General features: G+C 70.0%; 103 protein-coding genes, 1 pseudogene and 1 riboswitch (1 of these 105 only partly in view). Of the genes and pseudogenes, 62 read left to right on the top strand and 42 right to left on the bottom strand.

The window, feature by feature from the left end:
* From LG380_RS13120 to hemH, 4 genes are all read right to left on the bottom strand, one after another.
* A protein-coding gene (locus tag LG380_RS13120; protein WP_225765679.1) for a methyl-accepting chemotaxis protein crosses the window boundary here: on the bottom strand, nt 1-1,054 show its beginning. Its footprint begins 1,133 nt before the window's first position; the window shows 1,054 of its 2,187 coding nt (coding positions 1-1,054); the start codon lies at nt 1,052-1,054; its stop codon lies off the left edge, out of view.
* A gap of 12 nt (nt 1,055-1,066) precedes the next feature.
* On the bottom strand, nt 1,067-1,543 hold the full coding sequence (locus LG380_RS13125) for a hypothetical protein (protein WP_225765680.1): 477 nt from the start codon (nt 1,541-1,543) through the stop codon (nt 1,067-1,069).
* A 119-nt stretch (nt 1,544-1,662) separates the two neighbouring features.
* Entirely contained in the window at nt 1,663-2,532 is an 870-nt protein-coding gene (locus LG380_RS13130) for an alpha/beta hydrolase (protein ID WP_225765681.1), read from the bottom strand.
* A complete protein-coding gene (hemH, locus tag LG380_RS13135) occupies nt 2,529-3,485 on the bottom strand; it encodes a ferrochelatase (RefSeq protein WP_225765682.1) in 957 nt (318 codons plus the stop codon). Before hemH ends, LG380_RS13130 begins: the two co-directional genes overlap by 4 nt.
* Nucleotides 3,486-3,651: 166 nt before the next feature.
* Here hemH and LG380_RS13140 point away from each other — a divergent pair, with 166 nt between their 5' ends.
* The 4 genes from LG380_RS13140 (at nt 3,652) to tatC (ending at nt 6,115) form a co-directional block, all read left to right on the top strand.
* Nucleotides 3,652-4,551, top strand: coding sequence for a lipid-binding SYLF domain-containing protein (locus LG380_RS13140; RefSeq protein ID WP_225765683.1), 900 nt, complete (start codon nt 3,652-3,654; stop codon nt 4,549-4,551).
* Nucleotides 4,552-4,706: 155 nt separating this feature from the next.
* Nucleotides 4,707-4,928: a Sec-independent protein translocase subunit TatA gene (tatA, locus tag LG380_RS13145; protein ID WP_225765684.1), complete on the top strand. Its 222-nt coding sequence runs from the start codon at nt 4,707-4,709 to the stop codon at nt 4,926-4,928.
* Nucleotides 4,929-4,952: 24 nt separating this feature from the next.
* Complete coding sequence (gene tatB / locus LG380_RS13150) at nt 4,953-5,366, top strand: Sec-independent protein translocase protein TatB (protein WP_225765686.1); 414 nt, start codon at nt 4,953-4,955, stop codon at nt 5,364-5,366.
* Nucleotides 5,363-6,115 (top strand): twin-arginine translocase subunit TatC, encoded by a 753-nt coding sequence (gene tatC / locus LG380_RS13155; RefSeq protein ID WP_225765687.1) that lies wholly within the window; start codon nt 5,363-5,365, stop codon nt 6,113-6,115. The genes tatB and tatC overlap by 4 nt, the downstream gene beginning before the upstream one ends.
* A 56-nt stretch (nt 6,116-6,171) precedes the next feature.
* Here tatC and LG380_RS13160 read toward each other — a convergent pair whose 3' ends face one another.
* The 3 genes from LG380_RS13160 to LG380_RS13170 all read right to left on the bottom strand — a co-directional run bounded on the left by LG380_RS13160 (nt 6,172) and on the right by LG380_RS13170 (nt 9,717).
* A complete protein-coding gene (locus LG380_RS13160) occupies nt 6,172-7,065 on the bottom strand; it encodes a BPSS1780 family membrane protein (protein WP_225765689.1) in 894 nt (297 codons plus the stop codon).
* Between the two features lie 106 nt (nt 7,066-7,171).
* Nucleotides 7,172-7,900, bottom strand: coding sequence for a glutamine amidotransferase (locus LG380_RS13165; RefSeq protein WP_225765691.1), 729 nt, complete (start codon nt 7,898-7,900; stop codon nt 7,172-7,174).
* Complete coding sequence (locus LG380_RS13170) at nt 7,897-9,717, bottom strand: GspE/PulE family protein (protein WP_225765693.1); 1,821 nt, start codon at nt 9,715-9,717, stop codon at nt 7,897-7,899. Before LG380_RS13170 ends, LG380_RS13165 begins: the two co-directional genes overlap by 4 nt.
* Nucleotides 9,718-9,847: 130 nt before the next feature.
* Between LG380_RS13170 and glyQ the strand changes: the two genes are divergently transcribed.
* The 4 genes from glyQ to LG380_RS13190 all read left to right on the top strand — a co-directional run bounded on the left by glyQ (nt 9,848) and on the right by LG380_RS13190 (nt 18,711).
* Entirely contained in the window at nt 9,848-10,759 is a 912-nt protein-coding gene (gene glyQ / locus LG380_RS13175) for a glycine--tRNA ligase subunit alpha (RefSeq protein WP_225765695.1), read from the top strand.
* Nucleotides 10,756-12,849 (top strand): glycine--tRNA ligase subunit beta, encoded by a 2,094-nt coding sequence (glyS, locus tag LG380_RS13180; RefSeq protein WP_225765696.1) that lies wholly within the window; start codon nt 10,756-10,758, stop codon nt 12,847-12,849. Before glyQ ends, glyS begins: the two co-directional genes overlap by 4 nt.
* Before the next feature lie 232 nt (nt 12,850-13,081).
* Complete coding sequence (locus LG380_RS13185) at nt 13,082-14,863, top strand: autotransporter assembly complex family protein (RefSeq protein WP_225765697.1); 1,782 nt, start codon at nt 13,082-13,084, stop codon at nt 14,861-14,863.
* A gap of 77 nt (nt 14,864-14,940) precedes the next feature.
* Nucleotides 14,941-18,711 carry a translocation/assembly module TamB domain-containing protein gene (locus LG380_RS13190; protein WP_225766626.1) on the top strand — a complete coding sequence of 1,257 codons (3,771 nt, stop codon included), beginning with the start codon at nt 14,941-14,943 and terminating at the stop codon, nt 18,709-18,711.
* A 29-nt stretch (nt 18,712-18,740) separates the two neighbouring features.
* On the opposite strand, the gene LG380_RS13195 is transcribed toward LG380_RS13190, so the two are convergent.
* The gene (locus LG380_RS13195; RefSeq protein WP_225765698.1) at nt 18,741-19,991 is read right to left on the bottom strand and encodes a hypothetical protein; all 1,251 of its coding nucleotides are present in this window, start codon (nt 19,989-19,991) and stop codon (nt 18,741-18,743) included.
* A gap of 97 nt (nt 19,992-20,088) precedes the next feature.
* Here LG380_RS13195 and LG380_RS13200 point away from each other — a divergent pair, with 97 nt between their 5' ends.
* Nucleotides 20,089-22,233: a S46 family peptidase gene (locus tag LG380_RS13200; RefSeq protein WP_225765699.1), complete on the top strand. Its 2,145-nt coding sequence runs from the start codon at nt 20,089-20,091 to the stop codon at nt 22,231-22,233.
* A 130-nt stretch (nt 22,234-22,363) separates the two neighbouring features.
* A complete protein-coding gene (locus tag LG380_RS13205) occupies nt 22,364-25,816 on the top strand; it encodes a PAS domain-containing hybrid sensor histidine kinase/response regulator (RefSeq protein ID WP_225765700.1) in 3,453 nt (1,150 codons plus the stop codon).
* A gap of 19 nt (nt 25,817-25,835) precedes the next feature.
* On the opposite strand, the gene LG380_RS13210 is transcribed toward LG380_RS13205, so the two are convergent.
* The 3 genes from LG380_RS13210 to acs all read right to left on the bottom strand — a co-directional run bounded on the left by LG380_RS13210 (nt 25,836) and on the right by acs (nt 29,370).
* Nucleotides 25,836-26,411: a manganese efflux pump MntP family protein gene (locus LG380_RS13210; protein WP_225765701.1), complete on the bottom strand. Its 576-nt coding sequence runs from the start codon at nt 26,409-26,411 to the stop codon at nt 25,836-25,838.
* A 46-nt stretch (nt 26,412-26,457) separates the two neighbouring features.
* Nucleotides 26,458-26,582: riboswitch (yybP-ykoY riboswitch) on the bottom strand.
* Between the two features lie 85 nt (nt 26,583-26,667).
* Nucleotides 26,668-27,333 carry a response regulator transcription factor gene (locus LG380_RS13215; protein WP_225765702.1) on the bottom strand — a complete coding sequence of 222 codons (666 nt, stop codon included), beginning with the start codon at nt 27,331-27,333 and terminating at the stop codon, nt 26,668-26,670.
* A gap of 93 nt (nt 27,334-27,426) precedes the next feature.
* Entirely contained in the window at nt 27,427-29,370 is a 1,944-nt protein-coding gene (acs, locus tag LG380_RS13220; protein ID WP_225765703.1) for an acetate--CoA ligase, read from the bottom strand.
* Between the two features lie 229 nt (nt 29,371-29,599).
* Here acs and LG380_RS13225 point away from each other — a divergent pair, with 229 nt between their 5' ends.
* From LG380_RS13225 to xth, 6 genes are all read left to right on the top strand, one after another.
* Entirely contained in the window at nt 29,600-30,982 is a 1,383-nt protein-coding gene (locus LG380_RS13225; RefSeq protein ID WP_225765705.1) for a DcaP family trimeric outer membrane transporter, read from the top strand.
* Nucleotides 30,983-31,106: 124 nt separating this feature from the next.
* Nucleotides 31,107-32,765, top strand: a complete 1,659-nt coding sequence (locus tag LG380_RS13230; RefSeq protein WP_225765707.1) for an MFS transporter — start codon at nt 31,107-31,109, stop codon at nt 32,763-32,765.
* A gap of 133 nt (nt 32,766-32,898) precedes the next feature.
* On the top strand, nt 32,899-34,305 hold the full coding sequence (locus tag LG380_RS13235; protein WP_225765708.1) for an aldehyde dehydrogenase family protein: 1,407 nt from the start codon (nt 32,899-32,901) through the stop codon (nt 34,303-34,305).
* Between the two features lie 91 nt (nt 34,306-34,396).
* Complete coding sequence (locus LG380_RS13240) at nt 34,397-34,822, top strand: hypothetical protein (RefSeq protein ID WP_225765710.1); 426 nt, start codon at nt 34,397-34,399, stop codon at nt 34,820-34,822.
* On the top strand, nt 34,759-35,214 hold the full coding sequence (locus tag LG380_RS13245) for a DUF5694 domain-containing protein (protein ID WP_263973783.1): 456 nt from the start codon (nt 34,759-34,761) through the stop codon (nt 35,212-35,214). The genes LG380_RS13240 and LG380_RS13245 overlap by 64 nt, the downstream gene beginning before the upstream one ends.
* A 39-nt stretch (nt 35,215-35,253) precedes the next feature.
* Entirely contained in the window at nt 35,254-36,021 is a 768-nt protein-coding gene (gene xth / locus LG380_RS13250; protein WP_225765711.1) for an exodeoxyribonuclease III, read from the top strand.
* Nucleotides 36,022-36,076: 55 nt separating this feature from the next.
* On the opposite strand, the gene LG380_RS13255 is transcribed toward xth, so the two are convergent.
* Entirely contained in the window at nt 36,077-36,328 is a 252-nt protein-coding gene (locus tag LG380_RS13255) for a GlsB/YeaQ/YmgE family stress response membrane protein (RefSeq protein WP_225765713.1), read from the bottom strand.
* 96 nt (nt 36,329-36,424) lie between these two features.
* Here LG380_RS13255 and LG380_RS13260 point away from each other — a divergent pair, with 96 nt between their 5' ends.
* The 9 genes from LG380_RS13260 (at nt 36,425) to LG380_RS13300 (ending at nt 43,905) form a co-directional block, all read left to right on the top strand.
* Nucleotides 36,425-37,078, top strand: coding sequence for a 4'-phosphopantetheinyl transferase superfamily protein (locus tag LG380_RS13260; RefSeq protein WP_225765715.1), 654 nt, complete (start codon nt 36,425-36,427; stop codon nt 37,076-37,078).
* A 32-nt stretch (nt 37,079-37,110) separates the two neighbouring features.
* Nucleotides 37,111-37,749: a 16S rRNA (guanine(527)-N(7))-methyltransferase RsmG gene (gene rsmG / locus LG380_RS13265; protein WP_225765717.1), complete on the top strand. Its 639-nt coding sequence runs from the start codon at nt 37,111-37,113 to the stop codon at nt 37,747-37,749.
* Between the two features lie 98 nt (nt 37,750-37,847).
* Entirely contained in the window at nt 37,848-38,645 is a 798-nt protein-coding gene (locus LG380_RS13270; RefSeq protein WP_225765718.1) for a ParA family protein, read from the top strand.
* Nucleotides 38,645-39,571, top strand: coding sequence for a ParB/RepB/Spo0J family partition protein (locus LG380_RS13275; protein ID WP_225765720.1), 927 nt, complete (start codon nt 38,645-38,647; stop codon nt 39,569-39,571). Before LG380_RS13270 ends, LG380_RS13275 begins: the two co-directional genes overlap by 1 nt.
* 25 nt (nt 39,572-39,596) lie before the next feature.
* On the top strand, nt 39,597-39,899 hold the full coding sequence (locus tag LG380_RS13280; protein ID WP_225765722.1) for a helix-hairpin-helix domain-containing protein: 303 nt from the start codon (nt 39,597-39,599) through the stop codon (nt 39,897-39,899).
* 41 nt (nt 39,900-39,940) lie between these two features.
* The gene (locus tag LG380_RS13285) at nt 39,941-40,906 is read left to right on the top strand and encodes an NAD-dependent epimerase/dehydratase family protein (protein WP_225765724.1); all 966 of its coding nucleotides are present in this window, start codon (nt 39,941-39,943) and stop codon (nt 40,904-40,906) included.
* 60 nt (nt 40,907-40,966) lie between these two features.
* A complete protein-coding gene (locus LG380_RS13290; RefSeq protein WP_225765726.1) occupies nt 40,967-41,689 on the top strand; it encodes a glycosyltransferase family 2 protein in 723 nt (240 codons plus the stop codon).
* 1 nt (nt 41,690) lies between these two features.
* Entirely contained in the window at nt 41,691-42,026 is a 336-nt protein-coding gene (locus LG380_RS13295) for a lipid-A-disaccharide synthase N-terminal domain-containing protein (RefSeq protein ID WP_225765727.1), read from the top strand.
* A 91-nt stretch (nt 42,027-42,117) separates the two neighbouring features.
* Nucleotides 42,118-43,905 carry a DUF885 family protein gene (locus LG380_RS13300; protein ID WP_225765728.1) on the top strand — a complete coding sequence of 596 codons (1,788 nt, stop codon included), beginning with the start codon at nt 42,118-42,120 and terminating at the stop codon, nt 43,903-43,905.
* Between the two features lie 47 nt (nt 43,906-43,952).
* Here the strand turns inward: LG380_RS13300 and LG380_RS13305 are convergent, their stop codons facing one another.
* On the bottom strand, nt 43,953-44,354 hold the full coding sequence (locus LG380_RS13305) for a RidA family protein (protein ID WP_225765729.1): 402 nt from the start codon (nt 44,352-44,354) through the stop codon (nt 43,953-43,955).
* Nucleotides 44,355-44,481: 127 nt separating this feature from the next.
* Between LG380_RS13305 and LG380_RS13310 the strand changes: the two genes are divergently transcribed.
* On the top strand, nt 44,482-45,387 hold the full coding sequence (locus LG380_RS13310) for a LysR family transcriptional regulator (RefSeq protein ID WP_225765730.1): 906 nt from the start codon (nt 44,482-44,484) through the stop codon (nt 45,385-45,387).
* A gap of 162 nt (nt 45,388-45,549) precedes the next feature.
* Here LG380_RS13310 and LG380_RS13315 read toward each other — a convergent pair whose 3' ends face one another.
* Complete coding sequence (locus tag LG380_RS13315; RefSeq protein ID WP_225765731.1) at nt 45,550-46,614, bottom strand: glycosyltransferase; 1,065 nt, start codon at nt 46,612-46,614, stop codon at nt 45,550-45,552.
* A gap of 222 nt (nt 46,615-46,836) precedes the next feature.
* Between LG380_RS13315 and rpmB the strand changes: the two genes are divergently transcribed.
* The 4 genes from rpmB to LG380_RS13335 all read left to right on the top strand — a co-directional run bounded on the left by rpmB (nt 46,837) and on the right by LG380_RS13335 (nt 50,209).
* A complete protein-coding gene (gene rpmB, locus LG380_RS13320; RefSeq protein ID WP_005411638.1) occupies nt 46,837-47,073 on the top strand; it encodes a 50S ribosomal protein L28 in 237 nt (78 codons plus the stop codon).
* Nucleotides 47,074-47,083: 10 nt separating this feature from the next.
* Complete coding sequence (rpmG, locus tag LG380_RS13325) at nt 47,084-47,251, top strand: 50S ribosomal protein L33 (RefSeq protein ID WP_172675037.1); 168 nt, start codon at nt 47,084-47,086, stop codon at nt 47,249-47,251.
* Nucleotides 47,252-47,357: 106 nt separating this feature from the next.
* Complete coding sequence (gene cls / locus LG380_RS13330) at nt 47,358-48,779, top strand: cardiolipin synthase (protein WP_225765732.1); 1,422 nt, start codon at nt 47,358-47,360, stop codon at nt 48,777-48,779.
* Nucleotides 48,780-48,823: 44 nt separating this feature from the next.
* A complete protein-coding gene (locus tag LG380_RS13335; protein ID WP_225765733.1) occupies nt 48,824-50,209 on the top strand; it encodes an FAD/NAD(P)-binding protein in 1,386 nt (461 codons plus the stop codon).
* A 6-nt stretch (nt 50,210-50,215) separates the two neighbouring features.
* Here the strand turns inward: LG380_RS13335 and LG380_RS13340 are convergent, their stop codons facing one another.
* Entirely contained in the window at nt 50,216-50,740 is a 525-nt protein-coding gene (locus LG380_RS13340) for a hypothetical protein (protein ID WP_225765734.1), read from the bottom strand.
* 131 nt (nt 50,741-50,871) lie between these two features.
* Between LG380_RS13340 and uvrD the strand changes: the two genes are divergently transcribed.
* Nucleotides 50,872-53,064 (top strand): DNA helicase II, encoded by a 2,193-nt coding sequence (uvrD, locus tag LG380_RS13345; RefSeq protein ID WP_225765735.1) that lies wholly within the window; start codon nt 50,872-50,874, stop codon nt 53,062-53,064.
* 184 nt (nt 53,065-53,248) lie between these two features.
* On the opposite strand, the gene LG380_RS13350 is transcribed toward uvrD, so the two are convergent.
* Nucleotides 53,249-53,737 (bottom strand): ThuA domain-containing protein, encoded by a 489-nt coding sequence (locus LG380_RS13350; RefSeq protein ID WP_263973784.1) that lies wholly within the window; start codon nt 53,735-53,737, stop codon nt 53,249-53,251.
* A 394-nt stretch (nt 53,738-54,131) separates the two neighbouring features.
* On the opposite strand from LG380_RS13350, the gene LG380_RS13355 reads away from it, so the two are divergent.
* Entirely contained in the window at nt 54,132-54,578 is a 447-nt protein-coding gene (locus LG380_RS13355; RefSeq protein WP_225765737.1) for a universal stress protein, read from the top strand.
* A gap of 93 nt (nt 54,579-54,671) precedes the next feature.
* On the opposite strand, the gene LG380_RS13360 is transcribed toward LG380_RS13355, so the two are convergent.
* Nucleotides 54,672-54,959, bottom strand: a complete 288-nt coding sequence (locus tag LG380_RS13360) for a DUF2782 domain-containing protein (RefSeq protein ID WP_225765739.1) — start codon at nt 54,957-54,959, stop codon at nt 54,672-54,674.
* A 77-nt stretch (nt 54,960-55,036) separates the two neighbouring features.
* On the opposite strand from LG380_RS13360, the gene polA reads away from it, so the two are divergent.
* The gene (gene polA / locus LG380_RS13365; RefSeq protein ID WP_225765740.1) at nt 55,037-57,805 is read left to right on the top strand and encodes a DNA polymerase I; all 2,769 of its coding nucleotides are present in this window, start codon (nt 55,037-55,039) and stop codon (nt 57,803-57,805) included.
* 441 nt (nt 57,806-58,246) lie between these two features.
* Here polA and hemF read toward each other — a convergent pair whose 3' ends face one another.
* From hemF to LG380_RS13385, 4 genes are read right to left on the bottom strand one after another with little or no spacing between them, the layout of a single operon-like run.
* Nucleotides 58,247-59,146 (bottom strand): oxygen-dependent coproporphyrinogen oxidase, encoded by a 900-nt coding sequence (hemF, locus tag LG380_RS13370; RefSeq protein ID WP_225765742.1) that lies wholly within the window; start codon nt 59,144-59,146, stop codon nt 58,247-58,249.
* A gap of 36 nt (nt 59,147-59,182) precedes the next feature.
* Nucleotides 59,183-59,773, bottom strand: a complete 591-nt coding sequence (locus tag LG380_RS13375) for a hypothetical protein (RefSeq protein ID WP_225765743.1) — start codon at nt 59,771-59,773, stop codon at nt 59,183-59,185.
* Entirely contained in the window at nt 59,770-60,204 is a 435-nt protein-coding gene (locus LG380_RS13380) for an NUDIX domain-containing protein (RefSeq protein WP_225765744.1), read from the bottom strand. The genes LG380_RS13375 and LG380_RS13380 overlap by 4 nt, the downstream gene beginning before the upstream one ends.
* On the bottom strand, nt 60,201-62,567 hold the full coding sequence (locus tag LG380_RS13385; protein WP_225765745.1) for a S9 family peptidase: 2,367 nt from the start codon (nt 62,565-62,567) through the stop codon (nt 60,201-60,203). Before LG380_RS13385 ends, LG380_RS13380 begins: the two co-directional genes overlap by 4 nt.
* 157 nt (nt 62,568-62,724) lie before the next feature.
* Here LG380_RS13385 and LG380_RS13390 point away from each other — a divergent pair, with 157 nt between their 5' ends.
* Nucleotides 62,725-64,068, top strand: coding sequence for an AMP-binding protein (locus tag LG380_RS13390; RefSeq protein WP_225765746.1), 1,344 nt, complete (start codon nt 62,725-62,727; stop codon nt 64,066-64,068).
* A gap of 27 nt (nt 64,069-64,095) precedes the next feature.
* Here LG380_RS13390 and LG380_RS13395 read toward each other — a convergent pair whose 3' ends face one another.
* Complete coding sequence (locus tag LG380_RS13395; protein WP_225765747.1) at nt 64,096-65,112, bottom strand: pteridine-dependent deoxygenase; 1,017 nt, start codon at nt 65,110-65,112, stop codon at nt 64,096-64,098.
* Nucleotides 65,113-65,340: 228 nt separating this feature from the next.
* Between LG380_RS13395 and LG380_RS13400 the strand changes: the two genes are divergently transcribed.
* Genes LG380_RS13400 through fabG form a run of 8 tightly spaced genes read left to right on the top strand, consistent with a single transcriptional unit; the run spans nt 65,341 to nt 71,736 of the window.
* Nucleotides 65,341-65,610, top strand: a complete 270-nt coding sequence (locus LG380_RS13400) for a phosphopantetheine-binding protein (protein ID WP_225765748.1) — start codon at nt 65,341-65,343, stop codon at nt 65,608-65,610.
* Between the two features lies 1 nt (nt 65,611).
* Nucleotides 65,612-66,340, top strand: coding sequence for a ketosynthase (locus LG380_RS13405; protein ID WP_225765749.1), 729 nt, complete (start codon nt 65,612-65,614; stop codon nt 66,338-66,340).
* A gap of 40 nt (nt 66,341-66,380) precedes the next feature.
* On the top strand, nt 66,381-66,677 hold the full coding sequence (locus tag LG380_RS13410) for a 3-hydroxyacyl-ACP dehydratase FabZ family protein (protein WP_225765750.1): 297 nt from the start codon (nt 66,381-66,383) through the stop codon (nt 66,675-66,677).
* Nucleotides 66,674-67,657 (top strand): acyltransferase, encoded by a 984-nt coding sequence (locus LG380_RS13415; RefSeq protein WP_225765751.1) that lies wholly within the window; start codon nt 66,674-66,676, stop codon nt 67,655-67,657. The genes LG380_RS13410 and LG380_RS13415 overlap by 4 nt, the downstream gene beginning before the upstream one ends.
* Before the next feature lie 10 nt (nt 67,658-67,667).
* Nucleotides 67,668-68,219: a LolA-related protein gene (locus tag LG380_RS13420; RefSeq protein WP_263973785.1), complete on the top strand. Its 552-nt coding sequence runs from the start codon at nt 67,668-67,670 to the stop codon at nt 68,217-68,219.
* A gap of 2 nt (nt 68,220-68,221) precedes the next feature.
* The gene (locus tag LG380_RS13425) at nt 68,222-70,555 is read left to right on the top strand and encodes an MMPL family transporter (RefSeq protein ID WP_225765753.1); all 2,334 of its coding nucleotides are present in this window, start codon (nt 68,222-68,224) and stop codon (nt 70,553-70,555) included.
* Nucleotides 70,542-70,979 carry a phosphotransferase gene (locus tag LG380_RS13430; RefSeq protein ID WP_225765754.1) on the top strand — a complete coding sequence of 146 codons (438 nt, stop codon included), beginning with the start codon at nt 70,542-70,544 and terminating at the stop codon, nt 70,977-70,979. Before LG380_RS13425 ends, LG380_RS13430 begins: the two co-directional genes overlap by 14 nt.
* Nucleotides 70,980-71,004: 25 nt before the next feature.
* A complete protein-coding gene (gene fabG, locus LG380_RS13435; RefSeq protein WP_225765755.1) occupies nt 71,005-71,736 on the top strand; it encodes a 3-oxoacyl-ACP reductase FabG in 732 nt (243 codons plus the stop codon).
* Between the two features lie 15 nt (nt 71,737-71,751).
* Here fabG and LG380_RS13440 read toward each other — a convergent pair whose 3' ends face one another.
* From LG380_RS13440 to LG380_RS13460, 5 genes are read right to left on the bottom strand one after another with little or no spacing between them, the layout of a single operon-like run.
* The gene (locus tag LG380_RS13440; RefSeq protein WP_225765756.1) at nt 71,752-73,008 is read right to left on the bottom strand and encodes a cation:proton antiporter; all 1,257 of its coding nucleotides are present in this window, start codon (nt 73,006-73,008) and stop codon (nt 71,752-71,754) included.
* Nucleotides 73,009-73,028: 20 nt separating this feature from the next.
* Entirely contained in the window at nt 73,029-74,648 is a 1,620-nt protein-coding gene (locus LG380_RS13445) for an NAD(P)/FAD-dependent oxidoreductase (RefSeq protein WP_318780086.1), read from the bottom strand.
* Nucleotide 74,649: 1 nt separating this feature from the next.
* Nucleotides 74,650-75,462, bottom strand: coding sequence for a glycosyltransferase family 2 protein (locus LG380_RS13450; RefSeq protein ID WP_225765757.1), 813 nt, complete (start codon nt 75,460-75,462; stop codon nt 74,650-74,652).
* Complete coding sequence (locus LG380_RS13455) at nt 75,455-76,249, bottom strand: beta-ketoacyl synthase chain length factor (protein ID WP_225765758.1); 795 nt, start codon at nt 76,247-76,249, stop codon at nt 75,455-75,457. The genes LG380_RS13450 and LG380_RS13455 overlap by 8 nt, the downstream gene beginning before the upstream one ends.
* Complete coding sequence (locus LG380_RS13460) at nt 76,246-77,442, bottom strand: beta-ketoacyl-[acyl-carrier-protein] synthase family protein (RefSeq protein WP_225765760.1); 1,197 nt, start codon at nt 77,440-77,442, stop codon at nt 76,246-76,248. The genes LG380_RS13455 and LG380_RS13460 overlap by 4 nt, the downstream gene beginning before the upstream one ends.
* Nucleotides 77,443-77,754: 312 nt before the next feature.
* Between LG380_RS13460 and LG380_RS13465 the strand changes: the two genes are divergently transcribed.
* From LG380_RS13465 to LG380_RS13490, 6 genes and pseudogenes are all read left to right on the top strand, one after another.
* On the top strand, nt 77,755-78,024 hold the full coding sequence (locus LG380_RS13465; RefSeq protein ID WP_225765762.1) for a YcgL domain-containing protein: 270 nt from the start codon (nt 77,755-77,757) through the stop codon (nt 78,022-78,024).
* Entirely contained in the window at nt 78,017-81,343 is a 3,327-nt protein-coding gene (locus LG380_RS13470; protein WP_225765765.1) for an ankyrin repeat domain-containing protein, read from the top strand. Before LG380_RS13465 ends, LG380_RS13470 begins: the two co-directional genes overlap by 8 nt.
* Nucleotides 81,344-81,429: 86 nt before the next feature.
* The gene (locus LG380_RS13475; protein WP_225765767.1) at nt 81,430-84,144 is read left to right on the top strand and encodes a bifunctional acetate--CoA ligase family protein/GNAT family N-acetyltransferase; all 2,715 of its coding nucleotides are present in this window, start codon (nt 81,430-81,432) and stop codon (nt 84,142-84,144) included.
* A 75-nt stretch (nt 84,145-84,219) separates the two neighbouring features.
* Nucleotides 84,220-84,918: an alpha/beta fold hydrolase gene (locus tag LG380_RS13480; RefSeq protein WP_225765769.1), complete on the top strand. Its 699-nt coding sequence runs from the start codon at nt 84,220-84,222 to the stop codon at nt 84,916-84,918.
* Between the two features lie 339 nt (nt 84,919-85,257).
* Nucleotides 85,258-85,614, top strand: a complete 357-nt coding sequence (locus LG380_RS13485; RefSeq protein ID WP_225765771.1) for a LysR family transcriptional regulator — start codon at nt 85,258-85,260, stop codon at nt 85,612-85,614.
* 54 nt (nt 85,615-85,668) lie between these two features.
* Nucleotides 85,669-86,055, top strand: a pseudogene (locus LG380_RS13490) (LysR substrate-binding domain-containing protein); the annotation flags it as partial.
* A gap of 96 nt (nt 86,056-86,151) precedes the next feature.
* Here the strand turns inward: LG380_RS13490 and dkgB are convergent.
* Together dkgB and LG380_RS13500 are read right to left on the bottom strand one after the other, a co-directional pair.
* A complete protein-coding gene (dkgB, locus tag LG380_RS13495) occupies nt 86,152-86,955 on the bottom strand; it encodes a 2,5-didehydrogluconate reductase DkgB (protein ID WP_225765773.1) in 804 nt (267 codons plus the stop codon).
* A gap of 69 nt (nt 86,956-87,024) precedes the next feature.
* A complete protein-coding gene (locus LG380_RS13500) occupies nt 87,025-88,239 on the bottom strand; it encodes an MFS transporter (protein ID WP_225765775.1) in 1,215 nt (404 codons plus the stop codon).
* Nucleotides 88,240-88,364: 125 nt separating this feature from the next.
* Between LG380_RS13500 and LG380_RS13505 the strand changes: the two genes are divergently transcribed.
* Entirely contained in the window at nt 88,365-89,267 is a 903-nt protein-coding gene (locus LG380_RS13505; RefSeq protein ID WP_225765776.1) for a LysR family transcriptional regulator, read from the top strand.
* A gap of 6 nt (nt 89,268-89,273) precedes the next feature.
* On the opposite strand, the gene LG380_RS13510 is transcribed toward LG380_RS13505, so the two are convergent.
* A complete protein-coding gene (locus tag LG380_RS13510; RefSeq protein ID WP_225765778.1) occupies nt 89,274-89,573 on the bottom strand; it encodes a hypothetical protein in 300 nt (99 codons plus the stop codon).
* Nucleotides 89,574-89,655: 82 nt separating this feature from the next.
* Nucleotides 89,656-90,609, bottom strand: coding sequence for an aldo/keto reductase (locus LG380_RS13515; protein WP_225765780.1), 954 nt, complete (start codon nt 90,607-90,609; stop codon nt 89,656-89,658).
* 175 nt (nt 90,610-90,784) lie between these two features.
* On the opposite strand from LG380_RS13515, the gene LG380_RS13520 reads away from it, so the two are divergent.
* Entirely contained in the window at nt 90,785-91,696 is a 912-nt protein-coding gene (locus LG380_RS13520; protein WP_225765782.1) for a methyltransferase, read from the top strand.
* Between the two features lie 63 nt (nt 91,697-91,759).
* Entirely contained in the window at nt 91,760-92,299 is a 540-nt protein-coding gene (locus tag LG380_RS13525) for a pseudouridine synthase (protein ID WP_225765784.1), read from the top strand.
* 61 nt (nt 92,300-92,360) lie between these two features.
* On the opposite strand, the gene LG380_RS13530 is transcribed toward LG380_RS13525, so the two are convergent.
* Nucleotides 92,361-92,735 (bottom strand): hypothetical protein, encoded by a 375-nt coding sequence (locus tag LG380_RS13530; protein WP_225765786.1) that lies wholly within the window; start codon nt 92,733-92,735, stop codon nt 92,361-92,363.
* Between the two features lie 142 nt (nt 92,736-92,877).
* Nucleotides 92,878-93,705 carry a class III extradiol ring-cleavage dioxygenase gene (locus tag LG380_RS13535; RefSeq protein ID WP_225765788.1) on the bottom strand — a complete coding sequence of 276 codons (828 nt, stop codon included), beginning with the start codon at nt 93,703-93,705 and terminating at the stop codon, nt 92,878-92,880.
* A gap of 225 nt (nt 93,706-93,930) precedes the next feature.
* Here LG380_RS13535 and LG380_RS13540 point away from each other — a divergent pair, with 225 nt between their 5' ends.
* Nucleotides 93,931-95,178, top strand: a complete 1,248-nt coding sequence (locus LG380_RS13540) for a GGDEF domain-containing protein (protein WP_225766631.1) — start codon at nt 93,931-93,933, stop codon at nt 95,176-95,178.
* Between the two features lie 55 nt (nt 95,179-95,233).
* Here the strand turns inward: LG380_RS13540 and hrpB are convergent, their stop codons facing one another.
* Both hrpB and LG380_RS13550 read right to left on the bottom strand, forming a co-directional pair.
* Nucleotides 95,234-97,738, bottom strand: a complete 2,505-nt coding sequence (gene hrpB, locus LG380_RS13545; RefSeq protein WP_225765790.1) for an ATP-dependent helicase HrpB — start codon at nt 97,736-97,738, stop codon at nt 95,234-95,236.
* 44 nt (nt 97,739-97,782) lie between these two features.
* Complete coding sequence (locus LG380_RS13550; RefSeq protein ID WP_225765792.1) at nt 97,783-98,397, bottom strand: hypothetical protein; 615 nt, start codon at nt 98,395-98,397, stop codon at nt 97,783-97,785.
* 119 nt (nt 98,398-98,516) lie between these two features.
* Here LG380_RS13550 and LG380_RS13555 point away from each other — a divergent pair, with 119 nt between their 5' ends.
* Nucleotides 98,517-99,323, top strand: a complete 807-nt coding sequence (locus LG380_RS13555) for a TatD family hydrolase (RefSeq protein WP_225765794.1) — start codon at nt 98,517-98,519, stop codon at nt 99,321-99,323.
* 28 nt (nt 99,324-99,351) lie between these two features.
* Here LG380_RS13555 and LG380_RS13560 read toward each other — a convergent pair whose 3' ends face one another.
* The 4 genes from LG380_RS13560 to LG380_RS13575 form a co-directional block, all read right to left on the bottom strand.
* Nucleotides 99,352-100,884, bottom strand: coding sequence for an OmpA family protein (locus tag LG380_RS13560; protein WP_225765796.1), 1,533 nt, complete (start codon nt 100,882-100,884; stop codon nt 99,352-99,354).
* Nucleotides 100,885-100,978: 94 nt separating this feature from the next.
* Nucleotides 100,979-101,920: a 2-dehydropantoate 2-reductase gene (gene panE, locus LG380_RS13565; protein ID WP_225765798.1), complete on the bottom strand. Its 942-nt coding sequence runs from the start codon at nt 101,918-101,920 to the stop codon at nt 100,979-100,981.
* A gap of 24 nt (nt 101,921-101,944) precedes the next feature.
* Nucleotides 101,945-102,739 (bottom strand): ABC transporter permease, encoded by a 795-nt coding sequence (locus LG380_RS13570; RefSeq protein ID WP_225765800.1) that lies wholly within the window; start codon nt 102,737-102,739, stop codon nt 101,945-101,947.
* Nucleotides 102,736-103,689, bottom strand: coding sequence for an ABC transporter ATP-binding protein (locus tag LG380_RS13575; RefSeq protein ID WP_225765801.1), 954 nt, complete (start codon nt 103,687-103,689; stop codon nt 102,736-102,738). The genes LG380_RS13570 and LG380_RS13575 overlap by 4 nt, the downstream gene beginning before the upstream one ends.
* Before the next feature lie 100 nt (nt 103,690-103,789).
* Between LG380_RS13575 and LG380_RS13580 the strand changes: the two genes are divergently transcribed.
* The 6 genes from LG380_RS13580 (at nt 103,790) to LG380_RS13605 (ending at nt 107,958) form a co-directional block, all read left to right on the top strand.
* On the top strand, nt 103,790-104,551 hold the full coding sequence (locus LG380_RS13580) for a ferredoxin--NADP reductase (protein WP_225765802.1): 762 nt from the start codon (nt 103,790-103,792) through the stop codon (nt 104,549-104,551).
* Between the two features lie 150 nt (nt 104,552-104,701).
* Nucleotides 104,702-105,664 (top strand): acyl-CoA dehydrogenase, encoded by a 963-nt coding sequence (locus LG380_RS13585; protein WP_225765803.1) that lies wholly within the window; start codon nt 104,702-104,704, stop codon nt 105,662-105,664.
* On the top strand, nt 105,652-106,398 hold the full coding sequence (locus tag LG380_RS13590; protein WP_225765804.1) for a PIG-L family deacetylase: 747 nt from the start codon (nt 105,652-105,654) through the stop codon (nt 106,396-106,398). Before LG380_RS13585 ends, LG380_RS13590 begins: the two co-directional genes overlap by 13 nt.
* Nucleotides 106,395-106,982 carry a class I SAM-dependent methyltransferase gene (locus LG380_RS13595; protein ID WP_225765805.1) on the top strand — a complete coding sequence of 196 codons (588 nt, stop codon included), beginning with the start codon at nt 106,395-106,397 and terminating at the stop codon, nt 106,980-106,982. Before LG380_RS13590 ends, LG380_RS13595 begins: the two co-directional genes overlap by 4 nt.
* The gene (locus LG380_RS13600) at nt 106,979-107,671 is read left to right on the top strand and encodes a glycosyltransferase family 2 protein (protein WP_225765806.1); all 693 of its coding nucleotides are present in this window, start codon (nt 106,979-106,981) and stop codon (nt 107,669-107,671) included. The genes LG380_RS13595 and LG380_RS13600 overlap by 4 nt, the downstream gene beginning before the upstream one ends.
* Nucleotides 107,668-107,958, top strand: a complete 291-nt coding sequence (locus LG380_RS13605) for a hypothetical protein (protein ID WP_225765807.1) — start codon at nt 107,668-107,670, stop codon at nt 107,956-107,958. Before LG380_RS13600 ends, LG380_RS13605 begins: the two co-directional genes overlap by 4 nt.
* Before the next feature lie 13 nt (nt 107,959-107,971).
* On the opposite strand, the gene cydB is transcribed toward LG380_RS13605, so the two are convergent.
* The 3 genes from cydB to LG380_RS13620 form a co-directional block, all read right to left on the bottom strand.
* A complete protein-coding gene (cydB, locus tag LG380_RS13610; protein ID WP_225765808.1) occupies nt 107,972-108,985 on the bottom strand; it encodes a cytochrome d ubiquinol oxidase subunit II in 1,014 nt (337 codons plus the stop codon).
* On the bottom strand, nt 108,985-110,382 hold the full coding sequence (locus LG380_RS13615; protein WP_225765809.1) for a cytochrome ubiquinol oxidase subunit I: 1,398 nt from the start codon (nt 110,380-110,382) through the stop codon (nt 108,985-108,987). Before LG380_RS13615 ends, cydB begins: the two co-directional genes overlap by 1 nt.
* A gap of 75 nt (nt 110,383-110,457) precedes the next feature.
* Complete coding sequence (locus LG380_RS13620; RefSeq protein WP_225765811.1) at nt 110,458-110,904, bottom strand: PA2169 family four-helix-bundle protein; 447 nt, start codon at nt 110,902-110,904, stop codon at nt 110,458-110,460.
* A 183-nt stretch (nt 110,905-111,087) separates the two neighbouring features.
* Between LG380_RS13620 and LG380_RS13625 the strand changes: the two genes are divergently transcribed.
* Genes LG380_RS13625 through LG380_RS13635 form a run of 3 tightly spaced genes read left to right on the top strand, consistent with a single transcriptional unit; the run spans nt 111,088 to nt 112,019 of the window.
* Nucleotides 111,088-111,234, top strand: a complete 147-nt coding sequence (locus tag LG380_RS13625; protein ID WP_225765813.1) for a hypothetical protein — start codon at nt 111,088-111,090, stop codon at nt 111,232-111,234.
* Nucleotides 111,231-111,815: a hypothetical protein gene (locus LG380_RS13630; protein WP_225765815.1), complete on the top strand. Its 585-nt coding sequence runs from the start codon at nt 111,231-111,233 to the stop codon at nt 111,813-111,815. The genes LG380_RS13625 and LG380_RS13630 overlap by 4 nt, the downstream gene beginning before the upstream one ends.
* 6 nt (nt 111,816-111,821) lie before the next feature.
* A complete protein-coding gene (locus LG380_RS13635) occupies nt 111,822-112,019 on the top strand; it encodes a helix-turn-helix transcriptional regulator (RefSeq protein ID WP_225765817.1) in 198 nt (65 codons plus the stop codon).
* Nucleotides 112,020-112,073 lie beyond the last annotated feature (54 nt).

Consider the following 112,073-nt stretch of genomic DNA (forward strand, 5'->3'; position numbering starts at 1 on the left):
CGACGAAGCCATTGCGGTTGCCATCGGCATCGCGCACCGGCGTCACCACCTGGGCGAAGTGCACCTGGCCAATGGTCACCTTGCCGTTGTGCGGCTCGGTCATCGTGTCCAGCATGCGGCGGATGCGCTCGGGGTTGGCATGGAAGCGGTGGATGCTGCTGCCGACCAAGGTGTCGACGTCGAAGTCCGGGAACGACTCGCGCAGGGTCTTCTGCTGGTTGCGCAGCAGGGCCAGTACCGAGCGGTTGACATAGCGGATGATGTGGTCGTTGTCGGCGATCATCACCGCGGTGCGCGATACGTCCAGCGCCAGTCGCACCTGCGCATTGGCGACGTTGCCCTCGCTCTCGCGCTGCTGGCGTTCCTGCAGCTGGGTGTCCATCGCCACCAGCGCGGCGGCCAGCGAATCGGCACCGAAGCGGTGCTGGACCAGCCGCCCGGCGGCCGGATGGCCGGCAGCGACCTCGCGGGCCAGTTCACGCAGCTGCACCGGGTCGTGGCCCAGGGCATCGAGCTGGCGCCGCAGCCGGATCGCCATCGCGCAGACGAACGCGGTTTCCACCGCCAAGTAGCCGGCGTGCAGCAGCAGGATCTCCATGCCGCTGCCCGCGCTGAACGCATACACCGGCACGCCCCTGCCCTGCAGCCAGAAGAACACCACGTGGTGCACGGCAATGGCCACGGCGGCCACCGCCACCGGCAGCCAGTCGCGGTAGTACAGCAGCAGCGCGATCACCACGAACACGCCGAAATGCAGTTCGACCAGGCCACGGGCCTGGTGGATGCCGGCGGCCACCAGCACCATCAGCACCAGCGCCACGGTGATGCTGCCCAGGCGGGTGCCGCTGTTGAGGCGGATCTGCACCGCCAGCACCAGCAGGGCCGGCAGGCTGACCGCCAGGAACGGCATCCACTGGCCCGAGTACAGCGACATCGCGCAGGATGCGCCGGCACCGAGCAGGGCCAGCAGCAGGAACAGGCGGTCGGCACTGCGTGCCAGCACGCGGCTGTAGGAATCAACCCGGGTTTGCGGGAAGCGATGGGCGGACGACATGGGTGACTCCGGTCAGCAGCGACAGCGGAAAGGAAGGAACAACGGCGGCAGGCGACCGTCGAGCAGGGCCGGCAACGCGTCGGCTAGAGTGCCGCGGCCGCCACAGGAACGTGGCGGCGGGGCGAGCGGCCCGGCGTAGACCGGCCGGCCGCTGGAATCGAGAACGATGAGTTCGGTGCCGGCACTGCCGGGCAGCTCGAGCACGCGCTGGCCGGCGGTGGGGCCGGCGGCGGCAATCAGGGCGGGATCGTCGGCGTTGCCGGCGCAGCGGCACTGCGGGTCGCGCAGGTGCAGCAGCCACGGTTGCCCGGCGGCCAGCCCGGCCCGCTGCGGGCCAAGGCGCATGAGCAGTTCCTCGACCTGTCCTGCATCACCCGGCGGCGGCACGCCCACGGCCACCAGCGCAGGCACCGTCCACCCCAGCCAGCAGGCGAGCAGCAGCAGCCCGGCGGCACGCCGGTAGCGGTGGAAGGACAGGGCGGTGGACATGGGGGACAGCCGATGGACGGCAATGCACGGGCAACACGCATGGCAGGGAACGACGCCATGGGTATCGGCGGGCGTGCTGGAAAATCCAGCGCGGCTCCCGGCCCGTGGCCGGGATTCGTTCAGTTTGCCGCGGTGTCCAGGCCGTCGAGGAGGGCGCGGATGCAGGCGGCCACCGCGGCCGGCTGTTCCATGTGCAGGTGGTGGCTGCCGGGCAGGACCTCGACGCGACCATCCCGCAGCAGGGCGGCGCGCTGGCTGCGCAAGGGTTCGGGGAAATAGGGCTGGGCCGGGCTGGCGTAGATCACCTGGGTGGGGCATTCGATCGCCGCCACCAGGTCGTTGATCTGCGCCTCGGTCAGGCGCACCGCCGTGGGCAGGGTCAGGCGCGGATCGGTGCGCCAGTGGTAGCCGCCGGTTACCTCGCGCACGCCGCGCTCGACCAGCAGCCGCGCGGCGTCCTCGCCCAGCTGGTTGGCCATCATCCGTGCGCGTACCGGCGCGGCCAGGTCGGGGAACACGCGCAGGCGCTTGGAGGGCAGGGCGCGCACCGCGGCCAGGTGGTCACGCAGCCGCGAGGCGGTTTCGTCTTCCGGCGCGGACAGCCCGCCCAGGGCCTCGATCGCCACCAGCGCCTCGATCCGGGCCGGCGCCGCGGCGGCGACCATGCTGGCAATGCCGGCGCCCATCGAGTGGCCGAGCAGGGTGAAGCGCTCCCAGCCCAGCGCGTCGGCGATGTCCAGCACCCGCGGCAGGGCGTCGGCGAAGGTGTACTGCGCGCCATCGGGCAGGTGGTCGCTGTGGCCGTGGCCGGGCAGGTCGACCATCACCAGGTCCAGGCCGGGCAGGTGCGCGGCCAGCGGCAGGAAGCTGGCCGCATTGTCGAGCCAGCCATGCAGGGCCAGCACCCGGCGGCGGCCGCCTTCGCCGCTGCGCAGCGCCGCCACGCGCAGCGTGCCGACCGCCAGCTCCAGCCCCGCAGGCGCGCTCACGCGCTGCGGGCGATCGCCGCCAGCGCCCGGGCGTGGGCGGGGGCGTCGTTGAGGCAGGGGATGTAGCGCATGCTCGCGCCGCGCTCGGCCAGGGTTTCAGTAAAGCCCATGGCCACTTCCTCCAGCGTCTCCAGGCAGTCGGTGGCAAACCCGGGACAGACCACGTCGAACGAGCGCACGCCGGCTTCGGCCATCTCCCACAGCATCGGTTCGGCGTAGGGCTGCAGCCAGGTTTCGCGGCCGAAGCGCGACTGGTAACCCATCTTCCATTCGCCGTCGGCCAGGCCAAGCGCATTGGCGATGGCCTGGGCGCTGGCCTCGCAGCGCTGCGGGTAGGGATCGCCCTGGTCGGCCAGCCGCTGCGGGATGCCGTGGAACGAGAACACCAGCTGCTCGCCATGGCCGTTGTGCTGCCAGTACTCGCGGATCGACCCGGCCACCGCGTCCACCCAGTCCGCGTCGATGGCGTAGTCGCGTACGCGGCGCAGCGTCACCTGGCGGTTGCGGGCCTGCCACGCATCGAGCTTGTCCTCGATCGAGGCGGTGGTGGTGGTGGAGTACTGCGGATACAGCGGCAGCACCACGATCTCCCGGGCACCGTCGGCCACGAGGACATCGAGCGCCGGTTCCAGCGCCGGCTGGCCATAGCGCATGGCGTGGCGCACCTGCCAGTCCGGCAGCTCGGCCTGCAGGCCCTTCGCCAGGCGCTGGGTGTAGACCGCCAGCGGCGAGCCCTCCGGCAGCCACACCTGCGCGTACTTGGCCGCCGAGCGCGAACCTCGCAGCGGCAGGATCACCCCGTGCAGCAGCGGCCACCACAGCAGCTTCGGGATCGCCACGACCCGTGGGTCACCTAGGAACTCGGCCAGGTAGCGACGCACCGCCGGGGCGGTGGGCGTATCGGGCGTGCCGAGGTTGACGACAAGCAGGGCAGTGCGGGCGGGCTGGTTCATGCCCGCATTCTGGCATCGCGCGCACGGTGGGGGCCATCGCAAATGCCCGATCGCCGCGATCACCTGCTTCGATGGGTTCCCTGACCGCTTACTGCCGGTTCATCGCGCCGCTACTAATTTCAGGCGCTTGCTTTATCTTTCCGTGCATCGACTCCTGGAGCCTCCCATGCGCCGCCTGCCGTGCCTGCTGTTGCTGTTGTCCGCCAGCCTGTTGTCCGCCCCGGCCATGGCCGGCCCGCAGGAAGACCAGCGCGCCCGCAACGCGGTGCGTGTGCTCAGCGAGATCCAGGACATTCCCGAGCAGGCCATTCCCGACAAGCTGCTCGACGAGGGCCGCGCGATCATCGTCATCCCCGACACGATCAAGGCCGGCCTGGTCATCGGCGGGCGCCGCGGCCACGGCCTGCTCTCGGTGAAGACCGAGGAAGGCACCTGGTCCAACCCGGTGTTCATCAAGCTCACCGGCGGCAGCATCGGCTTCCAGGCCGGCGTGCAGTCCTCGGACGTGATCCTGGTGTTCCGCAACGACCGTTCGCTGGACAACATCGTCAATGGCAAGTTCACCCTCGGCGCCGATGCCGGCGTGGCCGCCGGTCCGGTCGGCCGCAACGCCGCCGCGGCCACCGATGGCCAGCTCAAGGCCGAGATCTGGTCGTGGTCGCGTGCGCGCGGCCTGTTCGCCGGCGTCGCCCTGGATGGCGCGGTGCTGCAGATCGATGACGATGCCAACCGCCAGGCCTACGGCACCAGCGTGACGCCGCGAATGATCATCGAAGGCCGCATGCCGGCGCAGCCGTCCAGCGACGTGGTCTCGTTCCGCGACCGCCTGGAGGAATCCACCTATTCAGCGCGCGAGAAGCGCGGTACCGGCAGCAATGGCAACGTCGCCGCCGCACCGCGTCCCAGCACCAGCACCCCGGTGCCAGTCGATGCACAGCAGGCGCCGCTGTCCAGTGGTGAAGCCACCACCGCGCCCCTGCAGGCGGTGCCTGCGCAGCAACAGCAGGGCTTCCAGCCGGTGTCCGATGGTGAGTTCCGCACCGAATCGCTGGACGACAACAACTGACCTTCGGCAGGGGCGCCGCGCCCGGCGCGGTGCGTTATCCTCGCCCGATGTGCTGGCGTTGCCGCAACGGCACGCCGGCCACGCGCCAGGCGCGTGACGCGGTCCGTTCCCACGCGGGGCGGCCTCCAAATCCATGATCAGGCGGGAAGGGCTTTATGGGCAGCATGAGTTGGGTGCATTGGCTGGTGGTTCTGGTGATCGTGCTGCTGGTGTTCGGCACCAAGCGCCTGACCAGCGGCGCCAAGGACCTCGGCAGCGCGGTCAAGGAGTTCAAGAAGGGCATGCGCGAGGACGACAAGCCGGCCGCGCAGCTCGGCGATGCCAGCCGCAGCCAGGAAAGCAACCGCGAGAACCAGGCCGAGCAGGACCGGCGCTGACCGCGTCCGCACAGGCGTCGTTGCGTGTTCGACATCGGTTTCAGTGAGCTGCTGCTGATCGCAGTGGTGGCCCTGGTTGTCCTTGGTCCCGAGCGCCTGCCCAAGGCGGCGCGCTTTGCCGGCCTGTGGGTGCGCCGCGCGCGCAACCAGTGGGATTCGGTCAAGCAGGAGCTCGAGCGCGAGCTGCACGCCGAGGAACTCAGGCGCAACCTGCAGCAGGTGCAGGCGGCGATGCGCCAGAGCGAGGCCCAGCTGCGTGCCAGCAGCGAACAGCTGCAGAACGAAACCGATGCGCTGCGTCGCCAGGTCGAAGGCGACGGGGTGGATCCGGTCGTTGAAGCGAGCCCGGCAGAACCCACAGCAGGCATCCCCGGCAACGCCATCGAGTCGACCGATGCGACCGATGCAGGCAAGCCGCCCACGGAGCCGCGTCCATGAGCCTGCCCCCGGAGAACGAAGCGCCGCTGGTTGCCCATCTGCTCGAGCTGCGCTCGCGGCTGATCCGCGGCCTGGCCGGCCTGGTCATGGTGCTGCTGGCGCTGCTGCCGTTCTCGCGCACGCTCTACACCCAGCTGGCGATGCCGCTGGTATCGCAGCTGCCCACCGGGCAGTCGATGATCGCGACCAACCCGGCCGGCGCGTTCTTCGCGCCGATCAAGCTGACCTTCTTCGTCGCCCTGTTCGTGGCGGTGCCGTGGCTGCTGTACCAGGCCTGGGCGTTCGTGGCCCCCGGCCTGTACGCACGCGAGAAGCGGCTGGCGGTACCGCTGCTGCTCTCGTCGATGCTGCTGTTCTACCTCGGCTGCGTGTTCGCCTACTTCCTGGTGCTGCCGTCGGTGTTCCACTTCCTGACCACGTTCCGGCCGGACGTCATCGCCATCACCCCCGATGCCACCGCGTACCTGGACTTCGTGATGGCGATTTTCTTCGCCTTCGGGCTGAGCTTCGAGCTGCCGGTGGCGATGGTGATCCTGGTCCTGCTGGGCTGGGTCAGCCCGGCGCAGCTGCGCGAGGGCCGTGGCTACGCCATCGTCGGCATCTTCGTGCTCGCGGCCATCGTGACCCCGCCGGACGTGGTGTCGCAGCTGATGCTGGCGATCCCGATGTGCGCGCTGTACGAGCTGGGCATCCACGCCGCGCGCTGGCTGACCGGGCGTCCGCGCGTGGGCCAGGGCGACTCGTCCTGATCCCATCGCAGGCCATGCCGTAACGAAGGACCCCGGCACGTGGCCGGGGTCCTGGATCATGCGGCGAAGATGTTGTCCGGCTGCAGCGCGGGCGGGCGCGGGGCCTGGGGCCCGAACATCTGCTTCCACGCGGCATAGACCGCGCCGGCCAGCACCGGCATCACCACCGCCATCAGCAGCAGCTGCGCCACCCACAGGGCCAGCAGCTGGCCGCCAAGCAGCTGTGCCACCAGCGCCACCACCATCACGATGAAGTAGATCGCGAACACGGCCACGAAGGACAGCACGAAGAACACCAGCATCGGCAACAGGTTGCAGAACGCGCTGCGCAGGCTCTCGCGCAGGGCCAGCAGGCCGTTGCGGTGCTGGAACATCACCTGCGGCGACAGGGTGAACAGCGCCAGCGCCATCGCCGCGAAGGTCACCACCACCAGCAGCAGCCACAGCAGGATGCGGCCGGCCGGCAGGCTGGCGACCAGCGCCTCGATCACCTCCGGGTCGGGCTGCTCGCCGGACTGGCTCAGTTCGTTGAGCTGGGACATCACATCGCCCAGCTGCTGCAGGCCACTGCTGCCCAGCAGCAGCAACAGCAGGCCGCCGAGCAGCAGGCCACCGGCCAGCTGCGGCAGCAGGGCCACCAGCAGGTGCGGCGCGCGGCCGTCCTGCAGGCCCTGCACCAGGTGCGCCGGCTGCGCCGGGCGGCCCTCGTCGACCTCGCGCACCGCCCACACCATGCCGCCGAAGAAAACCGGGCCGGCCAGCGCCAGCAGGAACTGGCCGATGGTGGCCAGGGCCGGGTGCAGCATCGACAGCGCCATGACCACCAGGGCGGCCAGGCCCCACAGCACGCCCAGCAGGCCCAGCGCCAGCGGCGCACGGCGCAGCAGCGAGAAGCCAGTCAACAGCCATTCCGCGCCGGCCGAGGCCGGCAGCTTGCGAATTTCGCTCATTCCATTTCCGAGAAGGGGGAACGCCCGCAGACCCCGGGCGCGCCGCGATTATCGCCGGAACCCGTGGGCCCAGCGAGTGAAGCGTGTTCAGCCCGCGATCGTGCGTTCAGTGCACGGGCGCGTGGCGGGCATGCCGTACGAAACGACGAAGCAACTGGCGTGCCAGGGGCGCGGCGGTGACCTGGCGGACCACGGTGCGGGCGCAGCCACCATGGCGGGCGATGCAGTCGGCGCGGGCGCGCACGTAGCCGCGCATGTGATGGGTGGCGAATTCGGGATGGAACTGCACGCCCCAGGTGTTCTGGCCCCAGCGGAAGGCGTGGCAGTTGTCCTGGGTGGAGCGGGCCAGCACGGTGGCGCCGGCCGGGGCCCGCAGCACCGTCTGCAGGTGGGTGGCGTGGGCCGGGAAGCGCGCCGGCAGGCCGGCGAACAGCGGATCCTCGGCGGCCGGCGGCTCCAGGTCCAGCACGATGGTGCCGGACTCGCGCCCGGCCGGGTTGTAGTCAACCTCGCCACCGAGGGCGTGGGCCAGCAGCTGGTGGCCGTAGCAAATGCCGAACAGCGGCATGCCCTCGTGGGCGGCCTCGCGCAGCCAGTCGGCGCAGCGTTCGCTCCACTCGGCGCGGTCGGTGACGAATGCCGCCGAGCCGGTGACGATGGCTGCGGCGAACCGGTCGCGCTCGGGCAGTGCCTCGCCCTGGGCGACATTGACCACCACGATGTCGGCCTGCTCGAGCCCGGCGGCGACGCGGATCCAGTGCGGAAACCGGCCATAGCGCCGCAGCGAAGGCACCGGCTGGCCGGTTTCGAGGATCAGGAACGGGGCACGTTTCATTCCGGGGGAGGCAGGACCGACAGGACTTCCTCGATTGTAGTCAGCCCCGCGGCGACCTTTTCAAGGCCGGCGCGGCGCAGGGTGCGCAGCCCGGCACCGCGTGCGGCGCGGCTGAACTGGGCCAGGTCCATGTCCGCGCGGATCAGCCCGCGCAGCGGCAAAGCCAATGGCAGCAACTCATACAGGCCGATCCGGCCCAGGTAGCCGGTGCGCCGGCACTCCAGGCAGCCGACCGGCGCACATGGCGCCAGGACATCAGGTAATGAAGCATCGCCATCTCGCAGCGCGGCCCAGTCGGTATCGGTGAGCGGCTGCGGCTGCTTGCAGTGCGGGCACAGGGTGCGGACCAGGCGCTGGGCCAGCACGCCGTTGAGGGTGGAGGCGATCAGGTAGTGCGGCACGCCCAGGTCGAGCAGGCGGGTGATGGCCGAGGCTGCGTCGTTGGTGTGCAGGGTGGACAGCACCAGGTGGCCGGTCAGCGCCGCCTGCACCGCCATCTGCGCGGTCTCCAGGTCACGGATCTCGCCGATCATGATGATGTCCGGGTCCTGGCGCAGCAGCGTGCGCACGCCGGCGGCGAAGTCCAGGTCGATGTTGGCCTGCACCTGCATCTGGTTGAACTCCGGCCAGATCATCTCGATCGGGTCCTCGACCGTGCACACGTTGACATCGGCGGTGGCCAGCCGCTTGAGCGTGGAATACAGGGTGGTGGTCTTGCCCGAGCCGGTCGGGCCGGTGACCAGCACGATGCCGTGCGGGCGGCCCACCAGGTCATGCCAGCCGGCCGCTTCCTCGGGACTGAAGCCGAGCTGGTCGATGGTCTTGAACGCCGAGTCCGGGTCGAAGATGCGCATCACGCACTTCTCGCCGAAAGCGGTGGGCATGGTCGACAGGCGCATCTCGACCTCGCGCCCGCCCGGCGAGCGGGTCTTGATGCGGCCATCCTGCGGACGGCGGCGCTCGGCCAGGTCCATGCGCCCGAGCACCTTGATGCGGCTGACCACGGCGGTCATCACCGACGGCGGGACCTCGAACACCTTGTGCAGCACGCCGTCGATGCGGAAGCGCACCCGGCCCATGTCGCGGCGCGGCTCCAGGTGGATGTCGCTGGCGCGCTGCTCGTAGGCGTACTGCAGCAGCCAGTCGACGATGCTGACGATGTGGTGGTCATCGGCATTGACGTCGCCGGCGCGGCCCAGCTCGACCAGCTGCTCGAAGCTGGGCACCGCGCTGCCACCGCCGGCGTCGCGCGCATCGGCGCGGGCGCCGCGCACCGAGCGGGTCACGCCGAAGAACTCCATCGTGTAGCGGTGCAGGTCCAGCGGATTGACCAGCACGGTCTCGACGCGGCGCCGGCTCAGGTGCTGCACATCGGCCAGCCAGTCCAGCGCGGTCGGCTCGCTGGTGGCCACCAGCACGCGGTCCACCTCCACCGCCAGCGGCAGGATCCGGTGCCGCCGCGCGTAGGCGTGGGAGACCACGGCGGTGGCAGAGGCCACGTCCACCCGGGTCGGGTCGATGCGCAGGTAGGGCATGCCGGTGCGGGCGGCCAGCCATTCGGTCAGCCGTTCCAGGCCCAGCTCGCCGGCCGGTGGCCTGCCGGCCTGCAGCTTGAGGTTGGCCAGCAGCACCAGCGGATGCACCTCGCTGGGATTGCGCGCGCCAACGGCGGAGAACTGGATGCGCTCGCGGTCGGCCTCGGCGACCATGCCATCGGCCACCAAGGCGGCGGCGACGCGTTCAAACACCAGCCGGCCGGGGGGCAGCGGCGCCGCGTCCGGACCGCTGGCGAAGGGGGCCGTCGGGCGTGGATCCATCTGCCGGGTGTCCTGTGCTGCCGTGTGAGGCGGGATTGGGAGGGCCATCGCCCCGTATCGCAAACGGCCGGACGGCTGCGGCGCGGGCGGTCGCTATACTAGCGCACCCCTCCGTACGGCTATCCGCAGCATGTCCGCCAACCGGCCTGTTCCGATCACTTTTCAGGGCCTGATCCAGACCCTCAACGACTTCTGGGCCCGGCAGGGCTGCGTGCTGATCCAGCCGCTGGACCTGGAAGTGGGCGCCGGCACCTTCCATCCGGCTACCTTCCTGCGCTCGATCGGCCCGGAAAGCTGGAATGCCGCCTACGTGCAGCCCTCGCGCCGCCCCACCGACGGCCGCTACGGCGAGAACCCCAACCGCCTGCAGCGCTACTACCAGTACCAGGTGGCGATGAAGCCCAGCCCGGACAACATCCAGCAGCTGTACCTGGATTCGCTCAAGGCGCTGGGCATCGACCCGCTGGTGCACGACCTGCGCTTCGTCGAGGACAACTGGGAATCGCCGACCTTGGGCGCCTGGGGCCTGGGCTGGGAAGTCTGGCTCAACGGCATGGAGGTGACCCAGTTCACCTACTTCCAGCAGGCCGGCGGCCTGGAGTGCAAGCCGGTGCTGGGCGAGATCACCTACGGTCTCGAGCGCCTGTGCATGTACCTGCAGAACTGCGACAACGTCTACGACCTCATCTGGACCTACGGTCCGGACGGCACCCCGGTCACCTACGGCGACGTCTACCACCAGAACGAGGTGGAGCAGAGCACCTACAACTTCGAGCATGCCGACGTGGAGGAGATGTTCCACCGCTTCGACGCCTGCGAGCGCGAAGCGCAGAAGCTGGTCGAGGCCGACCTGCCGCTGCCGGCCTACGAGCAGGTCTGCAAGGCCAGCCACTCGTTCAACCTGCTGGACGCGCGCCGCGCGATCTCGGTGACCGAGCGCCAGCGCTACATCCTGCGCGTGCGCACCCTGGCGATGGCGGTGGCCAAGCTGTATGAGGCCAAGCGCATCGAAGCCGTGGCCGCCAAGGAGGTGCAGGCATGAGCATGAAACCGCTGCTGGTCGAACTGGGCGTGGAAGAGCTGCCGGTCAAGGCGCTGCCGGGCCTGGCGCAGGCCTTCTTCGATGGCGTGGTCGATGGCCTGGCCAGACGTGGCATCGCCTTCGAGCGTGGCGATGCAAAGCCGCTGTCGACCCCGCGCCGGCTGGCCGTGCTGCTGCCGGGCGTGGCCAGCGAGCAGCCCGAGCAGCATTCCGAAGTGCTGGGGCCCTACCTCAACATCGCGCTGGATGCCGACGGCAAACCGACCAAGGCACTGGCCGGCTTTGCCGCCAAGGCCGGCATCGAGTGGACGCAGCTGGAGCGCACCACCGATGCCAAGGGCGAGCGCTTCGTGCACCGTTCGGTCAAGCCGGGCGCGGCCACCGCCGCGCTGCTGCCGGAAATCGTGGCCGAGGCCATCGCCGCGATGCCGATCCCCAAGCCGATGCGCTGGGGCGCGCACGAATACGCCTTCGCCCGGCCGGTGCACTGGCTGGTCCTGCTGCACGGCAAGGACGTGGTCGCGGCCGAACTGCTGGGACTGACGTCCGACCGCATGAGCCGCGGCCACCGCTTCCTGCACGACAAGCAGGTGTGGCTGAGCAGCCCGGAGGACTACGTCGCCTCGCTGCAGGCCGCCTTCGTCGTGGTTGATCCGGACGCGCGCCGCGAGCGCATCGTGCGCGAGGTCAATGCCGCGGCCGAACAGGCCGGCGGCGTGGCCCGCATCACCGAGGACAACCTCGAGCAGGTGGTGAACCTGGTCGAATGGCCGAGCGCGGTGCTGTGCAGTTTCGAGCGCGAATTCCTGGCGGTGCCGCAGGAAGCACTGATCGAGACGATGGAGATCAACCAGAAGTTCTTCCCGGTGCTGGATGCCGAAGGCAAGCTCACCGAGAAGTTCATCGGCATCGCCAACATTGAATCCAGGGACGTGGCCGAGGTGGCCAAGGGCTACGAGCGCGTGATCCGCCCGCGCTTTTCCGATGCCAAGTTCTTCTTCGACGAGGACCTCAAGCAGGGTCTGGAAGCGATGGGCCAGGGCCTGTCCACGGTGACCTACCAGGCCAAGCTGGGCACGGTGGCCGACAAGGTGCAGCGCGTCGCCGCGCTGGCGCAGGCGATCGCGCCGCAGGTCGGCGTCGATGCCGGAAAGGCCCGCCGGGCCGCCGAACTGGCCAAGAACGACCTGCAGAGCCGCATGGTGGGCGAGTTCCCGGAACTGCAGGGCATCGCCGGTCGCCACTACGCCATTGCTGCCGCCGAGGACGCCGAGGTGGCGCTGGCCATCGACGAGGCCTACCAGCCGCGTTTTGCCGCCGACGACATCGCGACCTCGGCGCTGGGCAAGGTGCTCGCCATTGCCGAACGCCTGGACACCCTGGCCGGTGGCTTTGCCGCAGGCCTGAAGCCGACCGGCAACAAGGACCCCTTCGCCCTGCGCCGCAATGCGCTGGGCCTGGCGCGCACGATCATCGAGTCGGGCTTTGACCTTTCGATCAATGACCTGTTGTCCAATGCGGTAGAAGCTATTGGCCCGCTTCCTGTTGGAAAAGGTGATGAAAAGGCTTACGCCGACCGCGGGGAGCTCTATGACTTCATCATTGACCGCCTGAAGGGCTACTACGCCGACAAGGGCGTGCCGGCCACCCACTTCAACGCGGTGGCCGAGCTGAAACCGGCGTCGCTGTACGACTTCGACCGCCGCATCGACGCGATCGGCACCTTTGCCCAGTTGCCGGAGGCCGAGGCGCTGGCCGCGGCCAACAAGCGCATCCGCAACATCCTGCGCAAGGCCGAGGGCGAGATCCCGGCGGCGGTGGATGCCTCGCTGCTGCGCGAAGCGGCCGAGAGCGAGCTGGCCGAAGCGGTGGCCGCGGCCATCGCAGACACCGACGCCTCGCTGGCCGGCAAGGACTACGTCAGCGCGCTGGGCCGGCTGGCCCGCCTGCGTCCGCAGGTCGATGCGTTCTTCGACAAGGTGATGGTCAACGTCGACGAGCCGGCCGTGCGCAACAACCGCCTGGCGCTGCTGCGCACCCTGGGCGAGCGCCTCGGCAGCGTTGCCGCGATCGAGCACCTGTCCAACTGACGGCTGCACCGCGCCGCGCCCGCAACGGGCGCGGCGCTGTACTACCTCGCTGCGATCCGGGCGTCGCCGTGTCGGCGGCGCGCGCTGCGTGCATTCCCCCCGCCGGCCGGAAGGGCTGCGCGATCGCCTTGGCAGTTTCCGGCGCAAGCCGCTGTATTCACAGTGGTTTCACTGCGGCCATGCCGTCGCGGCGCTGACACACGCAGATGCGAACGCCGGCTATGCTGTGCGCATGCCGCCCAGATTCCGTGCCGTTTTCCTGCTGCTGAGCTTCGCCCTCGCTTGCCCGGCGCATGCGCGCGGCACGATCGACAAGGTCCAGATCAGCGGCCTCAACCGCAACAGCGAAGCCGAGATGATCGAGAACATCGAGGTCTCGCTGTCGCTGTACGACGCCCTCGGCAAGCCGCAGGGTGAATCGCGGCTGGAATACCTGCTGTCCCAGGCCGAGCGGCAGACGCGCGAGGCCCTGGAGCCGTTCGGCTACTACAACCCGACCATCACCGTGGACGCGCCGCGCGACGGCGAGAACCTGCAGGTCAACATCCACGTCGACAAGGGCGAGCCGGTGCGCGTGCGCCGCTCCAACATCGTCATCACCGGCCCGGCCGAGGACGACCGTTACCTCAGCCAGGACCTGGCCGACTTCCAACCGCGCCGCGGCGACGTGTTCGACCACACCAGCTACGAGGCCAGCAAGGTGGTGATCACCCGCCGCCTGACCGAGCGTGGCTACTTCGATGCCGACTTCACCCAGCGCCAGGTGTCGGTGACCCGCGCCGAGAACGCGGCCGACATCGACCTGAGCTGGGACAGCGGCGCGCGCTACGACATGGGCCCAACGCGCTTCCACCAGGACTACTTCCGCCAGGACCTGTTCGATCCGCTGGTGTACTGGGAAGAAGGCAGCTACTACCACGAGGGCAAGCTCGACCGCCTGCGCGAGTCGCTGACCAAGCTCGACTACTTCAGCACCATCGACATCCAGCCGCGGCCGGAAGAGGCCGACGATGACTGGCGCGTGCCGGTGGACGTCAACCTGACCCTGGCCAAGCGCAACATCTACACCGCCGGTGTCAGCTACGGCAGCGAGAGCGGTGCCGGTATCCGCGCCGGCATCGACCGCCGCTACGTCAACAGCCGCGGCCACAAGCTCAGTACCCAGCTGGACTATGCGCAGAAGCGCAAGAGCCTGACCAGCAGCTACCGCATCCCCGCGTTCCGCTGGCTCGACGGCTGGTACACGATCACCGCCGCCGCCTACGACGAGCAGACCGACTACATTGACCTGCGCAACATGCGCCTGCTGGCCAGCCGCAGCGGCGAGCTCAACGACCAGTGGACGCTGATTGCCTCGATCACCGCGCTGCGCGAGCGCTGGCGCTACAGCTCGGCCGACAGCTTCGAGGGCTCGCGCTACGAGTATTCGACCCTGCTGTATCCGCAGATCGTGGCCGACTACGTGGAAGTGGACGACGAGCTGTTCCCGCGCCGCGGCTTCAGCGGCCATGCCACGGTGCGCGCCGGCGTGGAGGGCGTGGGTTCGGACACCAGCTTCGTGCAGGCCCATGCCGCGCTGCGCTGGTACCTGCCCCTGGCCGAAAGCAATCGCCTGGTGCTGCGCGGCGAGGCCGGTACCACCTGGACCAGTGACCTGGTGTCGATGCCGCCGAGCCTGCGCTACTTCGCCGGCGGCGACCGCAGCATCCGCGGCTATGCCTACCGCGAGGTTGGCCCGCGCACGCCGGCGCCGGACAAGTTCGCCCTCGGTGCCAAGAACGTGGTCGCCGCCAGCGCCGAATACGAGCACTACTTCGGTGGCGGTCCGTGGGGCGCGGCGGTGTTCGTCGATACCGGCAGCGCGTTCGACAACGACATCGACCTGCACACCGGCGTGGGCTTCGGTGTGCGCTGGAAATCGCCGGTCGGCCCGGTACGGGTGGACATCGCCCACGGCCTCAACAACCCGGACTCGCAGTTCCAGCTGTACCTCAACATCGGAGCGGACCTGTGAGCCAGCGCCCGGACCAGCCCACCCCGGAAGAGCGCGAGGCGCGCATCGCCGAACTGCGCGCGCGTCGCAAGGCGCGGCTGCGGGTGCTGGCGATCCGCAGCACCATCGGCGCGACCGCGCTGGTGGTGCTGGGCCTGCTGCTGCTGTACTGGCTGCTGCAGACCGTGGCCGGCCGCGAGGTGCTGATGGCGCAGGTGGTGGCGCGGCTGCCGGCCGATGCCAGCCTGACCTGGGAGCGCGCCGAGGGTCCGCTGGCCGGGCCGCTGATCCTGCACGACGTGGATTTCCGCTGGGGCACCGACATCCATTTCGCGGCCAAGCGGGCCTACCTGGATCCGGACATCCGCCCGCTGCTGGGCCGCAAGCTGCGCCTGGACGCGCTGCAGCTCACCGACGCGCAGCTCAACCTTGGCAGGAGCGAGGAGCCGTTCGAGCTGCCGTCCTGGCCCGAATCGCTGCCGCAGGTGGAGATGCCCCTGGCGATCCAGGCCGACACCATCATCGTCGACGGCCTGCGCGTGACCCAGCTTGGCGAGCCGGTGATCGACATCAGCCAGATCCGCGGCGGGCTGGAGCTGGCCAATGGCGAGCTGCGCGCGCAGCAGCTGCAGGTGCAGAGCGACCGCGGCGACTTCCGCGTGCACGGCCATTACCTGCCGGTGCGCGACTACGACACCGACCTGGTGGTCTCGGCGCGGCTGCCCGCGCCCGCTGGCCGCACCCCGGCCACGCTGGGCCTGGCCGCGCGCGGTGACCTGGCGCGGATGGAAGTCGCACTGGCCGGCAAGGCGCCACAGCCGCTGCATGCGCAGTTGGTGTTCACCGGTCGCGAGGATCCGGTGTGGGAGCTCAAGGCGCGCAGCGAGGAACTCGACCTGGCCCTGCTGCTGCCTCCGGGCGACGCCGCCGCCGGCGAACCGCTGGCGTTTGATTTCAGCGCCGGCGGCAAGGGCGGCGATGCGCGCCTGCAGGGTTCGCTGCGCCGCGGTGAGCTGGACGTGTCGCTGGAGCCGTCGCGGGTGAAGCTGCAGGACCAGGTGCTTACCGTCGCACCGCTGGTGGTCAACGCCTTCGATGGCCGCGCCGTGCTCAACGGCACCGCCGACCTGCGGGATCGCGACAACGCCAATTTCCGCTTCTCGGTGATCGCCGCCGGCCTGCGCTTCGAACCGGCTGCCGAGACCGGTAGCGCGCAGCCGGTGCCGGTGGAGCTGCTCGAGGCGCGCCTGGGCGTGGCCGGCAACCTGCAGCACTGGGCGGTGGTCGGCACCGCCGAGGTCGAGCGCGACGGCCAGCAGGCCCGCCTGCAGGTCGATGGCCGTGGCGCCGGCGAGGCCGTGGAGCTGCGCCAGTTCCGCGCCACCACGCCCGGCGGCGAGCTGGACGTGACCGGCAACATCGGCTGGTCGCCGGTGCTGGAATGGGACCTGGCCGCGCGCCTGGGCAATTTCGATCCCGGCTATTTCGTGCCCGGCTGGGATGGCCGCCTGTCCGGCCAGCTGGCCAGCGATGGCCGCCAGTTGCCGCCACCGGCACCCGGCCTCGCCAGCCCCGGCTTCGAGGCGCGGGTGAACGTGCCCGGGATCAAGGGGTCGCTGCGTGGCCGTCCGCTCGACGGCAAGGGACGCTTCAACCTGCGCGGCAGCCACGGCCAGGGCGAAGTCGCGCTGGCCGTGGGCAACAGCCGCATCGACGCACGCGGCAGCGTGGGCGACCGCCTCGACATCAATGCCCGCTTCGAGCCGCTGCAGCTGGACGACCTGCTGCCCGGCGCCAGCGGCAGCGTGCGGGGCACTGCCCTGATCAAGGGCCCGCGCAGCGCGCCGGACATCGACGTCGACCTGGCCGGCAACGGCCTGCGCTGGAACGACTGGAGCGCAGGTTCGATCACCCTGCAGGGACGCCTGCCCGCCCAGGGCGAGGGCGGGGCGCTGGCACTGCGCGCACGCGCGCTGGACGTCGGCATGCTGCTGGACCAGGTCGAGGCCGATACCCGCGGCAGCCTGCAGAACCTGCGCATCAACGCGCAGGTCGACAACGAGATGGCCAGGCTCGCGCTGCGCGGCAACCTCTCCCGCCGCGGCGAGCAGTGGCAGGGCATGCTCGACGGGCTGCGCATCGCCCCGGCCAAGGGCGCGCCGTGGCAGCTGCGCCAGCCGTCCACCTTCGCCGTGGCCGGACAGCGCATCACCCTGTCCGACACCTGCCTGGGCGCCGACACCGGCGGCGCGCTGTGCCTGTCGGCCGACTGGCCGCGGCAGGGCCTGAGCGTGCGCGGCGACGCGCTGCCGCTGGCGCTGGTGCAGCCGTGGTTGCCGCCCAATGCCGGGCGCCGCATCCACCTGCGCGGCGAGCTCACCCTGGACGGCAACCTGCGCCCGGCCGGCAACACCTGGCAGGGCGGCCTGAAGGTGGCCTCGCTGGAAGGCGGTATCCGCCTGGGCGACAACGCGCGGCGCGAACTGGTGCGCTACGACCATTTCTCCTGGGACGTGGAGCTGAACCCTCAGAAGATCCGCTCGCGCTTCGGCATTGGTTTCCAGGGCGATGGCTACGTCGATGCCACCGTCGATACCGGCTGGGACCCGGCCGCGCCGCTGACCGGCGAGCTGTACCTGTACATGTCGCGGCTGTACTGGCTGGAGCTGTTCTCGCCGGACCTGGTGCGGCCGCAGGGCGTGCTGGAGGGCCATGTCAGCCTGCGCGGCACGCGCGGCACGCCCTCGCTGGGCGGCGACGCACGGCTGAGCGAGTTCACCGGCGAGTTCCCGGCGCTGGGCCTGAACCTGAGCGAGGGCAAGGGCAGCTTCACCGCGCAGCCCGATGGCTCGGCGCGGATCAATGCCTCGGTCAGGTCGGGCGAGGGCACGCTGGTGGTCGACGGCGGCCTGTCCTGGTTTGGCGATGCCACGCCGCTGCAGCTGCACATCACCGGCAAGGACGTGCTGATCGCCAACACCAGCGAGCTGCGTGCGATCGCCCATCCGGACCTGGACTTCACCATCATCGACCGCACCCTGACCCTGCGCGGCAGCGTGCTGGTGCCCGAGGCCGACATCGACCTGGAGCGCCTGGACCGCGGCACCTCGGTGTCCGAGGACGTGGTGGTGCTGGACCCGGTCGATCCGGAGGCCGGCCCGTCCTCGCCGCTGGACATGGACCTGGCCGTGACCCTCGGCGACAAGGTGAAGATGTCCGGCTTCGGCCTGAAGGGCGCGCTGGCCGGCAAGATGCAGGTGCGCGCGCGGCCGGGCCGGGAGATGACCGCCACCGGCGGGCTGGAAGTCAGCGGCCGCTACAAGGCCTATGGCCAGGACCTGACAATCGCCCGCGGCGAGCTGGTGTGGAGCAACCACGTGGTGTCCGACCCGCGCATCAACATCCGCGCCGAGCGCGTGATCGGCGACGTCACCGCCGGCATCCACGTCACCGGCCGCGCGCTGGCGCCGCGTGCGGACGTGTGGTCGGACCCGGCGATGTCGCAGTCCGAATCGCTGGCCTATCTGGTGCTGGGGCGCAGCCTCAGCGGCGCCAGCGGCAACCAGGCCGAGCAGGTCAACGCCGCCTCGGCCGCGCTGTCGGCCGGCAGCGGCCTGCTTGCCTCGCAGCTGGGTGCGCGGCTGGGCTTCGACGATGCCGGCGTGAGCCAGTCGCGCGTGCTGGGCGGTTCGGTGGTCGGCGTCGGCAAGTACCTCTCGCCCAGGCTCTACGTCGGCTACGGGGTGTCGCTGATCGGCGCCGGTTCGGTGCTGACCCTGAAGTACCTGCTGCGCCGTGGCTTTGACGTCGAACTGGAATCAAGCACGGTGGAGAACCGCGGCTCGGTCAACTGGCGGCGGGAGAAGTAGGCCGGCTGCCTGGCGGCCGGCGTGGCTGACTACGGCGCGCGCTGCACGTGCGCACCGCGCAGCGCCGGCTGCCCGTCGACCACGTCGGTCCACACCAGGCGCACGCCGTCGCCTTCGGCCAGCAGCCGCGGAAAGCCGGTGGCGCGGCCGCGGCCCTGCAGCCGGGCGACCTGCAGGCGTGCAGCCTCCTCCCCGGTGTTCGTGAAGCGGGCCAGCCACAGCGACTGGCCCTCGCTGTCCTCGCGCAGCCAGGCCACCCACGCGCCATCGTCGACCGCGGCCACCCGCACCCGGCCCTGTACCGCGTCGCCGCGGTCCACACCCAGCGGCGCGGCGAAGGAGCTGCCGCCGTCGTGGCTGTGCGCCAGCCGCACCTCGGGCGTGCCGGCCGGTGCGGTGTACCAGGCCACCCAGGCCTCTTTGCCGGCCACGGACAGTGCCGGGCCGTTGACCGGACAGGCCGGCATTTTCCAGCGGTCGGCATGTACCGGCGCCGGGCGGCTCCAGCCGGTGCCATCACGGCGTGCGGCGAGGATGTCGCGGATCTCGCGGCTGTCGCGGCCGCGCCAGGCCAGCAGCGGTCCGTTGGCGGTAGCGGCCGCCGCGGTCTGGCAGCAGTCGCAGGTCATCGCATCCAGGAGCTGCTCGTCGTGCTTTCGCAGCGTGGCGTCGATGCGGGCCACCCGCAGCTGCATTGCCGCGCCGGCGTGTGCGTGTTCCCCGCCATGGCCACCGCCGGCGTTGCGGCCATCCAGCCAGGCGATGCCGATGCCGTCGGGCCCTTCGGGCCACAGCGAGACGAAGCCGTGTTCGCCGGCCGTGCCATCGTCGTGCACGGTCAGCGGTGCGCTCCACTGCACGCCATCGGCCGAGCGCGCCAGCAGCACGTCGTAGGCATAGGGTGCGGAGGCCGACTTGCGCAGCCACTGCGCCCACAGCGCGCCGTCGGCGCTGGCCAGCAGGTGCGGGGCGTCGGCCCAGTTGACGAACCAGTCCGCGCCTTCGGCAATGGTGCGTGGTGGCTGCCACTGCCCCCGGAAAAAGCGGGCGTGGCGCAGCAGGTGGCCATCGGCCTGCGGGGTGATCCACGACAGCAGCAGGTCGCCATTGCCGGTGCGCACCAGGTCCGGCTGCGCGGCCTGTGCGTCGGCCGGCAACGGCCAGGGTTCGATGGTCCACTCCGTGGCCACCGCCGCAGCTGGCGCGGGCCCGCGGCAGCCCGTGCCCGCCAGCGGAAGCAGGGTCAGGGCCAGCAGCGGGAGCCAACGGGACGGGCGCATGGGTCCCAGCATAGTCGCGACCGTGACCGTTGGCGGTTGTCGCCGTCACGGCCGGCTCGCTACTGTCGTGCCCTGTTCTGAATCCGGGGATGTTCCGATGACACGCAAACCGCTGGCTGCCGCACTGGCATTGGGGATGGGAATGGCCATGGGTGCCCAGGCCAACGAGGGCATGTGGATGCCGACCCAGCTGCCGGAGCTGGCCAAGACCCTCGAGCAGGCCGGCTTCAAGGGCGACCCGCGCGGCCTGGCCGACGTAACCGCGGCGCCGCTGAGCGCGGTGGTGCGCGTGGGCGGCGGCACCGGTGCGTTCGTCTCGCCCGATGGCCTGCTGCTGACCAACCACCACGTGGCCTATGGCGTGATCCAGTACAACGCCAGCAAGGAACACAACCTGATCGACGAGGGCTTCATCGCCCAGGGCCGCCGCGACGAGCGCGCGGCCAACCCGGATTACCGCGTGCTGGTGACGGTGGGCTTCGACAAGGTCACCGACGAGGTACTGAAGGACGCCCGCGGCAAGACCGGCCGTGACTATTACGAGGCGGTGGAGCGCGCGCCCAAGCGCATCGTCAGCGACTGCGAGGCCGAGGGCGGCGTGCGCTGCTCGGTGGCCAACATGTACTACGGCAGCGACTTCTACCGCATCCGCCAGCTCGAACTCACCGACATCCGCCTGGTCTATGCGCCGCCGCGCGCGATCGGCAATTACGGCGACGAGATCGACAACTTCATGTGGCCGCGCCACACCGGCGACTTCACCCTGCTGCGTGCCTACGTCGGCAAGGACGGCAAGCCGGCCCCGTACAGCCAGGACAACGTCCCCTACCAGCCGCCGGCACACCTGAAGATGTCGCTGGACGGTCCGAAGGAAGGCGACTACGCGATGCTCGCCGGCTACCCGGGCACCACCTACCGCCTGCGCACCGCGGCCGAGTTCGCCAACCAGATCGAGACCGTGCTGCCGCGCCGGGTCGAGGTGTTCCAGCAGCTGATCGACATCGTCGAGGCCCATGGCAAGGACAACGCCGACGTCCGCACCCGCTACGCCTCGCAGCTGCAGGGCCTGAAGAACAACCGCAAGCGCGCCGCCGGCGAGCTGGAAGGGCTGCTGCGCAGCGATGCACGCAACCTGCGGGCGCAGGACGAGCAGGCGATGCTGGCCGCCACCAACAGCAAGTACAAGGCCGACATCGACGCCCTGTTCGCCACGCTGGAAGCCGAGGTCGAGATGGGTGCCAGCGACTTCCTGCTCGGCACCATCTCCAGCCAGACCCAGCTGCTGCGTTCGGCGCTGCTGCTCGAGCGCCTGCGCGTGGAATCGGCCAAGCCCGATGCGCAGCGCGAGTCCGGCTACCAGCAGCGCGACCACGCGCTGATCGAAGGAGTGCTCAAGCAGGTCCAGCGCCGTTACGACCCCACGGTCGAGAAGGCCCTGCTGACCGCGCTGCTGACCCGTTACCAGCAGTTGCCCGATGCGCAGCGCGATGCGCGCTATGACCAGGTGTTCGGCCGCACCCCGGCCGAGCTGGGCAAGCGCCTGGACGCGCTGTACGCCGGGACCCGGCTGGGCGAGGAAGCGCAGCGCCTGTCGCGCTTCGAACGTGCCCGCAACGGCCAGGCGCTGGACGCCGACCCGCTGCTGGCCGCCGCCGCGACCCTGGTCGCCGCCCAGCTCGACTCCGAGGGCAGGAGCAAGCAGCGCCAGGGCGAGCAGCTGCGCCTGCGCCCGGCCTACATGCAGGCGCTGTTCGACTGGCGGGCAAAGCAGGGCCGTGCGGTGTACCCGGATGCCAACAGCACCCTGCGCATCAGCTACGGCAAGGTCGAGGCGCTGCACCCGCGTGACGCGGTGAGCTATTCGCCAGTGACCACTGTGGCCGGCATCGTCGAGAAGAACACCAACACGGTGCCGTTCGACGCGCCGAAGCCCTTGCTGGACGCCATCGCCAAGGGTGACTTCGGCAACACCGCCGATGCGGCGCTGAAGACCCAGACGGTCAACTTCCTCACCAACCTGGACACCACCGGCGGCAACTCCGGCTCGCCGGTGCTCAATGCGAAGGGTGAGCTGATCGGCCTGAACTTCGACTCCAACTGGGAGTCGGTCAGCGCCAGCTGGTGGTTCGACCCGCGCTACAAGCGTGCCGTGCACGTGGACATGCGCTACCTGCGCTGGCTGATGGACAAGGTCTATCCGGCCCACGACCTGCTGGCCGAGATGGGCGTGCCGGCCGAGTAAGCCCGCACCCTCGCCACCGCCCAGCTGGCGAGGGCCGGTGGCAACCCGGGACGGCTGCTGATGCAGCCGTTCCTCCCGGGGCCGCACTGGGTACACTGCGGCCTCGCGCCCGTGCCCGGAAAGGACGCCCTTGGTCTCTAGCTGGATACTGCTGCTGGTCTCGCTCGGCTATGCCGCGCTGCTGTTCGGCGTGGCGTGGTGGGGCGACCGTCGCCCGATGTATCCAGACCGGCCGTGGCTGCGCCCGGCGGTCTACAGCCTGGCGCTTGCGGTGTACTGCTCGTCGTGGACCTTCTACGGCGCGGTCGGCACCGCGGTGCGCAGCGGGGTGAGTTACCTGCCGATCTACGTCGGCCCGATCCTGCTGATGCTGTTCGGCTGGCGCATCATCGAGCGGCTGGCGTTGATCGCGCGCAGCGAGAATGTCGTCTCCATCGCCGACTTCATCTCCTCCCGTTACGGCCGCTCGCGGCGGCTGGCCGCGCTGGTGGCGCTGATCGCCCTGATCGGCGTGATCCCCTACCTGGCGCTGCAGTACAAGGCGGTGGCGATGAGCCTGCGGGTGCTGACCGGGCATGATGGCAGCGGCAGCTTCCTGACCGATCCCGCCCTGTACGTGGCGCTGCTGATGGCGCTGTTCGCCACCCTGTTCGGTACCCGCCAGGTCGATGCCACCGAGCACCACCACGGCATGATGCTGGCCATCGCGCTGGAGTCGGTGATCAAGCTGGTGGCGATGGTGGCCGTGGGCCTGTTCGCCTACCTGTGGCTGACCGACCGCGACGTGGCGGTCACCGATTCGGTGCAGACCCTGTTCCAGCACAGCGCGCCGGTGGGGCTGGTGTCGCAGACCCTGCTCAGCTTCCTGGCCATCATCTGCCTGCCGCGCCAGTTCCACGTGGCGGTGGTCGAGTGTGGCGCCGTCGGCGATGTGCGCCGTTCGCGCTGGCTGTTCGCCGGCTACCTGGTGATCATCTCGGCGATGGTGGTGCCGATCGCCACCGCCGGCATCACCCTGTTCGGCGGCAATGCCGAAATCGCCAACGACTCGATCGTGCTGGCGCTGCCGCTGGCCGAAGGCCGCAACGCGCTGGCGTTGATCGCCTATGTCGGCGGCTTCTCCGCGGCCACCGGCATGGTCATCGTGTCCTCGATCGCGCTGGCGACAATGATCTCCAACGACCTGGTGATGCCGCTGCTGCTGCGTCGCAGTGACGACCACGAGGAAGCGGCGGCGGTGGCCTCGCGGGTGCTGTGGATACGGCGCTGGGCGATCCTGCTGCTGGGCCTGGCCGCCTATGGCTACTACCGCTCCAGCAGCAACGACAGCTCGCTGGCCTCCTACGGCCTGATGGCCTTTGCCGCGGTGGCGCAGTTCGCCCCCGGCCTGATCGGTGGCCTGTACTGGCGCGGCGCCAGCCGCCGTGGCGTGGAGACCGGCATGGTGCTGGGCTTCGCGGTGTGGCTCTACACCCTGCTGCTGCCCGCGCTCACCCTCGGTGGCTGGATCGACGCGGCGTGGCTGGACGAGGGTCCGTTCGGCCTGCGCTGGCTGCGTCCGCAGCAGTTGTTCGGCCTCACCGGCTGGGATCCGCTGACCCACGGCACGTTCTGGTCACTGCTGGTCAACGCCTTCACCATGATGGTGGTGTCCGCGCGCTGGCGCCCGGGCGTGGCCGAGCGGCTGCGCGCCGCGCCGTTCCTGGAACCGTATGCGCAGCGCCCGGTGGTCGGCGGTGACTGGCCGGGCCATGTCCAGGTCGGCGACCTGCTGGCACTGGCCGCGCGCGTGGTCGGCGAGCGCCATGCCCGGCGCTCGTTCCAGGAACAGGCGCAGGTGCTGGGCCGCGAACTGCAGGACACGGCGGCGGCCGACCGCATCTGGGTGCAGTTCACCGAGCGCATGCTCGCCGCCTCGATCGGCGCGGCGTCCTCTCGCCTGCTGCTGACCAGCCTGCTGCGCGGCTCGGGCATGGACCTGGGCGAAGTGGTGGCGGTGCTGGACGAGGCCGGGCAGGAGCTGCGCTTCAATCGCGAGATCCTGTCCACCACGCTGGAGAACATCAGCGCCGGGGTCAGCGTGGTCGATCCGGACATGCGCCTGACCGCATGGAACCGACGCTACCAGCAGATGTTCGACTACCCCGACGGGATGCTCTACGTCGGCCGCCCGGTGGCCGACCTGATCCGCTACAACGCCGAGCGCGGCGAGCTGGGCGAGGGCGACATCGAACAGCAGATCGCGCGCCGCATCGCGCACATGCGCGCCGGCTCGCCACACGTGTTCGAGCGCACCCGTGCCGACGGCAAGGTGATCGAGCTGCGCGGCCAGGCGCTGCCAGGTGGCGGCTACGTCACCAGCTACAACGACATCACCGACTACAAGCGTGCCGAACGCGCGCTGCTGGAAGCCAACGAGACCCTGGAACAGCGCGTGGCCGAGCGCTCGCAGGCCGCCGAGGCCGCGCAGCAGTCCAAGAGCCGCTTCCTGGCCGCGATCAGCCACGACGTGCTGCAGCCGCTCAACGCCGCGCGCCTGTTCGCCTCGGCGCTGCGCGAGAGCGAGCACAACAATCCCGAGCAGCAGCACCTGGCCGAGCGCGTGGATGCCTCGCTGCGCGCGGCCGAGGAACTGCTCGACGGCCTGCTCGACGTCTCGCGCCTGGACGCGGGTGCGCTGCAGGCCAAGCACACCGATTTCGATGCCAGCGCGCTGCTGCACGAGCTGGCCGCGCAGTACGCGCCGGTGGCCGCCGCGCGCGAACTGCGCCTGCACGTGCACGCGCGCCCGCTGTGGGTACGCAGCGACCGCCGGCTGCTGCGCCGGGTGATGCAGAACTTCATCGCCAACGCGCTGCGCTATACCCGCCAGGGCCGCATCGTGCTGTGCCTGCGCGGCCGCGGCGACCACGTCGAGCTGCAGGTGTGGGATACCGGCCCGGGCATCCCCGAGCGCCACATGCAGCAGATCTTCGACGAGTTCCACCGCTACCAGCAGCCGTTCGACTGGGGCGAGCAGGGACTGGGCCTGGGCCTGTCGATCTGCCAGCGCATCGCGCGCCTGCTCGACCACCAGCTGCAGGCGCGCAGCCGCGTCGGCCACGGCAGCATGTTCGGGATCATCGTGCCGCGGGTGCGTGCCTCCGAGCGCGTCGTGCCGGCGCCGGGGCGCGAGATCGCCGGCACGCCGGTGGGCGAATCGCTCGAAGGCCTGCGCGTGCTGTGCGTGGACAACGACCCGGAGATCCTGGACGGCATGCGCGCGCTGCTGGGCCGCTGGCAGGTGGAGGTCATCACCGCCTCCACCGTCGATGCGGCGCTGGAGGCGCTGGCCCGGGAGCCGCACGTGATGCTGGTGGACTACCACCTGCACGACCGCCTCGACGGCCTGGAAACCCTGGCCCTGCTGCGCGAGACCAGCGCGCAGCGCCTGCCGGGCGTGCTGCTCACCGCCGATGGCCGCGACGAGCTGAAGAAGGCCGCGCGCGAGCAGGGCTGGCGGCTGCTGACCAAACCGGTCAAGCCGGCGTCGCTGCGCGCCTTCCTCTCGGCCCAGGTGGTCCTGCGCCGCAACGGCGGCTGAGGTCGCCGCCGCGCGATCGTCAGGCTGCGACCGCGTGCAGGTGCTCGTAGAGGATGCCGGCGCCGATCACGATCAGGATCACGCCGCCGATGATCTCCGCGCGCTTGCCGGCCAGGTCGCCCAGCACCCGGCCCAGCATCACGCCCAGGGTGACCATGGCGAAGGTGCACAGGCCGATCACCGCGGCGACCACGCCGATATGCACGTCCAGGAAGGCCAGGCCCACGCCGATCGCGGCCGCGTCGATGCTGGTGGCCAGGCCGGTGAGTGCCAGCAGCCAGGACGACCGCGCCTTGCCGGTGGCCTCCTGCTCCGGGTCCTCACCGCGGATGCCGGCGTGGATCATGTGCAGGCCCAGCACCAGCAGCAGGCCGAACGCGATCCAGTGGTCCCAGGCCTGCACGTACTGCGCGGTGGCCTTGCCCAGCAGCCAGCCCAGGAGGGGAGTAATGGCTTCGATGGCGCCGAAGATCAGGCCGGCGCGCAGTGCATCGCCCAGCCGCGGGCGGCCCATGGCCGCGCCCCTGCCGATGGCGGCTGCGAAGGCGTCGGCCGACATGGCCAGGCCAATGAAGAAGATCGAAATGGGAGACATGCGGTATACGGGTCGGGCGGGGCGGACACGGCGTACGCACGCGCCCAACCGTCGTTGCGCACGCACGCCGCTGGTCTCGCCTACCTGACGGTCGCCCACACCATGGCGCAATGGCCAAGCATGTTGATGTGGGCCGCTTCCGGGAACCGGAAGCTGGCTACTCCCCAAGGGATCACGCAATTCTAGCAGGTCTGGCCGGGCGACCCGGGCCAACCGGGATCATCCGGGATCATCCGGGCCCGGCGGGGGCCGCCGCTCAGTCCTCTTCGACCGGCAGCACGATGCCTTCGCCATCAATGGCCAGCTTGCCGGCCATCAGCACCGCCTGGGTGCGGTTGGTGGCGCCGAGCTTGCGCAGGATGGCGGTGACGTGGGCCTTGATCGTGGCCTCGGAGACGTTGAGCTCCCAGGCGATCTGCTTGTTGAGCAGGCCCGAGCCGAGCATCTGCAGCACGCGGAACTGCTGCGGGGTCAGCTCGCGCAGGCGCGCGCCGACCTCGCGCTCGGCCTCGTCGATCGGGGGTTCGCTCTGCGCGGCCTCGGGCATCCAGTGTTCGCCGTCCAGCACCGCGGTCAGGGCGCGGCCGATGGTGTCCGAGTCGGCCGACTTCGGGATGAAGCCGAACGCGCCGTGGTCCAGGGCGCGGCGCATCACCCGCGCTTCCTCGCGTGCGGAGACCACCACCACCGGCAGCTGTGGATGCTGCGAGCGCATGTGCACCAGCGCGTTGAAGCCCTGCGCGCCGGGCATGTTGAGGTCCATCAGCACCAGGTCGGCGTCGTTGTGCTGCTCGGCCAGCGCGTACAGCGCCTCGACGCTGTCGGCCTCGTGCAGGGTGACGCCGGGGATGACGCGCTGCACCGCGCCGCGCAGGGCCTCGCGGAACAGGGGATGGTCGTCGGCGATGAGGAGGGTGGTCATGAGCGTGTTCTTGCGGAAAGGAAAAGTAACTGGAACCACGGGCAGCGGCGGCGGTCCCTCCCACCGCCTGCCGCTGCCCGCGGGATATCAGGGTCAGCGCACCTGGCGCTGCTCCACCAGCGAGGCCACGACCGAGGGATCGGCCAGGGTCGAGGTATCGCCGAGCTGGTCGGGCGCGTTCTCGGCGATCTTGCGCAGGATCCGGCGCATGATCTTGCCCGAACGGGTCTTGGGCAGGCCAGGAGCCCACTGCAGGTGGTCGGGCGTGGCGATCGGCCCGATTTCCTTGCGCACCCACGCCACCAGCTCCCTGTGCAGTTCCTCGCTGGGCTGCTCCTCGGCGACCAGGGTCACGTAGGCATAGATGCCCTGGCCCTTGACGTCGTGCGGGAAGCCCACGACCGCGGCCTCGGCCACCTTGGGATGGCTGACCAGCGCGCTCTCCACCTCGGCGGTGCCGATGCGGTGGCCGGAGACGTTGATCACGTCGTCCACGCGGCCAGTGATCCAGTAGTAGCCATCCTCGTCGCGGCGGCAGCCGTCGCCGGTGAAGTAGCTGCCCGGGTAGGTGCGGAAGTAGGTGTCGATGAAGCGCTGGTGGTCGCCATAGACCGTGCGCATCTGGCCCGGCCACGAATCGAGCAGGATCAGGTTGCCCTCGGTGGCGCCTTCCTGGATCTCGCCCTCGGCATTGACCAGGGCCGGGCGCACGCCGAAGAACGGCAGCGTCGCCGAGCCGGGCTTGAGGTCGGTGGCGCCGGGCAGCGGGCTGATCAGGATGCCGCCGGTCTCGGTCTGCCACCAGGTATCGACGATCGGGCAGCGGCTGTCGCCGACCACCTCGTGGTACCAGCGCCAGGCCTCGGGGTTGATCGGTTCGCCGACGCTGCCGAGCAGGCGCAGGCTGGCACGGCCGGTCTTCTTCACCGGCTCCTCGCCCTCGCGCATCAGCGCGCGGATCGCGGTCGGCGCGGTGTAGAAGATGGTGACCTTGTGCTTGTCGATCACTTCCCAGAAGCGCGACACGCTGGGGTAGTTGGGCACGCCCTCGAACATCACCGAGGTCGCGCCGTTGGCCAGCGGGCCGTAGACGATGTAGCTGTGGCCGGTGACCCAGCCCACGTCGGCGGTGCACCAGTAGATGTCGTCCTCGCGCAGGTCGAAGATCGCCTCGTGGGTATAGGCGGCGAACAGCAGGTAGCCGCCGGTGGTGTGCAGCACGCCCTTCGGCTTGCCTGTCGAACCGGAGGTGTAGAGGATGAACAGCGGGTCCTCGGCGTTCATCCGCTCGGGCTCGCACTGCGCTGGCTGGCTGTCGACCACATCATGGAACCAGCGGTCGCGCGGGGCCTGCATCTCCACCGCGCCGCCGGTATGGCGCACCACCAGCACGGTTTCCACCGAGTTGGTGCCGGGCAGCTTGAGCGCGGCATCGACATTGGCCTTGAGCGGGATCTTCCTGCCACCACGCAGGCCTTCGTCGGCGGTGATGATCAGCTTGGAGCCGCAGTCGGCCACGCGGTCGGCGATCGAACTGGGCGCAAAGCCGCCGAACACCACCGAGTGCACCGCGCCGATGCGCGCGCAGGCCAGCATCGCCACCGCCGCGTCGACGATCATCGGCAGGTAGATGGTGACGCGGTCGCCCTTGGCCACGCCGAGGTTGCGCAGCGCATTGGCCAGGCGGCAGGTGCGCTCGTACAGCTCGCGGTAGGTCACGCCCCTGGCAGGGGCGTCCGGGCTGTCGGGTTCGAACAGCAGCGCAATCTTGTCACCGCGCTTTTCCAGCTGCCGGTCCAGGCAGTTGACGCTGGCGTTGAGCTCGCCGTCCTCGAACCATCTGATGTGGAAATCGGACAGGTCGTAGCTGACGTCCTTGATCCTGGTCGGCTTGCGGAACCAGTCCAGCCGTTCGGCTTCCCTGGCCCAGAACCCCTCCGGATTTTCGACCGACTCCCTGTAAAGCTCTTCGTACCGGGCCTTGTTGATCCTCGCCTTGGCGGCGAACTGCGGATCGACCGGATGGATATCTGCCATGGCACCCTCACCTTGCACTTGGACGATGTGTGCCGCGCACGCGCGGCCGACGGCCCAGTTTGCCGCATCCATCCGGCGCCGAGGCGGAGTCCGGCTTAGACCATGGTCGCAACGGCCCGGGGGTGCTTCGACTAATGGCGAATGGCGGCGCAAGGCGCATGGCGCGCAACCTCGGCCCGACCGTGCCTGTCGCGCGGCAACGTCTTGCCACCGGGAGAGAGGCAATCCAATGAACCAAAGCATCGTGAGGACGACGCGCAAGCCGCTGGCTGCTGCGCTGTTTGTCGCGCTGGTCGCGCCGGGCTTGGCCCTTGCGCAGACCCCGAGGGAGAAAGCGCTGGAGGCCCGCGTGGCCGACCTGGAACGCCAGGTCCAGCTGCTGCTCTCCGCCCAGCAACAGCAGCAGGGCCAGATCAGCCAGGCACAGGAGCAGGTGAGCCAGGTGCAGGCTGCGCAGGCCGAACGCCCCGTGGTGCCGGCCGGCAAGCAGCCGATCCAGGCCACTACCGTCACCCCGGGCGCCGCGCCGGGCACGACCTTCAAGTTCGGTGGCTTCATCAAGGCCGACTTCCTGGCCACGCAGACCGGCGATGGCCAGCTGGCCGACGATGCCACCGGCCGCGCGCTGTACCTGCCGGGCCAGACCCCGGTCCATGGCGCGGGCGGCAGTGGCCAGCGCTCGGACGTGGACTACAACGCCCACGCCAAGTTCTCGCGCTTCAACCTTGGCGTGGACCATGTCACCGAGTCCGGCGACAAGGCCGGTGCGCTGGTGGAGATGGACTTCTTCGGCAATTCGCTGGGCAACCAGACCGCCACCAACACCTACGGCGTGACCCTGCGCCACGCCTACATGTACTGGAACAACTGGCTGGCCGGCCAGACCTGGTCCAACTTCATGGACGCGGGCTCGCTGCCGGAGGCGGTGGACTTCGTCGGCCCGACCGACGGCGTGCTGTTCGTGCGCCAGGCGCAGATCCGCTACACCAACGGCGGCTTCTCGGTCGCGCTGGAAAACCCGGAAACCACCCTGATCGGGCTGGGCAACTCCGACCGCGGCTCGCTGCCGGACCTGACCCTGCGCTACGGCTGGAAGGGTGACTGGGGCACCTTCGGGGTGGCCGGCCTGCTGCGCCAGCTCAAGGTCGACAACACCACCACCGGCGCCGATGCGACCAAGGCGGCCGGCGGCCTGACCCTGGGCGGCAAGTGGGTGATGGGCAGCAGCGACACGCTGCACTACCAGCTCACCGGCGGCGAAGGCATCTCGCGCTATGTCGGCCTGGGCATCACCGCCGACAGCGCCTACGACGCGATCCGCGACGAACTCAACCCGACCGGCGTGATGGCGGGCTACGTCGGCTGGCGCCATGCCTTCAGCCCGAAACTGCGCACCAACCTGATCTATGCACGCAGCGACTACGACAACGAGTCCGCGATCACCGGCAACCTGGTGACCAAGAGCGTGCAGTCCATCCGCGGCAACGTGTTCTACACGCCGATGCCCAAGGTCGACGTGGGCGCCGAGCTGATGTACGGCGTGCGCGAGATCGAGAACGGCAACAAGGGCGACATCCGCCGCGTCCAGTTCACCACCAAGTACAGCTTCTGATGCAACGCGGCCGGTGCCTTGGTGCACCGGCCGCTGTCTGTCCAGCACTCCCACGTTGATCCGCTACATGCACTGACATCCCACTACATCCCGCTACACGATTGCTTCGGAGGGGAAGCGACTCATGTCCAGCACAAGCGCAACGCCAGTGGCCGGTGAACTCACCAAGGGCCACAAGAAAGTCATCTTCGCATCGAGCCTGGGTACCGTTTTCGAATGGTACGACTTCTATCTGTACGGCTCGCTTGCCATCATCCTGTCGCGCCAGTTCTTCAGTGGCGTCAACCCGACCACCGGCATGATCTTCACCCTGCTCGCGTTCGCGGCAGGCTTCTTCGTGCGTCCGTTCGGCGCGGCGTTCTTCGGTTCGCTTGGCGACCGCATCGGCCGCAAGTACACCTTCCTCGTCACCATCCTGATCATGGGCTTCTCGACCTTCCTGGTCGGCGTGCTGCCCAGCTATGCCTCCATCGGCATCGCCGCCCCGATCATGCTGATCGTGCTGCGCCTGGCGCAGGGCCTGGCCATGGGTGGTGAGTATGGTGGCGCTGCCACCTACGTCGCCGAACATGCCCCGCCGGGCAAGCGCGGCTTGTACACCAGCTTCATCCAGACCACCGCCACGCTGGGCCTGTTCCTGTCGCTGATCGTGATCCTGGGCTGCCGCTATGCCCTGGGCGCCGAGGCGTTCGAGGAGTGGGGCTGGCGCATCCCGTTCCTGGGTTCGATCATCCTGCTGGCCGTGTCGGTGTGGATCCGCCTGCAGCTGAGCGAATCGCCGCTGTTCCAGCAGATGAAGGCCGAGGGCAAGGGTTCCAAGAAGCCGTTCCGCGACGCGATCAAGGGCGGCAACCTGAAGCTGATGCTGCTGGTGCTGTTCGGTGCCACCGCCGGCCAGGCCGTGGTCTGGTACGCCGGCCAGTTCTACGCGCTGTTCTACCTGCAGAGCATGCTCAAGGTCGACCTGACCGTCTCCTACCTGCTGATCGCCGCGGCACTGCTGCTGGCCACGCCGTTCTTCCTGTTCTTCGGCTGGCTGTCGGACAAGATCGGTCGCAAGAAGATCATCATGGCCGGCTGCCTGATCGCCGCACTCACCTACTTCCCGATCTTCAAGGGCCTGACCCACTTCGCCAACCCGGCCATCGAGGAGGCCAGCCTGAATTCGCCGGCCGTCGTCGTCGCCGATCCGGACACCTGCTCGTTCCAGTTCGATCCGACCGGCGTGCGCAAGTTCACCAGTTCCTGCGACGTGGCCACCGCCGCGCTGGCCCGTGCCGGCGTGCCGTATTCGGTGCAGGCCGCACCGGCTGGCAGCCTGGCCGTGGTCGAAGTGGGTGAAGGCAAGGTCACCTCGTACGAGGCCGCCGGCCTGGCGGGCGATGCGCTGAAGGAAAACTCCGGCCGCTTCAACACCGAGCTGCGCTCGGCGCTGAACGCCGCGGGCTATCCGGAAAAGGCCGATACCTCGCGCATCAACATCCCGATGACCATCCTGCTGCTGTGGCTGCTGGTGATCTACGTCACCATGGTCTACGGCCCGATCGCGGCCTACCTGGTGGAGCTGTTCCCGACCCGGATCCGCTACACCTCGATGTCGCTGCCGTACCACATCGGTAACGGCTGGTTCGGTGGCTTCCTGCCGGCCGTTTCCTTCGCGCTGGTCGCGGCCACCGGCAACATCTACTACGGCCTGTGGTACCCGATCGGCATCGCGCTGATGACCCTGGTCATCGGTACGCTGTTCCTGCGCGAGTCCAAGGACGTGGACATCACCAAGTAAGCACTGCTTCCTCCGGCCGGAATTCCCGGCCACGACGAAGGGCGCCGGCGCAAGCAGGCGCCCTTCTTGTTGGGCGCTGCACGGGCCCGCGGCTGCGGCACAATGCGGGACCTTCGCCATCCAGGTCACCGACATGCCCGATACCGCTGCGTCCCTGCCTGCCGTGCTCGCGCAGATGCGCAACGCCTGGATGCAGCAGCGTCCGGACCATGCGCAGCGGCGCGATGACCTGCGGCGGCTGCGCGGGGAGTTCAAGCGGCGCCTGCCGCAGATGGCGCAGGCCATTGCCGATGATTTCGGCCACCGCTCGGTGCACGAATCGCTGGTGGCCGACGGCATGACCGTACTCGGCGAGATCGACCACCTGCTGCGCCACCTCAAGGGTTGGATGCGCACGCGCCGGGTTTCCGTAGGCTGGCGCTTCCTGCCGGCACGTGCGCAGCTGCGGCCGGTGCCGGTCGGCGTGGTGGGTGTGATCGCGCCATGGAACTACCCGGTCAACCTCGCCATGGTGCCGCTGGCCACCGCGATCGCCGCCGGCAACCACGTGCTGCTCAAGCCGTCCGAACACACGCCGCGCACCAGCGCGTTCCTGCAGGAGCTGCTGGCGGCCGTGTTCCCGCCCGAGCGGGTGGGCGTGGTGCAGGGCGGGGCCGACGTGGCCGCCGCGTTCGCCGCCCTGCCGCTGGACCACCTGGTGTTCACCGGCTCAACCGCGGTCGGCCGCAAGGTCATGGCCGCCGCCGCTGCCAACCTCACGCCGCTGACGCTGGAGCTGGGCGGCAAGTCGCCGGCGATCATCTGCCCGGATTACCCGATCGAGGCGGCCGCCGCGCGCCTGGCCAGCGGCAAGTGGTTCAACGCCGGCCAGACCTGCATCGCGCCGGACTATGTGCTGGTCGATGCCGGCCGCGAAGCCGCGCTGGTGCAGGCCCTGCGCGAACAGGCCAGTGCCCGCTACGGCGATTTCAGCGATGCCGGAGATTACACCCGCATCATCAACGAGAGCCAGTACCAGCGACTGCGCGGCGTCATCGACGATGCGCGTGAGCGTGGCCTGGAAGTGATCGAGCTGGCCACGGTCGATCCTGAGCGGGCGCAGCGCGAACGGCTGTTGCCGCCGACCCTGATCCTGCAGCCCGGCGACGATGCGGCGGTGATGCAGGAGGAAATCTTCGGCCCGATCCTGCCGATCCGCAGCTACCGTTCGCTGGACGAGGCCATTGCCACGGTCAACGGCCGCGACCGACCGCTGGCGCTGTATCCCTTCAGCCACCACCGTCCGTCGGTGGAGCGCATCCTCGGCCAGACCGTGGCCGGCGGCATCACCGTCAACGACACCTTGGTCCATTTCGCGATCAACGACCTGCCGTTCGGCGGCATCGGTCCCAGCGGCATGGGTGCCTACCACGGCCGTGCCGGCTTCGATGCGATGAGCAAGCAACTGCCGGTACTGTGGCAGCCGCGCTGGGCCGGCAGCGACCTGCTCAAGCCGCCCTACGCGAAGGTGGCGCGCTTCATCGACCTGCTGGTGCGCTGACGCGTCTTCCTACGGTCGCGGGGTGACTTCCCTCACTGCACCGCCGTTGCGCCCTCTGCGTCAATGCGTGCCCTTGTTGACTGGACGTCCCATGCGTTTGCCCCGACTGCGTTCCTGCCTGCTGTTGGCCGGCTTCCTGTCCTCGCCAGTACTGGTGGCCACGGCCGCGCCGGCCGACAAGGCACAGGTGCTGGTGATCGGCACCTTCCACTTCGCCAACCCCGGCCTGGACATGATCAAGTCGCCGGTGGCCGACGTGCTCTCGCCGGCCAGCCAGGCCTGGCTGGCATCGCTCGCCGCGCGGGTCGCCGCTTTCGCTCCCACCGACGTGCTGGTGGAGTGTGCGGCCAACGAGCAGGCCGACATCGACCGGCGCCTGGCCGACTACCGGGCCGCCGCTACCGCCTGGGCCGCAACGAGATTGACCAGATCGGGCTGCGCGTGGCCGGGTCCGTGCAGGGCGCACGCCTCATCTGTTTCGACCAGCGCGACGTGCAATGGGAAGGCGACCGGCTGATGGCGTTCCTGGGCGAGCACGCACCGGAGACGATGGCCCGCCTGCAGGCCGGGTTCGCCGACCTCTCCGCGCGCGAGGCCAGCGAGCAGGCCTCGATGACCCTGGCGGAGCTGCTGCGGCTGGGCAACTCGCCGGCGCGCGATCGCGAGAACCGCAACCTCTACCTGATGACGAACGCGATCGATGCCGGCCACAGCTATGCCGGCGCCGACGCATCGGCCAGCTGGTGGCGCCGCAACTTCCACATGTACGCCAACGTGCAGGCGGCTGCCCGGCCGGGCAGTCGCGTGTTCGTGCTGGCCGGCGCCGGCCATACCGCGGTGATCCGCCAGCTGCTGGACAGCGATGCCGGGCGTCGGGCCATCGATGTCGCCCCGTTCCTGGCCGACTGAGGGCCGGCCATGCCGGTGTCCAGCGTAGAATTGCGCCCCATGAAAATCGCTTCCTGGAACGTCAACTCGCTCAACGTCCGCCTGCTGCACCTGGAACAGTGGCTGGCCGATTTCTCGCCAGACATCGTCGGCATCCAGGAAACCAAGCTCGAGGACCACAAGTTCCCCGACACGCGCCTGCTGGAGCTGGGCTACCGCAACGTCTTTGCCGGGCAGAAGACCTACAACGGCGTGGCGCTGCTGTCGCGCGCACCGATCGAGGACGTGCAGGTCGGCATCCCGGGCTTCGAGGACGAACAGAAGCGGGTGATCGCCGGCACCATCGATGGCGTGCGGGTGATCAACCTGTACGTGGTCAACGGCCAGGACGTGGGCACCGACAAGTACGCCTACAAGCTGCGCTGGCTGGAGGCCGTGCACGACTGGGTACAGGCCGAACTGCAGCGGCATCCCGAGCTGGTGGTGCTGGGCGACTTCAACATCGCCCCGGACGAGCGCGACGTGCACGACCCGGTGGTGTGGAGCGACAACCACATCCTGACCTCCACCGCCGAGCGCGGGGCGCTCAACAAGCTGTTGCAGCTGGGCCTGCACGACGGCTTCCGCCTGCACAACGGGCAGGGCGGGGTGTTCAGCTGGTGGGATTACCGTGCGGCGGGCTTCCGCCGCGACCTGGGCCTGCGCATCGACCTGACCCTGGTTTCCGATGCGCTGAAGGCGCGCACGGTTGCGGCCGGCATCGACCGCGAACCGCGGACCTGGGAGCGGCCCAGCGACCACGCCCCGGCGTGGGTACAGCTGGGCTGAAAAAAAGCGCCCGGCTGATGCCGGGCGCTGCGCAGGCCTTTCCGCTGATGCAGCGTTAGCGGATGCTCTTGCGGGTAAACAGGTTCACGATCGCCAGCAGGATCACCGCGCCGATCAGCGAGAAGAGGAAGGTGCGGATGGTGATCGCTTCGTTGATGCCGCCACCGAACAGGAAGCCGGCGATCAGGGCGCCGATGATGCCGACCACGATGTTGAGGATGATGCCCTGCTGTGCGTCGCGGCGCATGATGATGCTGGCCAGCCAACCGACGATGCCACCCACGATCAACCAGATGATGATGCCCATGTGTAATTCTCCTTTGCGCTGGGATGCACCGGGTTTGGTGCGGTGGCGACAGTTAATGCGCACCGTCGTGAAGCCATCGTGCAGCGCCTCCTTCGCATGACGACGACTGTGCCGGTCGATGCATCGCGCTGGCAGTTCGGCCAGGTCAGCGTGTGGCGCCTGCCGCATGTGCCGGGCAGGCGTGGTGAGCCACAGGCGCGCGAGGTGCTGGGCACCGAATTCCAGATGCCGCCGGCGGCCTTGCCGTTGACCCGCGACGAGCGTGGCCGACCGTGGCTGTATGGCGAACTGGCGCAGTGGGGCACTGGCTGGAGCCACAGTGGTGGCTGGCTGCTGGTTGCGCTCGGTCGCCAGGTGCGGCTGGGCGTGGACCTGGAACAACTGCGTCCGCGCCCGCGCATGCTCGATGTGGTGCGCCGCTTCTTCCATCCCGACGAGGTGCGCTGGCTGTCGGCGCTGGACGAGGCGGCGCGCCAGCACTGGTTCTTCCGCGTGTGGTGCGCCAAGGAGGCGCTGCTCAAGGCGCATGGCCATGGCATCTCCTTCGGCCTGGAGAAGCTGGCCTTTGCCATCGGCGATGACGGGGTGCTGCGGCTGGCCTGGTGCGATCCGGCGCTGGGCCAGGCCGCGCGCTGGCAGCTGCACGAATGGCAGGCCTCGGCCGATTTCCGCGCCGCGCTGGCCTGGTATCCGGCCGCCGAGGCGTTGCCGCTGCTGCCGCACCAGCCCGGTGCGGTCCCATCGCCCTGACCGGCACGCGCCGGCCCTGCGATAATCGGGCCATGAACGACACCTCCCTGCCGGCCGGCGTGGCCGACGAACTCGAGCGCGGCCTGCGCGCCATGGGCCTGGACACCGCCCTGGGCCCGCGCCTGCTGGCCTACCTGGCGCTGCTGGTGCGCTGGAACCGCACCTACAACCTCACCGCCATCCGCGATCCGCACGAGATGGTCACCCGCCACCTGCTCGATTCGCTGGCGATGGTCCCGCACGTGGAAAGCGGCACCCTGGCCGACCTCGGCACTGGGCCCGGGTTGCCGGGCATCCCGCTGGCCATTGCCCGTCCGCAGCTGCAGGTGACCCTGGTGGAGAGCAACGGCAAGAAGGCGCGCTTCCTGCGCGAGGCCGTGCGCCAGCTGGCGCTGGACAACGCCCGGGTGGCCGAGTCCCGCGCCGAGGCGCTGGACGAGCCCGGCGCCTTCGACAACCTCACCGCCCGCGCCATGGACACGCTGGCCGGGATCATCGAGGTCGGCGGCCACCTGCTGCGCCCGGGTGGCCAGCTGCTGGCGATGAAGGGGGTGCACCCGCACGAGGAGATCGCCCAGCTGCCGGCCGACTGGCAGGTGCTGGAGGTCCATCCGCTGCAGGTCCCGGGCCTGGTTGGCGACCGCCACCTGGTGGTCGTCGGGCGCCGTTGAACGCCGTCGGCGGGCCGATCCGGCCAGCATCCGATTTCCGCCCGGCGCCCGCAGCCCGCATAATGAACGGTCCCACCCCGCCCACGAGGCTTCCCTGCATGGCTCGGATCATCGCCATCGCCAACCAGAAAGGCGGCGTCGGCAAGACCACCACGGCCGTCAACCTTGCCGCCGCCCTTGCCGCCGCGTCCCAGCGCGTGCTGCTGGTGGACATGGACGCGCAGGGCAACGCGACGATGGGCAGCGGCGTGGACAAGCGCGAGGTGGCTGCCTCCACCTGCGACCTGCTGCTGGGCGAGAACAGCGCCGCCGACATCCGCGTGCGCGCGCCGGAAGGCTTCGACCTGCTGCCGGGCAACATCGACCTGACCGCGGCCGAGATCCAGCTGATGGACCAGTCCGAGCGCGAGCAGCGGCTCAAGCGCGCGCTGGGCAAGGTCCGCGACGAATACGACTTCATCCTGATCGACTGCCCGCCGGCGCTGTCGCTGCTGACCCTCAACGCGCTGGCTGCCGCCGATTCGGTGCTGGTGCCGATGCAGTGCGAGTACTACGCGCTGGAAGGCCTGAGCGCGCTGGTGGAGACCATCGAGGCGCTGCGCGCCAGCCTCAACCCGGCGCTGGAGATCGAGGGCGTGCTGCGCACCATGTTCGACGTGCGCAACAACCTGGCCAACGCGGTGTCGGCCGAACTCACCGAGCACTTCGGCGACCGCGTGTTCCGCACCATCGTGCCGCGCAACGTACGCCTGGCCGAGGCGCCCAGCCATGGCCAGAGCATCGTCGGCTATGACCGTGGCTCGCGTGGCGGCGTGGCCTATCTGGGCCTGGCCGGCGAGATCATCCGCCGCACCGAGGAACGCAACAAGGCCGCCCCGGCCATGGAGACCGTCTGATGAGCATCGGCAAGCCAGCCGGCGGCAAGAAGCGCGGCCTGGGCCGCGGCCTGGATGCGCTGCTGGGCCCCAAGGGCAACGTCACCCCCACCACCGTCGCCGCGGTGGCCCAGCCGCAGCCGGGCGAGGTGCTGCGCAAGCTGCCGATCGACCAGCTGCAGCCGGGCAAGTACCAGCCGCGCCGCGAGATGGACGAGGGCAAGCTGGCCGAGCTGTCGGAGTCGATCAAGGCCCAGGGCGTGATCCAGCCGATCCTGGTGCGCCAGCTGCCGGAGGGCAACTACGAGATCGTCGCCGGCGAACGCCGCTGGCGCGCCTCGCGCCTGGCCGGGCTGGACGAAGTGCCGGTGGTGGTGCGCGAGCTGGAAGACCGCACCGTCATCGCGATGGCGCTGATCGAGAACATCCAGCGCGAGGACCTCAACCCGCTGGAAGAAGCCGAGGCACTGCAGCGGCTGATCACCGAATTCTCGCTGACCCATGCCGAGGCGGCGCAGGCCGTCGGTCGCTCGCGCGCCTCGGTCTCCAACCTGCTGCGCCTGATCGACCTGCCGGTCGGCGTGCGCGTGCTGCTGGAAACCCGCCGGCTGGAAATGGGCCACGCCCGCGCGCTGCTGACCCTGGCCCCGGAACTGGCGACCAAGCTGGCCGAGGAAGCCGCCGACCAGGGCTGGTCGGTGCGCGAGGTCGAGCACCGTGCCCAGCAGTTCGCCGCCGGCAAGGTGCCGGGCGCGCGCAATGCCAAGCCGGCCCCGGCCGCGCCGCAGGCGGACATCGCCTCGCTGGAAACCGAGCTGTCCGAATCGCTCGGCACCCGGGTGGCGATCAGCCACGGTCGGGGCGGCAAGGGCAAGCTGGTGATCCACTACACCGACCTGGACACGCTGGATGGCGTGCTGGAAAAACTGCGCGCACGGAAGGACTGAGCAATACCCTCCACGGGAGCTTCCCATGCACCCCAGCAAGGTTGACCGCCACCACCTGCACCAGCTGACCGACCTGCCCAACGTGGGCCCGGCCTGCGAGAAGGACCTGCGCGCCATCGGCATCCGCGTGCCGGCCCAGGTGCGCGGCCGCGACGCCTACGACATGTACGCCCAGCTGTGCCTGAAGACCGCCGTGGTCCACGATCCCTGCGTGATCGACGTGTTCCTGTCGATCGTGCGCTTCATGGCCGGCGAGGCCGCGCAGCCATGGTGGAACTTCAGCAAGGAACGCAAGGCCACGCTGGCGCGCGACCCGCTGGTACGCTGACCGGCGAAGGCGCCGCTTCCCGGCCGCATCGGACCTGATTGATGAGCGTGCTTGTCACCGGCGCCGCCGGCTTCATCGGTGCCCATACCTGCCAGGCGCTGGCCACGCGCGGCGACCTCGTCGTCGGCCTGGACAACTACAACGACTACTACGACCCGCAGCTCAAGCGCGACCGGGTGGCCACGCTGTGCCCGCAGGTGACGATCCGGCCGCTGGACCTGACCGATGCGGCCGGGCTGGCGGCGCTGTTCGACGAGTGGCAGCCCACCCGCGTGGTGCACCTGGCCGCTCAGGCCGGCGTGCGCTACTCGCTGCAGAACCCGCAGGCCTACGTGCAGTCCAACCTGGTCGGCTTCGGCAACATGCTCGAACTGTGCCGGCACCGTGGCGTGCAGCATCTGGTCTATGCCTCCAGCAGTTCGGTCTATGGCGATTCGGCCACGCCGCCGTTTTCCGAGGACCAGCGCGTGGACCAGCCGCGTTCGCTGTACGCGGCCACCAAGGCCGCCAACGAGCTGATGGCCCACAGCTACGCCCAGCTGTACGGCCTGGCCGCCACCGGCCTGCGCTTCTTCACCGTGTACGGGCCGTGGGGCCGGCCGGACATGGCGCCGCTGCTGTTCTCGCGCGCGGTGCTGGCCGGGCGGCCGATCGATGTGTTCAACCAGGGCCGCATGCAGCGCGACTTCACACATGTCTCCGACATCGTCGCCGGCATCCTTGGTGCCCTCGACCATCCCTCGCCAGATGCCGTGCCACACCGACTGTTCAACCTTGGCAACCACACCCCGGTAGAGCTGGAGCGCTTCATCGAAGTGATCGAAACCGCCGCCGGCCGCAGCACCCAGCGCGTATACAGGCCGATGCAGGCCGGCGACATGCTGCGCACCATGGCCGACACCACGCGCGCGCGGCAGGCCTTTGGCTTCGAGCCGGCCACCACCATCGAACAGGGCATGCCCGCGGTGGTGCAGTGGTGCCGTGACTACTTCGGTGACCGTGCCTGAACCCGCTGCTGCCAGACCCCATCCGCGAACCTCCCCCTCCTGTCCGAACCGGATCACTCCATGACCCAACCCTCGCTTTCGGTGGTCGTTCCTGTTTTCAACGAACGCAACAACGTCGCGCCCCTGGTCGGGGAGATCACCGCGGCATTACGGGGGCGCATCGAGTTCGAGGTGGTCTATGTCGATGACCACTCGCGCGATGACACCCTGGCGGTGCTGACCGCGCTGAAGGCCGACGTGCCGGAGCTGCGCGTGCTGCACCACCAGGCCCAGAGCGGGCAGAGCTGTGCGGTACGCAGCGGCGCCAAGGCCGCGCGCGGGACGTGGATCGCCACGCTTGATGGCGATGGCCAGAACGACCCGGCCGACATCCCGAAGCTGCTGGCCGCACGCGATGCCGCCGAACCGGCGGTGAAGCTGTTCGCCGGCTGGCGGGTGCAGCGCCAGGATTCCGGTTCCAAGCGCTGGGCCAGCAAGTGGGCCAACGCGATCCGGCGCCGCATGCTGCGTGACGACACCCCCGACACCGGCTGCGGGATCAAGCTGTTCGAGCGCGAGGCCTTCCTGGACCTGCCGTACTTCGACCACATGCACCGCTACCTGCCGGCGCTGATGCAGCGTGCCGGATGGAAGACGGTGAGCGTGCCGGTCAACCACCGTGCGCGCACCAGCGGCGTGTCCAAATACAACAACCTCGGCCGCGCGCTCGTCGGCATCCGCGACCTGCGCGGCGTGGCCTGGCTGATCGCGCGCAGCCACCGCACCCAGGTACGGGAACTCTGAAATGGGCATGCTGGAACAACCGCTGGAATGGCTGTACTGGACCGGGCTGCACGTCACCGGCTGGAAGCTGATCGGCTACACCGGCGCGCTGATGTTCGGTGGCCGCTGGCTGGTGCAATTCCTGGCCTCGCGGCGCGCCGGCAAGCCGGTCATCCCGCGCCTGTTCTGGTACATGAGCGTAGTCGGCAGCCTGATGACGCTGAGCTACTTCCTGTTCTCGCCCAAGCAGGATTCGGTGGGCGTGCTGCAGAACCTGTTCCCGGCGTTCACCGCGCTCTACAGCCTGCACCTGGACATCCGCCACCGCGGCTGGCGCGGGGACCGCGCGCCGGACTGAAACCGGCAGGCAGGGCAGCGGATCCGATCTAGGAGCGCCCGTGGCGATGGTGCGATGATCGGTGACTGCATCCACCGCGGAGCCATTGCTCGTGAAATCACCGCTTGCCGCTGCCATCCTGCTGTGCCTGGCACTTTCTTCCACCCAGGCCCATGCCGCTTCGCCGGCCGCCGCCAAGGCCACGCCGGCCAGCCAGGCAAGGGGCGAGGACGCCCGCTTCCAGGCGATCTACGAGAAGGAATGGCAATGGCGCCAGTCCGGTGGCGGCGAGGCCACCGAAGATGGCGACGGCCCGGCCAGCGCCACCCGCCTGCCCGACGTGGGCCCGGAGGCGCAGGCCGCGCGGCTGAAGGTGTGGGAGGACGTGCTGGCCCAGCTCGAGCGCATCGATGCGAAAAAGCTCTCGCCTGAAAACCGGGTCAACCTGGCGGTGTACCGCGCCCAGGTGCAGAACCTGGCCGAGGCGGTGCGCCTGCGCAGCTACGAGATGCCGTTCAATTCGGATTCCTCGTTCTGGTCCAACCTCTCGTTCATGGCCCGGCGCGAGATGAAGACCGCGCAGGACTTCCGCAACTACATCGCGCGCCTGAACGACGTGCCGCGCTACTTCGGCCAGCAGACCGACAACATGCGCGCCGGCCTGGCGCGGGGGTTCAGCGTGCCACGCGAGGTGCTCGAAGGCCGCGATGGTTCCATTGCCGCCGTGGCCGCGCTGGAGGACCCGACCCAGTCGCCGCTGTACGCGCCGTTCAAGCGGTTGCCGGCCAGCATCCCGGCCGCCGAGCAGGCGCAACTTCAGCAGCAGGCGCGCCAGGCCATCGCCGGCTCGGTGGTGCCGGCGTTCCAGCAGCTGCTGGCCTTCTACCGCGACGAGTACGTGCCGCAGGCGCGCACCACCCTGGCGGCCGAGGCCATGCCTGGCGGCGAGGCGTTCTACCGTTCGCAGATCCGCGAATACACCACGCTGGACCTGGATGCCGAGCAGATCCACCAGATCGGGCTGGAGGAAGTGGCACGCATCCAGCGCGAGATGGACGCCATCATCGACGAGGTCGGCTTCACCGGTGCCAGCCCGGAAACGCGCTTTGCCGACTTCCTGCATTTCCTGCGCACCGACGAGCAGTTCTACGCGAAGACGCCGGAGCAGCTGCTGCATTACGCGGCGTGGATCTCCAAGCGGGTGGATGCGGTGATCGGCCGCTATTTCACCCTGCCGCGCGCACGCTTCACCATCGTTCCAGTGCCCGATGACATCGCCCCGTTCTGGACCGCCGGCCGCGGCGGCATGGGCACCTACTGGGTCAACACCTACAACCTGCCGGCGCGGCCGCTGTACAACCTGCCGGCGTTGACCCTGCACGAATCCGACCCGGGCCACGCCATGCAGGGCGCGCTGGCCGCCGAGCAGGCCGAGCAGCCCGAGTTCCGCCGCAACCACTACATCTCCGCCTTCGGCGAGGGCTGGGGCCTGTACACCGAGAAGCTCGGCGTGGAGATGGGCATCTACGAAACCCCGTACGAGCACTTCGGCCGCCTGACCTACGAGATGTGGCGCGCCTGCCGGCTGGTGATCGACACCGGCGTGCACCACAAGGGCTGGAGCCGCGAGCAGGCGCTGGCCTACCTGCGTGACCACACCGCGCTGAGCGAGCACGAGGTCACCACCGAGGTCGACCGCTACATCTCCTGGCCGGCGCAGGCGCTGAGCTACAAGCTCGGCGAGATCGAGATCTGGAAGCTGCGCCGCCAGGCCGAAAGCGAGCTGGGCGGGAAGTTCGAGCTCAAGGCCTTCCACGACTTCGTGCTGCAGCAGGGCTCGATTCCGCTGCCGGTGCTGCGCAGCCAGGTCGAGGGCTGGATCGCCGCGCGCAAGGGCTGAGCCGCCGGCAGTTGCGCCTGCGTGCTGCAGGCGCGGCTGGCGGCAGCTCAGGCGGCCGCGTCGGGCAGCCGCGCGATGACCTTGATCTCGAACTGGAACCCGTACAGCCAGGCCACGCCGATGCCGGTCAGGCTGGGATAGGGCGCATCGCCCCAGTACTCCGGGACGATGGCCCAGGCCCTGGCGAAGTTGGTTTCGGCATCGACCATGAAGACGGTGACGTCGATGACGTCATCGAAGCTGCAGCCGGCGGCGGCCAGCACCGCATTGAGATTGTCGAAGGCGCGGCGCACCTGGGCCTCGAACTCCGGCTCGGGCGAGCCGTCCTCGCGGCTGCCGACCTGCCCGGACACGAACAGCAGGCCATTGGCACGTACCGCCGGCGAATAACGGTTGCGCTCGTACAGCTCGCGGCGGCCGGCAGGGAAGACAATATCGCGCTGGTTCATGGTCGATTCCTCAAAGGCCGGTCGCAACGGCGCCTCCGGCGATGAGCTCATGTTCGGGCGCGGCTGTTGCTGGATAAACCGCGCAACTGCGCCTAGATTGTTCGCGCAATCCAAACAATCGGCGCCCATGGACCGTTTTCAGGCAATGCGGGTGTTTGTCCGCGTGGTCGAAGCGGGCAGCCTGACCCAGGCCGCACAGACCCTGCAGCTGGGGCGCGCCACCGTGACCCAGCTGCTCCAGCAGCTGGAAACGCACCTGCAGGTGCGCCTGCTCCACCGCACCACCCGCAAGCTAAGCCTTACCGACGAGGGCGCGGCGTATTACCAGCGCGCAGTGCAGCTGCTGGCCGCGCTGGAAGAGGCCGAAGCCAGCGTCGGCCGTGCCCGCAGCCAGCCGCGCGGCCGCCTGCGCATCGATGTGCCCAGCCCGTTCGCGCAGCGGGTGCTGATGCCGGCGCTGCCGGATTTCCTTGCCCGCTATCCGGGGATCGAACTGGCCATCGGTGCCAGCGACCGCGAGGTCGACGTCATCGGCCAGGGCGTGGACTGCGTGATCCGGGGTGGCGAGCTGCGCGATGGCGGGCTGGTCGCGCGGCGGCTGTGCGAGCTGCCGCTGGCGCTGCATGCCGCGCCGGCCTACCTGGCACGCTGCGGTACCCCGGCGGATCCCCAGCAACTGCAGGACCCCGCCCACCGGCTCTTGGGTTTCCGTGGCGCCCAATCCGGCGAGGTTTACCTGCCACGGCTGTCGCGTGGTGGGCAGACGGTGGTGCCGGCCATGCACTGCCAGCTCAGCGTTGATGACGGCACTGCCTGCCTGGCCGCCGGCCTGGCCGGACTGGGCATCATCTGCCTGCCCACCTACATGACCGCGGCCCATGTGCGGGCCGGGGAGCTGGTACCCGTGCTGGCTGAGTGGCAGCTGCCGACGATGCCACTGCACCTGGTGTTCGCGCCCAGCCGCCACGTCAGCCACCGCCTGCGGGTGTTCATCGACTGGATGGTGGAGCACCTGCAACCGGGCCTGGCCTGAGCGGCCAGCCTGCTCACCGCAGCCAGCGCTCCAGCGTGGCCACCGCCGTGGCCACGCCATCCTCGGCGGCCATCTGCCGGCCCAGTTCCGCCGCCCGCGCCACGGTCGCCGCATCACTGGCGACCGCGATCGCGCGCTGCAGGGTGGGGTGGTCGAAGCGCTTCAGTGACAGTGGGGGGCGGCCACGCCGCGTTCGTACAGCCTCCGCGCCCAGAACGGCTGGTCGGCCACCAGCGGAAGGACCAGTTGCGGCACTCCGGCGCGGCTGGCCGAGTGGGTGGTGCCGCTGCCACCGTGGTGGATCACCAGCGCGCAGCGCGGAAACAGCGCCTCGTGCGGTACCGGCGGGCAGATCCGCACGTGCGCCGGCGGAGTCCAGTCTTCCGGCAGCCCGGCCCAGCCCGGCGAGAGCAGGATCGGGCGCTCGCCCAGCGCCTGGACCAGGCCGCCGAACACCTGGCGGCGATCGAAGCCGCGCATCGAGCCAAAACCGATGAACACCGGCGCCGGACGGCCATCGAGCCACTGCACCAGGTCTTCGGGCAGGGCCTGCACGGTCTCGGGCAGGCGCCACTGGCCGCAGGCGACATGGTTGCGCGGCCAGTCGGCCGGGGCCGGCAGCAGGGCCGGCGAGAAGCCGTAGAGGAAGGGGAACTCCATCGGCGGCCGGCGCAGCGGCCGCAGCCCCAGCCGTGCTTGGCGCGCGGCATTGAGCGGGCCGCGGAACTGGCGCCAGATCTGCGAGGTGGCCAGTACGTGGCTGGGCCGGTTGAGCCAGCGCGGCCACGGTCCGGGCGGCAGGAAGGTGCTGGGGAAGGCGCGGGTCGGGGTGACCGGCACGGTGCCGGTGCCGATCACCGGGATCCGGTGGCGCTGCGCCACGCTCAGGCCGATGAAGGCGGCCAGGCCGCCGGCCAGCACCGCGTCGCAGCCGGCCGCGGCCGCGTCGGCCTGTTCCACCCAGGCATCGGTCAGGCTTTGGGCCATCCGCGCCAGCCCGCGGCTGGCCGCGCGCAGGTTGTTGCCGTGGCCGACCAGGGCATCGACCTCGGCGGTGATCGGCCCGGCCAGCTCGGCGTGCGGCACCCCCAGCTGCGCGGCCGTGCCCAGGGTCTGCTGCTCGGCCAGCAGGCAGGCCTCGTGGCCGGCATCGAGCAGCCCGCGCGCGAGCATGGCCTGCGGGCGGGTATCGCCCTCGGTGCCATAGGTGAGCAGCAGCAGTCGCATCCGTTCCTCTCCAGGGGCTGTGGACAACTTGCACGGGGCCCGTGCCACTGGCATAATGCGCGGCTCGCTGTGTCCGGTTTGTGCCGGTCAGCGCCCCCGGGAACACGTCCCTGGGCCGCCCAGATCCAGCGTGAATCCGATTCTCGAGTCGTGTGGCGGGCAACCGCCGAGGCCGCCGTCCCCCGGGCTATGGGGAGACAACAACTACTTTCGAGGTGCGCAATGTCCCGCGTATGCCAAGTTTCCGGCAAGCGAGTGCAGACGGGTAACAACGTCTCGCACGCCAACAACAAGACCCGTCGTCGTTTCCTGCCGAACCTGCACGAGCGTCGTTTCTGGGTTGCCAGCGAGAACCGCTGGGTCAAGCTTCGTGTTTCCGCGCATGCACTGCGCACCATCGACAAGAACGGCATCGATTCCGTTCTGGCTGAGCTGCGTGCCCGCGGCGAAAAGGTCTGAGGAGTAAGCAATCATGGCAGGTAAGCGCGATAAGGTCCGTATGATTTCCTCGGCCGGCACTGGCCACTTCTACACCACGGACAAGAACAAGAAGAACACCCCGGGGAAGATGGAATTCCTGAAGTACGATCCGGTGGTGCGCAAGCACGTGATGTACAAGGAAGGCAAGATCAAGTAATCCCACGGGATCACTTGCAGCTTCCAGCAAGACCCGCCGCAAGGCGGGTTTTGTGTTTCTGGCGCCGGTGCCGGCAGAATCGGCCGACCTTCCCGGCGGACGCACGATGCAGCCAGACGGATTCCAGATGTCATGGTTGTTGCTCGCGCTGGACTGGCTGATCCGGCTGGTCGCACTGCTGTGGATCCCCACCCGCACCACACCCGGGGCCGCGCGCAGCTGGCTGCTGCTGGTCGGCTTCGTGCCCCTGCTCGGCCTGCCGCTGTACCTGCTGATGGGCCATCCGTGGCTGTCGGCGCGGCGCGTCCGCCGGCAGGCCCAGGTCTCGCGCCGCATCCGCCGCCAGCAGGCGCTGCAGCACGAACAGCGCTGGATACCCGACGACGACACCGTGGCCGCCGAGATCGTGCCGCTGGTCGAGCGCCAAGGCGACTTCATGCCCACCCACGGCAACGCGGTGGAGCTGCTGGACGACTACCACGGCGCGCTGCGCGCGCTGATCGATGACATCGACGGCGCCGCCGAGCGCGTGCACCTGCTGTACTACCTGATGTTCGACGACGCGGTCGGCGAGGCGATGGTGGCCGCGCTGGAGCGGGCCAGCGCCCGCGGCGTGCGCTGCCGCGTGCTGCTCGATGCGGTGGGCGCCAAGCGCGGCCTGCGCCGCTACCGGCGCCGCCTCCGATCTGCCGGCGTGGACGTGCAGGCGATGATGCCCGGCGGTCTGCGCTGGCGCCGCAGCGGACGCATGGACCTGCGCAACCACCGCAAGATCGCGCTGGTCGATGGCCGCGTCGGCCATGTCGGCTCGCAGAACCTGGCCGGTCCGGACTTCATCGCCGGCTTCCCCAACCGCGAGCTGGTGGCGCGGGTGAAGGGGCCGGTGGTTGCCCATCTGGAGGCGGTGTTCACCAGCGACTGGTACGTCGAGACCGGGCAGGCGCTGGAAGTGCTGTCCACGCCGGCCAGCACCGTGGCCGATGTCGCCGCCCAGCTGCTGCCCAGCGGCCCGGCCTATCCGTTCGCCAACGCGCGCGACGCGGTCAACGCGCTGATCCACCTGGCGCGGCGCGAACTGGTGCTGGTGACGCCGTACTTCGTGCCCGACGAGGCCACGCTGGCCGCGCTGCGCATCGCCGCGCTGTCGGGGGTACGCGTGCAGCTGGTCCTGTCGGCCAGCAACAACCAGCGCCTGACCTGGTGGGCGCAGCAGTCCTACTACGACGAGCTGCTGCGCGCCGGCGTGCGCATCGCGCTGCACCAACCGCACTTCCTGCACGCAAAGCACCTGCGCGTGGACGACGAGCTCGCGCTGGTCGGTTCGATCAACGTAGACATCCGATCCTTCGCGCTCAATGCGGAGATCGGCCTGCTTGCCTATGACGCGGGGCTGGTCGCGCAGTTGCGCACGATCGAGCAGGACTACCTGGCCCATGCCCTGCAGCTGGACCTGGCGCAGTGGCGGCGGCGCCCGGCCTGGCAACGCAGCCGCGAGGGCATCGCCCGGCTGGCCGATGCACTGATGTGAGTGCGTGGCGACGGGCCGCCGGGGCCAGCGCTTACAATCGGGCGATGACCGAAAGCTCCCACGAACAGGCCGTCGACCTGGCCATCATCGGCGGCGGTGCCGCCGGCGTGCTCACCGCCATCCAGCTGCTGCGCGAAGGCACCGTGTCCCGTCGCATCGCCCTGGTGGAGCCGGAGCCGCCGCTGGCGCGCGGCGTGGCCTACGCCACCACCCATGACGGCCACCTGCTCAACGTGCCGGCCGGCAAGATGAGCGGCTTTGCCGAGCAGCCGGACGATTTCCTCGACTACCTGTGCCAGGTCCAGGCCTATCCGCACCTGGATCGCGACACGCTGGCGCGCAGCTATGTCAGCCGCCGCCACTACGCGGCGTACCTGCAGCAGCGCCTGCGGCAGGCACAGGCCGGCAGCGCTGCGCAGCTGCAGCTGATCCAGGACAGCGTGGTGGCACTGGACCCCGACGGTGAGGGCGTGCGTCTGGCCCTGCAGGGTGGTGGCCAGCTGCGGGCCCGCGCGGTGACGGTGGCAGTCGGCAACAGCCTGCGGCCGCTGCCGGCGCGTGGCGCGCAGGCGCTGTCGCCGGCCCAGCGCGTGGAGGCATGGGACTTCGAGGCGGTGCAGGCGATCGATCCGCGCGCGGACGTGTGCATCGTCGGCTCGGGCCTGAGCATGGCCGACAGCGTGGTCTCGCTGCTGGCCAACGGCCATCGCGGCGCGATCCACGTGATCTCGCGCCACGCGCTGCTGCCGCTGCCGCATGCCGAGGGCACGCCGGCCGGGTTCGACGTGCGGCCGCTGCTGGCGATGGGCCTGCGCGGGCGCATGCGCGTGCTGCGCCAGCTCGTGCGCGAGGCCCAGGCCGCCGGCCAGCCATGGCAGATGGTGATGGACCGCCTGCGCCCGCACGGGCAGGCACTGTGGCGCTCGCTCGATGACGCTGACCAGCGCCGTTTCCTGCGCCATGTGGTGCGCTACTGGGACGTGCACCGCCACCGCATCGCGACCCCGGTGCATGCACAGCTGCAGGCGCTGCGCGACAGCGGCCAGCTGCAGATCCATCGCGGCCGGGTCGATGCCGTATCCCTCGATGGCAACCACGTCCGCCTCACCGCCGACGGTCCGCGCGGCTCGCGGCTGCACCTGCAGGTGCAGTGCGTGGTCAATGCCACCGGCGTGGAAACCCGGGGCCAGGCCATGCGCAATCCGCTGCTGCAGCAACTGCTGGGCAGTGGCATCGCGCGCTCGGGCCCGCACGGGATTGGCGTGGATACCGACGTCGATGGCCAGCTGCTGGCGGCCGACGGCACCCCTTATCCGCGCATCCAGGTGGTCGGCAGCCTGCGCATTGGCCGGCTGTGGGAAAGCCTGGCCATTCCGGAGCTGCGCCAGCAGGCGCAGGCCGCCGCGCAGCAGATGCTGGCGGCGGGCTGAGCCGGTTTATGCCCCGGCGTGGCCGCGCGGCGGCGCCGGTGGGGCGGACGGCGGTACCGGAACCCCGCCGCCGGGCTGGTGCTGCAGCGGATCACGCAGGCCCGGCGCCTGGCGACCCGGCGCGAAGCCACGCTCGCGGTTGACCAGCCTGACCCGGCGCTTGTCGGTGTGCTCCCAGTACCACTGGCCGGCCGGGACCGGACGGGCGGATTCCAGACGGAAGCTGGCCGCGTGCTGGCCGTCGGCCAACGGCGTGGTCAGCAGTGCGACTTCGGCCAGCAGCTGGTGCGGGCCCGTAGCGGCATGGCTGGCATCGGCCGCCAGCGCCTGCTGCAGGTCCTGCTGCAACTGGCGTTGCAGGGCAGGTGGCAGTTCATGCGACGGAAGCACCGAACCGATGCCACCGTCCGCATCGACCTTGACCAGGGCGGCGAGCGAGCGGGCCGGGGCCTCGGGCGGTGGGGCAGCGATGGCGCTGGTGGCCAGTCCAAGCAGCAGGCTTGCGGCAATTGCAGTGCATTGCAGACGCATGGTCGATCCCTCGCGATGGCCTTGAAACCCCAAATCTCTCCCCCGCAGGGGGCGGAGTCAAGGCGGTCGTTCGGCCCGGTCTGGATGAACAGGGCCAGGTGGGACCGGTGGCGGTGCCGTAAAATGCGCCGATGGATGTCTCCCACCTGCTCGACGGGCTGAATGCAGCCCAGCGCGAGGCTGTGTCTGCGCCCCCCGGCCACCATCTGGTGCTGGCCGGCGCCGGTTCCGGCAAGACCCGCGTACTCACCCACCGCATCGCCTGGCTGCACGACGTGTTCGGCGTGCCGACCCATGGCATCTTCGCGGTGACCTTCACCAACAAGGCCGCCGGCGAAATGCGCCACCGCATCGACGCGCAGCTGCCGCACGGCAGCCGCGGCATGTGGATCGGCACCTTCCACGGCCTGGCCAACCGCCTGCTGCGCCTGCACTGGGCCGAGGCGAAACTGCCCGAATCCTTCCAGGTGATGGATTCGGACGACCAGCTGCGCCTGGTCAAGCGCGTGGTCCAGCAGCTGGAACTGGACGACGGCAAGTACCCGCCCAAGCAGCTGGCCTGGTGGATCAACGAACAGAAGGACGAGGGCCGCCGCCCGCACCACCTGCAGCCCGAGCCGCACGACGACTACATCAAGGTGCGCCAGCAGGTGTATGCGGCCTACCAGGACCGTTGCGACCGCGCCGGCCTGGTCGACTTCGCCGAGCTGTTGCTGCGCGCGCACGAGCTGCTGCGCGACAACCCGGCGCTGCTGGCGCATTACCGCGCACGCTTCCGCGAGATCCTGGTCGACGAGTTCCAGGACACCAACGCCATCCAGTACGCCTTCGTGCGCGTGCTGGCCGGCGACAGCGGCCATGTGTTCGTGGTCGGCGACGATGACCAGGCGATCTACGGCTGGCGCGGCGCCAAGGTCGAGAACGTTCAGCGTTTCCTGAAGGACTTCCCCGGTGCGCAGACCATCCGCCTGGAGCAGAACTACCGCTCCAGCGCGAATATCCTGGGCGCGGCCAACGCGGTGATCGCGCACAACCCCGACCGCATCGGCAAGCAGCTGTGGACCGACAGCGGCGACGGCGAGCCGATCGACCTGTACGCGGCCTACAACGAGATGGACGAGGCGCGCTACATCGTCGAGCGCGCGCGGCAGTGGGTACGCGATGGCGGCAACCACGGCGACGTCGCCGTGCTCTACCGCAGCAACGCGCAGTCGCGCGCGCTGGAAGAAGTGCTGATCAGCGAGCAGGTGCCGTACCGCGTGTATGGCGGCATGCGCTTCTTCGAGCGCGCCGAGATCAAGGACGCGCTGGCCTACCTGCGCCTGCTGACCAACCGCAGCGACGATGCCGCGTTCGAGCGCGCGGTGAACACGCCGCCGCGCGGCATCGGCGAGCGCACCCTGGACGAGGTGCGGCGCATCGCCCGAGCACAGTCGCTGTCGCTGTGGGAAGCGACCATGCTCGCCACCCAGGGCAATGAACTGGCCGGGCGCGCACGCAACGCACTGGCCGGCTTCCTGCAGTTGCTCAACCAGCTGCAGGGCGAAACCGGCGAGATGACCCTGGCCGAGCGCATCGACCACGTGCTGCAGCGCTCGTCACTGCGCGAACACTGGAGCAAGGAGAGCCGCAACGCGCTGGATTCGGAATCGCGTTCGGAGAACCTGGACGAACTGGTCTCGGTGGCCTCGCGCTTCGTGCGTCGCGACGACGACGTGGAGGAAGGCAATCCGGACATGGACGACCTGGTCGCCTTCCTGACCTACGCCTCGCTGGAGGCCGGCGAAGGCCAGGCCCAGGCCGGCGAGGAGGGCGTGCAGCTGATGACCCTGCACTCGGCCAAGGGCCTGGAATTCCCGCTGGTGTTCCTGGCCGGCATGGAGGAAGGCCTGTTCCCGAGCGCGCGTTCGCTGGAGGAAAGCGGCCGGCTGGAAGAGGAGCGCCGCCTGGCGTACGTGGGCCTCACCCGCGCGCGGCAGAAGCTGGTGCTGACCTATGCCGAGAGCCGCCGCATCCACGGCCAGGACAACTACTGTCTGCCCTCGCGCTTCCTGCGCGAGATCCCGCGCGAGCTGCTCAACGAGGTGCGCCCGAAGGTGCAGGTCTCGCGCCCGGCCTCGCTCGGCGCCAGCCGCGTGCAGGGCCATGCCTCGCTGGAAGCACCGCCGCTCAAGCTCGGCGCGCGCGTCACCCATCCCAAGTTCGGCGAAGGCATGGTCACCGACTACGAGGGCAGCGGCGCCCACGCCCGGGTGCAGGTCGAATTCATCGACGCCGGCAGCAAGTGGCTGGTGATGGCCTACGCCAACCTCACCGTGCTGTAAGCCGTCGCGCAGCCCTTGGGAGATCGCATGGACCGGTTGCGGCGAGTGATCGCCGGGATCGGGACCCGGATTCAGGGCGCTGCCACGCACGGGGTGAGGATCAGAGGCAACGCTGCCGGCAACAACTGCCGGCCGCCATGCCAGCCTGCGGTCGCCTCAACCGGAGTTGCAGCGCTTCTCCCGGTCAGCAGTCCGGCGACAGGCCGGTGACGTAGCGCAGGCCCTGGCGCAGCTGGGAACGGAACTCCGGCCGGGCGTACACCGCCGCCGCGTGGCCCAGGCCGGTGTACCAGCTGCGCCCGCCATCGAAGGGACGGCACCAGGCGATGGGATGGTCATCGCCCATGCGCCCGCCGGCGTACAGCGCCTCGTCCACGGTGGCCAGCACCTGCACCTGTCCACGTGGATTGCGGCGGAAGTTGTAGATCTCGTCCTCGATCGCCCACGCAGCGTCCTGTGCCGCCCCGCCGCGTTCTGGCTGGACCGTCGTGGCCTGCAGGCCCGGCGGATGGTCGCCGCACCGGGCGCCCACCAGTTCGCCGTACCACGGCCAGTCATGCTCGGTATCCGGGGCCGCATGTACGCCGAGGAAGCCGCCACCGGCGCGCACGAAGCGCTGCAGCGCGGCCTGCTGTGCCCCGTCGAGCACGTCGCCGTTGGTGCTGGCGAACACCACCGCGCGGTAGCGCGCCAGGTTGGTGTCGTTGAAGTCGGCCGCATCCTTTTTTGGTCAGTCTCCAGTTGCAGCCCGGTGGCCAGCTCCTGCACGGTCTTCACCGCGGTGGGGATGGAGTCGTGGCGGAATCCGGCGGTCGCGCTGAACACCAGCACGCGGTCGGCGGCATTGGCAGCGGCGGCGGCCAGCAGCGCCAACAGGCAGGTGGGGAGCGCGCGACGTGCGGACATGGCCGGATTCTGCCACGGCCGGCGTGCACCCCTGGCCCGATTGATCCGCCTCAAGGCGCGGCGCATGATCTGGCCCGATTGATCCGCCTCAAGGCGCGGCCCATGATCGGCCTGTGTAATCGTCCCCATCGGCCATCGCGGCCGCCTCCTGGAGCAGGCACATGTACAAGCGTATTCTGATTGCCGTCGATGGTTCCGAGCTGGCCGGCAAGGGGCTGTCCAAGGGTCTGGAACTGGCGCAGGACCTGGGCGCCGAGGTCGACGTGGTCACCGTCTCCGAACCGTGGGCCGTCGGCATGTACGACGCGATGGGCTGGAGCGTGGGCTACGAGAGCAGCCCCGAATACAGACAGGACCGCGAGGATGCCGCGCAGAAGATCCTGCAGCCCGCGCGCGAGGCGGCAGCCGCCGCCAATGTGAAGGCCACAACCCACCACGTGCTCGACCGTTATGCGGCCGACGGCATCATCGACACCGCCGAGCAGTGCCACAGCGACCTGATCGTGATGACCTCGCACGGTCGTCGCGGCGTCAGCCGCGTGCTGCTGGGCAGCCAGACCACCGAGGTGCTGGCACGCAGCAAGGTGCCGGTCCTGGTCATCCGCTGAGCACGGTGCCCGGGGTGGCCTTCGTCCGCACCCGGGCGTCGTTGCGGGCGTGACGCGGAACAGACCGCGGTGCGCCTTCCGGCGCGGGCACGCTTACCAGCTGTAGAGCTTCCAGTAGACCGGCGAGACGCCGTCCCTGTCGTTGTCCATGCGGCCGTCGCCGTTGCGGTCGTACAGGTAGTACGGCGCGCCGCGTACCGGCACCACGCGCACCATGCGCAGCTGGCCGCTGATGCGGTATTCCTCCACGGTGTCACCGTTCTCCATCACGCGCCTGGCCACGTCGGCACCGCTGACGTCGATTGGTGCATCGGAAAGGCCACCGCCGGTGCTGGCGCAACCAGCGAGGGCGAGCAGGGGGACCAGCAGCAGTTTCTTCATGGCAGGCGTTCCTCCGGGGCAGTCCCGATTATGGCCCCGTCGCCGGGGGTTGGAGTGGGGGCGCGTAGAATCCACCCATGAGCAGATTAGTCCTGATTGACGGTTCCAGTTACCTCTACCGCGCTTTCCACGCGCTGCCGCCGCTGACCAACGCGGACGGCGAGCCGACCGGCGCGCTGTTCGGCGTGGTCAACATGCTGCGTGCCACGCTGAAGGAAAAACCCGACTACGTCGCCTTCGTGGTCGATGCGCCGGGCAAGACCTTCCGCGACGACATGTACGCCGAGTACAAGGCCAACCGTCCGCCCATGCCGGACGAGCTGCGCTCGCAGGTGCAGCCGATGTGCGACATCGTGCATGCGCTGGGCATCGACATCCTGCGCGTGCCCGGCGTGGAGGCCGACGACGTGATCGGCACGCTGGCGCTGCGCGCCGCGGCCGACGATGTCGAGGTCACCATCTCCACCGGCGACAAGGATTTCGCGCAGCTGGTGCGCCCGGGCGTGGTCCTGGTCAACACCATGACCGGCAGCCGCACCGACTCCGAGGCGGCGGTGATCGAGAAGTTCGGCGTGCGCCCGGGGCAGATCGTCGACTTTCTCGCCCTGATGGGTGATGCGGTGGACAACGTGCCGGGCGTGGAGAAGTGCGGGCCCAAGACCGCGGCCAAATGGCTGGCCGAATACAACGACCTCGACGGCGTGATCGCCGCCGCGGCGACGATGAAGGGCAAGATCGGCGAGAACCTGCGCGCTGCGGTGTCGCGGCTGCCGCTCAACCGCGACCTGGTGACGATCCGCACCGACCTGGAGCTGGCCGTCGGCCCGCGCGACCTGGTGCTGCGCGAGCAGGACGCGGATGCACTGCGTGGCCTGTACGCGCGCTACGGCTTCACCCAGGCGCTGCGAGAGCTCGACGGCGGCGGTGCAGCGGCCCCGGCCGCCAGCGTCAGCAAACCCAGCCTGCGCGGCACCGCCGCCGGCTACGCCAAGGCCAGCGACGGGAGCGCCGAGGCGCCGGATCCGGCACTGGCGGCCAGGGGCGATTACGAGATCGTGTTCGACGACGCCCAGCTGCAGGCGTGGATCGCGCGCCTGCGCGAGGCACCGTGCTTTGCCCTGGATACCGAGACCGATGCGCTCGATGCAATGCGCGCCAACCTGGTCGGGCTGAGCGTGGCGGTGACCGCGGGCCAGGCCGCCTACATCCCGGTCGGGCACAGCTATCCCGGCGCGCCAGCGCAGCTGTCGTGCGAGCACGTGCTGGCCGCGCTCAAGCCGCTGCTGGAGGACCCGGACAAGCCCAAGCTTGGCCAGCACGGCAAGTACGACATCCATGTGCTGCGCCGCCATGGCATCACGTTGCGGGGCTACACCGACGACACCATGCTCGAAAGCTTCGTGCTCAACTCCACCGCAACCCGCCACGACATGGATTCGCTGGCGCAGCGCTACCTCGGCTACACGACGGTGCGCTTCGAGGACGTGGCCGGCAAGGGCGCCAGGCAGCTGTCCTTCGCCCAGGTGGGCATCGACGAGGCCGGCAACTACGCGGCCGAGGATGCCGACATCACCCTGCGCCTGCACCAGGTGCTGGGTGCCAGGCTGGCCCAGGTGCCGGGCCTGCAGCAGGTCTACCGCGACATCGAGATGCCGCTGGTGCAGGTGCTGGCGCGGATCGAGGCCAACGGCGTCAGCGTGGACACGGTCGAACTGCGCCGGCAGAGCGCGGACCTGTCCGCACGCATGCTTGCCGCCCAGCAGAAGGCCACCGAACTGGCCGGGCGCACCTTCAACCTCGATTCGCCCAAGCAGCTGTGCGCGGTGCTGTTCGAGGAAATGGGCCTGCCGGCGCTGGTGAAGACGCCCAAGGGCCAGCCCTCGACCAACGAGGAGGCGCTGGAGGCGATCGCCGACCAGCACGAGCTGCCGCGGGTGATCCTCGAGTACCGCGGCCTGGCCAAGCTGCGCAGCACCTACACCGACAAGCTGCCGGAGATGGTCAACCCGGACACCGGCCGCGTGCACACCAGCTACCACCAGTCCGGCGCCGCCACGGGCCGCCTGTCCTCGTCCGATCCGAACCTGCAGAACATCCCGATCCGCACCGAGGACGGTCGCCGCATCCGCAAGGCCTTCGTCGCCCCGCCCGGACGCAAGCTGATGGCCTGCGACTACTCGCAGATCGAGCTGCGGATCATGGCCCACCTGTCCGAGGACCCGGGCCTGATCCGCGCCTTCGAACAGGGCGCCGACGTGCACCGCGCCACGGCCGCCGAGGTGTTCGGCCGCACGCTGGAGGAAGTCACGCCCAACGAGCGCCGCGCTGCCAAGGCGATCAACTTCGGCCTGATGTACGGCATGAGTGCGTTCGGGCTGGCCCGCAACCTCGGCATCGACCGGGGCCAGGCGCAGGATTACGTGTCGCTGTACTTCAGCCGTTACCCGGCGGTGCGTGACTTCATGGAGCGCATGCGCCAGCAGGCGCGCGAGCAGGGCTACGTGGAGACACTGTTCGGCCGCCGGCTGTACCTGAACGACATCAACGCGCGCAACCAGGGCCTGCGTGCCGGCGCCGAACGCGCGGCGATCAATGCACCGATGCAGGGCACGGCGGCGGACATCATCAAGCGCGCCATGGTCAGCGTCGATGGCTGGCTGGCCGGGCACCGCGAGCGCGCGCTGATGATCCTGCAGGTGCACGACGAACTGGTGTTCGAAGCCGATGCCGACTTCATCGACACGCTCAGGTCCGAGGTGGTCTCACGCATGTGCGCGGCAGCCAGCCTGCGGGTGCCGCTGGTCGTCGACACCGGGATTGGTGACAACTGGGACGAGGCGCACTGAGCGACGCCCAGCGTCAACTTCACACCCTGAAAGGACGTGAAAACGACCCCGTTGGAACGTTGCATCACACTTATGCGTGTTCAGTTACCACAACACGCGACGGGCATGAATCCGCCATAAATCCTGCTGGTTCGCTGAGCGATTTCTTCACGAATCATCAATGTAGGAAGTGGTGTTATAGGCCCCGACGGACGCAACGTCTGTCGCGGATCTCTCCCATCCCCTAGAGCAGATCTGGAACGGAAGCTCCTCCCCAAGTTTCCGTTCCCCGGCCCCGTCGACCCCCCCCTGGTCGCCGGGGCTTTTTTTTGCCCCGGCTATACCCCTGATCCGTGTTGCCGACTGCAGCGATCGCTGCATGGATGCGGCTGGCACGTGTGCTGCCGGAGTCCGTTCAAGAGGCGGTACGTCCGCGGCGCGCTCAACCGGCCACGGGCCGGTTCAGTCCAGCCACTCGCGCGGGACAAGGTAGCTGGCCAGGCGCGCTTCGGCGCTGTCGGCGTCGGGCTGGAAGCCGTACTCCCAGCGCACCCGCGGCGGCAGGCTCATCAGGATGCTCTCGCTGCGGCCGCCGCTCTGCAGGCCGAACAGGGTGCCGCGGTCGTAGACCAGGTTGAACTCCACGTAGCGGCCGCGCCGGTACAGCTGGAACTCGCGCTCGCGCTCGCTGTACGGCGTGTCCTTGCGACGTTCGACGATCGGCAGGTAGGCGTCGAGGAAGCCATCGCCGACCGCCCGCAGGTAGGCGAAGTCGGTCTCGAAGTCGCCATGCAGGTCATCGAAGAACAGTCCGCCCACGCCGCGGGTCTCGTTGCGGTGCTTGAGGAAGAAGTATTCGTCGCACCAGCGCTTGTGCTCGGCATAGCGGGTCGGGCCGAACGGCGCGCACAGCTGCGCGGCGGTGTGGTGCCAGTGGCGCACGTCCTCGTCGAACGGATAGAACGGGGTCAGGTCGAAGCCGCCGCCGAACCACGACGCCACGTGCTGCCCGTCGCGCTCGGCGCGGAAGTAGCGCACGTTGGCGTGGGTGGTGGGCAGGTAGGGATTGCGGGGGTGAAACACCAGCGATACGCCGGTGGCGCGCCACGAGGCGCCAGCCAGTTCCGGGCGGTTGGCCGAGGCCGAGGGCGGCAGGCGGGTGCCGGAGACGTCGGAGAAGCCGATGCCGGCCTGTTCGAACACGGCGCCGTCGCGCAGCACGCGGGTACGGCCGCCGCCGCCCTCCGGGCGCTGCCAGGCATCCTCGACGAAGCGGGCCTGGCCGTCGGCCTGTTCGATGGCGGCGCAGATGCGGTCCTGCAGGTCGGTGAGGTAGGTACGGACGCGGTCGAATTCAGTCATGCCGCTACTTTAGCGCAGGGGCCTGCCGGTGCCGGCTCAGGCGCCGAACAGCTGGCGTACTTCGGCGCGCCGCAGCCTGACCACCAGCCATGCATGCAGGGCGGCGAAGGCCACCGAGGTGGCCGCGGCGGTGAGCAGGCAGGCCCAGCGGCTGAACTGCATCTGCGCGAGCAGATCGCGACCTTCCGCCGTTCCGGCCAGGTCCTCCGGCAGCAAAGCCAGCAGCCCACTGAATAAACAATCGACCAGGGGCAGGCTGGCAAAGTTGAACACGCCCACCACCACGAGGGCGGCGATGAATCCCTGCCGGCCCCATTCGCGGTACCTGAGCAGGCTCCAGCACACCACCATGAACACCAGCGTGAGCAGCAGCATCGCCCAGCTGAGGGCGACTGCGTGGTCCAGCAGCCACCGCAGGCCGGTCGAAGGCGGCAGGCCGATCCGCTGCAGCCAGGGCCCGAAGTCCAGATGCTCCAGCAGCAGGACGACCGCGAGCTGGCCAACGCAGTACACCAGCATCAGCCCGCCCATGATCAGTGACATGCGGGCGGTGGCGTCGACGAACCCCTGCGCCGGGTTCTTCGCGGGGGACGCCGGCAGGCCACCGGGTAGCGGCGGACGGCTCATGCCGGGGTCCTGTCGGGGCGTGCGGCCAGGGCCGCCACCGCTGCCGGCAGGATATGGCGCTCGCTCAGCGGTGCCAGCGCCACGCCATGCGGCGGTTGCAGCGGGATCCAGGCCAGCTCGGCGATCTCGGCCTGCGCCTGCGCGGTACCTTGGACCTGGACCAGGAAGGCCTCGCCGCGCACGCGGCGGCCACTCTCGTTGACTGCCTTGTCCTCGAACAGGCCCAGCCACTGCGCACTGTCGGCGACCATCTGCACGCCCAGCTCCTCGTGCAACTCGCGGGCCAGCGTGGCCAGTGCATCCTCCCCCGGCTCGCGCTTGCCGCCGGGCTGGATGAAGCTGGTCGAGCCCTGCTTGCGTACCACCAGCACCTGGTCGCCGCCGCGGGTGATCACCGCGGTGACGATCTCGATCGCCGGTGCGGCGCTCATTTGAGGGTGTCCTCGAACAGTTTGAGGATGCGCTTGTACTGGTCCAGCCAGGAGTCGGCGCGGATGTAGCCGTGGCGCTCCAGCGGGTACGGGGCAATCGACCAGTTGTCCTTGCGCAGCTCGATCAGGCGCTGGGTCATGTTGATCGAGTCCTGGAAGAACACGTTGTCATCCATCATCCCGTGCGCGATCAGCAGGTTGTCCTGCAGGCCCTGCGCATATCCGATCGGCGAGGAGACGCGGTAGGCCTCCGGGTCGATGTCCGGGGTGTTGAGGATGTTGCTGGTGTACTCGTGGTTGTAGTGCATCCAGTCGCCGACCGGGCGCAGCGCGGCCCCGGCCTTGAAGGTGCCGGGCTGGCGGAACAGCGCCATGAAGGTCATGAAGCCGCCGTAGGAGCCGCCGTAGATGCCAGCGCGCTCGCGGTCACCCTGCCTGTGCTCGACCAGCCAGTCCAGGCCGTCCAGGTAATCCTCCAGCTCCGGGTGTCCCATGTTGCGGTACACCGCGGTACGCCAGTTGCGCCCATAGCCCTCGCTGCCGCGGAAGTCCATGTCCAGCACGATGTAGCCCTTCTGCACCAGCAGGTTGTGGAACATCTGCTCGCGGAAATAGTTGGGGTAGCGCTGGTGCACGTTCTGCAGGTAGCCGGCGCCGTGCACGAACATCACGATCGGGTACTGCCTGCCCGGTTCCAGCGTTTCCGGGCCGTAGTACTTGGCCCAGACATGGCCGGCGCCGTGCTTCGAAGGCACCTTGACCAGCTGCGGGGCGATCCATTCGCGCGCCTTGAACTCGGCGCTGCGGGTGTCGGTCAGCACCCGGGCCTGGCCGCCGGCCGCCGGCACCACCGCCAGCTGCGGCGGCAGGTAGGCGCTGCCGTAGCGCACCAGCAGCTGCTGGCCATCGGGCGACAGGCTGAAATCCTCCACGCCGTCCAGCGCGGTGACCTCGGCGACCTTGCCGCCGCCGGCATCGACCGTGCAGACCTCGTAGTCCACCGGCGCCTGCAGGTTGCACAGGAAGTAGAAGCCGTTGCCGTCGGCGCGCTGCACCACCGAGGAAGCTTCCCAGTTGCCGCCGGTCAGCGCCCTGGCCTTGCTGCCCGGGGCGGTGGTGTACAGGTGCGAGTAGCCGGACTCCTCGCTCAGCAGCCACAGCGTGCGGCCGTCGGCCATCCAGCCGAAATCGTTGAAGTTCCAGTTGATCCACGCCGGATCGGTCAGCCGGTGGCGGGTCTCGAGCTTGCCGGCGGTGTCGATGCTGACCAGCCAGCGGTCCTTGTTGTCGACCGCGCGCAGCATCACCGCCGCGCTGCTGCCGTCTCGGTTCCACTGCAGCGAGTCCTGGCCGCGGCCGCCGAGCAGCTGCACGGGGCGGTTGCCCTTGAGCGGTTCCTTGCCGGCGGCCTTGCGCAGCGCTGCCAGTGGATCGGTGGCGATGCCGGGCAGGGTGTCGAGCTTGAGCTCGGTGGCCTTGCCTTCGACAGAATCCACCAGCCACAGCGTGTGCGGCTCGGGCGCGTTGCGGCCGACGCGGGTGCGGGTGTCCTCGGTTTCCTCGTAGCCGGATTCGGTCACATACAGCGGCATCTTGCCGCCGCGGCCTCCCTCGTAGCCCTTGGGCTTGGTGACCACGACCAGGTGGCGGGCATCGGGCGAGAGCGCGCTCTGCACGATCTCCACGCCGGCACCGAGATAGACCGGCGCGGTGGCGCGGGTCGGGTCGGCACGGCGCCAGCTTTCCTCCTGCGTGCGCAGCGCCTCGCGCTGGTCGCGGTCGCGGCGCAGGGTCTCGATCGTGCGCAGCTGCTGCTCGCGCAGCTCGTCGGCCTTGGGCGGGTCGGCCGGGTTGTTCTCCGCCTTTAGCGTGGCCACGCGGGTGATGCCGTTGGCGGCGGTCCAGTGGAACCAGTCCTGGCCCACGCGCCAGGTCACGCCGCCATCGCGGGCAAAGCCCACCGCGGCGGCCTTCTCGGTGCCGCGGGTGAGCTGGGTCAGCGCGCCGCTGCGCAGGTCGCGCACGAACACGTCGCCGTTGCGGACGAAGGCGGTGCGCTGGCGGGCGGCGTCGAACACCGGGTTGGCCACGTCCAGGGTGCCGCGCTGGTCGTCGGCGACCTGCTGGGCGATGCCGCCGGCGACGGGCTGGCGGAAGGTGTCGCGCACCGGGCTGCCCTTGCGCTTGAGCTTGTACTCAACCTGCTGGCTGTTCCACGACCACCAGGCGCTTTCCACCGGCGGACCGATCCAGTCCGGGTCGGCCATGGCCTGTTCGATGGTGATCGGCGTCGGTGCGGCAATGGCGGCATCGGCGGCGAGGGCGGCGAACATCAGCAACGGCAGGCAGGACAGGCGGGACATGGGCGATACCGGTTGGAAAACCGGGCAAGCGTAGCAGTCCGCTCCCGCCCGGGGCTGGGCCACAGGTCATGGCGCGGGTTGTCAGGGCTGGCGGGCATCTTCACGATAGGCGCCCGGCGCCGTGGCGCTGCCCCTCTGCCCAGGAGATTCCGCACGCATGTCCGCCGCCCCCGACGCTTCCGCCGAGTACCTGCCGCTGGCGATGGGTGACCCCGGGCGCGTGCTGGCCGTGCAGCCGGCCGGCAACATCGACCTGGCCACCTTCGTGCGCCACGTGCATGGCGTTGCCGCGCTGCTGCCGGAGGGCGAACACGCGATCAACCTGTGCGAGGACCGCTACCGATTTCTGGTCGGTTTCTGTGCGGTGGCACTGCGCGGGCAGGTGACCCTGCTGCCGCCCTCGCACGCACCGGCCATGGTCGAGGACGTGCGCTGCTGTTATCCGCGTACCTGGTGCCTGAGCGATGCCGCCGTGGACGCCGGCCCGGCAGAGGTGGTGGTGATGCCGGACGAGCTGCCCGAAGCCGATGGCCCGATGTCGTTCGTGCATCCGGCCCAGCTGGTGGTGATCGGCTTCACTTCCGGCAGCACCGGCACGCCCAGCGCCAATGCCAAGACCTGGGGCGCGTTCGTGGCCAGCACCGGCCAGAACCTGTCCGCCCTGCGCGACCTGTGGGGCGATGCCCTGCCGGGCATCGTGGCGACCGTACCGCCGCAGCACATGTACGGCATGGAGCTGTCGGTGCTGTTTCCGCTGCTGGCGCCGGCGCGCATCCACGCCGGGCGCCCGTTCTTCCCCGAGGACGTGGCCACCGCGCTGGCGCAGACGCCCGCCCCGCGACTGCTGGTGACCACGCCGGTGCATCTGCGCGCGCTGGTGAACTCGGGCGTGGACCTGCCGGCCCTGGCCGGCATCGTCACCGCCACCGCGCCGTTGCAGCAGGAACTCGCCGCCGCGGCCGAACAGCGCTTTGCCACCGAGGTGCGCGAGATGTTCGGCTCCACCGAGACCTGCATCTTCGCCCGCCGACGCACCGCGCGGGACACCGCGTGGACGCTGCTGCCCGGCGTGCGCCTGCAACCGCGTGCCGATGGCACCGCGGTGCAGGCGCCGCACCTGGCCGCGCCGGTGGTGCTGGCCGACCTGATGGAGCCGTCCGCGGACGGGACCTCGTTCACCCTGCTGGGGCGGCGCGCGGACCTGCTGGAAATCGCCGGCAAACGGGCGTCGCTGGGCGACCTGACCCGGCGCGTGCTGGCGATCGAGGGGGTGGAGGACGCGGCCCTGGTGCAACTGCAACCCGAGCCGGGCCACATGGTCGGCCGCCTGGCCGCCCTGGTGGTGGCGCCGACGCTGGACGAAGCGCAGATCCTGCAGGCGTTGCGCCCGGCGATGGACCCGGTGTTCCTGCCGCGCCCGCTGCGCAAGGTCGAGGCCCTGCCGCGCAACGAGACCGGCAAGCTGCCGCGCGACCAGCTGCTGGCGCTGCTGCGCGACTGAGCGGCCGGCGTCAGCGCCGGCCGGTGGTCAGGGGCTGTTGCCGAAGACGCCGTCGATCTCGATGCGCAGGTTGCGGCGGCACACCTGCGCGTGCAGGAAGATCCGCGGCACCTGCGGGTCCAGATGCCGGGCCAGGGCCGGGCGCACCAGCTCGATCTCGGCCGGGTCACGCAGGTAGACCTTGAGCGGGCTGTGCGCGCCGAAGGCCAGCGGCAACTGCGGCTGGCGTTCGCGCGCTGCGCCGATCAGGGCCTGGAAATTGGCGAAGGTTTCATCGATCTGGCGCAGCGTGCACTCGCCATGCAGCGATTCGTGGCCGACCACGCTGGCCGTGCCCGACAGCAGCAGCGGCAGCTGCATGCCCGGCGCCGGCAGCATCGCACGGGCAAAACTCGGCGGCTGCGGCCCGTACTGGCGGGGATAGCGGTAGGCAGCGACCTGGCGCGGGTTTTCCAGCGGCAGGCCCGGCTGCCGGGCCGACAGCCAGTACACCTGCAGCACGCGCACGCCATCGACCCGGCCGATCGCGGTGGCCGCCGGCAGCGTGCCCGGATCGACCTGGCCCAGTCCCCGGGCGCGGCCCACGCAGAACTGGCGGTAGCGCTCCTGGTCGCCGTCGCCCTCGATGATCGCGTCGAAGTAGTTCCAGATCCGCAGCAGGTGCGGGCACTGCCCGGTGGCCAGCGCCTGCCCCAGTCCGACATAGGCCTGCTGCGCGGCGGCGGTGATGCCGCCGGCCCGGGCCTCGTCCACCTGCAGCGCGCCGAAGGCCAGTTGGCCATCGGTGGCCCAGGCCACGCCGTTGGCATCGCGCCCGTACCGCACCGGGCGCTGGCTGCGCCAGACTTCCAGCGGCGCATCGCCGATCGGCTGCAGGCCAACCTGCAGGTAGCGCGGGTCGTCGCAGGGCGGGATGGCGTTGCCGGACTGGAAGCCGATGATTGCCAGCACCTGCGGGTCGGCCAGCAGCTCCGGCAGTCGTGCGGGGTCGACGTAGTCGATGTCCAGGGCGGCGGCGGCAGCCAGCGGGGTAGCCGCGCTCATGCCTGCCCCGCCGACCCGGACAGCATGCGGGGGCCGGCGATGGAAGCGGACCCGGGGATGGCCGGGCTCGGGGACAGTGCGGGAACGCGCGGGAACGACATGTGGGTGCGTAGACCAGATGTTGCCGGGACAGACCCTATGATAACGCCAGCCAAATCACGGCCATGTTGCGCTGGCGATGCCGATACGGGATCGTTGCGCCCCCTTCCGCAGTCCCAAGGAAGTTCCATGTCCCAACAAACCGATGCCGAACGCGAATTGGCCGAGCTGCTGGTCGAAGCCCTGAACCTGGAAGACGTCAGCGCCGCGCAGATCGACCCCGAAGCACCGCTGTTCAACGACGGCCTGGGCCTGGATTCGATCGATGCGCTGGAACTGGCCCTGGCCATCAGCAAGCGCTACGGCTTCCAGCTGCGTTCGGACAACGACGAGAACCACCGGATCTTCGCCTCGCTGCGCGCGCTGTCGGCGCACGTGCAGGCCAACAAGACCGTCTGAAATGACTGTCGGCGCGGCCCCGCGCAGCGGCGCACCGGAGGCCGCCGGCGTCATCGCCCGCGCCCTGCTGCTGCTGGCCTACCCGCCGCTGGCCCACGTGGCCAGCCTGCGCGAGGAAGGGGCGTGGGCGGCGCTGGCGATGTTCAGCCTGCTGCTGCTGTGCCTGTGGGGGCCGCTGGCGCAGCGCCGGCCATGGGCTTGGGCGGTGCTGCTGGCCGGCATTGTCGCGGCGGTGTGGGCCGCGGCCTCGCCGTCGGTGTGGATGCTGCTGCTCGGCCCGGCCGTGGTGTTCCCGGCGCTGGTGGGCTGGGGCTTTGCCCGCACCCTGAGGCACGGGCGAACTCCGCTGATCTCCTGCTTCGTCAACGCGCTCTACCAGCGCGCCGGCCGCGAGGTCAGCCCGGCGTTGGCCCGTTACAGCCGCCGCCTGACCTGGGGCTGGGCGCTGGTGCTGTGGGCGCTGGCGCTGGTCAACGTGGCGCTGGCGCTGTGCGCTGTGCCCGATGGCCTGCTGGCCGCGTTCGGCGTGCAGCCGTGGTGGCCGATCAACCACGAGCAGTGGTCCTGGTACAGCAACCTCGCCACCTGGGGCCTGACCGGCGGCTTTGCGGTGGGCGAGTACGCGTTGCGCAGCCACCTGTTCCCCGACCCGCCGTACCGCAACGCGCTGCAGTTCCTGCGCCAGATGGGCCAGGTCGGTCCGGCGGTGTGGCGCGACGTGATGCGCTGAGCCCCGTATCCTCTGGCCTGGCGCCGTCGTTCCTTCCTGCATGCAGTTCACCATTCCCCACGACCATCCCTGCCTGCCCGGGCACTTCCCCGGACACCCGCTGGTGCCCGGCGTGGTGGTGCTGGAGCAGGTGCTGCTGGCGATCCAGGCCCGCACCGGTACCCGTGCGCAGTCGTTGCGGCTGGGCCAGGTGAAGTTCGTCGGCCCGCTGCTGCCGGGCCAGTGCGCCAGCATCGAGCTCGAACACCTGCCGCCGCGCTGGCGCTTCGTGGTGCGCCGGGATGGGGACGTACTGGTGCGCGGCGACATGCAGCCCGACCCGGGGCCGGCGGCATGAGCAGCGAGGTCGACTGGAAGCGGCGCCCCGAGGGCGGCGGACGCCTGGCCGTATCGCTGATCGCGTGGATCGCGCGGCATTGCGGGCGCCCGGTGGCGCGTGCCTGCCTGTATCCGATCACCCTGTATTTCCTGGTCATGCGCGCGCCCGAGCGGCGCGCCTCGCGCGCTTTCCTGTCGCGGCTGGACGGGCGCCGCGCCGGCGTGCCCGAGGTGGCCCGCCACATCCACACCTTCGCCTCCACCATCCTGGACCGGGTATTCATGCTGGGCGGGCGCATGCAGCTGTTCGACATCCGCAGCAACGGCCTGGATGAGCTGCACGCGGCGATGGACCTGGGCCGCGGCGTGCTGGTGTTCGGCTCGCACCTGGGCAGTTTCGATGCGCTGCGGGTGCTGGCCCGCGGCCGTCCTGACGTGAAGCTGCGGGTGGTGCTGGACAAGTCGCACAACCCGGCAGTGACCGAGCTGCTGGACCGGCTCGACCCGGGCCTGGCCGCCGGCATCATCGATGCCTCGCAGGAAGGGCCGGTGATCGCGCTGGAGATCAAGCACGCGCTGGAAGAAGGCGCGCTGGTGGCGCTGCTGGTCGACCGCGCACGGCCCGGCGAGCCCTCGGTGCCGGCGCGGCTGCCCGGGCAGGACGCGCCGTTCCCGACCACGCCGTGGCTGATCGCGGCGGTGCTGCGGGTGCCGGTGGTGCTCGCCTTCGGCCTGTACCGGGGCGGCAACCGCTACGACCTGGAATTCGAGCTGTTCGACAACGAGATCAGCATTCCCCGCCGCGAACGCGCGGCAACCGTGGCCGCGCTGGTGCAGCGCTACGCCGCGCGGCTGGAGGCCCGGCTGCGCGAGTCCCCCTACAACTGGTTCAACTTCTATGATTTCTGGCACTCCCCGTCGTCCAGTCCCCAAGTCCCCGCGCCTGTGGGCGCTGGCCCTGCTGTGGGCCACGCTGCCGGCGAGCGCGGCGGACCTTGATCCGGCCTGGGTGCTGCAGCAGCTGGCGCAGCCCGCGCCCAGCCAGACCCCGTTCGTCGAACTGCGCGGCTCGGCGCTGCTGAAGGAACCGCTGCGCGTGTCCGGGCAGTACCGTCGCCCCGACGCCACCACCCTGGTGCGCGAGGTGCAGCAGCCCTACCGCGAGACCTCGCGCATCGCCGGGGGCAAGGTCGTGATCAGCCGCGACGGCAAGCCGCCGCGCGAATTCGCGCTGTCGCGCGTGCCGGAACTGGCCGACCTGCAGCGCAGCTTCAGTGCGCTGCTCTCCGGTGACGGCGCGGCATTGCGGCAGCACTACGACATGCTCGCCAGCGGCGGGCGCGCGCAGTGGGTGCTGGCCCTGCAGCCGAAGGAAGCCGCGCTGGCCAGGCGCGTGCGCGAGGTGAACCTGCATGGCCGCGACGGCGAACTGCGCTGCATCGAGACCCGCCCGGCCAAGGGCGATGTGCAGCGCACCCTGGTCGGCAGTGCCGCCGAGGCCGCCGAAGGAGTGAAGGACGCCGCCGCGCTGGCCGATCTCTGCCACGGCAAGGCGCAGTGACGATGTCGGCAAGGCAACGCACCGGCCTGGCGCTGGCCTGGCTGCTGCTCCTGCTCGTGGCTGGCGCGTGGATCAGCAGCCGGATCGGGGTCAGCGGCGACCTGCGCAAGTTCATGCCCGACGCGCAGACCCCGGCCGAGAAGCTGCTGCTGGACGAGCTGGGCGAAGGCCCGGGCTCGCGCCTGCTGCTGCTGGCCCTGTCCGGCGATACGCCGGAGGTGCTGGCCCAACAGTCACAGGCACTGCGCCAGGCGCTGGAGGCCGAGCCGCTGGTCGAACTGGTGGCCAATGGCGAACAGGCCGGGCTGGAGGCAATTCCCGAAACGCTGCTGCCGTACCGCTACCTGCTCTCGGCCGATGCCGCCGCATCGCTCCAGGCCGATGCCCTGGCGCAGGCGCTGCAGGAACGCGTGCAGGACCTCGGCTCGCCGGCCGGTGCGCTGGTCGAGCCGCTGATCGGTTCCGATCCGACCCTGGAGATCGTCAAGCTGGCCGAGGCGCTGCAGCCGGCCCGTGCGCCGCAGCGGCTGCACGAGGTCTGGTTCGACCGCGGCGGCCGGCAGGCCCTGCTGCTGGTGCAGACCCGCGCCGCCGGCTTCGATCCCAGTGGCCAGCAGCAGGTGGTCGATGCGATCAACCGCGCCTTTGCCGAGGCCGCCGGCGCCAGCTCCAGCCGGCTGGAAATGACCGGTCCCGGCGCGTTCTCGGTCAAGATCGGCAACCGCACCGCGGGCGAGGCCAGCACCATCGGCATGGTCGACACCCTCGGCCTGGTGCTGCTGCTGTGGCTGGCCTACCGCAGCTGGAAGATGCCGCTGCTGGGCTTCCTGCCGCTGGCCAGCGCCGGCCTGGCCGGGCTGGGCGCGGTGGCGCTCGGCTTCGAGGGCGTGCATGGCATCACCATCGCCTTCGGCTTCACCCTGATCGGCGTGGTCCAGGATTATCCGATCCACTTCTTCAGCCACCAGCGGCCCGGGCTGTCGCCATGGGACAACGTGCGCGCGCTGTGGCCGACCCTGCGCACCGGCGTGGTCGCCACCTGCATCGCCTACCTGACCTTCCTGTTCTCCGGCGTGGCCGGGCTCAAGCAGCTGGCGGTGTTCACCATCGTCGCGCTGGCCACCGCCGCCCTGGTCACCCGCTTCCTGCTGCCGGCGCTGGTCGATCCGGCCCCGCGTGACCTGGCCGATTCGCCGGCGCTGGCACGGCTGTGGCAGTGGGTGCAGCGCCTGCCGCGCCCACGCTGGTCACTGCTGCCGCTGGCGCTGGTCGCCGTGGCCGTCAGCGCCCTGGCACCGGGTGCGTTCTGGCAGAACGATCTGGGCCGGCTGACGCCGGTGGACCCGGACGACCTGGCACGCGATGCGCAGCTGCGCGATGAACTGGGCGCACCGGACGTGCGCTACGTGCTGACCCTGCGCGGCCCCGATGCCGAGTCCGTGCTGGCCGCGTCCGAGCAGCTTCGTCCGGCGCTGGAACAACTGGTCGCCGACGGCCGGCTGCGTTCCTTCGACATGGCCGCGCGCTACCTGCCCAGCGCCGCCACCCAAGGCCAGCGCCAGCAGCAGTTGCCGGCTGCCGACGTGCTGGCCGCGCGCATGGACGTGGCCGTGGCCGCCAGTCCGTTCCGCGCCGATGCGTTCGAGCCGTTCCTGGCCGACGTGGAAACCGCACGCAGCGCGCCGCCGCTGCGGCTGCAGGACCTGCGCGGCTCGCCGCTGGCCGGCGCGGTCGAGGGCCTGATGCTGGTCCGACCGGACCAGGCCACCGCCCTGGTCACGCTCAGCGGCCTGGTCGATGTTGCCGCCGTCGCGGCCACTGCCCGCGAACACGGCGCCGAACTGCTGGACATGAAGGACGCGTCCGAATCACTGGTGGCCTCGTACCGCCAGCGCGTGCTGGCCGCCCTCGGCGTGGCGGTGCTGCTGCTGGCCGGCACGGTCTGGTTGTCGCTGCGCTCGCCCGCGCGCATGTGGCGGGTGCTGCTGCCAATGCTGCTCACCACCGCGCTGGTGCTGGCGGTGCTGCGTGGCTGCGGTGTCGAGCTGAACCTGTTCCACCTGATCGGCCTGATCCTGGCCGCCGGGCTGGGCCTGGACTACGGCCTGTTCTTCGAGCACGCCGGCGATGACCGCGGCGACCAGCTGCGCACCCTGCACGGGGTGATCGTGTGCAGCCTGATGACCCTGCTGGTGTTCAGCCTGCTGGCGTGGTCGTCGATCCCGGTGCTGCGCGCGATCGGCAGCACGGTGGCGCTGGGCGTGCTGTGCAACTTCATCCTGGCGCTGCTGGTGTCGCGCCATCCGGTGGGCGAGGGCGTGAATGATCGGGCGTGAGGAGATCCTGGCGCTGGTGCCGCACCAGTACGGCATGTGCCTGTGGGACGAGGTGCTGGACTGGGACGCAGGGCAGGTGAGGGTGCGCGCGCACAACCACCGCGATCCGGCGCATCCGCTGCGCCACGACGGCCAGCTGCATGCGATCCACCTGTGCGAATACGGCGCCCAGGCCATGGCCGTGCACGGTGGCCTGCGGGCGGGCGAAAGCGGCGGCCGTGCACCGGCCGGCATGCTGGTGGCGCTGCGCGACATGCAGCTGCACGTGGCCCGCATCGACGACCTGCCCGGCGCGCTGGAGGCCACCGCGCGCGTGCTGGTCGAAGCCGAGGGCAGCCAGCAGTACGCCTTCGAAATCCACCACGACGGCCAGCTGCTGGCCGCCGGTCGCGCCGCGGTGATGCTGCAGCTGCCGCCACGATGACCGACAACAAGCGAGGACTCCTGCAATGAACCGACCCGTGCGCCGTGCGCTGGTGACCGGCGGCAGTGGCGACCTGGGCGGGGCGATCTGCCGCCGCCTGGCCGCCGATGGCGCCAGCGTGATCGTCCATGCCAACAGCAACCTGGCCCGCGCCCAAGAGGTGGTCGCCGCGATCATCGCCGACGGTGGCCAGGCCAGTGCGGTGGCCTTCGATGTCGCCGATGCCGAGGCCACCTCCGCGGCGATGGAGCAACTGCTGGCCGATGGTGCGATCGACATCGTCGTCAACAACGCCGGCATCCATGACGACGCACCGATGGCCGGCATGGACCGCGAGCGCTGGACCCGGGTCATCGATGTCTCGCTGCATGGCTTCTTCAACGTCACCCAGCCACTGCTGCTGCCAATGGCGCGCAAGCGCTGGGGGCGCATCGTCAACGTGTCCTCGGTGGCGGCGGTGCTCGGCAACCGCGGCCAGACCAACTACGCCGCGGCCAAGGCCGCGCTGCACGGCGCCAGCAAGTCGCTGGCGCGCGAGATGGCCAGCCGCGGCATCAGCGTCAATGTCGTCGCCCCGGGCGTGATCGAGGGCCAGATGGCTGCCGACGCGTTCCCCGCCGAGATGATCAGGCAGACCGTGCCGGCCGCGCGTGCCGGCAGGCCGGAGGAAGTGGCCGCGCTGGTCGCCTTCCTGTGCAGCGATGCCGCCGGCTACATCAACGGCCAGGTCATCGGCATCAACGGCGGCATGGCCTGAGCCAACATACAGGCGTCAGTCCGGCAGACCGTTTTGCGCCGGACTGGCGGCCTGGCCGCGTTTGCCGGAGAACAGCGTCAGCAGCGGGCCGGTCATCACCGTGGTGGCGATCGCCATCACCAGCAGCAGGGTGAACAGCTCCTGGCCGATCAGCCCGGCATCCAGGCCAACCTTGATGACGATCAGCTCCATCAGCGCCCGCGCGTTCATCAGCGAGCCCACCGCGAAGCTGTCGCGCCAGCCAAAACCACCGATGCGCGCGCCGGCCGCACCGCCCAGCACCTTGCCCAGCACCGCGGCGAGCATGATCAGCGCCAGCGCGCCCAGCCCGGCACCGACGAAGGCATCGGCGGTGGTGTTGAGCCCGGCCAGGGCGAAGAAGATCGGCATCAGCACGATGATCGCCAGGTGCTCGACCCGCTCGATCATCGCCCGCAGCAGGCGGTCATCGCGCGGCAGGCAGGCGCCGAACAGGAACGCGCCGAACACCGGATGCAGGTGCAGCCACTGGGTGGTGGCCGCACTCGCGAACACGCCGACCAGCAGCGCCGCCAGCACCATGCCCGAAGGCTGGCCGTCGGCGGCATGGCGCCGCAGCAGCCAGGCGAACAGTGGCCGCACCGCGGCAAACATCACTCCGCACAGCACCACCAGTCCCAGCGTGGTGCGTGCGAAGCCGGCAAAACCCTCGCCCGAACCGATCAGCGCCACCACCAGGGCGAGCATGATCCACGCGAACACATCGGCGATCGCCGCTGCCGACAGCGACAGCTGGCCGATGCGGGTATGGGTCATGCCGCGTTCCTTGAGGATGCGCGCCATGATCGGGAACGCGGTGATCGACATCGCCGCGGCCATGAACAGCGCGAACGGCCAGAAGCCCACGCCGGCCGGTGCCATGGCCGGATGCAGCCATGGGGCGATGCAGATGCCCAGCGCCATCGGTGCCAGCACGCTGAGGATGCCGACCCAGCCGGCACTGCGCAGCTGCGCACGCACGCCTTCCGGCGCACGCAGCTCCAGGCCGACGATGAACATGAAGAGCACCAGCCCCAGCATCGACAGCGAGGACAGCGCCGGCAGCGAGTCGGCGCTGAACAGGGTGGCGTGGAACTGCGGGAACACGCTGCCCAGCACGATCGGCCCGAGCACGATGCCCGCGGCCATTTCGCCAATGACCGGCGGCTGGCCGAGATGGCGCAGCAGCAGTCCGCACAGGCGGGCCGTTGCCAGGATCACGACCAGTTGCAGCAACAGCGGCGAGTGCGGCATCGGAGCGCTCGGTCAGGGGGTCAGGCCGCCGCGAACCAGTGCGGTTCGAGCAGGGGCAAGTCGGCGCGCGGGACATCGACCAGCAGCGGGTCGAGCTGGCTGCCATCGATCTGCGGGTGCTGGCGGCACGCGGCGGCCAGCAGCTCGGCGGCCAGCTGGTGCATGTGCGCCACGTTGGCCTGGATCCGCGCCAGCAGTTCCTGGTCGTTGCCGCCGGCACCCAGTTCGCGGTTGAGCCGGTGGAACCAGTCGATGCTGTACTGGTCGAGCAGGCGCCGGTCCGGCCGCAGCGGGCCGGTGTTGCGCCGGCCCCATTCGCGCAGCAGGGCCTGCATCGCATGATTGAGCGCATTGGCCCGCTCCAGCGACGGGCGCAGGCGGCCGAGCAGGTTGATGTCGGTCAGCCGATCGGCAAAGTACAGCGGTGCCAGCAGCGACCAGTAGTAGGTGTAGTCCCAGATCACCTTCAGCGGCATCACCAGCGCATCGCCGAACAGCGGGTACTGGTCCTGGTAGAGCGTGAGCGTGTTGGCGTAGAAGGAGAAGTACAGCTGCTGGTAGATGTCGGCATAGGGCGCGAACGGCTTGCCGGCGCGATCCTTCTCGATCATGTCGCAGATGTAGCCGTTGCTGATCGCGATGAAGTCGCTGCCCGGCGAGTAGAACGGATCCAGGAACAGCCCGGCCTCGCCGGTGAGCGCCCAGCGGTCGGCGGAAAACACCTGCCTGCAGCCGTAGGAGAAGTGGCGCAGGAACAGGAAGTCCTGCAGCGCATGCCCGGGCGTGTCCAGCGAGGCGGCGACCTGCGGCTGGTGCTGGCGCAGCCAGTCCATCGCCTTGTCGTGGGTGTTCATCGTTTCCAGCGGGTGCATGGCCGCATCGCAGACGATGCCCAGCGAATGCGCGCCGGAGCTGAGGGGAATCAGCCAGAACCAGTAGCCCGGCCCGCACATGTGGTTGGTCGAGCGCCAGCGGTCCGGCGGCGTGCAGCGCGCCAGCCACTGCGGGTCATCGCCCCACTGGTTGGGGTCGACATGGCCGTCGACCCGCCACCACACCGCGTTGGCGTCGTGGTTGTTGGGCTGGGCCAGGTCGAGCTTGCGCTTGAGCAGGCCGGCGCGGCCGCTGGCATCGACCAGCCAGTGCGCCGTGCAGGTTCCCGTCTCGGCATCGCGCTGGTAACGCACCTGGTGCAGCGCGTCGTCGCTGCCCAGCTCGATGCCGCGCACCACCGCGCCATCGATGAACTCCACGCCCAGGCTGCGGGCGTGCTCGCCGAGGAAGTTCTCGAAGCGGCCACGATCCAGCTGCCAGGAGGGCGTGGGCAGGATCTGGCTGACCCCGACCTCGGTGCAGGCCGACACGTCATGCTGGCCTTCGGAGAAGAAGAAGCGGAAGCCGAACTTGCGGATCTGTTCGCTTTCCAGGTGCTGCTTCAGGCCCAGGGTCTGGGCGAAATAGTGCGCGCCGATCTCGACGGTGGACTCGCCGACCTTGAACGCGGCCTCGCGCACCGGATGCGTGCGCCGTTCGATCACCACCACCCGGATGCCGCGATCGCGCTGCCTGAGCTGGATGGCCAGGCTGAGCCCGGCCAGGCCGCCGCCCATGATGAGTACATCGGTGGCGGCTTCGCCCATGTCAGTTCCTGTCCATGCAGTGCAGTGGTGGTTGCGAGAATTCCCCGCTGGGATCGTCGATCACCGGCGGATTGCGCTTGATGTCGCGGCGCACCTGGCGGATGTGGCCATGGCGCAGGGCCTGCAGCACGATGTGGCTGGTGATGCGGTACAGGTCGCGCAGCGGGCGGAAGTGGCTGCGGCGGAACTGCACGCCGGGCTCGGCGCCGGCGTAGCGCGATTCGATCGGCACCGATACGCAGCGCGTGCCCAGCTGGCGCGCGGCCGAGATCACGATCTGCGCCTCGAACACGAAGTCCTCGCCGGGCACGTCCTGCAGGGCGATGACCTCGGCCGGATAGAAGCGCTGGCCGCTCTGGCTGTCGGACACCTGGTAGCCGGTGCCCCAGGCGATGCCCCAGTCACCGAACTCGTTGGCCATGCGCCGCAGCGGCGGCTTGCAGGCGCGGTTGCGCAGGCGCGCGCCGATGATGATGCAGCCAGGATGGCGGTTGGCGCTGTCGAGCAGGCGCTGCAGGTCGAGCGGCGAGTGCTGGCCGTCGCCATCCATGGTCAGCACGCCACGCAGGCCACGGCGCCGGGCCTCGGCAAAGCCGGTGCGCAGGGCCTGGCCCTTCCCGCGACGCCGTTGGTGGCGCAGCACGATGGCCGGCAGGTCGGCGATGCAGTCGGCGGTGCCGTCGTCCGAGCCGTCATCGACCACGATCACGTGCGGGAAGTACGCCAGCGCGCCGGTCACCACCTCGCGGATGCGCAGCGATTCATTCAGCGCCGGCACCAGCACTGCCACTTCGTCGGCGCGCAGCTCAGCCATAGTCCAGCTCCAGCTTCAGCCAGCGCCCGGGCCCGGCCAGCAGCGTGGCCGCCGGCTGTTCCAGCGCCAGGGCCTCGAACAACGGCAGCATCGGTGCCATCGCGTTGCCGCCGAACAGGTCAGCCAGGCGGTGGCCGGCGGGCGCCGGGGCCGCGTCATCGTGGTCCTGCAGCGCGACACGCAACTGCGGGCGGCCGGGCCGGGCGTCGCGCGACAGCAGCAGGGCACCGCCGAGCAGGCCGGCGCTGGCGGCCACTTCGGCCAGCGGGCCGGTGCCGTGCACGTCATAGCCGACCAGCAGCACCGCTTCGCTACCGGTGGCCAGCTGGGTCACCGCCTCCAGCAGGCCCTGGGCGAAGCTGGCCCGCCCGGCGCTGATCGCGGTGGCCGGCGTGTGCGCGCCGGCACCGATGGTCCAGTAGCCGGCCGGGGCGTTGTGCACCGAGTTGTGAAACTTGGTCGGCGAAATCTGCCGCGGATCCTCGGCCAGGGTCGCGCACATGTAGTCGGTGATCGCGATGTCGCCGTGGGTCGAGGTGAACACCGAGGGCACGTCGGCCGGATTGCGACCGGCGGCCTGGCAGGCGGCCAGTGCCGCGTCCAGCGCCACCGCCACGGTGTCCGGCGCACGCCGGCGCTCGTTGGCGGCGAGCAACTGCGGCGACGGCCGCCGCGCTGCGTCCTCGGCGCGGCTGCCATCGTGCAGGTACTGCCGTGCGGCCTCCCACGAGGGCAGGCCGCTGCCCCAGAAGCCGATGCCTTCGATGCTGGCCTGCAGCGCCGTCATGCGCCCACCTTGCCGAAGACCAGCGAACAGTTGTTGCCGCCGAAGCCGAATGAATTGTTCATGGCGTAGCTGATGTCCGCGCGGGCGTTGTCGAAACGGATCTGCGGCCCGCAGGCCGGATCGGGGATTTCACTGTTGAGGGTGCCCGGCAGGAGGCCGTCGGACAGGGCGAGCAGGGCGATCGCCGATTCGACGATTCCGGCCGCGCCCAGGGTGTGGCCGGTCCAGCCCTTGGTCGAGCTGGCGTGCAGCGCGGCCGGGAACAGCGCATCGATTGCCGCGGCCTCGATGCCGTCGTTGGCCGGGGTCGAGGTGCCGTGCAGGTTCATGTAGCCGACGTCGGCGGCGTCGATGCCGGCGAGCTGCAGCGCGGCCTGCATCGCCATCCGTGCGCCCAGGCCCTGCGGGTGCGGCGCGGACATGTGGTGGGCATCGCTGGATTCGCCATAGCCCAGCAGCTGCAGGCCGCTGCTGCCGGCGTCGGCGCGCTCCAGCACCGCATAGCCGCCGGCCTCGCCCAGCGACATGCCGACGCGGCGTGCGTCGAACGGCTGGCAGGGTTCGGGCGCGACCAGCTGCAGGGCGTTGAAACCGAACAGCACGCTGCCGCACAGCGTGTCCACGCCGCCGACCAGGGCCGCATCGACGATGCCGGCCTCGATCAGGCGCGCGGCCTGGGCGAACACCTTGGCGCTGGAGGAGCACGCGGTGGCCACGGTCACGCAGGGGCCCTGCAGGCCGGTGGCGAGCTGGACGAAGTCACCCAGCGAATGCGGGGTATGGATGCGCGGCTTGCGCAGGTCGGCCGGGAAGCGCGCGCCCTCGCCATCGCGCTCGAGCCGGGTGTAGGCCTCCTCGGTGGCACCGATGGCCGAGGTCGAGGTGCCCATCACCACCGCCACGCGGGCGGCGCCATGGCGCTGCTTCAGCTGTTCGACCAGCGCCGGCAGGCCGTCCTGCTGCAGGGCCAGCCAGGCCAGGCGGTTGTTGCGGCAGTCCAGCGATGCCAGCTCCCCGGGCAGGACCACGTCCTCCACGCCATCGACGCGGCCGATCCAGCACGACAGCGGATCGGGTCCGAAGTCATTGCGGCGCAGGCCGCTGCGGCGTGCCTGCAAGGCCTGACGCTGGGCGTCCAGCCCGCTGCCCAATGCCGTGGTCGTGGTGAAGGCCGGGATGTTGATCGGTGGCATTCGACAAGTGGCTTGGGCAGTCACTCTAAATTCCGTGCGGGCAATGGGCGGGGATTATATGGGGCGGCCACGTCCGGCCGCGGTCGTGGTGGCGCAGCGGGCCGTGGCCGGGCGCTACTGTGGAGGCAGCCGTGTGAAGCCGACGATGAATGGCCGCAAGGCAGCCGCCACGACGCACGGCCAGCATTGAAACCCGCATGCGAAGCCGGCGTTGGTGGCCTTCCGGTGCGGCGGGGTTCACCCCGGCGCTTCCGCCGCTGCCGCAATTCCTCCACAATCGCCGGACTCCCATGCAGGGCCAAGCCCGCGGGCATGCAAGCCTACGTCTACAAAAGCCAACGCAAGCAGGACACCTTCGTCTATCTCGCCAAGCGCGATGATTTCAGCCGGCTGCCGCTGTCGCTGGAACAGGCGCTGGCGCCGTTTGCGTTCGTCCTCGAAGTCGCACTGACCGCCGAACGGCGTCTGGCGCGCGCCGATGCCGCGCAGGTGCGGCAGAGCCTGTCCGAACAGGGTTTCTATCTGCAGATGCCGCCGCCACCGGTACCGCCGGTGCCGGCCCCCGGTCGCAGTGATGACTGATTCGGCACGCACCCGGATCGTTGCCGCGGCTGCCGCCATCGCCGTGTTGCTGGGCATGGGCGCGGGTCTTGGTGGCGTGGTCGCCGCGCTCGGCGGCTGGCTGGCGCAGCCGATGTTCGCGCTGGCCGTGTCCTGGCACCGCCGCAGCCGCCAACCGGCCGCGCCGCGCCAGCTGCTGCGTGGCGACCTGCTGCCGCTGCTCGCGCTGTGGGCGGCCGGGCCGTTGCTGCTGGCCGTGCTGCTGGCGTGGCCGATGGGCGCGCTGCGCAGCAGCGGCAGCCTCGGCGCCGCGCTGGCGGTAAGCGTGGCGGTCAGCGCCGCGCTGCTGGCGCTGTGGCGCAGCTGGCCGCTGTGGCAGGAACTGGAAGCCTCCGGTGGCAACCTGCGCAGCCACTGGCAGGCGCTGGGCACGCGCGACGTGCAGTCCTGGCGCGGCTTGGGCGCTGCGGCGCTGGTGCTGCTGGCCAGCGCGACCGTGGTCCTGCCGGCCTGGCCGGGCCTGGTCACCGATGGCAGGCGCTGGCCGCTGGCGATCATCGGCGTGGTACTGGCGGGCGTCGCCCACGTACTGCTGCAGAGGATCACCCCGGCGCCGTCGCTGGCGCCTGCCGCGGCACCCGAACCGGCGTTCGATCCGTTTGCCGAATTCATCGAGCCGCAGCCGCTGGAGCCGCTCGCCCGCGACGACCTGGTCCCGGCGCTGTACGAAGCTGCCCGTGGGGGCCGCGTCGACCGCGCGCTGCAGTTGCTTGATGCCGGCGCCGATCCGCACGCGCTGCCGGCTGCGGACTGGCGTGACCAGCGCAGCCTGTCGGTGCTGGCCGCGGTGCTGCCGGACCTGCGCCTGCTGCGCGCGCTGATTGCCCGCGGGGTGGACGTCAACCAGCCGCACCGCGGCATGACCCCGCTGCTGGCCGCCACCCGCGACAGCTGGCACGGCCGCCCCGAGGCGGTGATGACCCTGCTGGCCAACGGTGCCGATTCGCGCGCGGTCGATGCCGAGGGCAATACCCCGCTGCACCACGCCGCACGCAGTTCCGACCCGGGCGTGGCCGCGCTGCTGCGCGATGCCGCCGCCGAGCTGGACGCGCTCAACCACGAAGGCCACAGCCCGCTGGCGCTGGCCTGCCAGGCCGGCAACTGGCGCCTGGCCAAGTTCCTGCTCGAGCGCGGTGCGCGCCCGGAGCCGGCCGACGGCGTGCCGGTGCTGCTGGCTGCCGCCGGTACCGAGGAGGACGATCCGGCCGGCGTGCAGCTGCTGCTCAAGTACAAGGCCCGTGCCGATGCCCGCGACCGCCAGCGCCGCAGCGCGCTGCACGAGGCCGCCCAGGCCGGGCACGTGGCGATCATCGACACCCTGCTCAACGCCGGCGCCAACCTCGAGGCGCGCGACGTGCTCGGCCGCACGCCGTGGCTGGAGGCCGCGCGCAATGCCCGCGCCGCGGTGATCGAGCAGCTCCTGCCGCACCAGCCCGACGTGGCCGCGGTCGATGCCGAAGGCCGCAACGCGGTACTCCTGGCGTGCATGGCCGACACAGTGTCGGTGGCGCTGGTCAGTCGCCTGCTGGAGCTGGGCATCGCCCCGGACCTGGCCGATGCCGGCGGCCGCCGCGCGGTCGACGCCGCCGCCGAAGCCGGGCGCTGGGGCGTCGTTTCGCTGTTGGATCCGCAGTACCCGCTGCCGGCCGCGGTCAGCGACGCCCAGGCCCAGGTCGCCAGCGATGCCGACGCCAGCGCACCGACGCTGCCGGACAAGCCGCCGCTGGTGCTGCTGCGCGAGGCGCTGGCCTTCGGCAATTTCGAGGGCATGGCACCGCTGGCGCGGCTGTGCGAGGCTGACGAACTCGGCGGCCTGCTGCATGACCCGCAGCTGGCGCTGCAGCCGGCGGTGGTCGAATGGCTGCTCGCCCAGGGTGCCAATCCGGAAGTACCCGATGCCTGCGGCGACACGCCGATGTTCGCGCTGCTGTCCCGCGGCGCCGATGCACTGCAGTCGCTGCAGGCGCTGCTGCGCGCCGGCGTCCCGGCCGCCGGTGCCGGTGGCCTGGCCCGCCTGCTCAGCGCCTGCGTGCACGGTGACCATGCCTCGCGCGGCATGGAACAGTTCGCACTGGAGCTGCTGGAAAAGGGCGCCGACCCGTTCGCGCCGTCGCCGGCCGGCGATCCGCCGCTGGCGCTGGCCGTGCGCCTGGGCTGGCTCAAGCTGCAGCAGTGGCTGCTCGAACACGGCGCCGACCGCGAGGCCCGCGACAGCCACGGCATGACCGCGCTGCACCTGGCCACCGCGCTGGCGCGCGAGGCCTCGCTGAAGCTGCTGGTGATGCAGGGCGCCTCGCCCGACGCCCGTGCCGCCGACGGCCAGACCCCGCTGGGCGTTGCCCTGTCGATCGGTCGCCGCGACCTCGCCGACTGGCTGGACTGGCGCGTGTGGCAGTTGCCGCGCCGTCCGCTGCGCGAGACCGACGTGCCGGCCGCGGCAATGGCCGGCGATGCCGACGCGGTGCGCCGCCTGATCGACCTCGGCCTGCCGGTCGATGCCACCGATGCGCAGGGCTGCACTGGCCTGCTGCGCGCTGCCGGTGGTGGCCACCTGGCTGCCGTGGACCTGTTGCTGGCGCGCGGCGCCGATCCGCAGCGTGCGGCCACCAGTGGCGCCACCCCGCTGTCGGCGGCGGTGAGCATGCGCCAGACCGCCATCGTCTCGGCCCTGCTCGATGCCGGCGCGCAGCTCGAGCACCGCCTGCCCGGTGGCGTCACCGTGCTGATGCTGTCGGCCGCACTGGGCCTGCCGGACATCACCGCACGCCTGCTTACCGCCGGTGCCGACATCCGTGCCAGCGATGCCCAGCAACTGGCGCCGCTGCACTGCGCCGCGCTGTATGGCTTCACCGCGCGCGACCGCACCCGCCTGCTGGCCCTGCTCGACACCCTGCTGCTGGCCGGCGCCGAAGCCGACGCGGTCGCCGCCGGTTCGGTGACGCCGCTGCTGCTGCTGCTCGGCGCCCGCGCCGAACCGGGCACCGCCTGCGACGAACACGTGGTGCTGGCCGGCGTCGAGCGCCTGCTCGACGAGGACGTGTCGCTGGAGGTGCGCGATCCGCGTGGCTTCGGCCCGCTGCACCTGGCTGCGCTGCATGGCCTGCCGCTGCTGGTGCAGTGCCTGATGCGGGCCGGTGCCGATCCGGAACTGCGCGACGCGCTCGGCCGCACGCCGCGCGAGATCGCGGTGATGCGCGGTTTCATCGACGTTGCCGGCCAGTTCGAGCCCGCGCTGCCGGGCACCTCGTCCATGGCCCGGTTCCTGCGCGACAAGGGCTGATCCCGGCACCACGCGGGGTGAGCTGGATCATCCAGCGCGCCCCGCACTGCATGTACCCTCGAGGCACTGCCATCCCGTAGCCGCGCATGAGTACCTATCACCTGCAGTCCGTCTTCCGTCCGCAGTCCATTGCCGTGATCGGCGGCAGCCCGCGCGAGCGATCGGCCGGACGCGCGGTCGTGCGCAACCTGCAGTCAGCCGGTTTCGCCGGCAAGCTGGGCTGGGTCAATCCGCGCTATGCGGAGATCGACGGCGTGCGCACCGTGCGCCGGCTCTCCGACCTGGCCTGGGTGCCGGAACTGGTGGTGGTGACCGCCCCGGCCACGATCGTGCCGCAGGTGATCGCCGGTGCCGCCGAACGCGGCGTGGCCGCGGCGATCATCCTTACCGCCGGGCTGGGCGAGGGCGCCGGTTCGCTCGCCGCGCAGGTGGAAACGGCGGCGCGCGCCAAGGGCATGCGCATCCTCGGCCCGCACTGCCTGGGCGTGATCGCCCCGCACGCGCGGCTCAATGCCTCGATCGCCGCGCACTGTCCGCAGGCCGGCGACCTGGCGCTGATCTCCGAGTCCAGCGCGATCGCCGCGGCACTGGTGGAGTGGGGCGTGGACCGCTCGGTCGGGTTCTCGGCGGTGGTGTCGCTGGGCGAAACCATCGACGTCGACTTCGGCGACCTGCTCGACTACTTCGCCACCGACTACCGCACCCGCGCGATCCTGCTCTATGTCGAGCACATCGGCGACGCCCGCAAGTTCATGTCCGCCGCCCGTGCCGCCGCGCGTGCCAAACCGGTCGTGGTGGTGAAGTCCGGGCGTGACCGCCGGCCCAATCCTGACGCGCAGACCCACGTGCAGGCGCTGGCCGCGTCCGATGCGGTGTACGGGGCCGCGTTCAACCGGGCGGGCCTGCTGCGCGTGGCGGCGCTGGACGAGCTGTTCACCGCCGCCGAGACCCTGGGCCGGCGCGGCACCTTCCCCGGCCGCCGCCTGGCGATCCTCAGCAATGGCGGCGGCGTCGGCCGGCTGGCGGTGGACGAGCTCGCCGCTGCCGGCGGCACCCTGGCCGAACTGTCGCCGGCCACCGTGCAGAAACTCGACACGGTGCTGCCGCAGGGCTGGTCGCGCGGCAATCCGGTGGACATCGTGGTCGATGCCGATGGCCCCCGTTACGCCGCCGCGGTCGAGGCGCTGCTGGCCGATCCAGAGAACGACGCGCTGCTGGTGGTCAACGTGCCGACCGCGTTCACCTCCTCGGTCGAGGCCGCGCAGGCACTGACCCGCACGCTCGGCCTGCGCCCGCACCATGACCGCGACAAGCCGGTGTTCGCGGTGTGGCTGGGCAACGACGAACGCGCGATTGCCACGCTCAACGCCGCGCACGTGCCGACCTACCGCACCGAGGCCGACGCGGTGCGCGGCTTCCTGCACCTGGTGCGTTACCGCGACGCGCAGGCCGCGCTGATGGAAACCCCGCCGAGCCTGCCGGCCGACGTGGTCGCCGACGCCGCCGGCGCGCGCGCCATCGTCGAGGCCGCGCTGGCCGCCGGCCAGGACTGGCTGGACCCGCTCGCCACCCATCGCCTGCTCGCCGCCTACGGCATTGCCTCGGCGCCGGTGCTGCACGCACGCGACGCCCGCGAGGCAATGGAGCTCGCCCAGCCGCTGCTCGAACGCGGCGCCACGGTGACGCTGAAGATCCTGTCGCCCGACATTCCGCACAAGTCCGACGTCGATGGCGTGCGCCTGAACCTGTCCACCCTGCAGCAGGTGCAGGAAGCGGCGACCTCGATCCTGTCACGCGCCCGCGAGCTGCGCCCGGGCGCGCGCATCGACGGCGTGCTGCTGCAGCCCACCGTGACCCGGCCCAAGGCCCGCGAGCTGATCGCCGGCATCGCCGATGACCCGACCTTCGGCCCGGTGATCGTGTTCGGCCGTGGCGGCACCGCGGTGGAGGTGATCAACGACAGGACCCTGGCCTTGCCGCCGCTGGACCTGCGCCTGGCCCACGAGGTGATCGGCCGCACCCGCGTCTCGCGCATCCTCAAGGCCTACCGCGACGTGCCGGCCGCCGACGAGCGCGCGGTGGCGCTGGTGCTGGTCAAGCTGGCGCAGCTGGCCGCCGACCTGCCGGAAGTGCGCGAGCTGGACATCAATCCGCTGCTGGCCGACCGCGATGGCGTGCTGGCACTGGATGCACGGGTGGCGATTGCCGAGCCTCGTCGCCTGCACAAGGGCCGCGGCCATCCGCGCTTTGCGATCTTCCCGTACCCGACCGAGTGGGAACGCCACATCGACCTGTCTGACGGCGGCAAGGCCTTCGTGCGCCCGGTGCGGCCGGAGGACGATGCGCTGTTCCGCGCGTTCTTCGCCCGCGTCACCGACGAGGACCTGCGCCTGCGCTTCTTCCAGTCGGTCAAGCATTTCAGCCACGAGTTCATCGCGCGCCTGACCCAGCTCGATTACGCGCGTTCGATCGCGCTGGTGGCGCTGGATCCGAAGAACGGCGAGATGCTCGGCGCAGTGCGCCTGCATGCCGACGCCGATTACGACCGTGGCGAGTACGGCATCCTGATCCGCTCCGACCTCAAGGGCCATGGCATCGGCTGGAAGCTGATGCAGATCATGATCGAGTACGCGGCGTGGCTGGGCCTGAAGACGGTGGAGGGCCAGGTGCTGCGCGAGAACAGCACGATGCTGGCGATGTGCCGCGGGCTGGGCTTCAAGGTCAAGCCTGATCCGGACGACCCGACGCTGATGGACGTGACCCTGCCGGTGCAGCCGACGGTCGGCGACGCACCGCGCTGAACGCCGCCAGCGTGTGGAAGGCGCTGCGGCCGCAGGCCGCAAACCCGAGCTGAACCCGTCGGGGGACAATGGGCCATGTCCGATCGCACTCCGCTGCTGCTGTTGCCCGGCCTGCTCAATGACGCCGAACTGTGGCGGGCGCAGATCGCCGACCTGTCCGACATTGCCGACTGTCGCGTCGGCGATCTCACCCATGGCCGCACCATGCCGGAGGTCGCCGCTGCGGTGCTGGCGCAGGCGCCGCCGCGGTTTGCGCTGGCCGGTTTCTCGCTCGGCGGCTTCGTCGCCCAGCAGATCCTGCGCATCGCACCGCAGCGGGTGCAGCGGATGGCCCTGCTCGGCACCTCGATCCATGCCGACTCGCCGGAGCGGGCGGCGCAGCGCCGCGCGCAACAGGCCAGCGTGCGCCTGCCCGGCAGCTTCCACGGCTTCGGCGAGCGGCTGGTGCACAGCTACATCGACGCCTCGCGGGTGGACGACCACGTGCTGGTGCAGCGCGTGCGCGACATGACCACGCGGCTGGGCGCGCAGGTGTTCCTGCAGCAGAGCGGGCTGGAACGCATCGACGGCCACGACGTGATCGCCGGCTATCGCGATCCGTTGTTGATCCTGAGCGGGGCCAACGATGCGATCACGCCGCCGGTAATCAGCCGGGGAATGCACGCCCTGGTCCCGCAGTCGACGCTGGTGCTGCTGCCCGGTTGCGGACACCTGGCGCCACTGGAGAAACCCGGCGAGGTCAGCGCGGCGCTGCGCGTCTGGCTGCTCCGCTGAGCCGCCACACAGCAGCCCAGACCACTGCAGGCGTGCGGACGTTCTGCCATGCGCGGTTGTGATTGTGGTTGTGGTCGTCGCGCGGGTGCACCCTGGGCACGCGTCGCGACGGCCCGGCGCAGCTCCGCCGGCTCGGTGGCGGTGACGGGCAGGTAGCCGTGCAGGAACATCATCTCGCGGCTGATGGCGCCCAGCTGGCGGCGGAAGTCGGCTTTCCAGTTCATGGAATGGCTCCTTCGGTGCGGGCGCGCGGCCCGGGTTGAATGGAGCACAAGCCAGGCGCATCCTCGCCCGCCCGGAAGCGATGTTTCCCCAAGCCAGACTTGAGGGATACTGAAAATGGCGCGCCTGCCGCTGGAACAGCTGGAAGCCTTTGTGTGCGCCGCGCGGCTGGGCAACCTGACCCGTGCCGCCGAGTCGATGAACCTCACCGTCAGCGCGCTCAGCCACCGCATGCGCCTGCTCGAGGAGCGCGTCGGCCAGGTGCTGCTGCGCCGCGGTCCACGCGGGGTGGTGCCGACCGTCGCCGGGCAGCGCCTGCTCGACGAGGTCGGGGAACCGCTGGACCGCATCGCCCAGGCGCTGCGCCGCTGCAGCGCGGTACCGGGCAATGCGGTGACCCTGAGCCTGACCCCGTCGCTGGCCAATGCGTGGCTGGTGCCGCGGTTGCCGCAGCTGGTGGCCGCGCATCCGTAGCTGGGGCTGAGCCTGCAGTCCAGCGTGGAGCTGGTGGACTTCGAGCGCGAGCCGGTGGACCTGGCGCTGCGCCTGGGCCGTGGCCGCTGGCCGGGCGTGCACGCCGAGTTCCTGTTCCACGAATGGATTTCGCCGGTGGCCAGCCCGGAGTTCCTCGCCCGCCATGGCAAGGTGCCACTGGCGCGACTGTCCGAATTGCCGCTGCTCGGCGACCCGGGCGGGCGCTGGCCGCAGTGGTTCGAACGCTTTGGCGGGCAGGCGCCGGCGAACTACGTCGCCCATCTCGACGACAGCGAGGCGCTGCACCAGGCCGCGGCCAGCGGCCTGGGCGTGGGCCTGGCGCGGCTGACCCTGGCCCAGCCGCTGATCGCCGCCGGCCGCCTGATGCGGTTGACCAAGCGCCGGCTCAAGCCGGATTTCGCCCTGTACCTGGTCTACCCCGAGCGCAGCCGCCAGCATCCGGCGGCGATGCAGCTGGCGCAGTGGCTGCGCGGGCAGGCCGCGACGATGGCCGACCGCCGACGCCCTGGTGTGGCGTCAGTCCCAGTCCGGGGCGATGCCGGCCGGGTTGGCCAGGCGCTGGCCACGGTCCAGCGTGGCGATCCGCGCCATGTCCTGCTCGTCCAGCGTGAGCCGCAGCGCCTCCAGGTTGCTGGCCAGGTTCTCGCGCCTGGTCGAGGACGGGATCACCGCAAAGCCCTGCTGCAGCGCCCAGGCCAGCGCCACCTGCGCCGGGGTCGCGCCATGGCGCTGGGCGATTTCCTGGATCACCGGCTCCTTGAGTACCTCGCCATAGGCCAGGCTCATGTAGGCGGTGACGTGGATGCCCTGCCCGCGCAGGAACTGCAGCAGCGCGCGGTTCTGCAGGTAGGGATGCACCTCGACCTGGTTGGTGGCGATGGCGTCGGCGCCGAGGATGTCGATCGCCTGGCGGGTCAGCGCGATGGTGAAGTTGGACATGCCGATCTGCCGGGCCAGGCCCTGCCGCTGCACTTCGGCCAGCGCGCCCAGGTATTCGGCCATCGGCACTTCGCCATTGGGCGAGGGCCAGTGGATCAGCGCCAGGTCGACGTGGTCGGTGCGCAGCTTGTCCAGGCTCTCGCGCAGGCTGGCCAGCAGCTCGTCGCGACGGAAGCGGCTGATCCAGACCTTGGTGGTGAGGAACAGCTCCTCGCGCGGCACGCCGGATTCGGCGATGGCCTGGCCGACCTCGGCCTCGTTGTCGTAGATCTGCGCCGTATCGACGGCGCGGTAGCCGACGTCCAGCGCGTTGCGCACCGAATCGATCACGGTCTGGCCCTTGAGGCGGAACGTGCCGAGGCCGAGGCGGGGAATGCTCATGGAAACTCCTTGCAGGGGTAAGGCTGCCACGGTACGCCGTGGCAGCCGGGGGAAACGTGGAAGTGGCGGTCAGTGCGCCGCGACGGCGATGCCGTCGGCGCGGTCGGCGATGCCGTCGCGACGGTCCAGGCGGCCGCTGAGCGCGGTCAGGCCCAGCGCGGCCAGCACCACCAGCGCGCCCAGCCACGGCGTGTGCATCAGGCCGATGTGCTCGACCACCAGCCCGCCGGCCGAGGCGCCCACGGCGATGCCGACGTTGAACGCGGCGATGTTCAGGCCCGAGGCGACGTCCGTACCGTGCGGGGCGAAGCGCTGCGCCTGCCGCACCACGTACAGCTGCAGGCCCGGCACGTTGCCGAAGGCCACCGCCCCCAGCGCCAGCACGGTCAGCAGCACCAGCCATGGATGGGCGGCGGTGACGGTGAACAGCGCCAGCACCAGCGCCAGTGCGGCGAAGATGCGCTTGAGCGCCGGTACCGGGCCGAGGCGGTCGGCCAGGCGGCCGCCCCACAGGTTGCCCAGCGCCACCGACACGCCATAGACCAGCAGCACCAGGCTCACCGTGTTGGCCGAGAAGCCGCTGACCTGCTGCAGGATCGGCGAGAGGTAGGTGAAGGCCAGGAAGGTGCCGCCGTAGCCGAGCGCGGTCATCGCATAGACCAGCAGCAGGCGCGGCTGTGCCAGCACCGCCAGCTGGTCGCGCAGGCGCGCCGGGGCGCTGCGCGGCAGTTCGGGTGGCACCAGCGCCGCGCTGCCGAGCAGGGCGATCACGCCCAGCGCGGCCACCGCCAGGAAGGTCGCGCGCCAGCCCAGGTGCTGGCCGATGAAGGTGCCCAGCGGGACGCCGACCACCAGCGCCACGGTGAGCCCGGTGAACATGGTGGCGATGGCGCCGGCGGCCTTCTCTCGCGGCACCAGCGAGGTGGCGATGATCGAGCCGATCGAGAAGAACACGCCGTGGGCCAGGCCGGTGAGCACCCGCGCCACCACCAGCGAGCCGTAGCCAGGCGCCAGCCAGGCGACCAGGTTGCCGGCGGTGAACAGCGCCATCAGCGCCAGCAGCAGCGCCTTGCGCGGCATGCGTCCGGTCAGCGCGGTCAGCACCGGCGCGCCGACCGCCACGCCCAGGGCGTACAGGGAAACCAGCAGGCCGGCCGAGGGCAGGCTGACCTGCAGGTCGGCGGCGATGGTCGGGATCAGTCCGACGATCACGAATTCGGTGGTGCCGATGGCGAACGCACCAAGCGTCAGCGCCAGCAGGGCGAAGGGAATGCCGCGGGTCATGGGAGCTTCCGGGGAAAGGGAACAGGCCGCACAGTCTGGACGCCTAACCCTTGCCGAAAAAGCCGGCTCCACTCCAATTACTTTTGATTGGGAGTCAATAATGTCGCTCTGAAGTGGAGTACGCCATGAAGACCACCCTCGACGAGATGCAGGCGTTCATTACGGTGATCGACGCCGCCTCGATCACCGCCGCGGCCGAACAGCTCGGGCAGACCCCCTCCGGGGTGAGCCGCGCGCTGGCGCGACTGGAGGAGAAGCTGGGCACGACACTGCTGACGCGCACGACCCGCCGCCTGCAGCTGTCCGACGAGGGCGAGGCCTTCCTGCGCCAGGCCCGCTCGATCATCGCCGCGGTGGAGGCGGCCGAGGAGCAGATCGCCGCGCGCCGTGAGCGTCCGTCCGGGCGGCTGCGGGTGGATGCGGCCATGCCGTTCATGCTGCACGTGATCGCGCCGCTGGTGGCCGGCTACCGCGCGCGCTATCCGGAGGTGGCGCTGGAGCTCAACAGCAGCGAGCGCTACATCGACCTGCTCGAGCGACGCACCGATGTGGCCATCCGCATCGGCCCGCTGGCCGATTCAACCCTGCATGCGCGTCCGCTGGGCCACAGCCGCCTGCGCGTGCTGGCCAGCCCGACTTACCTGCGCGAGCGCGGCACCCCGGCGAAGGTGGCAGCACTGGCCGATCACGTGCTGCTCGGCTTCAACGAGCCGGACTCGCTCAACCAGTGGCCGCTGCGCGGCGAGGACGGCGCCCTGCTGCACGTGCGCCCCGCGCTGGCGGTGTCCAGCGGCGAAACCCTGCGGCGGCTGGCGCTGGAGGGCGTGGGCATCGTCTGCCTGTCGGACTTCATGACCGGGCGCGACCGCGAGGCCGGCACCCTGGTCGAGGTACTGCCGCGGCAGACGGTGGAGCTGCGCCAGCCGATCCACGCCGTGTACTACCGCAACACGGCGGTGTCGGCGCGGATCAGTTCGTTCCTGGATTACCTGGCGCAGGCACTGGCCGATGCCCCATTCACGCGCTGAACCCGCTCAGTTTGGCCCCTGGCCCTGCTCGGCGTGGTGCCAGGCGTGGCGCACCAGCCAGCGTGCCTCGTCCCAGGACAGCGGCAGCGATTCCCGGTGCCGGCGGTAGCTGTCCTTCAGCACGTGGTAGAGCTGTTCCTCGTTGGCCCGGGGATGCGCCTGGTAGACGTCGTAGCCGATCACCAGCAGCCGTTCGTAGTGCTGGAAATCGTGCTCGCCGAGGCGGCCGCGCGCATGCACGGCGCGCCAGTAGGCGAGCTCGGCATCGCGGTTGATGTGGCGACGGGCAGCTGCTCTGGACTGCATGGGTAGGACTCCTCGCGGTCTCACCCCCTGTCTGCCGGATCCTAATCGCCGCCGGCGGCGGCGTCCAACTGGCGCGGCGGACTCATTCGGCGCTGGCCTGGTCGAGCTGGGCGATGTCGTTGCCGTCCAGTTCCAGCGTGGCCGCGGCCAGGATCTCGCGCAGTTGCTCGACGCTGGTGGCGCTGGCGATGGGCGCGGTGATGCCGGGCCGGGCGATCAGCCACGCCAGCGCGACCTGCGCCGGCGTGGCGCGATGGCGGGCGGCGATGTCGTCCAGCGCGGCGAGGATGCGGACGCCGCGTGCGTTCAGGTAACGCTGGACCACCGACGCACCGCGTGCACTGCTGCGTGATGCATCGTCGGCGCTGCGGTACTTGCCGGTGAGGAATCCGCTGGCCAGCGAGTAGTAACTGATCACGCCCAGTCCCTGTTCATGCACCAGCGGCTCAAGCTCGGCCTCATAGCCGGCGCGGTCATAGAGGTTGTATTCGGGCTGCAATGTCTCGTAGCGCGGCAGGTTGTACTGCGCCGATACCGCCAGCGCGTCACGCAGTCGCGGGGCGCTGTAGTTGGAGGCGCCGATGGCGCGCACCTTGCCCTGTTCGACCAGCCGTGCGAATGCGCCCAGGGTCTCCTCCAGCGGCACCGACTCATCGTCTTCATGGGCCTGGTACAGGTCGATGGTGTCCACGTGCAGCCGGCGCAGCGAGCCTTCGACGGCCTCGTTGATGTTGGCCGCCGACAGGCCCGGCTGTTCGCCCCACTTGGCGACCTTGGTGGCGATCACCACCCTGTCGCGCTTGCCGCTGCGCTGCAGCCAGCGGCCGATGATGGTTTCCGACTCGCCACCGCGATTGCCCGGCACCCAGGACGAGTAGACGTCGGCGGTATCGACCAGGTTGAAGCCGGCATCGACGAAGGCATCAAGCAGCGCGAAGGAAGTCTTCTCATCGGCGCTCCAGCCAAACACGTTGCCGCCGAACGCCAGCGGGGCCACCTGCAGGCCGGAGCGGCCCAGTTCGCGGGTTGCGGGCATGGAAGTCCTCCTTTGGTATGACAGGTCAGCATAGACGCCATAGCCCGGCGGTAGAACCGCTTCGCGGCAGCGGAAAAACAGCATTCCGCACGCGGCACGTGGCTAACGGAATTTGAACGCGGCGTTGCCGCGTGGCTGCGTGCTAGGCTCCCGGCACCTGACCGGAGACCCGTCCATGCGCCAATCGCTGATGTGTGCCTGCCTGCTCGCCCTGTTCCCGCTTGCCGCACAGGCCCAGTCCCATGATCACGCTGCCCATGACCATGCCAGCCACGATCACGCTGCCCATGACCATGCCAGCCACGATCACGCGGCCCACGGCCACGCCGGGCATGACGCCAGCCACGTCGCACTGCATAGCGCGGTCGATGGCAACTGGCGCAGCGAGGACGCGCGTGCGCGCGACCAGTACCGCCATCCGGCGCAGACCCTGGCCTTCTTTGGCGTCAAGCCCACGCACACGGTGGTGGAGATCACCCCGGGCGGCGGCTGGTATGCCGACATCCTCGCGCCCTACCTGCGCGAGAGCGGCAGCTACATCGCCGCGGTGGTCGATCCGATGTCCGTGGCGGAAGGCCGCGCCCGTGATTACCAGCAGCGTGCGCGCGATGGCCTGCAGAAGAAGTTCGACGCTGATGCCGCGCACTTCGACAGGGCGCAGATCGTGGGCTTCGACCCGGCCGCGCCGGTGTTCGGCAAGCCGGGTTCGGCCGATGTGGTGCTGACCTTCCGCAACGTGCACAACTGGCGTTCGGCCGGCCAGGCCGAGGGCTACTTCAAGGGCTTCTTCGACGTGCTCAAATCCGGCGGCGTGCTCGGTGTGGTCGAGCATCGCGCCACGGCCGACGTGCCGGCCGACGACAAGAGCGGCTATGTCGGCCAGCAGCAGGTGATCGCGATGGCCGAGGCGGCGGGCTTCAGGCTCGATGCCAGCAGCGAGGTCAACGCCAATCCGCGCGACACCAAGGACCACCCCAATGGCGTGTGGACGCTGCCGCCGTCGGGCAACCATGACAAGGCCGATGCGGAGAAGTACAAGGCCATCGGCGAAAGCGACCGCATGACGCTGCGCTTCGTCAAACCCTGATCGACTTCCGCATCACCCGGCGGCCGCGGCCTGTGTCGCGGCCGCTGCCGTTTCCAGGCCGCCATGCTCATTGCCTTCAACAAGCCCTTCAACGTGCTGTGCCAGTTCACCGACCGCAGCCAGCCGCCGCGCGCGACCCTGGCCGGTTTCGGCCTGCCACCGGGCGTGTATGCCGCCGGCCGGCTGGACTACGACAGCGAGGGCCTGCTGCTGCTCACCGATGATGGCGGGCTGGCCCATCGCCTGACCGATCCACGGCACAAGCAGCCCAAGACCTATTGGGTACAGGTCGAAGGTGACGCGGATGAATCAAAACTGCAGCAGTTGCGCGAGGGCGTGCTGCTCAATGACGGCCTGACCCTGCCGGCGCAGGTGGAGCGGCTGGACCCGGCCCCGGCACTGTGGCCGCGCGATCCGCCGGTGCGCTTCCGCAAGACCGTACCCGATGCGTGGCTGGCGATCACCATCAGCGAGGGCCGCAACCGCCAGGTGCGGCGCATGACCGCCGCGGTGGGCCTGCCGACGCTGCGCCTGGTGCGGGTGGCGATGGGGCCGCACCGGCTGGGCGAACTGCAGCCCGGGCAGTGGCAGCGCCTGCGCTGACAGCAGAACGGCGGCCCTGCGGCCGCCGTCTGCGTTCCACCTCATCCAGGCCGAAGCTCGATCAGGCGTCGCTGCCGATGTCGCTGGTCTCGTCCACGGTGGTCGAGGTCGAGCGGTTGGGCGAGACGCGCTGGGCCTGGCCGTTGAGCGGGTTCTGGTCGCGCTGGCGCTTGCGGTACAGCGCATAGCCGATCAGGCCGACGCCGATGGCCGCGGCGGCAACCGTCACCGCCGGGTTGCGGCGGGCAAACCGGGTGGCCACCTTGCCGCCGCTCTTGACTGCGCCCAGCGCGGCACCGGTCTTGATCCAGTCGGTGGCGTGCGGGCCCATGTGGCGCAGATTGCTGCCGGCATGGCGCAGGCTGTCGCCGGCGTTGCTGGCCAGGTCCATGGCGCGTTCCAGGGCGCGATCGGTGATGACGGTCAGTTTGTTCATTGGGCAAGGTCCTCGCCGTGGGGTCAGGACGCCAGTGTCCACGGTGCGCTGTATATGCGCCGTCAGTGCGGCACCGGCCCCCGTGGCTGGCCACTGCCCCGTTCACCCAGGCGCAAGGGAGGCCGGGTGCAGGCGCCGCGCCTCAGTCGAACCGGAACGCCGACAACGTGGTTTCCAGCACCTGCTCGGAGTAGATGCGCCGTCCACACCCGCCGGTGCCGGCACCGGCCGCCACCAGCAGCGGCAGCAGGTGTTCCTCGGCACGCGGTGGATGGCACAGCCGCGCGTGCGGGGCCTGGGTCCAGTCGCGCAGGCGGCGCTCGCGTTCGGCCGGTTCGCTTTCCACGGTGGCGGTGAGCCAGGCGTCGAACTCGGCGGCAATTGGGCCGAAGCGCGGATCGCCATAGCCGCGCATGTTGTGGAAGCTCATGCCGCTGCCGACCACCAGCACGCCCTCGTCGCGCAGACCGGCCAGGGCGCGGCCGGCCTCGATATGCGCGGCCGGGTCCATGTCCGCACGCAGCGAGAGCTGCACCACCGGGATGTCCGCGTCCGGGAACACCAGCTTCAACGGGATGAACACGCCGTGGTCATAGCCACGGTCCGGATCCACGCCCGCGGACTGGCCATGCCCGGCGAGCAGCCCGGCCAGGCGCTGGGCCAGCTGCGGGTCCCCGGGGGCCGGGTATTCAAGCTGGTAGGTATGTGCCGGAAAGCCGCGGTAGTCGTAGATCAGCGACGGTTGCGGGTGGCTGCCTGCGGTGAAGCAAGGGGCCAGCCAGTGGCCGGACACCAGCACGATCGCGCGTGGTCGCGCCGGCAACGTGGCGGCGATGCCGCGCAGGAACGCGGCCATGCCGTTCCAGGTGTCGGCCGGCTGCCAGTCCATGAAGAAGCACGGACCCGCGCCATGCGGCAGGAACAGGGTCGGCATGCGGGTGATGGAGTCGGCTTCGGCTGGCGTGCCCATCGCGTGGCACCTCGTGCAGTGGGGGCCACAGTATGGTCCGCCGCCCCGGCCGCGGAAACGACAGTGCCACACCGCACCGTTCCGCCATCGGGCCACTGCATCAAAGCGGCAACCACACCGGATCCGCTCAAGGCACCGGCATCGGAGCCGCTATTCACCTGATTGAAGATCCGGCCATGGCATCTGCACCGCCGGCCGCAAGTGGAAGCCCCTGTGTTGAAGTTCGTGTTGCGTCACCTGCCGCAGATCCTGTTCACCCTGCCCGCGCTCGCGGTGGGGCTGATGCTCGGCATGGGCCAGGTGCAGGAAAGCGTGGACGGCAGCGTCTACCGCCTGCTGCCGCTGACCCTGGTCGGCATGGGTAGTGGCCTGTGCCTGCTGTACGGCCGCGTGCGCCCGTTGCTGCTGCTGTGGATGGTGTACCTGGTGCTGCTGTTGCTGGAGGGGCCGGTGGCGTATTTCCAGCGCAGCGCCATGCTCGCGCCGCACACCCAGGTCATCTTCCACAGCGTGTGCCTGTGGCTGCCGCTGCTGTTCGCGCTGGTCGTGCTGTGGCCCGAGCGTGGCCATCCGCGTCGGGACATCGGTCTGCGCGTGCTGGTGATAGGCATGGCCCTGGCGCCCTTCGTGCTGCTGGCCGCGCGCAACCCCGAGGCGATGCAGCGCCTGATCTCCGATACCCGCTGGCCGGGCTTGGTCACCGGCTTCAGCGCGCTGGCGCAGGTGCCGGCCTGGCTGTTCGCGCTGGCCGTGGCCGCGCTGGGCATGCAGGTGCGCCGGCATCCGCGCCCGGTCGAGCTGGCGGCGCTGCTGTCGCTGGCCTGCCTGTACCTGATGCTGCCGCGGATCTTCATCCAGCCGCTGGTGCTGGTCAGCGTGTGCACCGCGGTGATGGTGCTGCTGATCAGCGCGGTTGTGCAGGAGTCCTTCGACCTGGCCTTCCGCGACGAGCTGACCGGGCTGCCGGGCCGACGCGCGCTCAACGAGAGCCTGAAGCGGCTGGGTCCGGAGTACACCATCGCCATGGTCGACGTGGACCACTTCAAGAAGTTCAACGACACCCACGGCCATGATGCCGGCGACGACGTGCTCAAGCTGGTGGGCAGCCGCCTGGCCCAGGTCGGCGGTGGAGGTCGCGCCTACCGTTACGGTGGCGAGGAGTTCTCGCTGCTGTTCGACGGCAGCGATGCACGCCGCGCGCAGCAGGCCATCGAACAGGTGCGCCATTCGGTGGCCGCGGCCAGCATGCAGCTGCGCAACCGCAGCGAACGCAGCCGTGATGACGAGGCCGGGCGCCAGCGCCGCGGGCAGGGCGGCAACGGCCCGATCGTGCAGGTCACGGTGAGCATCGGCGTGGCCGACCACCGCGCCGGTGATACCCCGCAGGCGGCGATCGAGGCCGCCGACAAGGCGCTGTACGCGGCCAAGGATGCCGGCCGCAACTGCGTGCGGCTGCATGGAAACGCAGTGTGACGTCGGCCATCGCCGGCAGCGCGATCGGCTGACGCCCGCGACGCGGACCGGGGGGTCAGGTGCCGCGCGGCTTCGCCCGATGCGTGGCCGTCGCGCTCCACGGGTCATCCGGCCACGGGTGCCGCGGATAGCGCCCCTTCATTTCCTTCTTCACCTCGGCGTAGGTGTTCTGCCAGAAGTTGCGCAGGTCGCCGGTGACCTGCAGCGGCTTGCCGCCGGGGGAGAGCAGGTGCAGCAGCAGCGGCACGCGGCCGTCGGCGATGCGCGGGGTGTCGGCCAGGCCGAACAGCTCCTGCAGCTTCACCGCCAGCACAGGCGGCCGCGGGGTGACGCCATCGTCGTCCAGGATGTAATCGATGCGCCGGTCCATGCCCGAGGGCACCTCGATGCGTACCGGCGCGTGGCGGTCGACCAGCTGCCGCTTGTCCCACGGCAGCCGTGACTTCAGTGCCTCACCCAGTTCGTCCTCGCCAAGGGCATCGAGCCGGGTCTTGCCGGCGAAGGCCGGGCGCAGCCAGTCCTGCAGCGTGGCCAGCAGCGCGGCATCGGACAGGTCGGGCAGTTCCAGCTCCGGCATCCAGTGGCGCAGCGACATCGCCCGCCAGCGCCACTGGCGCAGGTTGTCGGTCCACGGCAGTGCATCCAGTCCCAGTTCGCGTACGGCCTCGGTCAGCGCGACGGCGGCCTGCGCCGGATCGACGCGGCCGGCAGGCCGGCTGTCGAGCACGATGCGGTCGAAGCTCGACTCGCGCCGCGCCACCAGGGCGCGCCTGTCCGCATCCCAGCGCACCACGTCCTGCTGCACGAAACGCTGCGGGAAGTCGGCGCGCAGGCGCGCCTCGTCCACCGGCGCCGCGCGCAGCAGCAGCGCATCACGGGCTTCGAAGCGCAGCTCGCTGGCGACCAGCCACGGCTCACCGCGCAGGTCGCTGCTCTCGAATAGCCGCGCGCTGCGGCCATTGGCCAGCAGGTAGCGCAGCGGATCGGTGGGATGTCGGCTGGCGATGCGGTCGGGGAAGGCGTGGGCAAGCAGGTCGCCCAGCTCGTGCGCGTCGATATCGGAGGGCGGTGCCACCTCGCAGCGCAACCGGCGTCGCCACTGCTTTGCCGCCGCGTCGATCGCCGCCAGCGCGCCACGGCTGGCGTCGTGCGGCACGCGGCCCGCGCGGAATGCCGCCAGCGCCCGCCAGCGTGCGGCCAGAGCATCGCCGCCCTGGCGCAGCGGGTCGCGTGCTTCGACCAGTGCGGCCAGATCAGCCGCCAATGCCTGTCCACGCGGATCCGGCGCGGCCAGCAGCATTGCCGCCAGCCGCGGATGGGTGCCGAGGCCGGCCATGCGCCGGCCCGCCGGCGTGATCGCCGCCTGCGCATCCAGCGCGCCAAGACGCTGCAGCAGTTCGCGCGCGGCGGCCATCGCGCCGGCCGGCGGCGGATCGACGAAACGCAGTTCCTCGCTGCCCCAGGCCGCCAGTTCCAGCGCCAGCGAGGCCAGCTCGACCTGCGAGATCCCGGCGCGGCGCTGCGATTCCAGGCGCTGCGACTGCGGCCACAGCCGCCATGCCCAGCCCTCGGCAACGCGGCCGGCGCGGCCCGCGCGCTGGTCGGCCGAGGCCTGCGAGATCGGCACCACGTCCAGCCGCGAGAAACCGCTGTTGGGGTCGTAGCGCGGCTCGCGGGCCAGCCCGGCATCGATCACCACGCGCACGCCGGGCAGGGTGACCGAGGATTCGGCCACGTTGGTGGCCAGCACCACGCGGCGACGGCCGTCGGGATCGGGCTGCAATACCCGCGACTGCTGCTCCACCGGCAGCTCGCCGTGCAGTGGCAGCGCGGCCACGTCGCCTGCGAGCACCGGCTCCAGCGCGGCCTGCACGCGGCTGATCTCGCGCTGGCCGGGCAGGAACACCAGCACGTCGCCGGGATGTCCGGCCAGCGCCTGCTCGATCGCGCGCCGCGCCTGCGCTTCCAGCGCCTCGTCGCGGCGCGCCGGAAAGTGGCTGATCTGGACGGGATAACTGCGGCCTTCGCTGGACAGGCGCGGCGCATCCAGCCAGCGCGCAAGCCGCTCGCCGTCGAGCGTGGCCGACATCACCACGATGCGCAGGTCCTCGCGCAGGCCGCCCTGCACGTCCAGCGCCAGCGCAAGGCCGAGGTCGGCGGAGAGGTGGCGCTCGTGGAACTCGTCGAACAGGATCGCGCCCACGCCGTCCAGCAGCGGGTCGTCCTGCAGCAGGCGGGTGAGGATTCCCTCGGTGACCACTTCCACGCGGGTGGAAGGGCCGACCCTGTTCTCGAAGCGGATGCGGTAGCCGACCGTGTCGCCCACCTGTTCGCCCAGCTGGCGCGCCATGAACTGCGCGGCGCTGCGCGCGGCGACACGGCGCGGCTCCAGCATCAGGATCTTCTGGCCCGCCAGCCACGGCGCATCAAGCAGGGCCAGCGGCACCTGGGTGGTCTTGCCGGCGCCGGGCGGGGCTTCCAGCACCAGGCGCGGATGCTTGGCCAGGCTGTCGACGATGGCCGGCAGCAGGGCATTGATCGGGAAATCAGCGGTCTTCATGGGCGCGCAAAGGATACGCGGGCCCGGCTGTTTCCCGCTGGCGGTCAGCGCGCCGGGATGGCACCAGCCCGCTGGATCTGCTCGCAGCTGGCAAACAGCCGCGCCGGATCGAAGGCCTCCGCCGCCTGGCTTTCCGGCAGCAGGGCGGCGCCGTGGTCGCGGCGCCAGTACTCGTAGGCGTCGGTAAGCAGGCCCGGGTCGTGGATGCGGAACACGCCTTCGGCCTGCAGCTGGTGCAGCAGCCGGTAGGTGGCATCGAAGGCCTCCACGCCGCCCTGCTGGAACAGCAGGCGGCCGCCACCAAAGCGCCGGTGCAGCCAGCCCTGGGCCGACACCGTGGTCAGCAGGGCGGTGGCGACGTAACGCTCGGTCTGCGGGTTCTCCGGCGGTGCCGAAGGGTTGGCGCAGGCGCGGGACTGACGGTAGGCGGCGACGGCCCGGTCCACGGTGGCCGGATCCGGTTGCCACTGCGCACGGTTGGCCAGCAGGTAATCGCGGATCGCCGGGTAGAGCACCTGCTCGCGCAGCGTCTCGCCAGGCGCATCACCGAGGGCGGAACGGGTGACCGCGGTGCCGCGGTACTCGGCCACCACCGTGTCGTCGGCGTGGGCGAGGGAGGGCAGCAGGAACGACAGCAGGCACAGCGCGATGGCTTTCATGCAGGTGGCTCCGGTGGCGGCGGCAACATCGCATGGCCCGCGCGCGGGGACAAGCACGCCGGAAGGGTTCCGGCACGCCCCGCTAGAATGGGCGCCCCCACGTATCCGGCCGTCCTGGCATGCAACTGATCGACATCGGCGCCAACCTGACCCACGAATCCTTCGAGCGCGACCTCGATGCCGTGCTCGAGCGCGCGCGCGCCGCCGGGGTGGTGCAGATGGTGGTCACCGGCGCCGATCGCGCGCACAGCCCGCGGGCGCTGGAACTTGCCCGTCGCCATCCCGGCTTCCTGTACGCCACCGCCGGCGTGCATCCGCACCACGCGGTCGAATACACCGACGAATGCGATGCCGAGATGCGCGCGCTGCAGGAGCATCCCGAGGTCGTGGCCGTGGGCGAGTGCGGGCTGGACTACAACCGCGACTTCTCGCCGCGTCCGGCGCAGCGCCGTGCCTTCGAGCGCCAGCTGCAGATTGCCGCCGACCTGCACGCCGCCGGCCGCAGCAAGCCGCTGTTCCTGCACCAGCGCGACGCCCACGACGACTTCCTGTCGATGATGAGGAACTTCGACGGTCAGCATGGGCCGGCAGTGGTGCACTGCTTCACCGCCGAGCGTCGCGAGCTGTTCGACTACCTGGACCGCGACTGGTACATCGGCATCACCGGCTGGCTGTGCGACGAGCGCCGCGGCGCCCATCTGCGCGAGCTGGTCAGGCACATCCCGCACGAGCGGCTGATGATCGAGACCGACAGCCCCTACCTGCTGCCTCGCACGCTCAGGCCGATGCCCAAGGACCGCCGCAACGAGCCGGCGTTCCTGGCCCACATCGTCGAGGAACTGGCCCGCGACCGCGGCGAGGACGTAACCCTCACCGCTGCGCGCGCCACCGCCACCACCCGCACGTTCTTCGGCCTGCCCGGCTGATCGCGACGATCGCGCCGGGCGGCTGGCCTCAACCGCGACGCACCAGCTCGACGCGGCGGTTTCGCGCGCGGCCTTGCTCGCTGTCGTTGCCGGCCACCGGGCGCTCGGCACCGTAACCGGCGGCCACCAGCCGCGCCGCATCGATGCCCCCGGCAGTGAGTGCGGCCACCACAGACTGCGCACGCTGCTGCGACAGTTCGCGGTTGCGCGCGGCCTGGCCGGTGTCGTCGGTGTGGCCCTCGACCGAGAGCTTCAGCGACGGGTTGTCGCGCAGCAGCGCCAGCACCTGCTCGAGCTGCGGCCGCGAGGCCGGCAGGATGTCGGCCTTGTCCACCGCGAAGTTGACTTCGATCGCGACGCGGCCATCGGCATCGAGCTGGCGCTTGAGCGCGTCGGCCGGCAGCAGCGCAGCGGTCTGCACCAGTTCCTTGCGTTCCACCACCACCCAGCCGGCGCTGCCGTACTCCAGGCGGGCATGCACCCATACCTGGTGCCCGTCCGGGCGATCGAAACGGTAGACGAGCGAGTCGTAGTCCTGCCAGACGAAGCTGGTGCCGTCGCTGTACGGGCCCTTGAAGTTGGAGTCGTAACGCTCGGAGGCTTCCTTCGGGATGCGGCCCTCGAACACCAGCACGCCGCCGGCCTCGTCCATCATAGACTGCAGGTTGCGGCGGACCTCGTGCATCGAGAAGCCCCGCTCACCCTTGGTTACCTGGCCGGCCCAGGTGCGGCCCTCGACTTCCTCGAAATCGCTGCCGGTCCAGAACGGATACATGTCGAAGTCACGCTGCTTCGGGCGGTTGCCCTGGTCGTAACCCTCGGGCATGGCCAGGTAGGGGAACTCGGTCAGCAACTTCGCGGTGGCGGTGAACGGGCGTTCCTCGACCACCACCAGGCCGGCGTCATGGCCGGTCGTGGACAGCTGCACCCAGATGTTGCGATCGGCCTGGCGGATCACATGCACCGTGGTCTGTGCACCGGTGTCCATGTTCACCGCATCGATGAAGCCGCCGCCGATTTCCTCCTCCAGCTGCGGCCCGTAGTAGAAGCCGCGCTGCAGCGGGCCATCGAAGACCTGCCTGGCACCTGCCTGCTGCAGCACTGTCTCCAGGTTGCGGCGCAGTTCGCGCGCGGAGAACTCCTTCTCGCGCCGCAGCTCGCTGCTCACGCCAACCTTTGCACTCCAGCTTGCCCCTTCCACCCAGTGCAGGCCGTCGCCGAGGCGGAACGGGAAGCGGGCATGACTGCGTACATGCGGACGGTTGACCGGCGCATAGCCCTCGGGCATCGAGAAGAACGGCAGCTCGCCGATGGCGGCGGTGCTGGCTTCCACGCTGTTGATGTCGAACGGCAGCAGCGGTACCGGGTTGCCGTCGCGGTCATGCACCGCGTCCTTGTCCAGGGAGGACTGCGCAGCGGGTGTTTCCGTCGCCGCGGCTTCATCGGTTGCCGCTGCGGTAGTGGCATCCGTCGAGCCAACCGCGTCGGTCGCGGTTTCCTGCTTGCCACCGCAGGCCGACAGCAGCATCGCCAGCGTGCCCACCATCATCGTCTTGCGCATCTGGTTCACTCCCTGTGACAGAAGCGCAAGAGCCTACAACAGCTGCAGAGCAGTAAAACCCGTGTTTTTGGGGGTTGCGTCGCAGAAGGGGCGATCAGCCAGCGCGGCGCTGCTGCTCGTACACCTGCAGATGGCACCACGCGGCCTGCAGCAGCGGCGCGGCGATTCCAGCCTTGCCGGCGCGGGCGAGCATGTCGCCGGCGATGTGCGCCGCTTCCACCGGCAGGCCGGCTTCCAGGTCGCGCAGCATCGAGGCCTTCATCGTCGAGCCTGGCTGGGTCAGCGACTTGAGCGCGATCTGTTGTGGCTTCTCCGGTACCGGCTGGCCGGCAGCCTCGGCCACGGCCAGGCACTCGGCATACAGCGCCTGGACCAGGGGCACGCCATTGCCGGTGGCAACGATGCTGCCGACATCGCCGCGCATCAGGCAGGTGATTGCCGCCAGCGTGGTCAGGAACGTGTACTTGATCCACTGCTCGCTGGCGATGCGGTCGGAGGCGACATGGTCGATGCCGGCCTGTTTACAGGCGCGGGCCAGTGCCTGCACGCGTTCGCTGTGCGGATCGCCATCGCGCTCGCCGAAGGTCAGCCGTGCCGGGCGGTCGAGGTGCTCGATCGCGCCATCGGCAGCCTTGGTCGCGCTGATGAAGCACAGTCCGCCCAGCACCGCGTCGCGGCCGAAGCGGGAATCCAGCGGCGCGTAGTGGGCCAGACCGTTGAGGATCGGCAACAGCGTGGTGCCCGGGCCCATCGCCGGGGCGATCGCCTCGATCGAGCTGCCCAGGTCATAGGCCTTGCAGCTGAGCATCACCAGGTCGAACGGCTGCTGCGAAACCACGGCGGGCAGCGCATCAGCGGTGGTGAACCTGGCCGCGATGCGTGCATCGCCCAGCGGGCTGCGGATCACCAGGCCATCGCGCTGCAGTTGCGCCGCACGCGCCGGACGCACCAGGAAGGTGACGTCCACGCCCGCCTGGGCCAGACGGCCACCGAAATAACCACCGGTGCCACCGGCACCCAGGACGAGGATTCGCATGCGGTTCTCCGTTGTTGGCAGGGATCAGCTGCGCAGGCCGACGCCGCGGCGCAGCAGCCACAGCGACAGTGCGCCCAGTACCGCGACAAAGCCCAGCATCAGCGTGTAGGCCACCCACAGCGGCACGTCGGTGGTGCCGAGCAGGCCGTAGCGGAATGCGTTGACCATGTAGAAGATCGGGTTGGCGTGGGTCGCCTTCTCGGCCCAGCCCGGCAACAGGCTCACCGAATAGAACACGCCGCCGAGGTAGGTCAGCGGGGTCAGGATGAAGGTCGGCACGATTGCCACGTCGTCGAACTTCTTGGCGTAGACGGCGTTGATGAAGCCGGCCAGCGAGAAGATCGTCGCGCCCAGCAGCACGGTGCTCAGCGTCACCAGCGGATGCGGGATGCGCACCGGGGTGAAGAACATGGCGATGATCAGCACGATCACGCCGACCATCAGCCCGCGCAGCACCGCGCCGGCGACGTAACCGCCGAGGATCACCCAGTTGGGCATCGGGCTGACCAGCAGCTCCTCGATGTGGCGGCCGAACTTGGCGCCGAAGAACGAGGAGGAAACGTTGCCGTAGCTGTTCTGGATCACGCTCATCATCACCAGGCCGGGGACGATGAACTGCATGTAGCTGTAGCCGCCCATGTCGCCGACCCGCGAGCCGATCAGGCCACCGAAGATCAGGAAGTACAGGGTCATGGTGATCGCCGGCGGCACCAGCGTCTGGCCCCAGATGCGCAGGATGCGGTTGATCTCGCGGCGGACGATGGTGCCCAGCGCGACCCAGTTGCGCTGGCGGTCGGTGATCGGTGCGGGCGTGCTCATGCGGCCTCCTCGGTGTTGCCGGTGAGGCGCACGAACAGTTCCTCCAGGCGGTTGCTCTTGGTACGCATCGAACGCACGCGGATGCCGGCGGCACCCAGCGTGTCGAACACGCGGTTGAGGTCCATCGCCCGCGGCATTTCCACGTCCAGCGTGTGCGCGTCGGTGGCTACCAGGGTGGTGCCGGCGATCTCCGGCAGCTGGGTGGGCAGGTCACCATCGATATCGAGGATGAAGCCTTCCACGTCGAGCTTGGCCAGCAGGCTGCGCATCGGGCCCTGCTCCACGATCCGGCCGTGGTTGATGATCGCCAGGTTGCGGCACAGGTGCTCGGCTTCTTCCAGGTAGTGGGTGGTCAGGATGATGGTGGTGCCGGCGGCGTTGATCTCGCGCAGCACGCGCCACATGTCGCGGCGGATCTCGATGTCCACGCCGGCGGTGGGTTCGTCCAGGATCAGCAGCTGCGGCCGGGTCATCATCGCGCGGGCGATCATCAGCCGGCGCTTCATGCCGCCGGACAGCGTGCGGCTCATTACCTGGGCCTTTTCCCACAGGTGCGCGCGGCGCAGCTCTTCCTCGGCACGGCGGCGCGCTTCCTCGCGTTCGATGCCGTAGAAGCCGGCGTAGTTGACCAAGATGTCGAACGGCTTCTCGAACAGGTTGAAGTTGATTTCCTGCGGGACCAGGCCGATCAGGCGCATGGCCGCGCTGCGCTCGCGCACCAGGTCGGTGCCGAACACCTCGACCTGGCCTTCGCTGAGGTTCACCAGCGAGGAGACGATGCCGATCAACGTGGACTTGCCCGCGCCGTTGGGGCCGAGCAGGGCGAAGAAATCGCCCGGGGCCACTTCCAGCGACACGCCGCGCAGTGCCTGCACGCCGTTGTCGTAGGTCTTGCGCAGATCATGGACGCGCAGTGCCGGCGCGCGTGGGGAGGGGGTTGCCTGTGCCAAGCTCGTGCCTTCGCGCCCGTCGTGAGGGCGCCACAAATGTGCAGCGGCTATTATAGAAGCCCGCGCGGGCCCGGCCCGGCTACACACTGTTCCTTCTGTCGTGCCTGTCCACTTCCCGCTCAAGCTCGTCGCCCGCCGCATGCTGGCGCCGACCGTCGGCCATTACCAGTTCGTGCGCGACGACGGCCAGCCGCTGGATTTCCAGCCCGGCCAGTTCATCCAGATCCACTTCCAGCACGCCGATGGCACCGAGGCCCGGCGCAGCTACTCGCTGGCCACCATCCATGACCACACGCTGGGCCCGGGCGACGCGGTGGACATCGCGGTCAGCTTCGTCCCCGGCGGCGCGGCCACCGCGCTGTTCGAGGGCCTGGACATCGGCGGCCAGCTGATGGGCAGCGGCCCCTATGGCCGCTTCTGCCTGCAGCCGGGCGACCACAATGCGCGCTACCTGCTGATCGCCACCGGTACCGGTGTCACCCCGTACCGCTCGATGCTGCCGCAACTGGCGCAGGCCATGGCCGGACGCGGCGCCGAGGTCGTGCTGCTGCAGGGCGCGCGCACCCCGGGTGAACTGCTGTACAGCGAAGATTTCCATTCATTTGCCGAAGACCATCCGGGCTTCCGCTACGTGCCGTGCCTGTCGCGCGAACGGCCGGCCGACCCGCACCCGGACGTGCGCCATGGCTATGTGCAGCAGCACCTGGCCGAATTCGCGCCGGATCCGGCGCGCGACATTGCCTACCTGTGCGGCAACCCGGACATGGTCGATGCCTGCTTCGAGGCGCTGAAGGGCGCCGGCCTGCCGGTGCCGCAGATCCGCCGCGAGAAGTACGTCAGCTCCACGCCGGTCAAGCGCTGACCGTGGCGCCCTCGTCTCCGCGACGAGGGCAGACGGTTGATCACTGACTGACGCCAAGCGGCGGATCCTTCATCCGCCGCGCACATCCGGTCCACAGCCTGACGACCTGGCGCTCACTACGGTGACAGCCTGCCAAGGAGTCGACAGGCCATGCTGGACAGCGTCATCACCCCCGAATCCCTTTCCACGCTGGAGTCCGAAGCCCGCCAGTGGCTTCTCTCCCGGCCCGCATTGCCGCTGCCCGGCCGTGGCCAGACCCTGGAACGCTGGCGGGCACTGGCCGACATTGGCGCCCACGACCTGTGCCTGGCCAAGGTGCTGGAAGCGCACTACGACGCGCTGGCGATCCTGGCCGAGCTGGGCGAACCGGCACCTGCCGACGACACCGTGCTGGCGGTGTGGGCCGCCGAGGGGCCGCAGGCAACGCTGCGCCCGGGCACCGGGGCTGACACCCTGGACGGCGACAAGCCGTGGTGTTCTGGTGCCAGCCTGGTTGATGCGGCACTGGTGACGGTCCGCGAGGACGGCGCCTGCCAGCTGTACCAGGTCGGCACCGGGCCCCACCTGCAGCCGCGCGGTGATTCATGGCCGGCTACCGGCATGGGCCGCATTCCCTCGGTCACCGTGCGCTTTGCCAATGCGCCCGCGCGCCGCGTGGGACAGGTCGACGCCTACCTGCAGCGCCCCGGCTTCTGGCATGGCGGTGCCGGCGTGGCTGCGGTCTGGTACGGCGCGGCAATGGCACTGGTCGATGCGATGCAGCAGTCCAGCGGCGGTGAAACCCGCGATCGCCTGCTCGGCGAGGCGACGCTGGCGATGGTGCCGGCCGCCGCGCTGATGCGCGAACTGGCGGTGATGATCGACGCCGACCCGGCCAATCCGCACCGCGAGGCCGTGGTGCGCGTGCGCAGCGTGGTCGAGCGCGCCTGCACCCGCGTGCTCGACCTGGCCGGGCGTGCGCTGGGCCCGGCGCCGATGTGCACGGACCGCGACCACGCGCGCCGATGGGCCGACCTGACCGTGTTCCTGCGCCAGAGCCATGCCGACCGCGACTGGTGCTGGCTGGGCGAGCAGGCCCGCGCGGACGAATGGAGCCGGCCATGGGCGCTGTAGCCACCATCCACGGCCAGGGTACGGCCGAGTCCGACTGGCAGCAGTGCAGCTGGTTGTGGACGCAGCCACCGACCCCGGCGCAGAAACTGTTTGGCAGCGCACGCCGGCTGGTCGTCGTCGCCCCGCATCCGGATGACGAGGTGCTCGGTTGCGGCGGACTGATGCGGCTGGCGGTGGAAGCCGGACTGGACGTGCAGGTCGCCGCGGTCACCGATGGCGAGGCCTGCTATCCGCATGAGAAATGGTGGACGCCCGAGCGCCTGCGCCAGGTGCGGCGCGACGAACTGCGCGCCGCGCTGGCCGAACTCGGTATCGGTGATGCCTGGCACCTGGGCATTGCCGATGGCGGCGTCAGCGCCGATGTCCAGCGGCTGCACGAATGGCTGCAGGACATGCTGCGCGCCGACGACCTGGTGCTGGCACCGTGGCGGCTGGACGGCCACCCCGACCACGAGGCGGCCGGCGATGTGGCCTACCGGTGCGCACAAGCCACCGGGTGCCGCTTCCTCCAGTACCCCCTCTGGGGCTGGCACTGGCTGCATCCCGATGCCGTGCACATGACCTGGGACAAGCCAAGACTGGTGGACATCTCCGCCGCGCAGGCACGCAAGCAGCGCGCCATTGCGTGCTTCCGCAGCCAGACCGGCGAGGTAGAACACCTCCAGTCCGATCCCATCCTTCCCCCCCATGTGCTGCAACGCTTCGCGCGGGGCCACGAGGTGTTCCTGGCATGATCGACCAACAGTATTTCGAGCAGCTTTACGCGCAGGCCGATCCGTTCGGTTACCGCACCCGCTGGTACGAGGAGCGCAAGCGCGCGCTGCTGCTGGCCAGCCTCGGCCAGCGCAACTACGAACATGGCTGGGAGCTGGGCTGTTCCAATGGCGAACTGAGCGCAGCGCTTGCCAACCGTTGCCGTCGGCTGCTCGCCACCGACCTGAGCGAGCGCGCGGTGCTGCTGGCGCGCCGGCGCCTGGCGGCGGTGCCGGGTGTCGAGGTGCAGTGCGCGCGCCATCCCGGCTTCCGTCCGGACGTGCGCTTCGACCTGATCGTCTGCAGCGAGCTGGGTTACTACCTGGACCCGCAGCAACTGCCGCAGTTGCGTGATGACATCCACTCGGTGCTGGCCGGGGACGGCCTGCTGGTGGCCTGCCACTGGCGCGTGCCGTTCGCCGAGGCCGGCAGCGATGCCGAATCCGTGCATCGCGAGCTGGGCCTGGGCCTGGTGGAGAAGTTCCACTACCGCGATGCCGACTTCATCCTGCAGGGCTGGTCGGCCGATCCGCAGTCAGTGGCGATGCGCGAGGGCCTGCGATGATCGGCATCCTGGTTCCCGCGCATGACGAGGAAGACCGTATTGGCGCCTGCCTGGATTCGCTGCAGCGTGCCGCACTGGATCCGGCGCTGGACGGCGAGGACGTGTGCATCGTGGTTGCACTCGATGCCTGCACTGACGGCACCTGGCTGGAATGCAAGCGCCGTGGTGTGGAGACCCTCAGCCTGGACGCGCGCTGCGTAGGCGTGGCCCGCGCGGCGGCGGCTGCCGTGCTTCTGACGCGCGGCGCGCGCTGGCTGGCCAGCACCGACGCCGACAGCGAGGTGCCGGCGGACTGGCTGTCCGGCCAGCTGGCCGGCGGCCATGACGTGTTCTGCGGGCTGGTGGACCTCAAGTGCGAAACCACCGGGCAGCGCCTGTACCAGCTGTTTCACCGGGCCGAGCGCTGGGGCCACGACCATGGACGGATCCACGGCGCCAACCTCGGCATCGCCGCCCGAACCTACCTAGACGCGGGTGGTTTTGACGCGCTCGAATGCCACGAGGACGTGGCGCTGGTGCGGCGACTGGAGGCAGGAGGTACACGCGTGCACTGGGCCGACCAGCCACGGGTGCTGACCAGCGCCCGCCTGCACGGCCGCGCGCCGCAGGGATTTGCCGCCTACCTGCGCGACCTCGAAGCGCGCCTGGGCGCTGGCCCGGACGTGGCACTGGCCGGAGGCACTCCATGAACCCGGACATCCTCGGCTGGGCCGCCACCGCGATCCTGATCGCCACGCTCCTGCGGCAGACGCTCAAGCAGTGGAAGTCACCGCATCCGGAGGCCGTTTCCAGCTGGCTGTTCATCGGCCAGATGTCGGCGTCGGTGCTGTTCACCATCTACAGCTTGCTGCTCGGCAACACCGTATTCGTGGTGACCAACCTGCTGCTGCTCGGCACAGCCATCCTTGGCCAGGTGCTGGCCTGGCGGCGCCGGAAGAAGGACGGGGGCCCGAATCCGCCGGCAACTTCGCGCTGATCGCTCCCGCCGGTCAGTGGTAGCCGCTACCGGCGGCGATCTTGCCGCGGAACACGTTGTACGACCACGCGGTGTAACCCAGGATCACCGGCAGCAGCACGACCAGCCCGACGATGCTGAAACCCTGCGAGGACGGCGGCGCGGCCGCATCCCACAAGGTCATCGACGGCGGCAGCAGGTAGGGCCACATGCCCAGCACCAGGCCCAGGAAACCGAGCACGAACAACGCCATGCTCAGCAGGAAGGGCGGGTAGTCGCGCTGCTCACGCATCGTGCTGCGCCACAGGGCAACCGCCACGCCCAGGGTCAGCAGCGGCACCGGCGACAGCCACCAGAAGTTGCCGTCGGTGAACCAGCGTTCCATCACCCGCGACTCGAGGAACGGCAGCCACGCGCTGACCAGCCCCATGAACACGATCACCGCCACCACCAGCGGCCGCGTCAGCGAACGCGCCATCGCCTGGTCGCGGCCTTCGGTCTTGATGATCAGCCAGGTGCTGCCGAGCAGTGCGTAGCCGAACACCACCGCCGCGCCGGTCAGCATCGAGAACGGGCTGAACCAGCCGAACGCACCGCCGACGTAGCGTCCGTCAACCACATCCAGACCCTGCACCAGCGCACCGAGGATCACGCCCTGCGCGAAGGCCGCCAGCGTGGAGCCCAGGCCAAAGGCCACGCTCCACAGCCGGCGCGAGCGGTGCGCCTTGAAGCGGAACTCAAAGGCGACGCCACGGAACACCAGCGCCACCAGCAACAACAGCACCGGCAGGTACAGCGCCGACAGCAGCGCGGCGTAGGCCTTGGGAAAGGCGGCCAGCAGGCCGGCCCCGCCCAGCACCAGCCAGGTCTCGTTGCCGTCCCAGATCGGCGCGGCCGTGTTCATCATCACGTCCAGCTGTTCCTCGTCCTCGGCCATTGGCGCCAGTACGCCGATGCCGAGCACGAAGCCATCCAGCAGCACGTACATAAGCACGCCGAAACCGATGATTGCGAACCAGACCACCGGCAACCAGGTCGCCATGTCCATCAGCTTTCCTCCAGTGGTTCGTCGGCGCCGGACAGCGGCCGCGCCGGGGTGTGCGTGCCACCGTCCACATCCGGCGGCGGCTTGTGCGGCTTGGGCCCGGTGCGCACGATCTTGACCAGGTACCAGACGCCCCAGCCGAACACGAAGGCATAGGCAATCACGTAGACCGCCAGCGACAGCGCGGTCATCCAGCCGGTCTGCGGACCGACCGCGTCGGCGGTGCGCAGGATTCCGTAGACCACCCACGGCTGGCGACCCATCTCGGTGACGAACCAGCCGGCCAGCAGGGCAATGAAGCCGGCCGGCAGCATGGTGTTCCAGCCACGCAGCAGCCACGGCGAATCCAGGAGTCTGCCGCGCCACCACTGCAGTGCCGACAGCCAGGCCAGCGCCAGCATCAGCATGCCGATGCCGACCATCACCCGGAACGCAAAGAACACCGGCACCACTGGCGGGCGCTCGCTGGCCGGCACCGAGGTCAGCGGCGCGATGGTGCCGTCGCGGGAGTGGGTGAGGATCCAGCTGCCCACGCGCGGGATCGCCACTTCCATGTCGTTGCGCTCGGCCTTCTCGTTGGGCACGGCGAACACCACCAGCGGCAGGCCTTCGCCTTGCTCGCCCTCATGCCAGTGGCCCTCCATCGCCGCGACCTTCAGCGGCTGGTGCTCGAGGGTATTGAGGCCATGCATGTCGCCGACCAGGATCTGCACCGGCACGGTCAACGCGGCGAAGGCGACCGAGGCCTGCAGCATCTTGCGCCCGGCCTCGACGTGCTTGCCGCGGCGCAGGTACCAGGCACCGACGCCACCGATGGTGAAGCAGGTGGTGATGAACGCGGCCAGCGCCATGTGCGTCAGCCGGTAGGGGAATGAGGGGTTGAAGATCACCTGCATCCAGTCCTGCGGCTGGATGATGCCATCCACGATGATGTGGCCGGCCGGCGTCTGCAGCCAGCTGTTGGAGGACAGGATCCAGAACGTGGACAGCAGCGTGCCCAGCGCGACCATGCAGGTCGAGAAGAAGTGGAGTTTCGGCGGGACCCGGCCCCAGCCGAACAGCATCACGCCGAGGAAGCTGGCTTCCAGGAAGAACGCGGTCAGCACCTCGTAGGTCAGCAGCGGGCCGATGATCGCGCCGGCGACCTCGCTGAGCACCGGCCAGTTGGTGCCGAGCTGGAAGGCCATGACGATGCCGCTGACCACGCCCATGCCGAAGGACACGGCGAAGATCTTCTGCCAGAAGAAGAACAGCTCGCGCCACACCGCATTGCCGGTGCGCAGCCAGCGCCATTCCACGAACGCCAGCCAGCTGGCGGTGCCGATGGTGAAGGCAGGGAACAGCACGTGGAAGCTGATGACGAATCCGAACTGGATACGCGACAGGAGCAGGGCATCCATGGAGTCTTCCCGGGTTCACGGCGCGGTGGCGCGCCACGGGCCACGCGGCTGGAAGCCGCGCGGCCCGGTGTTGGATCAGGACTGCATCGCGTGCTTGCGGGTGCGCATGATGTCGTGGCACTGCTGCACTTCCGGCAGCAGGCGCGAGATCTCCTGGCGGGCGGCCGGCGGCAGGTCGTTGTTCGACAGCGCCTCGCGGAAGGCGGCCAGCAGGCGATCCTCGGATTCCTCCAGTTCGGCGACATAGCCGTACTGGGTGTCACCGAAGGTCGCGCGCAGCTTGCCGTACATCTGGCGCATCGAGCCGACCACGGTGCCGTGCTCGGCCGGGGTGCCACCGGCGGCAGCGACCGCGGTGCCTAGGGTGCCGACGATGTCGGCCTTCACCGCGGCGATGCGGCGGAACAGCGAGGACAGCTCGGTGTCCTGCACCTTGGAGGCGGCTTCCTCGTAGAAGGACTGGCCGTCGCGGGCGATTTCGATCAGGTCGTTGAGGCTGTGCTCGACGGAAGCGTTGTTCACGGTGGGATGTCCTTTTGCTGTACAGGGCAGCTCATCCTGGCCCCGGCGGCATGTAGCGGGGGTGATGGCGCCTTGACCGCGTGGTTACATCGCACTGTAAAGGACGCTTGACACGACCCGCGGGCCATCGCTATCGTCGGTGTCAAGCGTACTTGACAGGAATCGGGGATGGAAAGGGCGTGCTTGGCGGGTAACAAGGGGATCTTCCTGAGCGTGGGCCTGGGCTTCATCGGCCTGGGCGCGGGCGGGCAGTCGAGCTTCCTGTGGCTGGGCCTTGGCTGCCTTGGCGTGTTCGCCGCCTCGGCGTTGCAGCGCGGGAGCCGGCGATGAAGTCCTACCAGGCCGGTGCCCTGCTTGCAGCCGGAGCGGTGTGTGGCTTCGGTGGACTGGCCCTGCGCCACCTGGCCCCGGGCATGCTGCCGGACATGGCGACCGGCGCGCTGGTCGGACTGGGCCTGGGTCTGGTGTTCGCGGCCCTGCTGCGCTGGCGCCTGGGCGACGGCTGCGATGCCGCCCCGGCCCCCGTGCGCCGTCGTTACACCCGCGCCCTGCTGATCGCCATGGGCGCTTACGTCGTGGTGCTGATGGCCTCCATCACCCTGATCAAGACCACCGAGCTGGCTCCGGCACTGCGTGCCGCCGTGGCGCTGGCACCGGTACTGCCAATCGCGTTCGTGCTCAGGGCGATGGCGCAGTACATCCGCCAGACCGACGAGATGCAGCAGCGCATCGAACTGGAAGCGGTGTGCCTGGCCACCGCCTTCGTCTGCCTGCTGTACATGGCCGGCGGTTTCCTGCAGACCGCGAAGGTCATCGACCTGCCCGCGGCGGTGCCGCTGATCTGGGCCTTCCCGCTGGTGTGCTTCAGCTACGGCCTGGCCAAGACCTACGTGGTCACCCGTTACCGATAGGCCCGCATGGACAACCAACTGCGCGCGCTGCGGGAAACCCGGGGCTGGTCACAAGCCGAGCTTGCCGATCGTCTTGAGGTCTCAAGGCAGACGGTCAACGCGCTGGAGACCGGCAAGTACGACCCGAGCCTGCCGCTGGCCTTCCGCATCGCCCGCCTGTTCGCGCTGCGGATCGAGGACATCTTCACCCCGGAACAGACCTGAGCGGCTGCGGCCGCCTGTACTCCAGCTCCAAGAACCACAGCCCAAGGGACCCAC

Source organism: Stenotrophomonas sp. Marseille-Q4652, assembly GCF_916618915.1.
Taxonomy (GTDB): domain Bacteria; phylum Pseudomonadota; class Gammaproteobacteria; order Xanthomonadales; family Xanthomonadaceae; genus Stenotrophomonas.

Excerpts from the sequence above, each read along its gene's own strand:
- LG380_RS13165 (WP_225765691.1), bottom strand. The coding sequence starts at position 7,900 with ATGAAACGTGCCCCGTTCCTGATCCTCGAAACCGGCCAGCCGGTGCCT.
- LG380_RS13450 (WP_225765757.1), bottom strand. The coding sequence starts at position 75,462 with ATGGCTGAGCTGCGCGCCGACGAAGTGGCAGTGCTGGTGCCGGCGCTG.
- LG380_RS13445 (WP_318780086.1), bottom strand. The coding sequence starts at position 74,648 with ATGGGCGAAGCCGCCACCGATGTACTCATCATGGGCGGCGGCCTGGCC.
- LG380_RS13455 (WP_225765758.1), bottom strand. The coding sequence starts at position 76,249 with ATGACGGCGCTGCAGGCCAGCATCGAAGGCATCGGCTTCTGGGGCAGC.
- LG380_RS13285 (WP_225765724.1), top strand. The coding sequence starts at position 39,941 with ATGAGCGTGCTTGTCACCGGCGCCGCCGGCTTCATCGGTGCCCATACC.
- LG380_RS13210 (WP_225765701.1), bottom strand. The coding sequence starts at position 26,411 with ATGTCTCCCATTTCGATCTTCTTCATTGGCCTGGCCATGTCGGCCGAC.
- LG380_RS13375 (WP_225765743.1), bottom strand. The coding sequence starts at position 59,773 with ATGAGCCGTCCGCCGCTACCCGGTGGCCTGCCGGCGTCCCCCGCGAAG.
- LG380_RS13560 (WP_225765796.1), bottom strand. The coding sequence starts at position 100,884 with ATGCGCAAGACGATGATGGTGGGCACGCTGGCGATGCTGCTGTCGGCC.
- LG380_RS13240 (WP_225765710.1), top strand. The coding sequence starts at position 34,397 with ATGCGTTTGCCCCGACTGCGTTCCTGCCTGCTGTTGGCCGGCTTCCTG.
- LG380_RS13310 (WP_225765730.1), top strand. The coding sequence starts at position 44,482 with ATGGACCGTTTTCAGGCAATGCGGGTGTTTGTCCGCGTGGTCGAAGCG.
- dkgB (WP_225765773.1), bottom strand. The coding sequence starts at position 86,955 with ATGAGCATTCCCCGCCTCGGCCTCGGCACGTTCCGCCTCAAGGGCCAG.
- LG380_RS13570 (WP_225765800.1), bottom strand. The coding sequence starts at position 102,739 with ATGAGCACGCCCGCACCGATCACCGACCGCCAGCGCAACTGGGTCGCG.
- uvrD (WP_225765735.1), top strand. The coding sequence starts at position 50,872 with ATGGATGTCTCCCACCTGCTCGACGGGCTGAATGCAGCCCAGCGCGAG.
- LG380_RS13380 (WP_225765744.1), bottom strand. The coding sequence starts at position 60,204 with ATGAGCGCCGCACCGGCGATCGAGATCGTCACCGCGGTGATCACCCGC.
- LG380_RS13275 (WP_225765720.1), top strand. The coding sequence starts at position 38,645 with ATGAGCATCGGCAAGCCAGCCGGCGGCAAGAAGCGCGGCCTGGGCCGC.
- LG380_RS13430 (WP_225765754.1), top strand. The coding sequence starts at position 70,542 with ATGATCGGGCGTGAGGAGATCCTGGCGCTGGTGCCGCACCAGTACGGC.
- LG380_RS13255 (WP_225765713.1), bottom strand. The coding sequence starts at position 36,328 with ATGGGCATCATCATCTGGTTGATCGTGGGTGGCATCGTCGGTTGGCTG.
- LG380_RS13535 (WP_225765788.1), bottom strand. The coding sequence starts at position 93,705 with ATGGGCACGCCAGCCGAAGCCGACTCCATCACCCGCATGCCGACCCTG.
- LG380_RS13615 (WP_225765809.1), bottom strand. The coding sequence starts at position 110,382 with ATGGATGCCCTGCTCCTGTCGCGTATCCAGTTCGGATTCGTCATCAGC.
- LG380_RS13295 (WP_225765727.1), top strand. The coding sequence starts at position 41,691 with ATGGGCATGCTGGAACAACCGCTGGAATGGCTGTACTGGACCGGGCTG.
- LG380_RS13200 (WP_225765699.1), top strand. The coding sequence starts at position 20,089 with ATGACACGCAAACCGCTGGCTGCCGCACTGGCATTGGGGATGGGAATG.
- LG380_RS13385 (WP_225765745.1), bottom strand. The coding sequence starts at position 62,567 with ATGTCCCGCCTGTCCTGCCTGCCGTTGCTGATGTTCGCCGCCCTCGCC.
- LG380_RS13270 (WP_225765718.1), top strand. The coding sequence starts at position 37,848 with ATGGCTCGGATCATCGCCATCGCCAACCAGAAAGGCGGCGTCGGCAAG.
- acs (WP_225765703.1), bottom strand. The coding sequence starts at position 29,370 with ATGGCAGATATCCATCCGGTCGATCCGCAGTTCGCCGCCAAGGCGAGG.
- glyS (WP_225765696.1), top strand. The coding sequence starts at position 10,756 with ATGAGCATGAAACCGCTGCTGGTCGAACTGGGCGTGGAAGAGCTGCCG.
- LG380_RS13465 (WP_225765762.1), top strand. The coding sequence starts at position 77,755 with ATGCAAGCCTACGTCTACAAAAGCCAACGCAAGCAGGACACCTTCGTC.
- xth (WP_225765711.1), top strand. The coding sequence starts at position 35,254 with ATGAAAATCGCTTCCTGGAACGTCAACTCGCTCAACGTCCGCCTGCTG.
- glyQ (WP_225765695.1), top strand. The coding sequence starts at position 9,848 with ATGTCCGCCAACCGGCCTGTTCCGATCACTTTTCAGGGCCTGATCCAG.
- LG380_RS13480 (WP_225765769.1), top strand. The coding sequence starts at position 84,220 with ATGTCCGATCGCACTCCGCTGCTGCTGTTGCCCGGCCTGCTCAATGAC.
- LG380_RS13395 (WP_225765747.1), bottom strand. The coding sequence starts at position 65,112 with ATGAGCGCGGCTACCCCGCTGGCTGCCGCCGCCGCCCTGGACATCGAC.
- LG380_RS13425 (WP_225765753.1), top strand. The coding sequence starts at position 68,222 with ATGTCGGCAAGGCAACGCACCGGCCTGGCGCTGGCCTGGCTGCTGCTC.
- rpmB (WP_005411638.1), top strand. The coding sequence starts at position 46,837 with ATGTCCCGCGTATGCCAAGTTTCCGGCAAGCGAGTGCAGACGGGTAAC.
- LG380_RS13160 (WP_225765689.1), bottom strand. The coding sequence starts at position 7,065 with ATGAGCGAAATTCGCAAGCTGCCGGCCTCGGCCGGCGCGGAATGGCTG.
- LG380_RS13505 (WP_225765776.1), top strand. The coding sequence starts at position 88,365 with ATGAAGACCACCCTCGACGAGATGCAGGCGTTCATTACGGTGATCGAC.
- LG380_RS13585 (WP_225765803.1), top strand. The coding sequence starts at position 104,702 with ATGCTGGACAGCGTCATCACCCCCGAATCCCTTTCCACGCTGGAGTCC.
- panE (WP_225765798.1), bottom strand. The coding sequence starts at position 101,920 with ATGCGAATCCTCGTCCTGGGTGCCGGTGGCACCGGTGGTTATTTCGGT.
- LG380_RS13555 (WP_225765794.1), top strand. The coding sequence starts at position 98,517 with ATGCAACTGATCGACATCGGCGCCAACCTGACCCACGAATCCTTCGAG.
- LG380_RS13600 (WP_225765806.1), top strand. The coding sequence starts at position 106,979 with ATGATCGGCATCCTGGTTCCCGCGCATGACGAGGAAGACCGTATTGGC.
- LG380_RS13260 (WP_225765715.1), top strand. The coding sequence starts at position 36,425 with ATGACGACGACTGTGCCGGTCGATGCATCGCGCTGGCAGTTCGGCCAG.
- rsmG (WP_225765717.1), top strand. The coding sequence starts at position 37,111 with ATGAACGACACCTCCCTGCCGGCCGGCGTGGCCGACGAACTCGAGCGC.
- LG380_RS13315 (WP_225765731.1), bottom strand. The coding sequence starts at position 46,614 with ATGCGACTGCTGCTGCTCACCTATGGCACCGAGGGCGATACCCGCCCG.
- LG380_RS13475 (WP_225765767.1), top strand. The coding sequence starts at position 81,430 with ATGAGTACCTATCACCTGCAGTCCGTCTTCCGTCCGCAGTCCATTGCC.
- LG380_RS13170 (WP_225765693.1), bottom strand. The coding sequence starts at position 9,717 with ATGGATCCACGCCCGACGGCCCCCTTCGCCAGCGGTCCGGACGCGGCG.
- LG380_RS13225 (WP_225765705.1), top strand. The coding sequence starts at position 29,600 with ATGAACCAAAGCATCGTGAGGACGACGCGCAAGCCGCTGGCTGCTGCG.
- LG380_RS13595 (WP_225765805.1), top strand. The coding sequence starts at position 106,395 with ATGATCGACCAACAGTATTTCGAGCAGCTTTACGCGCAGGCCGATCCG.
- fabG (WP_225765755.1), top strand. The coding sequence starts at position 71,005 with ATGAACCGACCCGTGCGCCGTGCGCTGGTGACCGGCGGCAGTGGCGAC.
- LG380_RS13360 (WP_225765739.1), bottom strand. The coding sequence starts at position 54,959 with ATGAAGAAACTGCTGCTGGTCCCCCTGCTCGCCCTCGCTGGTTGCGCC.
- hrpB (WP_225765790.1), bottom strand. The coding sequence starts at position 97,738 with ATGAAGACCGCTGATTTCCCGATCAATGCCCTGCTGCCGGCCATCGTC.
- LG380_RS13305 (WP_225765729.1), bottom strand. The coding sequence starts at position 44,354 with ATGAACCAGCGCGATATTGTCTTCCCTGCCGGCCGCCGCGAGCTGTAC.
- LG380_RS13390 (WP_225765746.1), top strand. The coding sequence starts at position 62,725 with ATGTCCGCCGCCCCCGACGCTTCCGCCGAGTACCTGCCGCTGGCGATG.
- LG380_RS13335 (WP_225765733.1), top strand. The coding sequence starts at position 48,824 with ATGACCGAAAGCTCCCACGAACAGGCCGTCGACCTGGCCATCATCGGC.
- LG380_RS13520 (WP_225765782.1), top strand. The coding sequence starts at position 90,785 with ATGCGCCAATCGCTGATGTGTGCCTGCCTGCTCGCCCTGTTCCCGCTT.
- LG380_RS13630 (WP_225765815.1), top strand. The coding sequence starts at position 111,231 with ATGAAGTCCTACCAGGCCGGTGCCCTGCTTGCAGCCGGAGCGGTGTGT.
- polA (WP_225765740.1), top strand. The coding sequence starts at position 55,037 with ATGAGCAGATTAGTCCTGATTGACGGTTCCAGTTACCTCTACCGCGCT.
- LG380_RS13400 (WP_225765748.1), top strand. The coding sequence starts at position 65,341 with ATGTCCCAACAAACCGATGCCGAACGCGAATTGGCCGAGCTGCTGGTC.
- LG380_RS13340 (WP_225765734.1), bottom strand. The coding sequence starts at position 50,740 with ATGCGTCTGCAATGCACTGCAATTGCCGCAAGCCTGCTGCTTGGACTG.
- hemH (WP_225765682.1), bottom strand. The coding sequence starts at position 3,485 with ATGAACCAGCCCGCCCGCACTGCCCTGCTTGTCGTCAACCTCGGCACG.
- LG380_RS13605 (WP_225765807.1), top strand. The coding sequence starts at position 107,668 with ATGAACCCGGACATCCTCGGCTGGGCCGCCACCGCGATCCTGATCGCC.
- LG380_RS13195 (WP_225765698.1), bottom strand. The coding sequence starts at position 19,991 with ATGCGCCCGTCCCGTTGGCTCCCGCTGCTGGCCCTGACCCTGCTTCCG.
- tatA (WP_225765684.1), top strand. The coding sequence starts at position 4,707 with ATGGGCAGCATGAGTTGGGTGCATTGGCTGGTGGTTCTGGTGATCGTG.
- LG380_RS13410 (WP_225765750.1), top strand. The coding sequence starts at position 66,381 with ATGCAGTTCACCATTCCCCACGACCATCCCTGCCTGCCCGGGCACTTC.
- cydB (WP_225765808.1), bottom strand. The coding sequence starts at position 108,985 with ATGGACATGGCGACCTGGTTGCCGGTGGTCTGGTTCGCAATCATCGGT.
- LG380_RS13215 (WP_225765702.1), bottom strand. The coding sequence starts at position 27,333 with ATGACCACCCTCCTCATCGCCGACGACCATCCCCTGTTCCGCGAGGCC.
- LG380_RS13415 (WP_225765751.1), top strand. The coding sequence starts at position 66,674 with ATGAGCAGCGAGGTCGACTGGAAGCGGCGCCCCGAGGGCGGCGGACGC.
- LG380_RS13510 (WP_225765778.1), bottom strand. The coding sequence starts at position 89,573 with ATGCAGTCCAGAGCAGCTGCCCGTCGCCACATCAACCGCGATGCCGAG.
- LG380_RS13140 (WP_225765683.1), top strand. The coding sequence starts at position 3,652 with ATGCGCCGCCTGCCGTGCCTGCTGTTGCTGTTGTCCGCCAGCCTGTTG.
- tatC (WP_225765687.1), top strand. The coding sequence starts at position 5,363 with ATGAGCCTGCCCCCGGAGAACGAAGCGCCGCTGGTTGCCCATCTGCTC.
- LG380_RS13635 (WP_225765817.1), top strand. The coding sequence starts at position 111,822 with ATGGACAACCAACTGCGCGCGCTGCGGGAAACCCGGGGCTGGTCACAA.
- LG380_RS13230 (WP_225765707.1), top strand. The coding sequence starts at position 31,107 with ATGTCCAGCACAAGCGCAACGCCAGTGGCCGGTGAACTCACCAAGGGC.
- LG380_RS13500 (WP_225765775.1), bottom strand. The coding sequence starts at position 88,239 with ATGACCCGCGGCATTCCCTTCGCCCTGCTGGCGCTGACGCTTGGTGCG.
- LG380_RS13185 (WP_225765697.1), top strand. The coding sequence starts at position 13,082 with ATGCCGCCCAGATTCCGTGCCGTTTTCCTGCTGCTGAGCTTCGCCCTC.
- cls (WP_225765732.1), top strand. The coding sequence starts at position 47,358 with ATGCAGCCAGACGGATTCCAGATGTCATGGTTGTTGCTCGCGCTGGAC.
- LG380_RS13470 (WP_225765765.1), top strand. The coding sequence starts at position 78,017 with ATGACTGATTCGGCACGCACCCGGATCGTTGCCGCGGCTGCCGCCATC.
- LG380_RS13590 (WP_225765804.1), top strand. The coding sequence starts at position 105,652 with ATGGGCGCTGTAGCCACCATCCACGGCCAGGGTACGGCCGAGTCCGAC.
- hemF (WP_225765742.1), bottom strand. The coding sequence starts at position 59,146 with ATGACTGAATTCGACCGCGTCCGTACCTACCTCACCGACCTGCAGGAC.
- LG380_RS13515 (WP_225765780.1), bottom strand. The coding sequence starts at position 90,609 with ATGCCCGCAACCCGCGAACTGGGCCGCTCCGGCCTGCAGGTGGCCCCG.
- LG380_RS13530 (WP_225765786.1), bottom strand. The coding sequence starts at position 92,735 with ATGAACAAACTGACCGTCATCACCGATCGCGCCCTGGAACGCGCCATG.
- LG380_RS13460 (WP_225765760.1), bottom strand. The coding sequence starts at position 77,442 with ATGCCACCGATCAACATCCCGGCCTTCACCACGACCACGGCATTGGGC.
- LG380_RS13405 (WP_225765749.1), top strand. The coding sequence starts at position 65,612 with ATGACTGTCGGCGCGGCCCCGCGCAGCGGCGCACCGGAGGCCGCCGGC.
- LG380_RS13280 (WP_225765722.1), top strand. The coding sequence starts at position 39,597 with ATGCACCCCAGCAAGGTTGACCGCCACCACCTGCACCAGCTGACCGAC.
- LG380_RS13235 (WP_225765708.1), top strand. The coding sequence starts at position 32,899 with ATGCCCGATACCGCTGCGTCCCTGCCTGCCGTGCTCGCGCAGATGCGC.
- LG380_RS13290 (WP_225765726.1), top strand. The coding sequence starts at position 40,967 with ATGACCCAACCCTCGCTTTCGGTGGTCGTTCCTGTTTTCAACGAACGC.
- LG380_RS13125 (WP_225765680.1), bottom strand. The coding sequence starts at position 1,543 with ATGTCCACCGCCCTGTCCTTCCACCGCTACCGGCGTGCCGCCGGGCTG.
- LG380_RS13440 (WP_225765756.1), bottom strand. The coding sequence starts at position 73,008 with ATGCCGCACTCGCCGCTGTTGCTGCAACTGGTCGTGATCCTGGCAACG.
- LG380_RS13550 (WP_225765792.1), bottom strand. The coding sequence starts at position 98,397 with ATGAAAGCCATCGCGCTGTGCCTGCTGTCGTTCCTGCTGCCCTCCCTC.
- LG380_RS13525 (WP_225765784.1), top strand. The coding sequence starts at position 91,760 with ATGCTCATTGCCTTCAACAAGCCCTTCAACGTGCTGTGCCAGTTCACC.
- LG380_RS13485 (WP_225765771.1), top strand. The coding sequence starts at position 85,258 with ATGGCGCGCCTGCCGCTGGAACAGCTGGAAGCCTTTGTGTGCGCCGCG.
- LG380_RS13355 (WP_225765737.1), top strand. The coding sequence starts at position 54,132 with ATGTACAAGCGTATTCTGATTGCCGTCGATGGTTCCGAGCTGGCCGGC.